The 115,343-nt window shown below is 72.1% G+C and carries 96 protein-coding genes, 2 tRNA genes and 2 pseudogenes (2 of these 100 only partly in view); 57 read left to right on the forward strand and 43 right to left on the reverse strand.

What is annotated here, in order from left to right; all coding sequences use genetic code 11:
- Both RM779_RS14320 and mmsB read left to right on the forward strand, forming a co-directional pair.
- Positions 1–1,581 carry the 3' portion of an ATP-binding cassette domain-containing protein gene (locus RM779_RS14320; RefSeq protein WP_311618062.1) on the forward strand. The gene continues 78 nt to the left of window position 1, outside the view, so 1,581 of the gene's 1,659 nt are visible here — the last part of the coding sequence; the start codon falls outside the window, past its left edge; it ends in the stop codon at positions 1,579–1,581.
- 1 nt (position 1,582) lies between these two features.
- Positions 1,583–2,806, forward strand: a complete 1,224-nt coding sequence (gene mmsB, locus RM779_RS14325; RefSeq protein WP_311618063.1) for a multiple monosaccharide ABC transporter permease — start codon at positions 1,583–1,585, stop codon at positions 2,804–2,806.
- A gap of 8 nt (positions 2,807–2,814) precedes the next feature.
- On the opposite strand, the gene RM779_RS14330 is transcribed toward mmsB, so the two are convergent.
- On the reverse strand, positions 2,815–4,005 hold the full coding sequence (locus RM779_RS14330) for an IS110 family RNA-guided transposase (protein WP_311618064.1): 1,191 nt from the start codon (positions 4,003–4,005) through the stop codon (positions 2,815–2,817).
- A 278-nt stretch (positions 4,006–4,283) separates the two neighbouring features.
- On the opposite strand from RM779_RS14330, the gene RM779_RS14335 reads away from it, so the two are divergent.
- Complete coding sequence (locus RM779_RS14335) at positions 4,284–5,384, forward strand: aldose epimerase family protein (protein WP_311618065.1); 1,101 nt, start codon at positions 4,284–4,286, stop codon at positions 5,382–5,384.
- A 13-nt stretch (positions 5,385–5,397) separates the two neighbouring features.
- Here the strand turns inward: RM779_RS14335 and RM779_RS14340 are convergent, their stop codons facing one another.
- The 10 genes and pseudogenes from RM779_RS14340 to RM779_RS14385 form a co-directional block, all read right to left on the reverse strand.
- Positions 5,398–5,799 (reverse strand): hypothetical protein, encoded by a 402-nt coding sequence (locus tag RM779_RS14340; RefSeq protein WP_311618066.1) that lies wholly within the window; start codon positions 5,797–5,799, stop codon positions 5,398–5,400.
- Positions 5,796–6,029, reverse strand: a complete 234-nt coding sequence (locus RM779_RS14345; protein ID WP_311618067.1) for a hypothetical protein — start codon at positions 6,027–6,029, stop codon at positions 5,796–5,798. Before RM779_RS14345 ends, RM779_RS14340 begins: the two co-directional genes overlap by 4 nt.
- Before the next feature lie 62 nt (positions 6,030–6,091).
- Positions 6,092–6,676 carry a hypothetical protein gene (locus RM779_RS14350; RefSeq protein WP_311618068.1) on the reverse strand — a complete coding sequence of 195 codons (585 nt, stop codon included), beginning with the start codon at positions 6,674–6,676 and terminating at the stop codon, positions 6,092–6,094.
- Complete coding sequence (locus RM779_RS14355; RefSeq protein ID WP_311618069.1) at positions 6,673–8,388, reverse strand: PHP domain-containing protein; 1,716 nt, start codon at positions 8,386–8,388, stop codon at positions 6,673–6,675. Before RM779_RS14355 ends, RM779_RS14350 begins: the two co-directional genes overlap by 4 nt.
- Positions 8,389–8,583: 195 nt before the next feature.
- A complete protein-coding gene (gene arfA, locus RM779_RS14360) occupies positions 8,584–10,110 on the reverse strand; it encodes an arabinosylfuranosidase ArfA (protein ID WP_311618070.1) in 1,527 nt (508 codons plus the stop codon).
- A gap of 109 nt (positions 10,111–10,219) precedes the next feature.
- Positions 10,220–11,071, reverse strand: a complete 852-nt coding sequence (locus RM779_RS14365) for a carbohydrate ABC transporter permease (protein WP_311618071.1) — start codon at positions 11,069–11,071, stop codon at positions 10,220–10,222.
- Positions 11,068–12,015 (reverse strand): carbohydrate ABC transporter permease, encoded by a 948-nt coding sequence (locus tag RM779_RS14370; RefSeq protein WP_311618072.1) that lies wholly within the window; start codon positions 12,013–12,015, stop codon positions 11,068–11,070. Before RM779_RS14370 ends, RM779_RS14365 begins: the two co-directional genes overlap by 4 nt.
- A complete protein-coding gene (locus tag RM779_RS14375; protein WP_311618073.1) occupies positions 12,012–13,364 on the reverse strand; it encodes an extracellular solute-binding protein in 1,353 nt (450 codons plus the stop codon). Before RM779_RS14375 ends, RM779_RS14370 begins: the two co-directional genes overlap by 4 nt.
- A gap of 152 nt (positions 13,365–13,516) precedes the next feature.
- Positions 13,517–13,674 (reverse strand): annotated as a pseudogene (locus tag RM779_RS14380) (carbohydrate ABC transporter permease); the annotation flags it as partial.
- 192 nt (positions 13,675–13,866) lie between these two features.
- On the reverse strand, positions 13,867–14,883 hold the full coding sequence (locus RM779_RS14385) for an NADP-dependent oxidoreductase (protein WP_311618074.1): 1,017 nt from the start codon (positions 14,881–14,883) through the stop codon (positions 13,867–13,869).
- 61 nt (positions 14,884–14,944) lie between these two features.
- Here RM779_RS14385 and RM779_RS14390 point away from each other — a divergent pair, with 61 nt between their 5' ends.
- Positions 14,945–15,364 carry a hypothetical protein gene (locus RM779_RS14390; protein ID WP_311618075.1) on the forward strand — a complete coding sequence of 140 codons (420 nt, stop codon included), beginning with the start codon at positions 14,945–14,947 and terminating at the stop codon, positions 15,362–15,364.
- A 128-nt stretch (positions 15,365–15,492) separates the two neighbouring features.
- Here the strand turns inward: RM779_RS14390 and RM779_RS14395 are convergent, their stop codons facing one another.
- From RM779_RS14395 to RM779_RS14405, 3 genes are all read right to left on the reverse strand, one after another.
- Positions 15,493–16,347, reverse strand: a complete 855-nt coding sequence (locus RM779_RS14395; RefSeq protein WP_311618076.1) for an SMP-30/gluconolactonase/LRE family protein — start codon at positions 16,345–16,347, stop codon at positions 15,493–15,495.
- 36 nt (positions 16,348–16,383) lie between these two features.
- Positions 16,384–17,154 carry an IclR family transcriptional regulator gene (locus tag RM779_RS14400; protein WP_311618077.1) on the reverse strand — a complete coding sequence of 257 codons (771 nt, stop codon included), beginning with the start codon at positions 17,152–17,154 and terminating at the stop codon, positions 16,384–16,386.
- A 119-nt stretch (positions 17,155–17,273) separates the two neighbouring features.
- Positions 17,274–17,549 carry a hypothetical protein gene (locus RM779_RS14405; RefSeq protein WP_311618078.1) on the reverse strand — a complete coding sequence of 92 codons (276 nt, stop codon included), beginning with the start codon at positions 17,547–17,549 and terminating at the stop codon, positions 17,274–17,276.
- 169 nt (positions 17,550–17,718) lie between these two features.
- Between RM779_RS14405 and RM779_RS14410 the strand changes: the two genes are divergently transcribed.
- From RM779_RS14410 to RM779_RS14425, 4 genes are all read left to right on the forward strand, one after another.
- Positions 17,719–17,791: transfer RNA gene (locus RM779_RS14410), tRNA-Asn, on the forward strand.
- 199 nt (positions 17,792–17,990) lie between these two features.
- Positions 17,991–18,064: transfer RNA gene (locus tag RM779_RS14415), tRNA-Ile, on the forward strand.
- A gap of 873 nt (positions 18,065–18,937) precedes the next feature.
- Positions 18,938–19,663: an IclR family transcriptional regulator gene (locus RM779_RS14420; protein ID WP_311618079.1), complete on the forward strand. Its 726-nt coding sequence runs from the start codon at positions 18,938–18,940 to the stop codon at positions 19,661–19,663.
- Complete coding sequence (locus tag RM779_RS14425) at positions 19,660–20,538, forward strand: class I SAM-dependent methyltransferase (RefSeq protein ID WP_311618080.1); 879 nt, start codon at positions 19,660–19,662, stop codon at positions 20,536–20,538. Before RM779_RS14420 ends, RM779_RS14425 begins: the two co-directional genes overlap by 4 nt.
- 83 nt (positions 20,539–20,621) lie before the next feature.
- Here the strand turns inward: RM779_RS14425 and RM779_RS14430 are convergent, their stop codons facing one another.
- The gene (locus RM779_RS14430) at positions 20,622–21,902 is read right to left on the reverse strand and encodes a class-III pyridoxal-phosphate-dependent aminotransferase (protein ID WP_311618081.1); all 1,281 of its coding nucleotides are present in this window, start codon (positions 21,900–21,902) and stop codon (positions 20,622–20,624) included.
- Positions 21,903–22,038: 136 nt separating this feature from the next.
- Here RM779_RS14430 and RM779_RS14435 point away from each other — a divergent pair, with 136 nt between their 5' ends.
- The 5 genes from RM779_RS14435 (at position 22,039) to RM779_RS14455 (ending at position 26,592) form a co-directional block, all read left to right on the forward strand.
- Positions 22,039–23,010, forward strand: coding sequence for an ABC transporter ATP-binding protein (locus RM779_RS14435; RefSeq protein WP_311618082.1), 972 nt, complete (start codon positions 22,039–22,041; stop codon positions 23,008–23,010).
- The gene (locus RM779_RS14440; RefSeq protein WP_311618083.1) at positions 23,003–23,800 is read left to right on the forward strand and encodes an ABC transporter permease; all 798 of its coding nucleotides are present in this window, start codon (positions 23,003–23,005) and stop codon (positions 23,798–23,800) included. The genes RM779_RS14435 and RM779_RS14440 overlap by 8 nt, the downstream gene beginning before the upstream one ends.
- Positions 23,801–23,870: 70 nt before the next feature.
- Positions 23,871–24,995 carry an acyl-CoA dehydrogenase family protein gene (locus RM779_RS14445; RefSeq protein WP_311618084.1) on the forward strand — a complete coding sequence of 375 codons (1,125 nt, stop codon included), beginning with the start codon at positions 23,871–23,873 and terminating at the stop codon, positions 24,993–24,995.
- Positions 24,996–25,092: 97 nt separating this feature from the next.
- Positions 25,093–25,536: a type II toxin-antitoxin system RatA family toxin gene (locus RM779_RS14450; RefSeq protein WP_311618085.1), complete on the forward strand. Its 444-nt coding sequence runs from the start codon at positions 25,093–25,095 to the stop codon at positions 25,534–25,536.
- Positions 25,537–25,596: 60 nt separating this feature from the next.
- A complete protein-coding gene (locus RM779_RS14455; RefSeq protein WP_311618086.1) occupies positions 25,597–26,592 on the forward strand; it encodes a hypothetical protein in 996 nt (331 codons plus the stop codon).
- 621 nt (positions 26,593–27,213) lie between these two features.
- Here the strand turns inward: RM779_RS14455 and RM779_RS14460 are convergent.
- On the reverse strand, positions 27,214–28,536 hold the full coding sequence (locus tag RM779_RS14460) for a helix-turn-helix domain-containing protein (RefSeq protein ID WP_311618087.1): 1,323 nt from the start codon (positions 28,534–28,536) through the stop codon (positions 27,214–27,216).
- 17 nt (positions 28,537–28,553) lie between these two features.
- Positions 28,554–28,838, reverse strand: coding sequence for a GTP cyclohydrolase I (locus RM779_RS33695; RefSeq protein ID WP_394813300.1), 285 nt, complete (start codon positions 28,836–28,838; stop codon positions 28,554–28,556).
- Positions 28,839–29,014: 176 nt separating this feature from the next.
- Here RM779_RS33695 and RM779_RS14465 point away from each other — a divergent pair, with 176 nt between their 5' ends.
- Positions 29,015–30,040, forward strand: a complete 1,026-nt coding sequence (locus RM779_RS14465; protein ID WP_311618088.1) for an SDR family oxidoreductase — start codon at positions 29,015–29,017, stop codon at positions 30,038–30,040.
- Positions 30,041–30,159: 119 nt separating this feature from the next.
- On the forward strand, positions 30,160–31,137 hold the full coding sequence (locus tag RM779_RS14470; protein WP_311618089.1) for a dipeptidase: 978 nt from the start codon (positions 30,160–30,162) through the stop codon (positions 31,135–31,137).
- Positions 31,138–31,167: 30 nt separating this feature from the next.
- On the opposite strand, the gene RM779_RS14475 is transcribed toward RM779_RS14470, so the two are convergent.
- Positions 31,168–31,995, reverse strand: a complete 828-nt coding sequence (locus RM779_RS14475) for a class I SAM-dependent methyltransferase (RefSeq protein ID WP_311618090.1) — start codon at positions 31,993–31,995, stop codon at positions 31,168–31,170.
- On the reverse strand, positions 31,992–32,156 hold the full coding sequence (gene rpmG / locus RM779_RS14480) for a 50S ribosomal protein L33 (protein WP_077061652.1): 165 nt from the start codon (positions 32,154–32,156) through the stop codon (positions 31,992–31,994). The genes RM779_RS14475 and rpmG overlap by 4 nt, the downstream gene beginning before the upstream one ends.
- A 131-nt stretch (positions 32,157–32,287) precedes the next feature.
- Between rpmG and RM779_RS14485 the strand changes: the two genes are divergently transcribed.
- The 5 genes from RM779_RS14485 (at position 32,288) to RM779_RS14505 (ending at position 39,062) form a co-directional block, all read left to right on the forward strand.
- Positions 32,288–34,528, forward strand: a complete 2,241-nt coding sequence (locus RM779_RS14485; protein WP_311618091.1) for a choice-of-anchor M domain-containing protein — start codon at positions 32,288–32,290, stop codon at positions 34,526–34,528.
- Positions 34,529–34,638: 110 nt separating this feature from the next.
- A complete protein-coding gene (locus RM779_RS14490) occupies positions 34,639–36,273 on the forward strand; it encodes an anchored repeat ABC transporter, substrate-binding protein (RefSeq protein ID WP_311618092.1) in 1,635 nt (544 codons plus the stop codon).
- A 94-nt stretch (positions 36,274–36,367) separates the two neighbouring features.
- Positions 36,368–37,441 (forward strand): choice-of-anchor M domain-containing protein, encoded by a 1,074-nt coding sequence (locus RM779_RS14495; RefSeq protein WP_311618093.1) that lies wholly within the window; start codon positions 36,368–36,370, stop codon positions 37,439–37,441.
- Positions 37,438–38,181: an anchored repeat-type ABC transporter ATP-binding subunit gene (locus tag RM779_RS14500; protein ID WP_311618094.1), complete on the forward strand. Its 744-nt coding sequence runs from the start codon at positions 37,438–37,440 to the stop codon at positions 38,179–38,181. The genes RM779_RS14495 and RM779_RS14500 overlap by 4 nt, the downstream gene beginning before the upstream one ends.
- Positions 38,181–39,062, forward strand: a complete 882-nt coding sequence (locus RM779_RS14505) for an anchored repeat-type ABC transporter permease subunit (protein WP_311618095.1) — start codon at positions 38,181–38,183, stop codon at positions 39,060–39,062. The genes RM779_RS14500 and RM779_RS14505 overlap by 1 nt, the downstream gene beginning before the upstream one ends.
- Positions 39,063–39,070: 8 nt before the next feature.
- On the opposite strand, the gene RM779_RS14510 is transcribed toward RM779_RS14505, so the two are convergent.
- Both RM779_RS14510 and RM779_RS14515 read right to left on the reverse strand, forming a co-directional pair.
- Positions 39,071–39,736, reverse strand: a complete 666-nt coding sequence (locus RM779_RS14510; RefSeq protein WP_311618096.1) for an ATP-dependent endonuclease — start codon at positions 39,734–39,736, stop codon at positions 39,071–39,073.
- A gap of 40 nt (positions 39,737–39,776) precedes the next feature.
- Complete coding sequence (locus tag RM779_RS14515) at positions 39,777–40,565, reverse strand: GNAT family N-acetyltransferase (protein WP_311618097.1); 789 nt, start codon at positions 40,563–40,565, stop codon at positions 39,777–39,779.
- A 220-nt stretch (positions 40,566–40,785) separates the two neighbouring features.
- On the opposite strand from RM779_RS14515, the gene RM779_RS14520 reads away from it, so the two are divergent.
- Genes RM779_RS14520 through RM779_RS14535 form a run of 4 tightly spaced genes read left to right on the forward strand, consistent with a single transcriptional unit; the run spans position 40,786 to position 49,106 of the window.
- The gene (locus RM779_RS14520; RefSeq protein ID WP_311618098.1) at positions 40,786–42,369 is read left to right on the forward strand and encodes a TIGR02677 family protein; all 1,584 of its coding nucleotides are present in this window, start codon (positions 40,786–40,788) and stop codon (positions 42,367–42,369) included.
- Positions 42,353–43,558 carry a TIGR02678 family protein gene (locus tag RM779_RS14525; protein WP_311618099.1) on the forward strand — a complete coding sequence of 402 codons (1,206 nt, stop codon included), beginning with the start codon at positions 42,353–42,355 and terminating at the stop codon, positions 43,556–43,558. Before RM779_RS14520 ends, RM779_RS14525 begins: the two co-directional genes overlap by 17 nt.
- The gene (locus RM779_RS14530; RefSeq protein ID WP_311618100.1) at positions 43,555–47,838 is read left to right on the forward strand and encodes a TIGR02680 family protein; all 4,284 of its coding nucleotides are present in this window, start codon (positions 43,555–43,557) and stop codon (positions 47,836–47,838) included. The genes RM779_RS14525 and RM779_RS14530 overlap by 4 nt, the downstream gene beginning before the upstream one ends.
- A complete protein-coding gene (locus RM779_RS14535) occupies positions 47,835–49,106 on the forward strand; it encodes a TIGR02679 family protein (RefSeq protein WP_311618101.1) in 1,272 nt (423 codons plus the stop codon). The genes RM779_RS14530 and RM779_RS14535 overlap by 4 nt, the downstream gene beginning before the upstream one ends.
- Before the next feature lie 135 nt (positions 49,107–49,241).
- On the opposite strand, the gene RM779_RS14540 is transcribed toward RM779_RS14535, so the two are convergent.
- Together RM779_RS14540 and RM779_RS14545 are read right to left on the reverse strand one after the other, a co-directional pair.
- Entirely contained in the window at positions 49,242–50,255 is a 1,014-nt protein-coding gene (locus RM779_RS14540; protein WP_311618102.1) for a ParA family protein, read from the reverse strand.
- Positions 50,252–51,451, reverse strand: a complete 1,200-nt coding sequence (locus RM779_RS14545) for an ATP-binding protein (RefSeq protein ID WP_311618103.1) — start codon at positions 51,449–51,451, stop codon at positions 50,252–50,254. The genes RM779_RS14540 and RM779_RS14545 overlap by 4 nt, the downstream gene beginning before the upstream one ends.
- Before the next feature lie 539 nt (positions 51,452–51,990).
- On the opposite strand from RM779_RS14545, the gene RM779_RS14550 reads away from it, so the two are divergent.
- The 4 genes from RM779_RS14550 to RM779_RS14565 are packed head-to-tail and all read left to right on the forward strand — an operon-like array spanning position 51,991 to position 57,261.
- On the forward strand, positions 51,991–54,261 hold the full coding sequence (locus RM779_RS14550; protein WP_311618104.1) for an MMPL family transporter: 2,271 nt from the start codon (positions 51,991–51,993) through the stop codon (positions 54,259–54,261).
- A 7-nt stretch (positions 54,262–54,268) separates the two neighbouring features.
- Positions 54,269–55,489, forward strand: a complete 1,221-nt coding sequence (locus tag RM779_RS14555; protein WP_311618105.1) for a sensor histidine kinase — start codon at positions 54,269–54,271, stop codon at positions 55,487–55,489.
- A complete protein-coding gene (locus RM779_RS14560) occupies positions 55,486–56,208 on the forward strand; it encodes a response regulator transcription factor (RefSeq protein ID WP_311618106.1) in 723 nt (240 codons plus the stop codon). The genes RM779_RS14555 and RM779_RS14560 overlap by 4 nt, the downstream gene beginning before the upstream one ends.
- Positions 56,209–56,238: 30 nt before the next feature.
- On the forward strand, positions 56,239–57,261 hold the full coding sequence (locus RM779_RS14565) for a beta family protein (protein ID WP_311618107.1): 1,023 nt from the start codon (positions 56,239–56,241) through the stop codon (positions 57,259–57,261).
- Positions 57,262–57,281: 20 nt separating this feature from the next.
- On the opposite strand, the gene RM779_RS14570 is transcribed toward RM779_RS14565, so the two are convergent.
- The 6 genes and pseudogenes from RM779_RS14570 to RM779_RS14595 all read right to left on the reverse strand — a co-directional run bounded on the left by RM779_RS14570 (position 57,282) and on the right by RM779_RS14595 (position 62,999).
- Positions 57,282–57,482 carry a DUF397 domain-containing protein gene (locus tag RM779_RS14570; RefSeq protein ID WP_311618108.1) on the reverse strand — a complete coding sequence of 67 codons (201 nt, stop codon included), beginning with the start codon at positions 57,480–57,482 and terminating at the stop codon, positions 57,282–57,284.
- A pseudogene (locus RM779_RS14575) lies at positions 57,457–58,305 on the reverse strand (helix-turn-helix domain-containing protein). The gene RM779_RS14570 and the pseudogene RM779_RS14575 overlap by 26 nt, the downstream one beginning before the upstream one ends.
- 176 nt (positions 58,306–58,481) lie before the next feature.
- Complete coding sequence (locus tag RM779_RS14580) at positions 58,482–60,686, reverse strand: ATP-binding protein (protein WP_311618109.1); 2,205 nt, start codon at positions 60,684–60,686, stop codon at positions 58,482–58,484.
- Between the two features lie 177 nt (positions 60,687–60,863).
- On the reverse strand, positions 60,864–61,502 hold the full coding sequence (locus RM779_RS14585; protein WP_311618110.1) for a DUF6879 family protein: 639 nt from the start codon (positions 61,500–61,502) through the stop codon (positions 60,864–60,866).
- The gene (locus RM779_RS14590; protein WP_311618111.1) at positions 61,495–61,764 is read right to left on the reverse strand and encodes a hypothetical protein; all 270 of its coding nucleotides are present in this window, start codon (positions 61,762–61,764) and stop codon (positions 61,495–61,497) included. Before RM779_RS14590 ends, RM779_RS14585 begins: the two co-directional genes overlap by 8 nt.
- 149 nt (positions 61,765–61,913) lie before the next feature.
- Positions 61,914–62,999 carry an abortive phage infection protein gene (locus RM779_RS14595; protein ID WP_311618112.1) on the reverse strand — a complete coding sequence of 362 codons (1,086 nt, stop codon included), beginning with the start codon at positions 62,997–62,999 and terminating at the stop codon, positions 61,914–61,916.
- Positions 63,000–63,176: 177 nt separating this feature from the next.
- Between RM779_RS14595 and RM779_RS14600 the strand changes: the two genes are divergently transcribed.
- The 7 genes from RM779_RS14600 to RM779_RS14630 all read left to right on the forward strand — a co-directional run bounded on the left by RM779_RS14600 (position 63,177) and on the right by RM779_RS14630 (position 72,963).
- Positions 63,177–64,295 (forward strand): sensor histidine kinase, encoded by a 1,119-nt coding sequence (locus RM779_RS14600; protein ID WP_311618113.1) that lies wholly within the window; start codon positions 63,177–63,179, stop codon positions 64,293–64,295.
- Complete coding sequence (locus tag RM779_RS14605) at positions 64,292–64,960, forward strand: response regulator (RefSeq protein ID WP_077061636.1); 669 nt, start codon at positions 64,292–64,294, stop codon at positions 64,958–64,960. Before RM779_RS14600 ends, RM779_RS14605 begins: the two co-directional genes overlap by 4 nt.
- Before the next feature lie 208 nt (positions 64,961–65,168).
- A complete protein-coding gene (locus RM779_RS14610; protein WP_311618114.1) occupies positions 65,169–67,061 on the forward strand; it encodes a right-handed parallel beta-helix repeat-containing protein in 1,893 nt (630 codons plus the stop codon).
- Between the two features lies 1 nt (position 67,062).
- Positions 67,063–67,677, forward strand: coding sequence for an LURP-one-related/scramblase family protein (locus tag RM779_RS14615; RefSeq protein WP_311618115.1), 615 nt, complete (start codon positions 67,063–67,065; stop codon positions 67,675–67,677).
- Positions 67,678–67,792: 115 nt separating this feature from the next.
- Positions 67,793–68,572 carry a hypothetical protein gene (locus tag RM779_RS14620; protein WP_311618116.1) on the forward strand — a complete coding sequence of 260 codons (780 nt, stop codon included), beginning with the start codon at positions 67,793–67,795 and terminating at the stop codon, positions 68,570–68,572.
- Complete coding sequence (locus RM779_RS14625; protein WP_311618117.1) at positions 68,569–70,791, forward strand: bifunctional serine/threonine-protein kinase/ABC transporter substrate-binding protein; 2,223 nt, start codon at positions 68,569–68,571, stop codon at positions 70,789–70,791. The genes RM779_RS14620 and RM779_RS14625 overlap by 4 nt, the downstream gene beginning before the upstream one ends.
- 12 nt (positions 70,792–70,803) lie before the next feature.
- On the forward strand, positions 70,804–72,963 hold the full coding sequence (locus RM779_RS14630; protein WP_311618118.1) for a bifunctional serine/threonine-protein kinase/ABC transporter substrate-binding protein: 2,160 nt from the start codon (positions 70,804–70,806) through the stop codon (positions 72,961–72,963).
- Positions 72,964–73,010: 47 nt separating this feature from the next.
- On the opposite strand, the gene aztD is transcribed toward RM779_RS14630, so the two are convergent.
- The 4 genes from aztD to aztB are packed head-to-tail and all read right to left on the reverse strand — an operon-like array spanning position 73,011 to position 77,292.
- The gene (gene aztD, locus RM779_RS14635) at positions 73,011–74,198 is read right to left on the reverse strand and encodes a zinc metallochaperone AztD (protein WP_311618119.1); all 1,188 of its coding nucleotides are present in this window, start codon (positions 74,196–74,198) and stop codon (positions 73,011–73,013) included.
- 45 nt (positions 74,199–74,243) lie between these two features.
- Positions 74,244–75,188, reverse strand: a complete 945-nt coding sequence (aztC, locus tag RM779_RS14640; RefSeq protein ID WP_311618120.1) for a zinc ABC transporter substrate-binding protein AztC — start codon at positions 75,186–75,188, stop codon at positions 74,244–74,246.
- Positions 75,185–76,402 (reverse strand): PQQ-binding-like beta-propeller repeat protein, encoded by a 1,218-nt coding sequence (locus RM779_RS14645; protein WP_394813301.1) that lies wholly within the window; start codon positions 76,400–76,402, stop codon positions 75,185–75,187. Before RM779_RS14645 ends, aztC begins: the two co-directional genes overlap by 4 nt.
- Positions 76,402–77,292, reverse strand: coding sequence for a zinc ABC transporter permease AztB (gene aztB / locus RM779_RS14650; RefSeq protein WP_311618122.1), 891 nt, complete (start codon positions 77,290–77,292; stop codon positions 76,402–76,404). The genes RM779_RS14645 and aztB overlap by 1 nt, the downstream gene beginning before the upstream one ends.
- A gap of 52 nt (positions 77,293–77,344) precedes the next feature.
- Here aztB and aztA point away from each other — a divergent pair, with 52 nt between their 5' ends.
- A complete protein-coding gene (gene aztA / locus RM779_RS14655) occupies positions 77,345–78,088 on the forward strand; it encodes a zinc ABC transporter ATP-binding protein AztA (RefSeq protein WP_311618123.1) in 744 nt (247 codons plus the stop codon).
- Positions 78,089–78,192: 104 nt separating this feature from the next.
- Here the strand turns inward: aztA and RM779_RS14660 are convergent, their stop codons facing one another.
- The 5 genes from RM779_RS14660 to RM779_RS14680 are packed head-to-tail and all read right to left on the reverse strand — an operon-like array spanning position 78,193 to position 82,934.
- Positions 78,193–78,969, reverse strand: coding sequence for an ABC transporter ATP-binding protein (locus RM779_RS14660; protein ID WP_311618124.1), 777 nt, complete (start codon positions 78,967–78,969; stop codon positions 78,193–78,195).
- Positions 78,959–79,708, reverse strand: a complete 750-nt coding sequence (locus RM779_RS14665; RefSeq protein ID WP_311618125.1) for an ABC transporter ATP-binding protein — start codon at positions 79,706–79,708, stop codon at positions 78,959–78,961. The genes RM779_RS14660 and RM779_RS14665 overlap by 11 nt, the downstream gene beginning before the upstream one ends.
- Entirely contained in the window at positions 79,705–80,841 is a 1,137-nt protein-coding gene (locus tag RM779_RS14670; RefSeq protein WP_311618126.1) for a branched-chain amino acid ABC transporter permease, read from the reverse strand. Before RM779_RS14670 ends, RM779_RS14665 begins: the two co-directional genes overlap by 4 nt.
- Positions 80,825–81,709, reverse strand: a complete 885-nt coding sequence (locus RM779_RS14675) for a branched-chain amino acid ABC transporter permease (protein ID WP_311618127.1) — start codon at positions 81,707–81,709, stop codon at positions 80,825–80,827. The genes RM779_RS14670 and RM779_RS14675 overlap by 17 nt, the downstream gene beginning before the upstream one ends.
- Positions 81,710–81,716: 7 nt before the next feature.
- Complete coding sequence (locus RM779_RS14680; RefSeq protein WP_311618128.1) at positions 81,717–82,934, reverse strand: amino acid ABC transporter substrate-binding protein; 1,218 nt, start codon at positions 82,932–82,934, stop codon at positions 81,717–81,719.
- A 148-nt stretch (positions 82,935–83,082) separates the two neighbouring features.
- On the opposite strand from RM779_RS14680, the gene RM779_RS14685 reads away from it, so the two are divergent.
- A complete protein-coding gene (locus RM779_RS14685) occupies positions 83,083–84,138 on the forward strand; it encodes a LacI family DNA-binding transcriptional regulator (RefSeq protein ID WP_311618129.1) in 1,056 nt (351 codons plus the stop codon).
- A 17-nt stretch (positions 84,139–84,155) separates the two neighbouring features.
- On the opposite strand, the gene RM779_RS14690 is transcribed toward RM779_RS14685, so the two are convergent.
- Positions 84,156–85,286 (reverse strand): helix-turn-helix transcriptional regulator, encoded by a 1,131-nt coding sequence (locus RM779_RS14690; RefSeq protein WP_311618130.1) that lies wholly within the window; start codon positions 85,284–85,286, stop codon positions 84,156–84,158.
- Positions 85,287–85,518: 232 nt separating this feature from the next.
- Between RM779_RS14690 and RM779_RS14695 the strand changes: the two genes are divergently transcribed.
- From RM779_RS14695 to griH, 15 genes are all read left to right on the forward strand, one after another.
- Positions 85,519–86,139, forward strand: coding sequence for an NADPH-dependent F420 reductase (locus RM779_RS14695; RefSeq protein WP_311618131.1), 621 nt, complete (start codon positions 85,519–85,521; stop codon positions 86,137–86,139).
- A gap of 96 nt (positions 86,140–86,235) precedes the next feature.
- Entirely contained in the window at positions 86,236–88,743 is a 2,508-nt protein-coding gene (locus RM779_RS14700) for a BTAD domain-containing putative transcriptional regulator (RefSeq protein WP_311618132.1), read from the forward strand.
- A 131-nt stretch (positions 88,744–88,874) separates the two neighbouring features.
- Complete coding sequence (locus RM779_RS14705; RefSeq protein WP_311618133.1) at positions 88,875–90,260, forward strand: MFS transporter; 1,386 nt, start codon at positions 88,875–88,877, stop codon at positions 90,258–90,260.
- 207 nt (positions 90,261–90,467) lie between these two features.
- Entirely contained in the window at positions 90,468–91,526 is a 1,059-nt protein-coding gene (locus tag RM779_RS14710) for a class I adenylate-forming enzyme family protein (protein ID WP_311618134.1), read from the forward strand.
- On the forward strand, positions 91,526–92,908 hold the full coding sequence (locus RM779_RS14715; RefSeq protein WP_311618135.1) for an aldehyde dehydrogenase family protein: 1,383 nt from the start codon (positions 91,526–91,528) through the stop codon (positions 92,906–92,908). Before RM779_RS14710 ends, RM779_RS14715 begins: the two co-directional genes overlap by 1 nt.
- Before the next feature lie 15 nt (positions 92,909–92,923).
- Positions 92,924–93,343 (forward strand): tyrosinase family oxidase copper chaperone, encoded by a 420-nt coding sequence (locus tag RM779_RS14720; RefSeq protein ID WP_311618136.1) that lies wholly within the window; start codon positions 92,924–92,926, stop codon positions 93,341–93,343.
- A 25-nt stretch (positions 93,344–93,368) separates the two neighbouring features.
- Positions 93,369–94,289 (forward strand): grixazone synthase, encoded by a 921-nt coding sequence (gene griF / locus RM779_RS14725; RefSeq protein ID WP_311618137.1) that lies wholly within the window; start codon positions 93,369–93,371, stop codon positions 94,287–94,289.
- A gap of 89 nt (positions 94,290–94,378) precedes the next feature.
- Positions 94,379–95,356: an ABC transporter substrate-binding protein gene (locus RM779_RS14730; protein WP_311618138.1), complete on the forward strand. Its 978-nt coding sequence runs from the start codon at positions 94,379–94,381 to the stop codon at positions 95,354–95,356.
- A 29-nt stretch (positions 95,357–95,385) separates the two neighbouring features.
- Positions 95,386–96,183: an ABC transporter permease gene (locus tag RM779_RS14735; RefSeq protein ID WP_311618139.1), complete on the forward strand. Its 798-nt coding sequence runs from the start codon at positions 95,386–95,388 to the stop codon at positions 96,181–96,183.
- Positions 96,180–96,965 carry an ABC transporter permease gene (locus RM779_RS14740; protein WP_311618140.1) on the forward strand — a complete coding sequence of 262 codons (786 nt, stop codon included), beginning with the start codon at positions 96,180–96,182 and terminating at the stop codon, positions 96,963–96,965. The genes RM779_RS14735 and RM779_RS14740 overlap by 4 nt, the downstream gene beginning before the upstream one ends.
- A gap of 23 nt (positions 96,966–96,988) precedes the next feature.
- Complete coding sequence (locus tag RM779_RS14745) at positions 96,989–97,840, forward strand: ABC transporter ATP-binding protein (RefSeq protein WP_311618141.1); 852 nt, start codon at positions 96,989–96,991, stop codon at positions 97,838–97,840.
- Positions 97,837–98,673, forward strand: a complete 837-nt coding sequence (locus tag RM779_RS14750; protein ID WP_311618142.1) for a creatininase family protein — start codon at positions 97,837–97,839, stop codon at positions 98,671–98,673. The genes RM779_RS14745 and RM779_RS14750 overlap by 4 nt, the downstream gene beginning before the upstream one ends.
- A gap of 243 nt (positions 98,674–98,916) precedes the next feature.
- Positions 98,917–100,200 (forward strand): aspartate kinase, encoded by a 1,284-nt coding sequence (locus tag RM779_RS14755; protein WP_079252184.1) that lies wholly within the window; start codon positions 98,917–98,919, stop codon positions 100,198–100,200.
- A 14-nt stretch (positions 100,201–100,214) separates the two neighbouring features.
- Positions 100,215–101,042: a 2-amino-3,7-dideoxy-D-threo-hept-6-ulosonate synthase gene (locus RM779_RS14760; protein WP_311618143.1), complete on the forward strand. Its 828-nt coding sequence runs from the start codon at positions 100,215–100,217 to the stop codon at positions 101,040–101,042.
- Between the two features lie 93 nt (positions 101,043–101,135).
- Positions 101,136–102,242, forward strand: a complete 1,107-nt coding sequence (gene griH / locus RM779_RS14765) for a 3-amino-4-hydroxybenzoic acid synthase (RefSeq protein WP_311618144.1) — start codon at positions 101,136–101,138, stop codon at positions 102,240–102,242.
- 63 nt (positions 102,243–102,305) lie between these two features.
- Here the strand turns inward: griH and RM779_RS14770 are convergent, their stop codons facing one another.
- A complete protein-coding gene (locus RM779_RS14770; RefSeq protein ID WP_311618145.1) occupies positions 102,306–106,091 on the reverse strand; it encodes a S8 family serine peptidase in 3,786 nt (1,261 codons plus the stop codon).
- 146 nt (positions 106,092–106,237) lie between these two features.
- Between RM779_RS14770 and RM779_RS14775 the strand changes: the two genes are divergently transcribed.
- The gene (locus tag RM779_RS14775) at positions 106,238–107,239 is read left to right on the forward strand and encodes a helix-turn-helix domain-containing protein (RefSeq protein WP_311618146.1); all 1,002 of its coding nucleotides are present in this window, start codon (positions 106,238–106,240) and stop codon (positions 107,237–107,239) included.
- Positions 107,240–107,642: 403 nt separating this feature from the next.
- Here RM779_RS14775 and RM779_RS14780 read toward each other — a convergent pair whose 3' ends face one another.
- The gene (locus tag RM779_RS14780; protein ID WP_311618147.1) at positions 107,643–108,248 is read right to left on the reverse strand and encodes a TetR family transcriptional regulator; all 606 of its coding nucleotides are present in this window, start codon (positions 108,246–108,248) and stop codon (positions 107,643–107,645) included.
- Between the two features lie 72 nt (positions 108,249–108,320).
- On the opposite strand from RM779_RS14780, the gene RM779_RS14785 reads away from it, so the two are divergent.
- The 4 genes from RM779_RS14785 (at position 108,321) to RM779_RS14800 (ending at position 113,863) form a co-directional block, all read left to right on the forward strand.
- Positions 108,321–109,169 carry an SDR family NAD(P)-dependent oxidoreductase gene (locus RM779_RS14785; protein ID WP_311618148.1) on the forward strand — a complete coding sequence of 283 codons (849 nt, stop codon included), beginning with the start codon at positions 108,321–108,323 and terminating at the stop codon, positions 109,167–109,169.
- Between the two features lie 367 nt (positions 109,170–109,536).
- Entirely contained in the window at positions 109,537–110,052 is a 516-nt protein-coding gene (locus RM779_RS14790; protein WP_311618149.1) for a SigE family RNA polymerase sigma factor, read from the forward strand.
- The gene (locus RM779_RS14795; RefSeq protein WP_311618150.1) at positions 110,049–110,504 is read left to right on the forward strand and encodes a hypothetical protein; all 456 of its coding nucleotides are present in this window, start codon (positions 110,049–110,051) and stop codon (positions 110,502–110,504) included. The genes RM779_RS14790 and RM779_RS14795 overlap by 4 nt, the downstream gene beginning before the upstream one ends.
- 62 nt (positions 110,505–110,566) lie before the next feature.
- Positions 110,567–113,863, forward strand: coding sequence for a S8 family serine peptidase (locus RM779_RS14800; protein WP_311618151.1), 3,297 nt, complete (start codon positions 110,567–110,569; stop codon positions 113,861–113,863).
- 69 nt (positions 113,864–113,932) lie between these two features.
- Here RM779_RS14800 and RM779_RS14805 read toward each other — a convergent pair whose 3' ends face one another.
- A complete protein-coding gene (locus RM779_RS14805) occupies positions 113,933–114,541 on the reverse strand; it encodes a hypothetical protein (protein ID WP_311618152.1) in 609 nt (202 codons plus the stop codon).
- A 276-nt stretch (positions 114,542–114,817) separates the two neighbouring features.
- Positions 114,818–115,343: the 3' portion of an IclR family transcriptional regulator gene (locus tag RM779_RS14810; RefSeq protein ID WP_311618153.1), read on the reverse strand. 245 nt of this gene lie beyond the right edge of the window; only the last 526 of its 771 coding nucleotides appear in the window; the start codon falls outside the window, past its right edge; it ends in the stop codon at positions 114,818–114,820.

Consider the following 115,343-nt stretch of genomic DNA (forward strand, 5'->3'; position numbering starts at 1 on the left):
CAAGTGAAACACGGCGAAGTCCACGCCATCTGCGGAGAAAACGGCGCCGGGAAATCCACCCTGATGAAAATCCTCAGCGGCGTCCACCCCCACGGCACCTACGAAGGAGAATTCCTCTTCGAAAACACCCCCTGCGCTTTCAAAGACATCCGCGCCAGCGAACGGCGCGGCATCGTCATCATCCACCAGGAACTCGCCCTCATCCCCCACCTGTCCATCGCGGAGAACATCTTCCTCGGCAACGAACGCGCCTCACGCACCGGCATCATCTCCTGGCCGGACACCCTACGGGAAACCGAAACCCTGATGCGCCGGGTCGGCCTGGACAGCGAACACCCCCAAACCCCCGTCGCCGGCCTCGGCGTCGGCAAACAACAACTCGTCGAAATCGCCAAAGCCCTCGCCAAACGCGTGAAACTCCTCATCCTCGACGAACCCACCGCCGCCCTGAACGACGAAGACAGCACCAAACTCCTCACCCTCATCACCGGCCTCCGCGACCAGGGCATCCCCAGCATCCTCATCTCCCACAAACTCGGCGAAATCCGCCAGATCGCCGACTCCGTCACCATCCTCCGCGACGGCCGCACCGTGGAAACCCTCCCCGTCCGCCCCACCACCGGCGCACCCCCCACCATCTCCCAGGAACGCATCATCCGCGGCATGGTCGGCCGCGAACTCACCCACTACTACCCCCAACGCACCCCCTACACCGGACCCGACGCCGGCCACACCGCCCTCACCATCACCAACTGGACCGTCCGCCACCCCCTCGACACCACCCGCCGCGTCGTCGACTCGGTCTCCCTCAGCGTCGCCCACGGCGAAATCCTCGGCCTCGCCGGCCTCATGGGAGCCGGCCGCACCGAACTCGCCATGAACATCTTCGGCCGCTCCTGGGGCCGCTACGAAACCGGCACCATCCACATCCACAACCAACCCGTCTCCACCCGCACCGTCCCCGACGCCATCAACGCCGGCATCGCCTACGTCACCGAAGACCGCAAAACCTACGGCCTCAACCTCATCGACACCATCACCCGCAACATCACCATCGCCGCCCTCCCCAAAATCACCCGCCACCACCTCATCAACACCCACACCGAAACCGCCACCGCCGAACACTTCCGCACCACCATGAACATCAAAACCCCCACCGTCTTCGAACAAACCGGCCGCCTCTCCGGCGGCAACCAACAAAAAGTCGTCCTCTCCAACTGGATCAACACCCAACCCGACATCCTCATCCTCGACGAACCCACCCGCGGCATCGACGTCGGCGCCAAAGCCGAGATCTACACCGTCATCAACCAACTCGCCGCCCAGGGCAAAGCCATCATCCTCATCTCCTCCGAACTCTCCGAACTCCTCGGCATCTGCGACCGCATCGCCACCATGACCGCCGGCCGCCTCACCGGCACCCTCAACCGCACCGAAGCCACCCAAGAGGCACTCATGCACCTCATGACCCACACCCACACAGGCACCCACACCCACACCCACACAGACACCCACACCCACACCCACACAGGCACCGACACCCACACGGGCACCGACACCGAGCACCGCAAGGAAGGGTGACATGCCACAGGACACCACCCACCAGACCACCCCCACCCCCACCGGTCTGGCCCACCTCGTCCTCACCTCCCTGCGCACCAACATGCGCCAGTACGGCATGATCATCGCCCTGCTCGCCCTGCTGACCACCTTCCAGATATGGACCGGCGGAGACGTCCTCCTCCCCCGCAACGTCAGCAACATCATCAACCAGAACGGCTACATCCTCATCCTCGCCATCGGCATGATGATCGTCATCATCAACGGCCACATCGACCTCTCCGTCGGCTCCATCGCCGGATTCTCCGGAGCCGCCGCCGCCGTCATGATGCTCGAACACAACATGCCCTGGCCCCTCGCCCTCACCCTCGCCCTCACCATCGGCGCCGCCATCGGCGCCTGGCAAGGCTTCTGGATCGCCTACATCGGCCTCCCCTCCTTCATCGTCACCCTCGCCGGCATGCTCCTCTTCCGCGGAGCCACCCGCATCCTCCTCGAAGGCCGCACCTGGTCAGGACTCCCCCAAGGCTTCCAGGACATCAACCAGGGCTTCCTCCCCGAAACCGGCCCCCACACCAACTACCACAACCTCACCCTCCTCCTCGGCACAGCCGTCTGCGCCACCGTCCTCTGGCAGGAATGGCGCAAACGCACCCAACAACAGCAATACGACCTCACCCCCCTCCCCAAAAGCCTCTTCCTCCTCAAATGCGCCACCATCACCACCGCCATCATGGCCTTCACCCTCACCCTCGCCAGCTACCGCGGCACCCCCGTCGTCCTCCTCATCCTCGGCATCCTCCTCGTCCTCCTCAGCTTCATCATGCGCAACACCATCCTCGGCCGCCACATCTACGCCCTCGGCGGCAACCGCGCCGCAGCCCAACTCTCCGGCGTCAAACACAAACGCGTCACCATGGCCGTCTTCATCAACATGGGCACCCTCGCCGCCCTCGCCGGCTGCGTCTTCACCGCCCGCACCGGCACCGCCACCACCGGCGCCGGCAACCTCTTCGAACTCGAAGCCATCGCCGCCGCCTTCATCGGCGGCGCCTCCATGACCGGCGGCGTCGGCACCGTCCTCGGCGCCGTCATCGGCGGCCTCGTCCTCGGCGTCCTCGACAACGGCATGCAACTCCTCAAAATCGGCGAAGACTGGCAACAAGTCATCAAAGGACTCGTCCTCCTCCTCGCCGTCGCCTTCGACATCTGGAACAAACGCCGCGGCCTCACCACCACCTCCTAATGCTGTTGTCAAGCTGCGCTTGTGACAGGGAGTTCGCGTTGAAAGCACCGTCCGTCACGTATCAGGGCCCACAGGACGTTCACCCGACGCCGGGCCAGAGCGAGCACTGCCTGGGTGTGGCGTTTCCCTTCGGCACGCTTGCGTTCGTAGTAGCGACGCGACGCGTCGCAGCTGCGGATGCTGATGAGTGCGGAGGTGTAGAAGACGCGTTGCAGGCCGCGGTGGTAGCGCCGGGGGCGGTGGAGGTTGCCGCTGACGTTGCCGGAGTCTCGGGGAACCGGTGCGACTCCGGCGAAGCTGGCCAAGCGGTCGGAGCTGCCGAAGCGGCTCATGTCGCCGGCGGTGGCAGCGAGGAACTCGGCGCCCAGCAGCGGGCCGATGCCGGGCATGCTGGAGATCACTTCGGCGAGGTCGTGGTCGCGAAACCGGGCCGCAATGAGCTTGTCGATCTCGGCGATCTGCTCGTTGAGGCCCATCACCTCCTTCGCCAGGGTGTGGATCACCTGCGCGGTGATCTTCTCCCCGGGGACGGCGGTGTGCTGGCGCTCGGCAGCCTCCATAGCGGCCTCGGCCAGGGCTTCGGCACTACGGACCTTGCGGTTGTGCAGCCAGGTCTCCAGTCGCTTGCGGCCCGTCCGGCGCAGTGCGCCGGGGGTCTGGTAGCCGGTCAGCAGGACCAGCGGGCCGACGTTGCCCAGATCGATGGCTCGCTCCAACGCGGGGAAAATAGCGGTGAGTTGGCTGCGCAGGCGGTTGATCCGGCGCGTGCGGTCGGCGCTGAGGTCGCTGCGGCGGTCGGTGAGGACCCGCAGCTCGACGGCGAGCTCGTCGTCCGGCTGGATGACGGTCAGGTCCCGACGCATGCGGGCCTGGTCGGCGATGACGGTCGCGTCCTTGGCGTCGGTCTTGCCCATGCCTCGGTAACCGGCCGAGGCCCGGTTGACCGCAAGGCCGGGTATGTAGACGAGCCGCTGGCCGTGGTTGAGCAAAACGTTGATCCACAAGGTGGCCATGCCGTCGGCGACGTCGACCGCCCAGACGGCGTCTTCGTCGATGGCCAGCACGTCGGCGAGCAGGTTCAGCAGTTCCGGCTCGTCGTTCAGGACCCGCCTGGACAGCAGTCGCTTGCCCTCGGCGTCCAGCACCACGCAGTGGTGGTGGGTCTTGCCGATGTCCGTGCCCGCCCAGATCTGGGCCACCTGTTCCTCCGGTCGTTCGATGCTGCTGTTCGTCCGGACGACCTCGCCAGCGTGGTCCTACTCAGCGATCACCCCGAGGGGCCCGCAGCTCCTAATCAGCGGCCGAGTCGTCGTGAGACACCGGGCGGCCAGGTGTCGGGAGCCATCGACGGCAACCACCTGAAAGCCATACCCGGTGTCTCTGGATCTCTGGACCTTACGACGGCCCGTCCGACCCACCAACAACGTAGGACCACCTGACTACCTGACAACTGACCACCATCAGGAGCCCAGCACCCATGCCCACCACAGGACACGACACCGCCGAGCCGACCGCCGCGGCAGCCGACGGCGCACCCCGGCGGGAGCCCTTCGGCCGGCTGGCCGACGGCACCGAGGTGCACCGCTGGACGCTGTCCCGCGGCGGCACCAGGCTTCGGGTGCTCAGCTACGGCGGGATCGTGCAGTCCCTTGAGGTGCCCGACCGCGACGGGCGTGCCGCCAACGTGTCCCTCGGCTTCGACCGCCTCGACCCGTACGTGGCGGACTCGCCCTACTTCGGCGCGCTGATAGGCCGTTACGGCAACCGCATAGCGGAGGGCCGTTTCACGCTCGACGGCGCCGAGTACCGACTGCCGGTCAACGACGGCCCCAACAGCCTGCACGGCGGGGACATCGGTTTCGACAAGCGGGTGTGGGACGTCACACCGTCCGCACCGGCCACGCTGACGCTGCGCTACATCAGCCCGGACGGCGAGATGGGCTATCCGGGCACGCTGGACGTCGAGGTCGAGTACGCGCTCGGCGAGCGCGGCGACTTCCGCATCGACTACCGCGCCACCACGGACGCGCCCACGGTGGTCAACCTGACCAGCCACGTGTACTTCAACCTCGCGGGCGAGGGCAGCGGCGGCATCCACGACCACCGCCTGAGCCTGCCCGCGAGCCGTTACACCCCCGTCGGGGAGACGCTCATCCCCACCGGGGAGCCGGCCACCGTCGAGGGCACCCCGTTCGACTTCCGGCGCGCGAAGACCATCGGGGACGACCTGCGCGCGGGGCACCGGCAGTTGCTCCACGCGCAGGGGTACGACCACAACCTGGTGCTGGACAAGGGCAGCACGCCCGAGCCGGAACGGGCGGCGACGCTCTACGATCCGTCGTCGGGCCGGCTGATGACGGTGTCGACGACCGAGCCCGGCGTGCAGTTCTACAGCGGCAACTTCCTGGACGGCACGCTGGTGGGCACGTCGGGGCGGACCTACCGGCAGGGCGACGGGCTGTGCCTGGAGACCCAGCACTTCCCCGACTCGCCGAACCGGCCCGACTTCCCCAGCACCGTGCTGCGGCCCGGTGACACCTACCGCTCCACCACCGTGCACTCCTTCACCGTGCGGTGACCGGCGGCCGCGGTCAGGGCAGCAGCTCGATCGCGATGGCGGGGTAGAGCGTCCGCAGTGGCCCGGGAGCCGTGGTGATCACGGGCCACTGCCGGGCGGCGGCGAGATAGGCGACGTGCCCGGGGGTGGTCGCGGCGGGGCGGTGCGCGGACCGCAGGATGCCGGACCCGACCGCCTGCGACTCATCCAGCGCGGCGAACGTCACGAGCGGGAAGCGCATGATCGTGGTGAGTGCGTCCCGGCCGTGCGGATGCAGGTCGGCCGCCGCGTCGGCCACGCAGGACGCAGGCGCGAGCAGCGGGATGACGTGCTGGTGCGCCGTTTCGAGGAGCGCCCGCATGAAGAGATCGCCGCGGGCCGCGGCGACCAGCGCCGAGGTGTCCAGAATCCGCCCGCCTATGGCGTCGGCCGTCACGCGGCGTCGAGACCGAGCGTGCGCTCCGCCCACTTCCTGTGCTCGGGTCCTGTCCCCTCGTCGCCGAACAGCCGCCGCAGGGTCTCGGTGACCTCCGCGGTCTCCTCGTCCCGGCGCAGCAGCTCCTGGATGTGGCCGGAGACGCTGGGGATGCGCCCGGCGGCCTCGGCCGCCTTCAGTCGCCTCAGCTGGTCCTCGGGCAGGGAGATCGCCGTCTTCCGCATGGTCATACTTCAGTAGTACCACGTCCGGGGCCGGGTGAACCACCCGGCCCCGGGCCGCCGTGACGCGGTCAGGCGCGCGCGCCGCAGCAGGGGTGCGGATCGGGTATCTCGAACGGGACGTACTGGCCGCCGCGCGCGGGCATCAGGCGCAGCAGCAGCGTTCCGTCGCGCACCTCCGGCCGCACGTGGCCGCGGGTGTCCAGCACGGCGGAGGCCGGCGGGACCGTGCCGCCCAGCGCCTCGGCGCGGGTGATCGCCGTCCGCGCGAACACTTCGCCCAGGCTGAGGCTGCCGGTCAGCAGCCGCCAGCCGGGGAAGAGTACCGCCCGGCCGGTCCCGGCCGCCGCCGCGGCGGCGCCCGCGGCGGCTCCTGCCGCGCGGGCCCCCGCGCGCCGCTCCCCCCACACCGCGGCGACGCCCCCGCCCGCGGCGTCCTCGCCCGCGGCGCCGTCGCGCAGCCGGTCGAAGACCGGGCGCGCGGCGGCGTCGTCGGGCAGCGTCAGGGACAGCACGACGCGCGGCTCGGGGTCGCGCAGCGGGTGGGTGCAGCCGTGGGTGCCGTCCGGCAGCGGCAGCCGTTCCGCGAGCCGGTGCAGCAGGTGGTCGGCCTCCCGCGCGGTCCGCGCGCCGCCGTCGAGACCGATCACGGTCACTCGGGCAGCACCCAGATCGGGTTGGAGTAGAACCACAGGTCCTCCCACGGGTCGGCGTCGCCCAGCACATCGAGCGCGGGTCCTGCCGGGTCCACGTCCGAGCCGTTCAGGCCGGGCTGGCTGCGGTTGCCGTCGGTGCCGCGGACGCGGACGTAGGCGGGGCGCTCGACCCGGCCGAGCCGGTAGGTCAGCCGGACGGTGCCGGTGGACTCGTTCACCTCGAAGGACTTCACGACCTTCGTCTCCGGCGCGGACATGGCGTCCTGGTCGTCGATCCGGCCGGTGACCGCGCCCCTGATGACGTCCACCCGGGCCAGCCGCGGCACGAACTGCGCCCAGTTGGGCCCGTTCGCCAGCGAGATCTCCAGCACCAGCTCGACGTTGGTACCGCGCCTGACGTGCAGCGAACCGCCCAGCGTCGCCGAACGGTTGCCGCCGCGCAGCTGCGCGTCCAGGCCCGAGATCAGCCCCCCGTGGTCGACCCAGATCCGGCCCTCACGGATGCCCTCCATGACGGCGGCGTAGGAGAAGTCGCGGGCGCCGACGTGCGTGCGGCTGTACTGGCCCGGCCAGAAGTCGCCGGCCGTCAGGTTGAGTCCGGAGCCCGCGTACACCGGGTCGTCGTGGTAGCCGTTCGCGTCGTAGTCGGAGCCCTCCGGCCGGGCGGAGGTGTCGCCGTAGTTGCTGTGCGAGTCGGAGTTGGCGGTGATCCACCACGGCTTGCCCTCGGCGAGCAGGCTGTCCCACAGCCCGCCGACGGTCGCGGTCATCCAGTCGAAGCCGCCCCAGGTGCGGTAGCTCTCCGCCGGGTAACCGGGGAACGAGTTGGCGTCGGGGCTTGAGGTGTAGAAGCCGCGCCCGCTGCCCGAGCCGTGCGGCGCGGGAATACCGGCGGCCTGGTGGCCGGGGGCGCCCTCGAAGCCAACGGCGATCCGCGGCTGCGCGTCGCGCCAGCCGCGGATCTCGTGCGGGGAGTCGATGCCCTTGCGCGAGGGGTGGTTGGCGAGCATCAGGGCGTCCTTGACCTTGCGCCGCCGCACCTGCTCGGCGAGGAAGTCGAGGCCGGAGATGGCCAGGGCCTCGTTGCGCGGGGTGCTGTCGGTGGCGTCGTTGACGCCGCCGTCGTAGTCGGTCTCGAACTGCTTGAGCACCGAGACCTCGTGGCGGCCCGGGTGGACGAAGACGGTGGCGTGTTCCGCGGCCGGGATGTTCCACTCCAGGCCCTGGAAGACGAGCGTGTCCTCGTACACCTCCCGCGCGTGCCGGATGTCGGGGTTGACGCGTTCGACGCCGATGCGGGAGTGGTTGACGTTGCCGTGGTCGGTGATGACCATCCAGTCCAGGCCGTATCTCGCACCGTTGCCGACCTGGTCGACCACCCGGTACATGGCGTCCGGGCTGTACTGGGTGTGGATGTGGTGGTCGCCGGCCAGCCAGTGCAGCCGCCCGCGGCCGTTGCCGCCGCGGCCCGCCGGTGCGGCCTGCCGGGAGGCGGCCGCGGCCGGCACGGCGGCGCCCAGAACGCTCGCCCCCGCGGCACCGGCACCCAGCAGGCCGGCGCGGCGCAGCATCGTGCGGCGGGTCAGCTGGTCGGGGCTCAACTCGCTGTCGGGCACCGCCGGGTCCATGGCCGCGGGCAGCGGTCCGGCCTCCGCCGCGTGGTCGTGATCGTGGTGATGGTGGTGGTGTCCGTGTCCGTGGCTGTGGCCCATGGCGTCGCTCCCCAGATGGTTCATGGCTGTACAGCTGCCGCAGGCACTCTGGGAGGATCAGGTGAACGTGGGGTGTTGCGGAGGGGGCGTTCGTCCGCCGAGGCGCGGAACGGCGGGACCGCCGGCGCCCGGTTCGTGTCACGGGCGGCGGCGGTCCCGGTCTGGCGGGGCCGGTCTGGCAGGGCCGGTCTGCCGTCAGGCCAGCCGGATGACGTTCCAGGAGAGCGGCTCCAGGCCGGCGGTCAGCACGCCGTCCGTCAGCGCCGTGCCGGTGGCGGCGTGCGGGATCACGCGGGCCGGCTCGGCGGCGGTGTTGCGGGCGTCGGGGTCGGCGTCGGCGAGCACGCTGTGCTCCGCGACCCGCGTCAGGCCCAGGCCGTGCAGCGTCACCTCAAGGGGGAGCGACCGCGTCTGGTCGCGGTTGACGGCGAAGACGGTGACCGCGCCGGTGTCCTCGTCGCGGACGGCCGTGGCGTGCAGGAGGCCGACCTCGCCGTACTGCTCGGTGGTGTGCGTCGGCCCGGCGACGCGCACGTCGAGGACCGTTCCGCGGCCGTACTTGGACGCCTGGGCGAACGGGAAGAACGTGGTCTGCTTCCAGGCCTTGCCGCCGGGCTCGGTGGCGATCGGCGCGATGACGTTGACCAGCTGGGCCAGGCAGGCCACCTTCACGCGGTCCGCGTGCCGCAGCAGGGCGATGAGCAGGGTGCCGAAGACGACGGCGTCGGTGACGCTGTAGTTGTCCTCAAGCAGCCGCGGCGCCTCCGCCCAGTCGTCGCCGCGCCCCTCGCCGGAGAGCGTGGGGGCGCTGCCGTCCTGGTACCAGACGTTCCACTCGTCGAAGGAGAGGTTGATCTTCTTCTTCGACTTCAGGCGGGCGCCGACGTGGTCGGCGGTGGCCACGACGTTCTCGATGAACGACTCGGTGTCCACCGCCGAGGCGAGGAAGGAGTCGCGGTCGCCGTTGCGCTCGTAGTAGTAGGCGTGCAGCGAGATGTGGTCGACCAGCTCGTAGGAGTGCTCCAGGACGGTGGCCTCCCAGGCGGCGAAGGTGGCCATGCCCTGGCTCGAACTGCCGCAGGCGACCAGCTCCACGTCCGGGTCGATCTGCCGCATGGCGCGGGCGGTTTCCGCGGCGAGTCGCCCGTACTCCTCCGCGGTCTTGTGGCCGGTCTGCCAGGGGCCGTCCATCTCGTTGCCCAGGCACCACAGCCGGATGCCGAACGGCTCCTCGTCGCCGTGCGCGATGCGCCGTTCGGACAGCTCGGTGCCGCCCGCGTGGTTGGCGTACTCCTGGAGCTCGATCGCCTCCGCGACACCGCGCGTGCCGAGGTTGAGCGCCAGCATCGGCTCGCCGCCGACCTTGCGGACGAAGTCGACGAACTCGCTCAGGCCGAAACGGTTGCTCTCGGTGGACCGCCAGGCCAGGTCGAGCCGCCGGGGCCGCTCGTCCCGCGGGCCGACGCCGTCCTCCCACTTGTAGCCCGACACGAAGTTACCGCCCGGGTAGCGCAGGGCCGTGACCCCCAGCTCCCGGATCAGGTCGAGAACGTCCCGGCGCAGCCCCGCCTCATCGGCAGTCGCGTGTCCTGGCTCGTAGATGCCCGTGTAGACGCACCGGCCCAGGTGCTCCACGAAGGAGCCGAACAGGCGCGGGTCCACCGCGGAGACGGTGAAGGCGGGGTCGAGGGTGAAACGGGCGGTGTGCGGTGCGTCGCTCATGCGGGTCCCTGATCGTTCGATATTTCGTTCGCCGATCGCTACTTCGAACAATTCAGAACTTAGATCGCACGCGCCGCACAGTCAACGCCTCCGCTCGTTCCTCCCCCGATCACTGACCGGCGATGCCGGTGTGGGCGACACCGCGCACGATCTGCCGCTGGAAGAACACGAACACGATCAGCAGCGGCAGCGCGGCCAGCAGCGCACCCGCCATCAGCTGCGCCCAGCGGATGCCGAACGAGGACTGCACCGTGGCCAGGCCAACCGGCAGCGTGGCCAGATCGGGGTCGGTGGTGACCAGATAGGGCCACATGAAGTTGTTCCACGACCCGATGAACGTGAAGATGCCGACCGCCGCGAGCACGGGACGGGACAGCGGCAGCACGATCCCCAGAAAGATCCGCCACCGGCCCGCGCCGTCGATGCGCGCGGCCTCCTCCAACTCCCTGGGTACGCCCTGGAAGAACTTGTAGAGGATGAACACCATCGCCGGTGCGGACACCTGCGGCAGGATGACGCCCCAGTAGGTGTCGACCAGGCCCATCGTTCGCACATTCGCGAACAGCGGCGCGGTGATGACGGTGCCCGGCACCATGATCCCGGCCAGCGTGAGCCCGAACAGCGCCTTGCGGAAACGGAAGCGCGTGCGGGCGAAGCCGTAGGCGGCGAGCGCCGAGACCGCCAGGGTCAGCGCGGTGACGCCCGTGGAGACGATCACGGAGTTCACCAGCCACTTGGGGATGTCGCCCGTGTCCAGGACGCTGCGGTAGGCGTCCAGGTTCATGTTCGACTGAATCCACTTCAGGGGCAGCAGCTGCGTGTCGCCCTCCGGCTTCAACGAGGTGGACAGCGCCCACCCGAACGGCACCAGCCACAGCGCGGCCAGCAGCGCGCCGAGGGTGGTCAGCACGATCTGCCCCGCGTTGCGCCGCACCTTCACGGCGAAAGTCCGCTCGCTCATCGCGTTTCCCCCTTCTCGTCCGTGCGCTTGCGCACCAGCCACAGCCGGACCAGCGTGACGGCGACGATCAGGACGAAGACGATGTAGGACAGGGCCGAGGCGTAGCCGATGCGGTAGCCGGTGAAGCCCTGCTGGATGATGTACTGCACCACCGGACGGGTCTCGTTGTTCGGGCCGCCCTCGTTGATCAGGAAGATCTGGTCGAAGACCTGGAGCGAGGCCAGGATCTGGAGGACCACGATGAGTCCGGTGATGTTGCGGACCATGGGGACGGTGATGTGCCACATCCGCTGCCACGGTCCCGCTCCGTCCAGCGCGGCCGCCTCGTAGAGGTGGTCGGGGATGGCCTGGAGCGCGGCCAGGTACAGCAGGAAGCTGAAGCCGACGGTCCACCAGAGGGTGGCGAGCACCATGGAGAACATGGCCCAGTCGCCTTCGAGCAGCCACGGGACGCGCTCGTTCAGGGCGTTGTTGAGCAGGCCGAAGTCCGGCTCGTACAGCCACCGCCACAGGTCGGCCAGCACGGCGGAGGGCAGCAGGAACGGCGCGAAGAAGGCCAGCCGCCAGAACCACTTGCCGTGCTTGATGTTGTGGGCGAGCAGCGCGAGGCCGAAGGCGACGGCGACGATCAGCGGGGTGAGCATCGCGGTGAACGTGAGGGTGTTGCCCAGCGAGTCCCACAGCTGGTCGTCGTTCAGGGCCTCGCGGTAGTTGTCCAGGCCGATGAACTCGGTGTTGATGCCCGCCAGGTTGGTCTCGTTGAGGCTGTACCACAGCCCGGAGACCAGCGGCCACACGAGGAAGACGCCGTAGAAGACGAGGAACGGGGCGACGAACCAGCCGCCGTGCTGCATGATCCGGCCGAGACGTGAGCGGCCCGGGCGCCGCGCGGGGGCGCTCTCGCGGACGCCGGGCGGGGCGGGGGCGGGGGCCAGGGCGGTCACGACGCGGTCCCTTCGCCGAACGGGTTGCGGGTGTCGAGGAGGGAACGCAGCGTGGAACGGATGTCGCGCACGGCCTCGGCGGGGGTGACGGAGCCCATGGCGGCGGCGGAGAGGTGGACGCCGACGTCCGCCTGGACGCGGGAGGAGGTACCGCAGAACCAGGCGGGCGGGTCGAACGCGGCGATGTCCATGGCACCGCGGTACTCGGACTGCGGTTCCATGGCGAGGTAGTCGGGGTGTTCGAGGATGGGCAGGTAGGCGGGCACGTGGCTGGCCTCGGCCCAGGAGAGGCTGTTCCGCACGAGCCAGGCGATCAGCGTGTGCGCGGCCTCGTTGGCGGCGCCGCTGCGGCCCTCCTGGTGGGGCAGGACGAGGATGTGGGACTCCGCCTGGGTGGCGGGCGTGCCGAAGAGCGTGGGGTAGGGCCGGGCGCCGAAGTCGAGTCCCGCGGTCCGGAAGTCGACCAGCAGCCAGTTGCCGAAGAGGACGAAGCCGCCGCCGTTGACGAAGTAGCCGACCAGGTCCTGGCCGGGTATGGCGTACTCGTCCGCGACCAGGCGGGCCATGAACGCCAGCACCTCCTCGGCCCGGTCGTCGTCGAGGGCGAGTTCGGTGCCGTCCTCGCTGAGGATGCTGCCGCCGGTCTGCGCGTACAGGCCGACGAACGTCCACCAGCACTCGCCGGGCATCAGCGCGTTCCAGCCCAGCGGGGACTGGCCGATGACCTCGCGCACGGCGTCGAGCGCGTCGAGGAACCGCTCGGTGCCGTTCAGTTCGGTCAGGCGGCCCTCGGCGTCGAGCAGCCCCGCGGGCTCGCAGGCGGCGCGGTTGTAGAACATCGTCGAGGGGTGGATGTCCAGCGGCAGCCCGTACAGTTCGCCGCCGATCGTGGCCCGGTCCCACAGCGTGGCGTTGAAGTCCTCGCGGCGCACCCCGGCTTCGGCCAGCAGGCCGGTGTCGATGGGGTCGAGCAGCCGGCCGGGCGCGAAGCCGGCGAGCCGGCCGAGGTGCAGGATGCCGACATCGGGGGCCCGCCCGCCGGCGCCCGCCATGGCGAGCTTGGTGTAGTAGCGGTCCCCCCAGGCCAGCGTGGTGTCCTCGACCTCGATGCCGGGGAATTCGGCGCGGAACCGGTCGAGCATCCCCCGCATGTTGGCGCCGTCGCCGCCGCTGAAAAGGTTCCAGAACTGAATCCGGCGGTCACCGCCGGCCAGGGAGGCGGCGGAGCCGCAGGCGGCTGAGCCACCGAGGGCCACGGCCGCCCCGAGTCCTGCCGCGCCGCGCAGCAGTCCGCGGCGGCTCGGCCGTCCGAGGGGCGGCGGCAGGGACCGCAGGGAGGCATGAGTCATCCCGAAAACCCTTCGCTCGTTCGGCATTTCGAATCCTGATCGGATATCCGAACGGAAGGTAGAAGTCGAATCTGTCGAAGGTCAACCGTTACGACAACACTCCCCGGAAGTTTCGGGGAGTGTCGCCGGACTGTCACACTCGGTGCGCCCGGCTACTGGCCGGCGAGCCCCGTATGGGCGACGCCGCGCACGATCTGCCGCTGGAAGAAGACAAAGACGATCAGCGGGGGACGCTCACCAGGCCGACCGGCAGCGTCATGGCGTTCGGGTCGGTCGTGACGAGGAACGGCCACAGGAAGTCGTTCATGGTGACGCCGCCGTCGCCGCAGCCGCAGCCGCAGCCGAAGAGGTGCCAGTGCGCGGCCGCGTCCGGCCAAGGAGCCGAGCGCGCGCCGGCGGCTCGACCGGGAGCGCGGCAGGTATCCGTGATACCGGAACGTGGGAGTGGCGCACGTCACCGTCAACGCCCCTGCGGCGGTCCGAGAAGTTTTCCGCCGCCTCGTCAGCCGTCCAGGGTGACGATCATCTTCCCCGTGTTGAGGCCGCGCAGCATGCCGAGGAACGCGTCCACCGTGTTCTCGATGCCCACGGCCACGGTCTCCCGGTACGTCAGCTCACCGGAGCGAATCCAGGCCGAGACCTCCTCGATGAACCGCGGCTGGAGGGAGTGGTGATCGCGCACCAGCATGCCCTGGAGCCGCAGCCGCTTGCCGATGGTCAGGAACAGGTTGCGCGGCGCCACGGGCGGCTCCGTCGCGTTGTACTGCGCGATCATGCCGCAGATAACGGCCCGGCCGTGCACGTTGAACGCGTCGAGGGCGGCTTCCAGATGATCGCCGCCCACGTTGTCGAAGTAGACGTCGATGCCGTCCGGCGCGGCGGCGGCCAGCTGCTCCCCGACCGGGCCGCTGCGGTAGTTGAACGCCGCGTCGAAGCCGTACTCCTCCGTCACCAGCCGCACCTTCTCGTCCGAACCCGCGCTGCCGATGACCCGTGAGGCGCCCTTCAGCCGCGCGATCTGGCCCGCCTGGCCGCCCACGGCACCGGCCGCGCCCGATACGAAGACCACATCGCCCTCGCGCAGGCGCGCGATCTCCGTCAGCCCCGCGTACGCGGTCAGCCCGGTCATGCCGAGCACCCCGAGATAGGCGGTCAGCGGCGCCAGGTCCGCGGACACCTTCGTCGCCCGCCCGGCCGGCACGACGGCGAACTCGCGCCAGCCCAGCGGATGCAGCACGTGGTCACCCGGCGCGAACCCGGGCGCCTCGGAGACCAGCACCTCCCCGACCGCCGCACCCTCCATGGGCCGGTCCAGGGCGAACGGCGGAGTGTAGGACTTCACGTCGTTCATCCGTCCGCGCATGTACGGGTCGACCGACAAGTGCAGGTTCCGCACCACCAGCTCCCCGTCGCCCGGTCGCGGCACAGGCGCCTGGCGCAGCGCGAAGTCCTCCGGCACCGGCCACCCCCGGGGCCTCGACACCAGATGCCATTCGCGGCCGACAGCGGGCACATCCACGGAAAACCTCCCTGAAGGGAACCGGCATTGCCCCCATCATGCCCCGGCGCAGGCTGCCGCCATGTCTCACCGGTCCGCGACCGTCACCCTGCTCGCCGGTCTGCTGCTGACCACCGGTTGCAGCTCGCTCCCCGAGGCCCCGGAAACGCCCCCCGGCGCCGACAGCACAAGCCAGCCCGAGGAGACGTCAGGAGGAGACCTCGGCCGGCAGGGATGGCACGAGACGGCGCGGCTCCAGGAGTGGGACGACCCGTCGTGCGCTCCCCCCGAGGACCTCGACCTCTCCGACCTCTCCGACCTCTCCGACGGCGTTCACGCGTTCGCCTGCCTGCGCATAGGCGTCGCCACCCCGGCGCCGATCGACCCCGCCCCGGCCCCCTGGGCCAGACCTAGGCCCTGTCCTGCCGATCTTGCCGGGCCCACGACGCCAGCTACGGCACCTCGCTGCGTTACCGAATCGCGCGAATACGGCCAAGTATGAGCTGCGATCCGGTGCCTTGCGATGCACCGCATCTGGGGGCACCTCCCTGGGGGCACCTCCCAGACGAAGTCTGGGGGAGGAGTCTGGGGGAGCCGCGGGCTGATCCGACAAGATCGACAGGACAGGACCTAGCCGGCGAACGCCGGCTGGGGGAGGCCGCGGCCCGCGCCGGGGAGCACGAACACCGAGCCGGCCAGCGGCTCGGTGCCCGGGTCCGTGCCGGTGGCCGCGGTGGTGATGTACAGGTCCGCCAGGCCGGGGCCGCCGAACGCGCAGGCCGTGGGCCGCGACACCGGCACCGGGAGGGTGCGGTCCCGCTTCCCCTCCGGCGTGAAGCGGCACACCGCGCCGCCCTCCCAGAAGGCGACCCACGGACAGCCGTCCGCGTCGACCGTCAGACCGTCCGGGAAGCCGGGCAGATCGGCGGTGTCCACCACCGTCCGCCGGTCCGCCACCCCGCCGTCCCCGGTGACGCGGAAGGCGTCCACGCGCCGCGTCGGGGTGTCGATGTAGTACAGGACCGACCCGTCGGGGCTCCAGCCCAGGCCATTGCTGACAGTGACGTCCGGCAGCACCCGCCGTGCCTCCCCCGCGCCCGTCAGCCGCTCCAGCGTGCCGCCGCCCTGCCGCTCGTCGTAGCGCATCGTCCCAGCCCACAGCGAGCCGTCCGGCGCCACCGCCGCGTCGTTGCCGCGGCGCCCGGGCACCGGCTCGTGCCGCAGCCAGCGGAACGCGCCCGACGCCTCGTACAAGCCGACGCCGTCCCGCAGGTTCACCACGAACCCGCCGCCCGCCCGCGGCTTCGCGGCCCCGACGTGCTGCTCGGTGGGCAGCACGGTCCTGCGGCCGGTCGCCGGGTCGAAGAGGTGCACCCGGGAGGACAGGATGTCCACCCAGATCAGCCGTTCCGCTGCCGGGTCCCAGGTCGGGCCCTCCCCCAGCTCCGCACGGCCACGTATCGCGATCTCAAGCCCGTCTGCCACCGCTCTCCTCGTGCTCTCGTGCTTCTCCTGCCGCGCTCAGCCCGCGTGGTGGCCGAGCCGTTCCGACAGCTGCGCCGCACCCTTGACCGCGAGCGCCGCCAGTTCCTCCTGCCGCTCCGCGCTCCAGCGGATCATCGGCACCGAAATGCTCAGCGCCGCGACAACCCGCCCCGCCCGGTCCCGCACGGGCGCGGCCACGCAGCTGACGTCCGGGTTGGACTCCCGCTGCTCGGAGGCCAGTTGACGATCCCTGACCTCATCGAGGGTCGCGCGCAGGGCCTCGGCCGAGGTGATCGAGTTCGGCGTCATGGCGGGCAGCTCGTCCCCGGCCGGCAGCCGTTCGTCCAGCTCCTGCGGCGACAGCGAGGCCAGCAGCATCTTGCCCACCGCCGTGCAGTGCGCCGGCAGCCGGCGGCCCGCGGCGGAGACCATGCGCACCGCGTGCGTGCTGTCCACCTTCGCGATGTAGATGACGTCCGCGTCCTCCAGAACCGCCACGTGCACCGTCTCGCCGCAGGTCTCGGCGACCGCCCTGGCCACCTGCTGGCCCTCGGCCGCGAGGTCGAGCTGCTCGGCGTACCTGCTGCCGAGCTGGTAGGTCCGCACCCCCAGCCGGTACCTGCCCGGCTGCTCCGGCACCGGCACCAGGTAGGAACGGGCGGCCAGCGTGGTCACCAGCTCGTGCACCGTGGTCCGCGGCAGCTGAAGCCTGCGGGTGATCTCGGGAGCGGACAGCGTCCCGTCCCCGTCGAGAAACAGCTCCAATATGTCCAACGCCCGGCTCACCGCCGGTACGCGACGCCCCATGCCCGATGCCTCCGCCACTCAAGTGTTCGACATCCCGATCGCACGCCGGAATGTCGAACATACGCTAACCAGCAGCGGTCACCGCGGGCAATGGGCCGGACGTCCGGTTTTGCGCGCCCCTACGCCGCGCCCCGTTCGTCGTGACCGCCGACCGCGCGAAGCCGCTCGGTCACCGCGCCCGGCAACCGGTCCCCCGCCCGGTCCGCGACCACACCGGCCGCGCGCGCCGCGGCCTCCCGCCCGGACTGCGTCGCGGAGTCGACGGCATTGCGCACCGCGGGATTGCTCCGCACCCGCTCCGCCGCCTCCCGCAACTGGTCGTACCGCTCCCGCCCGGCCTTCGCGCCGAGCACGTAGCCCACCGCCACACCGGCGATGAAGATGAGCTTGCGCATGGGATGCTTCCTCTCTCTCCCGATGACCGATCTTCTCGTGGCACATCGCGCCGCAGGTAACCGGGATGCCCCGGATACCGATTTCGAAGCACCCCCTCACATGCGCTAATGTATGGGCCGCGGCACGGACACGCCCCCCGGCTCGGGGGCGCGGACCCGGGCAGAGCAGTCCCCTGTAGCTCAATTGGCAGAGCAGCCGGCTGTTAACCGGCAGGTTACTGGTTCGAGTCCAGTCGGGGGAGCAGCAGTCCTCATCACGCGAAGGGCCCCGTCCGGGGCCCTTTGTTGTTCTCCGTGCATCACTGGCACCGTGCCGGGAACCGATCACCCCATGCCCGCAGTCCTTGCCTGCGTACGACAGCCCCCGGCCCGGGCGGCAGATCGTATGAGCAGCTATGCTGCGGCAGACGGCGCGCACAGATGTACGCGGCACGCCGTTACGGGGCGGTAGCTCAGCCGGTTAGAGCAACGGACTCATAATCCGTCGGCCGTGGGTTCGAGTCCCACCCGCCCCACCCTCCATATCCGTCTGACGAACGCTCCGACCTGCACACTCTGCGACGCCGGCGCCCTTGAGGCTGCTCCGCCCACCGAGGCGGACGAGTCCAGCACAGCTCGGGGTCGGTACGGTCGGCCGTGATGGCGGACCACGATGGGCGGGCGAGGGTGGAACGTTGCCCGCACAGCGAACCGTCCGGCCAACTCGCGGCCACGCGTCGCATCGTGCGGCCCCCGCACCATCAGGGCTGCCGCCCGCGGGAAAGTGAGCCCGTTTCGCTGTATCGCCCGAGCGAGGCAGGGCCGGCCGGTCCGCTGGGCCCTGACGGGTCTGTTCGTCGGCTCGGAGCACGGTGAGGATGGCGTGGACGCGCATGCCCCTGGGCCGGCACGGCGGCCGGGACGCGGAAGTGCCGGGCAGGCGGCATGACCGATATCCCAATTATCCTGCCCGATCAGTGACCGTTTCTTTTAGAAGTCGAAGGTCGACTGCGCGAACTCACCACGTGTGCAACTATTGGTTTCGCGTTCCACTAACCGACACCTCACGATTGTCTAGCCGTCGGCGAGCAGGGAATCCGCGTTGAAAACTTTTCAGACCAACCGTGTGCGTGTGGACCGCAGCGCGCCGCGCAGCGCGCCGCTTCCACTGACAGTGTGCCGTCCGGTGTGCGCCAGCCACTCGGCTGCTTGTGCCAGCACGGGGTGGCGGACCTGCCGTGACGGTCGGCCTCGACGTGAGTGGTGCGCCTTGGGTCCTTCTCCATCACGTATGTCGTCACGTATGTCGTCCGCGAACAGGTACCATCTCGCACCTTCGAGGTATGCCGATGCCACACAGCCAAATGAGGATGTCAGTCATTCCTGGAGCGGCCGCGGGGCGCCTTTCCATGCTGTCCCGAGGGCTCAGCATCCTGGAGTGCTTCACGCCCGGAGAAAGCAGTCTCACGCTTTCCGAGATCTCCCGCAGGACCGGCCTTGCGAAGGCCACCGTTCACCGTCTGATCATGGAACTCCTCGTCTGGGGACTGCTCGACCGTGACGGAAAGGATCTCTGTCTCGGCCGGCGCGTGGCGATGCTCTCCGACCGCGTTCCCGAGCCGACGCAGCTCCTCCACAGAATCCTGCCGCACACACCGCTGATCATCGCCAGGCGGAAGTGTCCGGCGTTCTTCACGCTCCTGTCCAACGACCGGTCCTTACACTTCGAGGCCCGCGAGGGACGGCGTGTCCAGGAGGACGATGTGGCCTTCGGGGGCCCCTTGACCGTGTGTGTCTCCGCGGCGGCCAAGGTCATCGCCGCCTTCCGCACCTGGGTACGGCAGGACGGCATCAGGCAGGACGGCATCAGGCGCGAACGTGTGGCATCCCTTCCGTACCGAGGCGAAGCCGGACTGTCGGAAATCGTCCACCGGGGCTATGCGATATCGCGTACGGGGAGAACGGTGGCGGTGGCCGTTCCGATCAGCGCTCCGAGCGGTTCCGTACTGGGCGCGCTGTCGGTGGCCATTCCTCCCGGCGGAGCGCACCGGATCGCCGTGGTCCGCGAACTCATCGGCGCGCGCAAGGCGTTATCCAGCGTCAGTGTCCACTCACCCACCCAGGAATCCGCATGACGAAGGATTCCGGCACGATGTGGGATCACGACGTGACGAAGCTCCAGCACGCGTACCACCAGCGGCTCTTCGGTCACCTCTTCGACTGGCAGGCGGCCGAGCACCGTATCACCGAATTCACCGGTGGCACCGGGGCCGCCGGACTCATGTTCCTGGACCAGATGGGCCACTTCGGCCCGAACGGCTGCGACCTCGTCGTCGAGAGACTGGCCGCGCCGACGCGACTGGCGGAAATGGGCAGCGGATTCGGCGGGGCCTTGCGGTACATTCTCGACCGCCTCACGGAACGCGGCACCCCGGTAGAACTGGCGTACGGCGTGGAGCTGGTTCCCGAGCACTGCGAACTCAGCCGGACGATCAACGAATCCCAGGGGCGCGAAGACATCACCATCCTCTGTTCCTCGGCCGAATCCGTCCCCCTGCCCGACGCCTCGCTCGACGCGGTGGTCATCACCGGCTCGCTGCCCCACTTTCCCCGCCCGGACCAGGTGTTCCAGGAGGCCGCCCGGTTGCTGCGGCCCGAAGGCGTGCTGCTCTGTACCGAGGAGGTCAGCCTCGCTCCCGACGGCACCGGCCCGACGGAAACCTTTCACGAACTCCACCCCGCCGGCGTCTTCCACACCACCTCCGTCACCACCCGCCGTGAGCAACTGCGCGCCGCCGGACTCACCCGCATCGAGCTGACCGATCTGACCCCCTGGGCCACCGACCTGCTCGCCGCCCGGCTGAAGGCCCTGCGGCTCTTCCGTGGCTCGGCGGAGGCCATGCTCGGCACGGACGAAGTCGATCTGGTGGTCCGTACCTTGACCACCGCCAGGGATGAATACGCGGTGGGCCGGCTGCGCCCGGCGCTGGTCACGGCCGTACGGCCGTGACGGACCCGGGGCGGCCCCGGGCGCGTCGCTGACGCATCCCGGGGACGCCCCGTACCGGCCGCGCCCGGTCCTGCGGTCCTGCCTCAGCTCTCCGCGCGAAACGGAGCCTGAACGGTGGCCTGCGCCGCCGCCCCACGTACCGTCGTGTCCAGGATCTCGAGAGCCCGGTCGATCTCCCGGTCGGTGGCGATCATCGGCGGGAACAGCCGCACCACCTCGGGCCGCCCCAGGCACGGCGAGACGAGCAGCCCGGCCGGGCCCAGGTCGGCGAAGACCTTGCCCGCGAGGGCGGTCGAGGCAAACTCCAGCCCCCACAGCAGTCCACGCCCCCGCACCGCCGCGATGTGCTCGGGCCACCGCTCCCGCAGTGTGGCGAGCCCCGCCTCCATCCGCCGGGCCACCCGCTCCCCGTCGGCGGCGTGCTCCGCCACGGCCCGCACCGCCGCGATACCGGCGGCGGCGCTCAGCGGATGCCCGGCGAACGTCGCGGTGTGCAGGAACGGATCGTCGCGCAGCGGCGCGTACAGCTCCTCGCTCGCGACCACCGCCGACAGCGGCATCACCCCGCCGCCGAGCCCCTTCCCCAGCAGCACCGCGTCGGGTTCGAGCCCCAGCTCGCCCGCGAGCGTCGGAGGCCCGCACCGGCGCAGCCCACACTGGATCTCGTCGCTCACCAGGAACGCCCCGGCGTCCCGGGCGCGCCGCCGCAGCTCGTGCAACAGGCCCGCGCCGAGCGGACGTACGCCGCCCTCGCCCTGCACGGGCTCCACGATCACCGCCGCCACATCCCCCCCGGCGAACGCCGCGTCCAGGGCCGCCGCGTCCGCCGTCGCGGGCACATGCGTGACGGGCGGCAGTACGGCGGCCAGCGGCTCCCGGAAGCGCGGGCTCGACGTCGCCGCGAGCGCACCGTGCGACTTGCCGTGGAAGCCGCCCTCGACCGCGATCACCCGGCTCCGCCCGCTGGCCGCCCGCGCCAGCTTCAGAACGGTCTCCACCGCGTCCGTGCCGTTGAGCCCGGCCCAGACCCTGGTCAGCCCCGCCAGTCCGACGAATGACACGACCTCGGAGGCGAACCGGGGCAGCGTCTCGTTGGCCAGCACCCGGGTGGAGGAGGGCATACGCCCCAACTGCTCGGTCACCGCCGCGACCACCCGGGGGTGCCGGTGGCCGAGCAAGGCCACCCCGTAACTGCCGAAGTCGAGCACGGACCGCCCGTCCGACAGGGTCACCTCCGCGCCGCTCGCCCGCACTTCGAGGCTGTCCTGCCCGTTCATACCGAGCAGCAGGGCGAGCCGGGGCGAAAGATGTCTGCGTAACGCCTTGAGAGCCGTAGCCGTTGCCGTCGTAGCCGGCTCGGTCATCGACCACACCTCCACAAGGACCGCAGGTCCGCAAAGAAGGAGCAGCACTCTAACGGCCATGCACCCCTCTCCTCCGCACCGTTCCATCTGACGGAACCCGCCCCGCACCGGCCGGTTCCGCCGCCATCCTGAGCCGGTGAGCGAGCCGGTGAGAGGTGACGGTGACGGGTCCCCGATGCTGCGGGTGAGCCAAGTCAGCAAGGCGTACCGGGACGTCGTCGCGCTGCGCGGCGTCGACCTGGACGTCCCGGCCGGTGAGGTGGTGGCCCTGCTCGGCACGAACGGCGCCGGCAAGTCCACCCTCCTGTCGATCGTGGCCGGGCTGACCCGCCCGGACAGCGGTACGTGCACGGCCGGCGGCCCGGTCGGCTTCGCGCCCCAGGACCTCGGTGTGTACCCCACCCTGACCGTCGCCGAGAACCTGCGTTTCTTCGCCAGGCTCGCCGGGTTGTGGGGCGCGCGGGCGAAGCACCGTATCGACCAGGTCGCCGGACCGCTGGGGCTCGCCCCGCTGCTGGACCGGTCGGCCCGTGCCCTGTCCGGCGGCGAGCAGCGCCGCCTGCATGTGGCGATCGCGCTCGTTCCGGAGCCTCCCGTCGTCCTGCTCGACGAACCGACCGTCGGGATGGACGTGGTCAGCCGGATCGCCCTGGTGGAGCTGGTGCGCGGGCTGGCGGACGCGGGCGTGGCGGTCTGCTATTCGAGCCACTACCTCGCCGAGGTCGAGGAGTTGGGCGGCCCCACCGTGATCCTCGACCGGGGCCGGGTCGTCGCCCGTGGCACCGTACGGGAACTCCTGCGCGACCACGGCGAGAGCCGCGTCGACCTGACCTTCACCGGACCGGCGCCGGACATCGCGCTGCCGTGGCCGGTCAGGCGCGAGGAGCGGACGGTGCGGATCGTGACCGACAGCCCGCAGATCACGGCCGTACGCGCGATCAACGAACTGGGCGAGGCGGCGCAGCGGCTCCAGTCGGTGGAGATCAGGCCGGCCAGCCTGGAATCGGTCTTCCTGAACGTCACCACGCCGGAGACGCCGGAGACGCCGGAGACGTCAGAGACACCGGAGACGTCGAACGAGCCGGACGGGGTGGCGAGCGATGCCTGACCTCTCCTGGCGGCGGGCGGCGGCCGTCACGCTCAAGGACGCCGAGCACGTACGCGCCGATCCGGCCCCGCTGATCGTGCTGACGCTCATGCCGCTGCTGATCATGGGGTTCCTCTCCTCCGCCTTCGAGGCCGATCTGACCGAACGGTACGGGGCCGCGCCCGGCGGTATAGCGGTCACCGGCGCGGAGCAGGCGGTTCCCGGGATCGCCGCGATGTTCTGCTTCTTCCTCGTCAGTTACGTCGGGCAGACCATCTTCCGCGAGCACGGCTGGCGCACCTGGAACCGGCTGCGGGCGAGCCCGCTGCGCGCCGCCGAGCTGATCGGCGGGCGGGTCACGTCGACTCTGCTGCTCGCTCTCACCCAGCAGACGGTGCTGTTCGCCGTGGGCGGCGCGCTGTTCGGCCTCCACGTGCGCGGTTCGGTCGCGGCGCTGGCGGTGGTGGCCGTGGCGCTGGCGGCGTCCATGGTGTGCTTCGGGTTCGCGCTGATCGCGTTCTGCCGGAGCATGATGCAGCTCAACGCCCTCGCGTACCTGACCGGGCTGCTGTTCGCCGGATGCGGGGGCGGCATCGTGCCGTACGCGACCCTGCCTCTCTGGGCCCAGGCGCTCGGCAAGGTCACCCCTACGTACTGGGCGATGCGCGGCTTCAACGAGGCGGTACTCGGCGGCGCGGGCGTCGACGGCGTCCTGCTGCCCGTGGCGGTGCTGCTCGGGCTCGCGGCCGTCTTCGCGCTGGCCGCGTGGTGCGTGTTCCGGCCCGAGCAGGTCAAGGTGCCGTGGTCGTGACGGCGGCCAGGCCGGCGAACCTGGCGGATCGACAAGTCGATGGAAGGCAGGCGGCAGCGTGGAACAGCAGGTGAGACGGCTTCTGGACGCCGGGTGGGCAACTCCGTCGTTCCTCGGAGAACTGTCCCAGGACCCGCCCCCTGGTGAGGCCACGGCCGCTGACCGGATCAGGGCCATCGCGGCAACCGACTACGCGACGCTGCCCGTCCCGGCGGAGTTCGGCGGCGGCGGGGCCGGACTCGTCGCGGTCGCCGGCGCGCAGCGCGCGCTCGGCCGCCTCGACCCGGGACCGGCCATCGCGCTGAACATGCATTCCATGACCGTGGGCCTGATGGTCGACTACTGGCGACGCCACCGCGACACCTCCTGGATGCTGCTGGAGAGCATCGCGGAGACCCACGCGCTGGTGGCCTCCGCCTTCGCCGAGCCGGGCGGCAACGGCAACTTCCTCAGCAGCCGCTCGGTGGCCGTCCCGGAGGGCAAGGGCTTCCGTATCTCCGGTACGAAGTACCCCTGTTCGCTCTCCACCACGGCCACCCTGATGTGTGTCACCGCCCAGGTGCGCGACACCGACGAGACGTTGATCGCGCTCGTCCCGGCCAACTCACCGGGCATCACCCACGAGGGCGACTGGCCCTCGCTGGGCATGCGGCTCTCGGACACGGGCCGGGTCCGCCTCACCGATGTCGAGATCGACCGGCGGCTCGTCTTCTACCGGGGCCCGGCGGGTGCTGTGGACGACATCCTCATCGCCGGGGTCGTCTGGTTCGTGGTCCTTGTCGCGGCCACCTACCACGGGGTGCTCTCGACGCTGCTCGACAGGACGGCGGAGCAGTGCGCGGGCACCACGTCACGCTCACGTACGGCGCTGATCGGCCGGGCCGCGCGGGAGTTGTACGCGCTGGGCGCCGCCACCCGCGCCCTCGCCGCCGACTGGGAGCACGAGGCGCTGACCGGCCACACCGCGCTGGCCGCCGCGATGGGCCTGCGGGCCTCCCTGTCGGACGTACGGGAACGGTTCGCCGGCGCGCTCACCCCGGTCATCGGGGGGCGCGCGTACACCGAGGGGCATCCGGCGGCGGCCGTGCTGCTCGACTCCCTCGCCGTACACCACCACCCGCCGTCGCTCCTCGTCTGCGACGACGCCGTCGGCGCGTACTGCACCGGGCAGCCCATCTCCTTCGACCCCGCCTGATTCGTCCCGTACCCGTCGAAACATCGGAACTTCGGAACCTCGAAACACCCGAACCTCGAAAAAACATCGGAACCTCGGAACACCCAAGGAGCCCACCGTGCCCACGGTCACTGTCGAGATGACGATCAACGCCCCCGCGTCGGACACCTGGAGGGCGGTGACGGATCTGGCGGAGTACCCGAAGTTCATGACCAACGTGCAGAGCGTGGTCGTCCACGAGACCGGCACGGCCGGAGCCCGGCTCAGCGACTGGTCGGTGATCCTCAAGGGCTCGCTCCTGGAGTGGACGGAGGAGGACAGGACCGACGACGAGACCCGGATCATGACGTTCCACCAGGTGGAGGGCGATTTGGAACGCTTCGTCGGTGACTGGCGGGTGCTGGAGATCGACGCCGCGACCTCCACGGTCCGGGTCACCATCGACTTCGAGATCGGCATCCCCCTGCTGGCCGACATGCTGGACCCGGTGGCGGGCCGGGCGCTGGAGGAGAACTGCCGGCAGATGCTGGAGGCCATCGATACCCGGGTGGCGCGGACCTGAGAAAAACAGCGCAGAAGATGCCGCGACGACCGCAGAACTCGAATCGGAACGGACCGATTGATGGACGACGCCAGGCTCGGCAGATATCAAGGCTACATCAAACGGTATGACCTCACGGAACGACAGGTACTGGATGAAATCGACAGATCATTTGGTGAGCCGCTTCTGGTGGTCGCTGCCGGATCAGTCATTGCCGGATTCGGTAACAACACCAGCGACTTGGACCTGTACACCGTCGTGGAAGATGATGTTGCCAGCACGCTTCCGCTGATGTCATACCCGAACGGCGCACGGATCGACGCAATCACCTGCGGCTCCCAGCAACTCCTGGACAGGCGCAGCGAACTGAGTTCGGTCAAGTGGCCTCCGGAAGATATGAAGCCAGGAGATATCGGGGCGAGGCGCAAGGCGATCGACGTCATCACCAGGTACGGTCTGGGCGTTCCGCTTTCCGGCACAGATCAATGGATTGCTTGGCAACAGCGCCTGGAGGCCGAAGTAGGCGAGTGGATGAGCGACTGGCATGCAGTGGAGGCATACCGCATGCAAGCGGCAGCCAGGGCCCTGCTCGCCCACAAGCCTCTGGTCGCAGGAATCCGGGCAGGCGATGCGCTCATGGCAGCGCTCGAACGTCACGCAGCGGCTCACGGGGAATCGTACTTCAAATGGAAATGGCTGGGGGAAAAGCTGGAACGCCTCGGAGACTCGAAGGCGCTGTCGGCGTACGAGCAAGCGGTAAGCCCACCGCTTTCCGCCCTCGACGTACCTCACTACCTAGAGCAGGCAGAAAGCTTGCTCCACACCTACCTCGGTGATGTCGACACCAGCTCCTGGCGACTGAGCCTGCAGCCGGCTGTCGGCACCTCATGGGAGTCATTCGGCAAGGAACACATCGTGTCCCGATGGGGGTTGCGGGCAGCAGTGGTCTCAGCAAAAAGCAACGTCGGTAAGCCAAGCACTTGGACTTACTCTCTGTCGGAAAAATGGGATGCCGATGTCGAGGCGCTCTTCGGTGAGGACATGCTCTGGCTCGGCGTACAGCGCACAGAACGTTGAAGAGGTGTGGTGTGAGCGTTCGAAGCACTAGTGGACTACAGTCCTACGTATCCAGTATCGGTCACGGTTCCGTGATAACGCTGTTGGTCGTTCAGGGAGCACTGGAAGACATTCACGGCGGAGTACGCGCCGGCCAGTGGCGGATGGTGGCCGCACAAACTCGCAATCTGGTTCTCGCGAGTCTGCAGGTGAGCGGTCTGGAGCACGGCGGAGAGCCGTACTGGCAAGAGAACGGCGGGGCCCTCGACCAGATCACATACGCACCGGAGCCGCTCCGCTCTCAAGGTCTCAAACTCATCCATGAGGCGAACGAACTCGCGAGTGACCCCTCAGAGGCCGACCCATGGCTGACACGACTCGAGAACTGGGTGACATCGGCACAAGAGAGTCTTGGCCTCGGCGAGCATCTCCCCGAGCTGCGTTCTCCGCAAGGGATGTTCGGAGGGCTGAGGCTGGTCAGAGGGTGGACCGAAACAGTCGACCGTCTTGGCCTCCCGCCCCTGATTCCAGGGGAATGGACAGAGCCGGTGTAGAGCCCTCTGTTCCCAGCTGGTGCGCTCGCAGACCGAGGACTTGTCGGCGTCATCCGTGATCACCGGCCCGCCCGGCTTCAGTGGAACGTCAGGCGCTGCCGCCGAGGACCCCGTCCTCGTTGCGCACCGGCGCTTGCGGCGCACGGGAGTCCGGCAGGCGGCGCACCTGGGCGTGGAAGTCGTAGGTCGCCGGCGGGAGCGGCCGGGTCTCGTTCAGCTCGGTGGAGAAGGCCGCGGTGAGCCGGTCGAGACGATAAGCGCCGGGCGCGACCTGGTGCAGCAGATGGATCTCCGCCAGCGCGTCCATCAGCACGTGAGCCTCGTTCACCCCGGTGCCGAGCAGGCCGGCCGCGGTCGCCGGCGAGACGGTCTCACCGCCGATGGCCGCCAGGCGTTGCAGCGCATTCGCCGCAGCGGGCGCCAACTTGCGGTAGGACCACGACAGAACAGTCCGCAATGTGGTCGCCTCGTCCGCCCCGCCGCCGAGGCCGTCGAATGGCGACCGATGCCACCCGGCGATGTTCTCGGCGGCGACACGCAGGGCCAGCGGGACATAGCCACAGGAACGCGCGACGTCCGGCGCGGCCGATCGGTCGAACCACGGTCCAGCTGTGGCTTCGAGCAGCCGTAATGCCTCCTCCTTGGTCATCGGTGGCACCGTGACCCGCTTGGCGCCGTCCCGTACGACCAGTCCGGACAGCCGGTCCCGGCTCGTCACCAACACGTGGCACCCACCGGCCGCCGGCAGCAGCGGCCTGACCTGTCCCGCGCCGGCCGCGTTGTCCAGCATGATCAGCGCCCGCTTGCCGGTCATCAGGCTGCGGTACCGGGCCGCGAGGTATTCGGCAGGCACCTCCGCGTCCACCTGTACGCCGAGGGACGCCATGAAGTGCCGCAGGACATCGGTCTCATCGGCCGGCACGCCGGGGCCGAAGCCGCCCAGATCGGCGAACAGGATGCCGTCGGGGAACTGGCCCGCGACACCGTGGGCCCAATTGAGCGCCGTGCTGGTCTTGCCGATTCCCGCCTGCCCGTCGACGACGACGACGGTGCACTCCGCCGGGTCGCGACGCGCACCCGGCAGGTGAAGAGTGCGGTCCAACGCGGATATGGTCGCTGCGCGCCCGACCAGGCCGGGCGCCGCCCTGGGTAACTGGTTGAGCGACGGACCGCGGCGGCCTGACCTGGCGGCGTCGACGAGACCGCTCAGCAGGCCACCGGTGCGCAGTGCCTCGTCACACCGCCGGGCGAGCATGTCGGTCGGCGCCTTGCCCTCGGACTCCACCCTGCTGAGGTGGCCCTTGCTGTAGTTGACCAGCTGGGCCAGCTGTCCGAGTGAGAGTCCCCGGTCGCGCCGTGCGGCCCTCAGGGTGGACCCGAACGACCGCGTGGGCGGCGTGTTGATCTCCATTCGCGACTGCTCCGGTTTCATCTGGTCAGCTGGGCGACCATGCGCGGGTCGTCTCGGAAACACACCGCGCAGTGCCGGCTGTCAGCGGGCGCGCGGACTCCCCTGAACGTCATGCAGAGATGCTCGTCCCTGGCACGCACGGCCGCGTCGACCGGCCCCGTCGCCTCCACGAGCGAGCCGGCGACGTCCGCGGTAGACCGTTCCCGCGTGTGGCGCTTGTGGGTGTGCCGCTGGGCGAACCTGGCGAACTCGGACGGACCGCGGATGGCGCCCCGGTGACATGGGCGATCGACGGGCCGCAGGCGAAGGGCAGCACTCTTGGCATACTGGGCAGGTTACGGAGCCCCGGCATTACGGGACGCGGTGTTCTGCCAGACGGAACAGTCACCGGCCCACGCCCCGCCTCGTCCTACTCTCGCCGGACATCGGACGCCGCATACCGGAGGCGACGAACGGCGGAACGGGCGGGTGGTGGCGAGTGGACGTACTCGTGGCGGGCGCGTCGGGGGCGGTCGGCGGGGAACTCTGCCGCCGCCTGGAACGGTCCGGGGCGGCAACCTGGCGGATCAGCCGATCGGGCGGCCCCGGCGCGCGCGACGTGGCCTGGCGGATCGGCGCGGAGGAGGCGCCGCGTACGGTACGGCGCTCCTGGGACGTCATGGTCAACGCCGCCGCCGACACCCGGTGGGGGCTCCCGGCCGAGGAGGCGTACCAGGCCAACACGGCCTCCACGGCGGCGCTCTTCGCGCTGGCGGGCCCGGATACGCATGTCGTGCAACTCTCCACGATCGCCGTAGAGGGCCGCGGAGCCGCTCGGGAGCACGGACAGCAGAACCCGGAGGACTTCCACAACACGTACGAGTGGGCGAAGGCGCGCGCCGAGGCATGGGTGGCCCGGGAACACCCCGGGGCGGACATCGTCCGGCTGCCGCTGATCTGCGGCCGCCGCGACGACGGGTTCATCGACCGCTTCGGCGGAGTGTTCGCCCTGATGCGCGGGTTGTGCTCCGGGGCGCTCCCGGTGGTCGTCGGAGATCCCGGCGGTTACGTGGACATCGCGTCCACCGACGACGCGGCCGGGATCATCACCAGGATCGTCATGTCAGGCCCAGCCGACCGCACGTCAGGACACGCGAGGGTGGCGGTCGTCGGGGGCGGCACCGCGGCGCTGAGCGTGGACGGCACGCACAAGGTCATCGTCGACGGGCTCAACGAGTGGCGGGCCCGGCGCGGCGTCACCCCGATCGAGCCGCCCCCGTACGTCAAACCACGTGCCTGGGACCGGTTTTATCTACCGCTGGCCCGCAAGCATCTGTCCAGGTCGCAACTCGGAGCGGTCGAGTCGTACGGCAGGTTCCGCCCGTACTTCAACCGTTCGCACCCGATCGACGTCACCGACCCGGTCGCGGACCCTTCCGAGGCACTGTACCGCTCCGTCCTCCACTGGGCGGACCAGCATGCGCACGCCGCCGCCCGGGTCCCGAAGCCGTGGACCAGCAGATGACGACGCCGCCCAGCGCGCACGTCACCGCCACAGCCACCGTCACCGCACCGCACCGCACCGCACCGCACCGCGGCACGTTCGGCAGGACGCGCAGACCGGGCACTGGCATGATACGTACCGTGCCGAACGGACCTTCAGGGCCGCGCCGCCCGCCTCTGCTGTGGGAGCAGCACTGCTGCCTGCCGTTGAGGAAGCACGCGGATATCGGTGAACTGGCCCGCTATCGCAGGCCGGGAGGCAGCTTCGTCTCAGTGAACGTGGGCTACGCTCCCCACCGCGCCGATGACGTCACCGGCCTCATCGCGAGCTGGCGGGAGCGGATCGCCGCGGACGACCGTTTGCGGCCGGCCGTGGGCGTCGACGACATCGACGCCGCCGGGCGTGCGGACGAGGTGGCGGTGGCCTTCGACCTGGAGGATTCCGGGCCGCTCGAAGGACAGTTGGACCGGGTGCGCCAGTTCTACGAGCTCGGTGTCCGCACGATGCTGCCGAGCTACAACAACCGCAACGCGGCCGGCGGCTGCCTGGACGGGCTCGACGAAGGGCTCACCGCCTACGGGCGGGCCCTGATACGGGAGATGAACGCGGTCGGCATGGTGGCGGACGGATCGCACTGCGGCGCCCGCACCGGTCTTGACATGTGCGAGGTCTCCGAACAGCCGGTGATCTACAGCCACTCCTGCATGCGCGCGCTGTGGGATCACCCCCGCAACATCACCGATGAGCAGGCCAAGGCGTGCGCCGCCACCGGCGGGGTCGTCGGCATCACCGGCGTCGGGATCTTCCTCGGCCAGAACGACGCCTCGATCGACGCGCTGGTACGGCACATCGACCACGCCGTCGACCTCGTCGGCCCGGCACACGTCGGAGTGTCGACCGACTACCCGTTCGACCACGAGGACTTCAACGCGCTGATCGAGGGGAGCCCGGAGCTGTTCCCCGACTGCTACACCCGCTGGGGGCCGATCACCTTCATGCCTCCGGAAGGTCTGCTGACCGTCGAGGACGCACTTCTCGGCCGCGGGTATCCCGACGACGCGGTGACCGCGATCCTGGGCGGCAACTTCCGCCGCGTCGCCGCGCAGGTGTGGCGGTAGCCCGCCGCGCGGCGCCGGAACGCCTGCCGGTCAGGGCAGTTGGATCAGATGCATGTGGTACCCCTCCACCTGGGGCAGCTGCCGGCGTGTCAGCTCATCCAGCATCCGGCGGGACGGCGCCGGCAGCGCGTCGCGCACGTCCGGCGGCAGTGTGGTCATGGTGTGGGAGCCGATGACGCGGCTGCCGGGGACCCAGTCCGCGATGACCCCTATGTCGGCGCAGCCCCAGCGGAGTCGGGCCTCGACCTTGCTGAGGGCGTCGTGCTCATCCTGCGCCTCGATCAGCCGGGGAAGGTTGCTGTCCAGGGCCAGCCAACTGCCGGGGAACGCGGCGGCGATGCGCTCGATCACCCGCCGGACGTCGGCTTCGTCGAGGAAGGGCAGGACGGCCTCCGCCGAGAAGAAGCAGGGGCCGCCGGACTGTTCGCCGACGACGCGCAGCCAGCTTTCCTCGGTCACAGAGGCGGCGAGCATCCGTCTGCGCGGGGTGTCGCGGAAGAAGGCGCGGCGCAGCTCGATGACGTCCGGCAGATCGAGGTCGAACCAGATCGCCCGCTCGTTGTCCACCCGTTCATAACGGGTGTTGAGGCCGGTGCCGATCTCCACCACCGTTCCGGCGGGGTGACGGCCGAGGAAGTCGCGCGTCCAGAAGTCGAACAGGAGGGTCCGCAGGACCGATCCGGTCAGGCTGGGCAGCTCGTCGAAACGCGAGAAGTCGTAGTCGATCGCCGCGACCAGCTCCACTGCTCGCGGGTCGCGCAGCGCCGGCTCCGGCTTGCGGTGCTCCGCGGCGCGGCCGTAGAGCGGTATCAGCAGCGTCTCCTGGACGGCGCCGAGGGATGGGCGGGTGTGGGTCATCGTTCCTCGCGAAAGGTCACGTGGCGGCGCACGACGGGGTCGTACTTGCGGAGTTGGAGCCGATCGGGGTCGTTCCTGCGGTTCTTGCGGGTCACGTACGTGTAGCCGGTGCCGGCCGTGGAGCGGAGCTTGATCACCGGGCGGATGTCGTCACGGGCCATGCGGCCACCCTACACAAACGAAAATCGTTTCCAATAGCCTCTTGATGGGAACGATTTTCGTTTTATATTCTCCCTTCGGGGGAACGCATCGCGTACGCCGAAGCCGCCAGGAGAAGGAGCAGTTCACCGAGATGACCACCCGATCACGCCCGAGATGGCGGAAAGCCGTCACGGGCTTCCTGGCCGCGGCCATGGCGGCCGGCGCCCTGGGCACCGCGCACGCGGCCGACCCGCTCGTCCTGGACCACGGCCACATCGACGCGTTCAACGTCACCGTCGTGGACGGCGAACTCGTCCTCGACCTCAAGGAGGACGTCACCGGCTCCCACGTCCCGCACGCCCCCGAGGACGTGCTGTTGCACGTGAAGGAGGATGCCTGGATCGACGGCATCCCCGAGGGGTACCCAGGGGCCCCGGCGGGTTACGTGCTGCCGCTGACGCAGGACCAGAACCTGATCTGGCCCGGCTGGGACACGGGCGGGGTGGCGGGCAGCGGCTACACCGACGTGGAGATCGACATCTCCGCGGTGGACGGCCCGGGCCCGGTCTACCTGTACACGCTCAGCGGCTTCGGCACCGTGACCCCGCTGCTGGAAGAGGGCGACTACGAACTCCCGGGCACCCTGCGGGAGGAGAGCCCCGCGCACACCCACGCGCAGTGGACGTTCACCGAGCCGGGCGAGTACACCCTCACCGCCCGCGCCACAGCCACCAACCCCGCCACCGGCGAGTCGATCACCAGCAACACCGCGGCCTACGCCTTCTCCGTGGGGGACCGGGAGCAGCCGCCGCCCGTTCCGAGCAGCCTGTCGATCGAAGGGCTGGCCGACCACTACCACACCGGCGACGCCATGGAGCTGACCGCGGTGCCCAACGCCGCGACGGACCTGGACCACTACCACTGGTACACCAGGGACTCGGCCGCCGGGGACTGGGAGGCGGCCGAGGGCGGTGACGGAGACCGCTACACCGGCACCGCGGAGATCGACGGCCAACAGATCAAGGCCGAGCTGCTGGACGCCGACCACGAGGTCGTCGCCGAGTCCGCGCCCGTGACCGTGCACATCGACGATCACCAGGGCGAGGACCCCGGCGCCACCACGCTCTCCGTGGAGGGAGCGGCGGAGAGCTACCGGCCCGGCGACACGGCCGAGTTGACCGCGGTCCAGACCCCGGGGACGGAGCTGGACCACTACCACTGGTTCACCCGCGGCTCGGCGGAGGCCGAGTGGGCGCTGGCCGGCGACGCCGGAACCGGGGCCGACTACACGTTCGAGGTGGCCGGGGAGGCGGACGGTCTCCAGGTGCAGGCCCGCCTCTACGACCACGACCACGAGGTCGTCGCCGAGTCCGAGCCGGTCACCATCCGGGTGACCGCCGACGACGAGCCCGGCGACGCGAACGGCGGTGGCCCGGGGGGCAACGGCGGCGCGGCCGCCGGGAGCCCCACCAATGGCGGGGCCACCGAAGGTGGGGCCACCAACGGCGCGTTGGACAACGGCGGGTCGGGCAACGGCGGGGCGGGCAACGGCGGCGGAGAGCCCATGTGCTTCCCCATCGAGGAGGAACGTGAGGTGCCCGCGGCGCCCAGCGAGGCGCTGGTGCTCGACCACGGGCATGTCGACGCGTTCAACGTCACCGCCGAGGGCGACGGCCTCGTCCTGGACCTCAAGGAGGACGTGACCGGCAGCCATGTGCGGCACGCCCCGGAGGACGTGATCCTGCACGTCAAGCCCGACGCGCTCGCCGAGGACATCCCGGCCGAGTACCCGGGCAGCCCCGCCGGCTACCTGCTGCCGCTCACCCAGGACCCGAACCTGATCTGGCCCGGCTGGGACACCAACGGGGTGGCCGGCAGCGGCTACACCGACGTGGAGATCGCCGTCAGCGCGGTGGAAGGCCCCGGCTCGGTCTACCTGTACACGACCAACACCTTCGGCGGCGTGGTCTCGCTGCTGACGGAGGGCGGCCACGAACTGCCGGGCACCGTACGGGAGGAGAGCCCCGCACACACCCACGCGCAGTGGACGTTCACCGAGGCGGGCCAGTACACGCTGACCGTCCAGGCCACCGCCACCGACCCGGACACGGGCGAGTCGGTCACCAGCGACACCGAGACCTACACCTTCGCGGTCGGGGACGCTCCCGTCGACCTTGAGACGCAGGGTGGCACCACGACCGAGACGGTCACGGTGGGCAGGACAGCGGACGGCGAGGACTGCGAGCTGTCCGACGACCAGGTCGCCGGCGGCAACCTCGCCGGCACCGGCAGCAATCTGCCGCCGCTGCTCGTCGGGATCAGCGCGGCCCTGATGGTCACCGGAGCCGCCGCGTTCGCGATCAACCGGCGTCGTTCGGCGGCGCACGCGTAAGGCGCACGGCGACCGGGTGTGGGAGGGGCCGGGCGCCCCTCCCACACCCGGTTACCGGCGGCCCGTGACCACCCGGAAGAGAACCCAGCAGAGAGAGGTCCACCCAGTCGATGACCGGGAAGAGCGGCACGAGACGCCGCCCGACGAGCGCGGTCCGAGCGGTCGTCCTGGCCGCCGCGCTGGCGATGTCGGCCAGCGGGTGCGGTGGCATCACCAACCCCGCGGACGACGGCCGGGTGAGCGTCGTCACCACCACCGGCATCCTTGCCGACCTGGCCCGTCACGTCGGCGGGGACCTGGTGGACGTCGAGTCCCTCGTTCCCGAGGGCGGCGACCCGCACAGCTATGAGCCCTCCCTGCGCGACATCCGCGATGTCGTCTACGCCGACGCGGCGTTCAGCAACTACCTCATGCTGGAGGAGCAGAACCTCATCCGCGCGCTGGACGCCAACCTGCCCGCCGGGGTACCGAACGTCTCGCTGGCCGAACGCGCGGTGCAGTACGCCGCCGAGATCATCCCGCTGGTGGAGAACGTCAACCTCGACACCATCTGGCTCGGGCTCCGCGTCCGTGGCACCGGCGAGGAACTGGGCGCCACCCGTTCGTCCGAGGTGCGGCTGAAGGCCACCGGTCTGGAAGGCCCCGGCGAGCTGGTCGGCTATCTGACCGAGACGTTCGGCGAGCCCGCGGTCTTCTTCGACTCATCGGACGGCTTCGACGCCGGCGACGGCTACGAGGACGACACCGCCCTCCTGCCCCCGGACGCGCACACGCACATGAGCTGGGCGTTCACCGAACCGGGCGTCTACCGGCTCCAGATGACGGCCGAGGCCGTGCCCACTCCGCAGAGCCGCCCCGTTCCGCTGGGGCAGAGCGTCATCACCTTCGCCGTCGGGGTCGACCCCCACTCGGTCCCCGGCATGGCGGGCGCCGCCGTGCTGGACAGCGGTCACGCCGACGTGACGGTGGACCTGGACGGCACCGCGAACGGGGCAGACGGCGCGGACGGGGCTCACGGGGCTCACGGGGGCCTTTACCTCTACGCCGATCCCGAGGGCGGCGGTGCCGCGCGGCAGGAGGTGCACGCCGCTTCCGAAACCGTGATCGAGGTGCCCAACAAGGCCGTCACCGAGGTGCCGGGGGACCCCAGGTTCCGGATGCTGGGCCGCGCGGGCGACGACATTCACCAGCTGCCCCAGGCGGTCCTCGGCCGCCATGTGCACGGGGAGATCGACCCCCACCTGTGGCAGAACGTCCGCAACGCGATGGCCTACGTCAAGATCATCCGCGATGTGCTGATCGACATCGACCCCGAGCACGCCGCCGACTACCGGGCCAACGCCTCTTCCTACCTGTCGGAGCTGGAGGAACTCGACCGCTACGTGACCGAAACCATCGCCGGGATACCCGAGTCACGGCGCCATCTGGTCACCACCCACGACGCGTTCGGCTACCTCGGGGAAGCCTACGACGTGTCCATCGCCGGCTTCGTCACCCCCAATCCGGCCACCGAGCCGAGCCTCGCGGAACGTCGCCGGCTGGGCGAGACCATCGTCAACCTCTCCGTGCCCGCCGTCTTCCTGGAGCCGAACCTCCGCAGCCGCTCCAGCACCCTCGTCCAGGTCGCCGAGGAACAGGGCGTCGAGGTCTGCACCATCTACGGCGACGCGTTCGACGAAGAGGTCACCGACTACGTCGAGATGATGCGCGCCAATGCCGACTCGCTGCGCGCCTGCCTCGGTTGATGGCCCTCTGCCCTCTGCCCCTGTCCTCTGCCCCTGCCCTCACTCCTCTGCCCCGGCCCACCCGCCCCGCTCCCCGCGAAGAACAGGAAGCCCGATGCTCTCCCTCCCCCCGCCCCCGGCCGGCCTCGGCCGACGGGCCCGCAACGCCTCGGTCGCCCTGGGCGCCGCGGCCGTCCTGCTCGGCACGGCATCCCCCGCCGGGCACGCCCAGGACGGCGGCGGCGACGGCGGTGACGGCGGCGGTGGCGACCTGGAGCAGACCGTCGCTCCGGAAGAGGACAACATCGCCGGTGAAGCGGTGCTCAATGTCGGCCACGTGGACATCGGCCCCCGCTTCGTCGACGGCGAATGGCACATCCACGGCCGCGACGACTCCCAGTCGCCGCCGGTCTGGCGGCCGTTGACCGACGTGGTGACCCAGGTGGTCGATGCCTCACAGCAACAGGCGCCGGAGGACCCGGACTTCGGGTTCCTCGACGCCGAGCCGGGCAGCGACCTGTTCGTGATCCCACAGACGCAGGCGCCCGAGGTCATCTGGCTCGGCTGGAACACCCAGGACCCCGAGGTGATGGAACGGGTGAACCGCGGCGTGACCCTCACCATGCACGGCGTCGAGGGCCCCGGACACTTCGCCGTCTTTCTCCAGAACGGCGACCTCGGCGCCCCGGACGTGCTGTGGGACGGCGACGAGGAGGGTCCGCAAGAGCTGTGGGTCGACCTCAACACGCACACCCACGCCAACTGGGTCTTCACCGAACCCGGCGTCTACGTCGTGGACTTCGAGGTCTCCGCCGATCTCATCACCGGTGAGCACGTCTCCGCCCGCGCCCCGCTGCGCTTCGCCGTCGGCGAGGAGACCGACGTGCGGGAGGCCTTCGACGCGGGCGGCGGCGGTCCGGCCGCCGAAGAGGAGGAACCGGCTCAGGAGTCGAGCGCCACCGGCCCGCCGGCCGAGGGCCCGGAGGGCGGGGACACGGAGGGCGGGGACACGGCCTCGGACGAGGAGGACGCGTCACTGAACGTGGTGCTGATCGCCGTGGGCGCCGTGGCCCTCGCCCTGCTGGCCGCGGTCGTGGTGGTCACCGCCCGCAGCCGGCGGGCCCGCAGGATCGCGGCGGCCACCGACGCCGCGGACACCGGCACCGGGCCCGGCCGGAGCGCGTCATGACCGCGTTGTCCGTCCAGGGGCTGAACGTCGTACTCGGCGGGCGGCTGGTGCTTCAGGACGTCGACCTCAAGCTTGAGGCCGGGGACTTCATGGGGCTGATAGGGCCCAACGGCGCCGGCAAGACCACCCTGCTCCGCTCCGCACTCGGCCTGGTCAGACGCTCGTCCGGCACGATCGAGGTGGCGGGCGCGCCGATCTCGAAGATGCGGCAGCGCGTCGGCTACGTCCCCCAACGCCACGAGTTCGCCTGGGACTTCCCCATCAACGTCGCCGACGCCGTGCTCTCCGGGCGGGTGCGGCGTGTCGGCTGGGTACGCCGCGCCGGAGTCGCGGACTACCGGGCCGTCAACGAGGCCATGGCCCGGGTCGGCATGACGGCGCTGCGCGACCGCCCCGTCGGGCAGCTGTCCGGCGGGCAGCGTCAACGGGTCCTCGTGGCACGGGCATTGGCCCTGCGGCCCAGCGTGCTCCTGCTGGACGAGCCGTTCACCGGTCTCGACATGCCCACCCAGGAGCTGCTGACCGACCTCTTCACCGAGCTGAGTCAGGAGGGCCAAGCGGTGCTGATGACCACCCACGATCTGGCCGCGGCCATGCACACCTGCGGCACGCTCTGCCTGGTCAACCGGACGGTCATCGCCACCGGAACGCCCGACGCGCTGCGCGACGCGGAACTGTGGCGCGCCGCCTTCGGCATCCGGCCCGGGAGCCCGCTGCTCGCGGCGCTGGGGGTGAACTGATGCTGTCCCCACAGGAGTTCGTCACCGACCTTTTCAACCCCGCGCTCTCCTTCCTGCCCAAAGCCCTGTTCGTCGCGCTCATGTCCTCGGCCGTCTGCGGGGTCATCGGCTGCTACGTGGTGCTGCGCGGCATGGCGTTCATCGGCGACGCCGTCGCCCACGCCGTCTTCCCCGGCCTGGCCGTCGCCTTCGTCGTTCAGGGCAACCTGGTCCTCGGCGGCGCGGTCGCCGGCGTGCTCACCGCCGTCGCGGTCGCGGTCTTCTCCCAGAACCGCAGGCTGCGCGAGGACAGCGTCATCGGCGTCTTCTTCGTCGCCGCCTTCGCCCTGGGCATCGTCATCATCAGCCGCTCCCCCGGCTACTCGGGGTCGCTCCAGCAGTTTCTCTTCGGCTCCATCACCGGCATCCCCGACGAGGACCTCTACGTCGTCGCCATTTCGAGCGCCGCGCTGCTCGTCCTGACCTTCCTGCTCCACAAGGAGTTCGTCGCGGTCACCCTGGACCGCGAGTCGGCGCGCGCACTCGGACTGCCCGTCTTCGCCCTCGACCTGGCGCTCTACATCATGGTCTCGGTCGCCATCGTGATCTCCGTGCAGACCATCGGCAACATCCTCGTCCTCGCGCTGCTCGTCACTCCGGCCGCCACCGCGCGGCTGCTCACCGACCGCCTCGGCGTGATGATGCTGCTCGCACCGCTGATCGGCGGCTTCTCCGCGCTGACCGGCGTGTACCTGTCCTGGAGCCTGGACCTCCCGACCGGCGGCACCATCGTCCTGGCGGCCACCGCGCTTTTCCTCCTCGCCTGGACCTTCGCGCCCCGCCACGGTCTGCTGAGCCGCCTGTGGCAGCTGCGGCGGGCCGCCGTGCACGTTCAGCGGTGAGGGGCGGCTCACGAGGACAGATGCGCGAGCAGCCGGTCGAGCGGCCGTGGTGCGCGGGTGAGGTCCAGGTCGTCGACGAGCGATCGTGCGTACCGGCTCTTCCGGCCGCTGATGGTGCCCATGAAGCGCCGCAGCTGCTGCTCGACGTTCCGCTCCCGCTGGGCGGGCTGTTTCTGGAAGATGCGGAACGCCCGCAGGTCGCCCCGGGCGTCGACGACCCGCTGCACGGAGGCGGCACCGAGCGAACGGATCAGCTCCTCTTCCAGGTCGGCCACGCACACGTAGAACCCGAGCGGCTCCATGTCGGCGCGCGCGAGGCCGCGGCCGAGACCCGCTCGTTCCAGGGCGCGCGAGAAGTGGCCTTCCTCTCCGGCGTCGCACAGGCCCGCGAGCCCGACGTCAAGACCCTGCGGGCCCAGCAGGCTCAGGAATCTGCCGATGCTGGTCGCGCCGCCGAGCGGGATGACGGCGATGCCCTCCGCGCCGAGGGCGCGGCCGTGCCGCGCGGCCAGCGCTTCGAGCGCGACCTGGTCGCTGACCCCTTCCACGAGTACGGCCGTGCGCAAAGCGGTGCCGGCCGCCACTTCGTGCGCGGCCGCGGCGGCGGCCGGGGCCCCCGCACCGCCGGCCGCCCACTCGATGACCGCCAGGCGGAACTGTCCTATCGCGTCCACAGACCCAGTTTCTCAGCCACGTCCGCGGCGGAGTCCGGCGTCACCGGGCCGGGAGGCGGGCCGCCCGGAAGAGGCGCTTGGTCATGCCGAGGCGTTCGTAGGTGGCGATGGCCGGGGCGTTGCCGGTGAGCACCATGAGCGCGGTGCGGCCGTGCCGGGCGACGAGGGCGTCCACGACGAAACCGCACACGGCTCGCGCGAGCCCGCGCCCCCGGGCGGCGGGGTGCGTGACCACCCCGCCCATGAACCCGCACCCGGCCGCCGACCACGCGTCCGCCGCGACCACCAGCGGTTCCGCCGCCGCACCGCCGTTCACCTCATCGAGGACCCCGGCCCAGCGGCGCACGCCCTCGCGTCCCGGCTGCGCGTAGGAGTCGGGGAAGAAGCGATCGAACAGCGTCGCCGCCTGCCGCTCCCCACGGGCGTCCAGCCACCGAACGCCCGCGGTACCGGCGCCGGTCGGGGACATGGTCTCCATCCACAGGAAGTGGTGGACCGGCACCAGACCGGGCAACCGCCGCATCAGGTCACCGATCAGGGCGGCCTCTCCCAGGAGCCGGTAGGAGGGACCGACCCGTTCCAGAACGCGCCGCAGCAGAACGCCCGCGTCGGCCCCGTCGCCACCGACCACGAGCCGGTCCTGCTGCGGGTTCGGACTCGCCACCGCCAGCGCCGCCCCGTGCCGCCAGGCCCGTACCCCCGGGCCAGGACTGCCGTCGCCCCGCCCCTGGGCGGCCCAGATCAGAGCTCCGTTGCCGCCCGCGGCCCGGTGGATGTCACCGAGCCGCACCAGTTCTTCCACTTCTTCCGCTTCTTCCGCTTCTTCCACGCAGCGGTGCTTAGCAGACGTTCCCGCATCCGCGCTGTGACCCGGCACTCATCGACGGCGAAATACCGGCCGACGCCCGCCCGCGGCGCCCGCGGCGGGGCGGCGGGGCGGCGGGGCGGCGGGGCGGCGGAGATTCCCTCACATGCCCCTCTCACGGGCCGTGGGGGGAGAATTCCCTTGTGGCTGCGAGCGGCAGGAGAGATGCGCCACAATGGGCCCGATGTCCGTGCACGACGTTCCTACGCCGGGGCAGGAGCGGGAGCCGTCCGGCTACCTGCCGTTCGCCCACCTCACCGTGCAGAACACCGCGCTCTACCGGCAGGTGATGGACGTATTCGTGCGCGCGAAGGCGCGGTTCGCGGTGCACCTACGGCCGGAGGACGTGTACGCGGAGCTGCCGCCGGCGTACCGGCCGGTGGATACCGGCGCGGTGGCGGAGGCGCTGGACCGGCTGGTCAAATGGGGCAATCTGCGGGCGGACCCGGACACCGCCCGGGTCACGGCCGTCGAGGACTTCTACCGCAGGCGGTTCATCTACCAGCTGACGCGGGCCGGGGAGGCGGCCGAGGCAGCGCTGTCCGCCTACGACGAGGCCCTGGGGCAACGCGGTGCGCTCCAGGCGGTGGCGCTGGCCGACATCGTCACTCAGTTGCGGGTGCTGCTGGCGCGGGCCGCCGAGCCGGAGCCCGATCCGGCCGCCGTTCACCTGGCCCTGCTGGCTCTCACCGACCGGTTCACCGGACTCGCGGAGAACGCCAGGGCGTTCATGGGGTCGTTGCAGCGCACCATCGACCTGCACGACGCGGAAACCGAGGCGTTCCTGGCCTACAAGGACCGGCTGATCGACTACCTGGAACGGTTCATCCAGGACCTGATCACCACCGGCGCGGAGATCGCCGGGCTGCTGGCAGACCTGGACACCGAGGAGGGCGCCGGGCGCCTGCTGTGGATCGCGGCCCGGCGCGAGGCGATGGACGCGGCCCCGGACCGGAGCACGACCGCCGCCGAGGAGGCGCACGCGGGCTGGCAGGACCGGTGGGCGGGGCTGCGGGCGTGGTTCCTGAGCACACCGGGCCGGGTTTCGCAGGCGCGGCTGCTGCGCGGGGCGGCGTTGAGCGCGATCCCGCAACTCCTGGCCGTCGTCGCCTCGTTGAACGAGCGCCGGGCCGGACGTTCGGACCGTTCCGCGGACTTCCGCAGCCTCGCCCTGTGGTTCGCCGAGGCCCCGGACGACGGGGCGCGGCACCGGTTGTGGCGTACCGCCTTCGGCCTGTACCCGTCGCGTCATCTGACGGTCGACGCGCAGACGCTGGGCGAACGCGAGGCCGCACCCGTGGCACCGGGCACCGCCTGGGCGGACGCGCCGCCACTGCGGATCAGCCCGCAATTGCGGAAGTCCGGCTCGTACGAACGGCGCGGCCGGGCCCACCGGGTCGAGGACCGCGGCGCGGCCCGCAGGCACCTGGCCGAAGTCGCCGGGAAACAGGCGGCGGAGATCGCGGCGGCGCGCGCCCGGCTGGCGACCGGCGGCCCCGTGCGGCTGTCCCAGCTGGGCGAGCTGGACCCGATGGCGTTCGGTCTGTTCCTGCAACTGCTCGGTGACGCGCTGGCGCGGTGGCGGCCGGGCGTGCGGGAGATGGTCGCGGGCAGCAACGACGGCACCATGGAGATCAGGCTCAGTCTGCTGCCGGGGGGCGGCACGGCCGAGATCGTGACGGCCGGCGGCACCTTCCGGGGGCCCGACCACCTGGTGGACATCGTCGACCTGACGGCGGAGGGCGGCGAGGTTGAGCACCGGACTTGACGAGGCCAACGCGGCCCGCCGGCAGGCCGAGCGGCAACGGGCGGCCCGGGCGCTGCTGCGTCGGCCGCTGCTGCGGGCGCACGGCGCGGGCGCGGAGGAGTTCCGCCTCGTGCGGCAGCACGGTGCGGAGCTGCGTGCGTGGTTCGACCGGAACACCGGCTGGCCGCTGCGCATCGACGCGGAGACCGCCCGCCTGCGGAAGCTGCCCGGAAGCCACGGCAACGCGACCCATCCCGCGCGCGAGGCATCTCGCGGCGCGAGTCCGTTCACCCGGCGCCGTTACGTGCTGCTCTGCCTGGCACTGGCCGCGCTGGAACGCGGTGAGAGCCAGATCGTGCTCGGCCGGCTCGCCGAGCAGGTGGTGCTGGAGGCAGCTGATCCGGCGCTGTCGGCCGCGGGTATCTCCTTCACCCTTGAGGACAAGGAGGAGAAGGCCGACCTGGTGGCCGTCGTGCGGCTGCTGATGGATCTCGGGGTGCTGGTCCGGGTCGCGGGCGATGAGAGCGCCTACCTGCAGGCGGCCGGCGACGCGCTGTACGACGTGGAACGCCGGGTGCTGGCCGGGTTGCTGGCCACCCCGCGCGGCCCCTCCACCGTCGCCGTCCGCGGCTTCGAGGAGCGGCTCGCCGCATTGGCTGCCGAAGCGGCCCTGGACAGCGATGAGTTGCGCAACCGGCGGCTGCGTCACACGCTCACCCGAAGGTTGCTGGACGACCCGGTGCTCTACTTCGACGAGCTGACCGAGGCCGAGGCCGCCTACCTCACCGGGCAGCGCGGGGCCATCACCCGCCGGATCACCGAGCTGACCGGGCTGATCCCCGAAATCCGCGCCGAAGGCATGGCCATGGTGGACCCCGATGACGAACTCACGGATGTGCGCATGCCCGAGCAGGGCACGCACGGGCACATCACCCTGCTGCTGGCGGAGTATCTGGCCGCCCGGCGGACCGCGACCACCGACGAGTTGAAGCAACGGGTGCGGGGGCTGGCGGCCGAACACGGCGGTTACTGGTCCAAGTCGGCCAGGGAGCCGGGCGCCGAAGGCGAGCTGGTCGCCCAGGCCGTGGCCAAACTGCGGGCGCTGCGTCTGGTCGAGCAGGTCCCCGACGGCGTCACCGCCCGCCCGGCGCTGGCCCGTTACGCCGTCGGAGATGCCATCCTCCGCGGCCACGGAAGGAAGAACCGGTGACGATCCCCCGCCCAGCCCCCGCCCCGGGCCCGGCCTCGGCCCCGGCCCCGGCCCCGGCCCCCGAACCGTCCGGCCTGGCCGACGCGCTGCCGTCGCCTGGCCGCCCGCGCTGGCAGCCGCTGCGGCTCGGCCTGGTGGACCTCTTCTATTACGACGTCGAGGAGTTCTGGTTCCGGGACGGCAGGCTGCTGCTGCGCGGCAACAACGGCACGGGCAAGTCGAAAGTCCTGGCGCTGACGCTGCCGTTCCTCCTCGACGGCGACCTGGCGGCCTACCGGGTCGAGCCGGACGGCGACCCGAAGAAGCGCATGGAGTGGAATCTGCTGCTGGGCGGCGAGCACCCGCACCCCGAGCGACTGGGCTACGCCTGGGTCGAGTTCGGCCGGCTGACGGAGTCGGGTGGTACGGAGTTCCGCACGCTGGGCTGCGGGCTCAAGGCGGTCAAGGGCCGCGGCATTGCCCGGCACTGGTTCTTCGTCACCGGGCAGCGCGTCGGTGCCCCCGTCGCGGAGGGCGGCCTCGGCCTGCTGGATGCCACCCGCGCGGCGCTGTCGCGGGACCGGCTGGCGGAGGCGATCGAGGGCCACGGCATGGTGTACGACCAGGCCAAGTCCTACCGGCGCGCCGTCGACGAGGCGCTGTTCGGCCTCGGTGAGCAGCGGTACGCGGCCCTGGTGGATCTGCTGATCCAGCTGCGGCAGCCGCAGTTGTCGAAGCGGCCCAGCGAAGCCGCGCTGTCCAGGGCGCTGACGGAAGCGCTGCCGCCGATGGACGCCGCGATCGTCGCGGACGTGGCCGAGGCGTTCCGGTCGCTCGACGAGGAGAAGGACAACCTCGCCGCCATGGCCGAGGCCAGGGACGCCGCCGCGAACTTTCTGCAGCATTACCGGCGCTACGCACGGATCGCGGCCAAGCGCAAGGCCAGGCCGCCGCGCATCGAGCACTCGCGGTACGAGCACCTGCAGCGCGAGCTGAGCCAGGCTCAGGAGCAGCGGGTCCGCGCCGACGCGGCCAGGGCCGCCGCCGAGAGGCTGCTCGCGGAGCTGGAGGAGCGACGCACCCGGCTGCGCGCCGAGGACGCCGCGCTGCGCGCCGGTCCCGAGATGCGCAGCGCCCGCGAGCTGGAGCAGGCGGCGTCGGACGCGTCCCGGACGGCGGCCGACGCGAGGCGCGCCGACGGGGACCGCGGCCGGGCCGCCGAGCAGCACGCGCGGGCCCAGGCCCGCGCGGCGGACGCGGAACGCCGCCGGGACGCCGCCCAGGAACGCCTCGCCGCCGCCCTCACGCGGGCCGCCGCGGCCGCGGCTGCGGCGGGTATCGAGGACGGCCACGCGACCCGGGTGGCCGGGGCGCTGTTCGGCGGTCCCGGTGTGCCTGGTGTGCCTGGTGCTCCTGGTGCGGACGAGACGGGCACGCGGGGCCAGGTCACCGACCTCGCCGCCGTGCGGGAGACGGACGTGCAGGAGGCCGCCGAGATGCTGGCCGACGGGCGTTCCCGGGCCGTCGCGCACGTCGAGCAGCTCGCGGAAGCCGCCGAACGGGCGGCGGCGGACCGCGCGGAGGCCGTTCGCCGGGCGGAGGAGGCCGCCGCCGACCTCGGTGCGGCGGCGGACCGCGAGGCGGCCGCCCGGACGGAGGCGGCGGAGGCGGGCCGCGGACTCGTGGCCGACGTGCGCGCGCACGTGGCCAGATGTGCCGAGCTGCGTCCGCACGATCCGTCCGGGCTGCTGGATCAGCTCCAGGACTGGACCGGCCACCTGAACGGCCCCTCCCCCGCCCGCACCGCCGCCGAGGCGGCACATGCCGCCGCCTCGGCCGGGTTCGCCGAGCAGGCCGCCGCCCTGCGGCTGACCGAGGAGGCTCTGACCGAACGGCGTGCCGCGCGCACCGCCGAACTGACCGCCCTGGAGGCCGGTCGCCAGCCGGGACCACCCTCACCGGCCACCCGCGGCGAGGGGGTACGCACCGACCGGCCCGGCGCCCCGTTGTGGCGGCTGGCCGACTTCGCCGACGGCCTCCCGGCCGCCGACCGGGCCGGTCTTGAGGCCGCTCTGGAGGCCGGCGGTCTTCTGGACGCCTGGGTCCTCCCCGACGGCACGGCCGTCGCCCCGGACACCCACGATGTGCTGCTGGCGCCCGATCCGGCCGCGCCGCTGCCAGGACCCGCCCTCTCCCAGGTCCTGCGCCCCGCTCCCGATCACGGCGACGCCCGCGCCGCGACGGTTTCCGAGGAGGCCGTGGCCCGGCTGCTTGCGGCCATCGGCTACGGGGAAGGGGCCGGCGCCACCTGGGTCGACGCAGGCGGCAGGTTTCGCGTCGGTGTCCTGCGCGGCGCCTGGACGAAGGACAGCGCCGAGTACCTCGGCGAGGGTGCCCGGGAGGAAGCCCGCCGGGTCAGGATCACCACCCTGCGCTCCGAACTCGACAGGCTCGACGGCGAGTTGGCTGCCGTTCTGGCTGCTGTCGCCGAGACGGCCGCCCGCCGCCGCGCAGCGGACGCCGAGCTCGCCGCCCTCCCGGACGACAGTGGGCTGCGCCGGGCCCACGCGGTGACCGCCGCCGCCACCGAGGCCGTCGACCGCGCCCGCACCCGGGCCGACGCGCGGGCCGGGCGCGCCGCCGACGCCACCCGCCGCGCCGACGCGGCAGCCGCAGAGCTGGCGGAGACAGCCGCCGACCTCCGCCTGTCCGGCGACCGGGCCGGCCTGCACGCGGTCCGCGAGGCGCTGGGCGACTACCGTCTCGCGCTGGCGGCCGCATGGCCCGCCCTGCGGGAACGCGCCACCGCCATGGACGCCGTCGCCGCCGAACGTGAAGAGGCCGGGGACACCGCGGCCCGCGTCGCGGAGCTGACCGAGCGCGCGCAGGACGCCGCGCGCGACGCGACCGCCGCCGCCGAACGCCACCGGACCCTCGCGGGCACCGTCGGCGCCGCCGTCGCGGAACTGCAGCGCCGGCTCGGCGAGGTGGCCGCCCGGCTGCGGGAAGCCGACGCCGAGGAGCGCCGCGCCCGCCGGGAGCACACCGAGGCCGTGGCGGCCCAGGGGCAGGCCGCCGGCCGCATCCAGCAGCTGGAGTCGGGCCTCGCCGAGGCCGCCCGCACCCGCGGCGAGGCGATCGCCGCTCTCCGGCGCTTCGCCGGCACCGGCCTGCTCGCCGTCGCCCTGCCCGATCTCGCCACCCCGCCGGGCGACGGGGAGTGGGCCCCGACCGCCGCCGTCCAGCTGGCCCGCGCGATCGACGCCGACCTGGCCGACGCGGACGAGTCCGACCCCGCCTGGGAACGCACCCAGCGCCGCGTCAACGACGAGTTGAAGAACCTCCAGGACGCCCTTTCCCGGCACGGCCACACCGCCACCGGCCGCATGCTGGAGGACGGCCTGGTCGTCGACATCCTCTTCCAGGGCCGGGAGCGCGCCGTTCCCGACCTGGCCGACGCCCTCACGACGGAAGTCGCCGCGCTGCAGCGGATGCTGTCCGCCCGGGAGCGCGAGATCCTCGAAACCCACCTGATCACGGAGGTGGCCGGCACCCTCCAGGACCTGATCGGCACCGCCGAGCGCCAAGTGCGGCGGATGAACGACGAGCTGGCCGACCGCCCCACCAGCACCGGCATGCGACTGCGCCTGGCCTGGCGCCCCGCCCGTTCCGCCCCGCCCGGCCTGCCCGCCGCCCGCGAGCGGCTGCGCCAGTCCGCCGACGCCTGGTCACCGGCCGACCGGGCCGCGATCGGCGACTTCCTCCAGGCCGAGATCGCCCGCGCCCAGGCCACGCAACCGGCCGGCACCTGGCTGGACCACCTGACCGCCGCGCTCGACTACCGCGCCTGGCACGAGTTCGGCATCGAACGCCACCAGCACGGCCAGTGGCGTTCGGCGACCGGCCCGGCTTCCGGTGGCGAACGCGTCCTGTCGGTCTCCGTTCCCCTGTTCGCCGCCGCTTCGTCCCACTACGCCACGGCGGCGAACCCGTCCGCGCCCCGCCTGGTCACCCTGGACGAGGCGTTCGCCGGGGTCGACGACGACTCGCGTGCCAAGTGCCTCGGCCTGCTGCACGCCTTCGACCTCGATGTCGTCATGACGAGCGAACGCGAGTGGGCCTGCTACCCGGAGGTCCCCGGCATCGCCATCGCCCAGCTCTCCCGTATCGACGAGATCGCCGCCGTTCTCGTCAGCCGCTGGGAATGGGACGGCACCCAGCGCCGGCGCGCCCCGGGCCCCCGTTCCCCGGACGATCCCGAACCACAGGTCCACGGCGACCAGGCCGGGCTGTGGACATGACCGACGGGCCGGCGGCCGTCGACCTGGCGCGGCTGCGGCGGCTCCTCGGCACGCCCGAGCTGGCCTGGCTGGTGACGAACGCCCGCCGCCGGATGGAACGGGGCAGGCCGCTCACCGGCACCACCACCAACGCCGTCCCCAGCGAGGCCCAGCGCGCCGCCGCAGAACGCCTGCTGGGCCGGGCGCCGCAGCGTGGCAAGGCGCTGACCGTCTCCCTCGACGCGGTGGACGCGCTGCTGCGCCGTTCGGAGGCCAGTCCCGGCGGACTGCCCGCGGCCGTCGTCGCACTCACCGGCCCGGTCGAGCCGCGGGACGAGGCCGCGCGGCGCGAAGCCCGCCACTGGGCCACCGCGTTCGCCCCGCTCACCGCCCTGTGCGAGGAGCGTCCCGAACTCGCGTCCTGGTACGACCAGTTGCAGTCCAGCGGGCTGGTCCGCCGCCTCGCCACCACGCCGGACGCCGCGGCCCGGCTGCTCGCCGATCTGACCGCGGTCGTCTCCCGCCTGCCGGCCCCGGCCACCGAACTGTCCGTCTTCGCCGCCCGCACGCTCGGCGATGCCCACGCCCTGGACGAGGACCGCCCGCTGGCCACCCTGACGTTCCAGGCCATCCGCGCCCTGCGCCCGCCGCCACCTGGCAGCGGCGCCGCCTGGCGACGCGAGGTGTGGGCCTCGGCCGGACTGCTGCGGGACGCGCTGTCCTCCACCGTTCTGGCCCTCGGCCTGCCCGGCCATCAGAACACCGCCACCGGCCGCGCCCTGGCCGCCCTGCGCGAGGCGGGCCAGCCGGCGGTACTGACCCTGCGCCAGCTGGTCCGCGACCCGTCGGCCGCGCACGCGACCGGGCGCGTGCACGTGTGCGAGAACCCATCGGTCGTTTCGGCCGCGGCCGACCGTCTGGGCCCCGGCTGCCCGCCCCTGGTATGCGTGCAGGGCCAGCCCGGCACCGCCGCCCTCACTCTGCTGCGCGCCCTCGCCACCACCGGCGCCGAGCTGCGCTATCACGGCGACTTCGACTGGGGCGGCATCAGCATCGCCAACACCCTTCTGGAACGCGTCCCCTGGCATCCCTGGCGCTACACGGCGACGGACTACACCACCGCGGCGAACCACCACCCCCGCGCCCGCCCTCTCACCGGCCGCCCTGCCACCGCCACCTGGGACCCGGCCTTGTCCACCGCCATGGCCGCCCACGGACTCGCCATCGAGGAGGAACTCCTCCTCGACACCCTGCTGAACGACCTCGGCCGGGCTCCCGGCCCGAGCTGAGGAGTCGCCCGCGCCCACGCAGGTCCGCACCGATCCGCCCCCGCAGCCGCACAGCCTCAGGTCCCGATACGGCGCCGCACGGTCTTCAGCGCCTCCACCCAGCGCCTCCACCCAGCGCCATCACGCGGCACCGGTTCAGTCGGTTGCCTCCGCGGGTGCGTCCCCGTCCGTGACACGCTGCAAAACGTTCTCCGCCAGCGCTCGGAACTCCCAGAAGCAGGTCTGCACGAACTTCTGCGTACTGCCGAGCGCGCCGTCCGCGGCCCGGAGTTCGAACATTGGCTTGCGGGCGTCATGCGCGAGCGGCATCAGGCTGCGGTAGTTCCGCAGCGTGGCGATGTGGTGGCGATCGTCGTCCCGCGACGGCTCCTGTTCCCCGAGCACGGCAGCGGAATACACCCGCGGAATGCGCTCCAGCCAGCGTTCATATGCCTTGACCGGCCGGTCGAGGCGCATTTCCGGCTGCATGATGATGTAGCCGAGCGGCGTCATTCCGGCGGGCGGCGCCGAGATGCCCGGCGGCACCTGGGGCAGGACGACCTGGCGCCAGTTGTTCTGCCACCGCCGGAGCGTCGGGCCCAGGTTGCTGAGCCCTCTGAGCGAGAACAAATCGGCGGCGAGTGGCATCAGCACACTGTCGGCGGCGATCAGTGCGGCACGATTGATGGCCCCCAGGTTGGGTCCGACATCGATGAGCACGATATCCGCGTCAACGGAAGCGGCGGCGTGCTCAACCATGCGGTGAAAGGCCGTGGTCGTTCGGATCGCGGCGATGTCCCCCGCGAACGACTTGAACCACTCGTTCGAGAGTTTGTCCTCGAACCGGCTTAGATCGAGGCTGCCGGGCAGCAGCCAGAGGCCAGGCTTGAGCGATACCGGCTCCACGAACGCGACATCACCTGTCCCCTCCAAGATGGGCCGCACCGCGTCGGCCACCGTCCTGCCCGCCGCCTCCGAGGGATTGGTCCACAGGTCTTCGATCTCGCTCTCGTCCAGGCACATGGACGTGAGGTTTGCCTGCGGGTCCAGGTCCACCGCGAGGACGTTCAGACCGAGACGGCTGGTCATCATGTGCGCCAGATGGTAGGCGAGGGTCGTCTTACCGACCCCACCCTTGTTGTTGAACAGCGCGATCGAGGTCACGGTCATACGGCTCTCCGGATGGTCACGGCCCAGGACGAGTCGTCGACCTGGAAATCGGGAGGCGGATTGCCGTTGCGCTCCAGTGCGATCCGCATCCGGCCGATTCCCCGGCCGAAACGGTTGACATAGCCGAGCCCCTTCAACGCCGCGGCGAGGGAGGGATTGCGGTAGTCCGTGACCCGGTCGAAGTTGTCGTCCCTCACCTGTCCGTAGGGACCTCCCGGATTGGTCACCTCGACGCGGTTGTCGAACCAGACGATACGAGTGGGGGCGTGGGATGTCTCGTAGTTGCGGTGCATCAGCGCGTTCATGCAAATCTCGCGGAGCGCTTCGATCGGATAGGTGGGACGCGCGGTCTCGCGGAAGCCCTCGCCGACGATCCGTGTCCGCAGATTGCTGCGGAGCAGGGGCTCAAGCCGGGACGCGATCCCGATCAGGTTCTGCCTCAGTTCCTGTTCGTCAGCGATAGGGGCGGCCAGATCGGTCCCCGCGTAACGGATGAACTGGACGTAGGCCCCGGGAATGCCGCTGGACGGGTCCAGCCCGGCTGTCAGCAGGCCGAGCACGGTGGGCACGCCGTCCGGTGTGGCCAGGTGCAGGGACGACAACTGCATGTCGAGCGGACGGCCGTTCTCCTCGATCACTTCGGGGTCGACCATGGCCGGCAGGTAAGAGCCGCGGAACAGGTCCAGGTCCAGATCGTCCCGGGTCGCGCGGACTACCGCCCGGGTGTCGAACGGACCGTCCGCGACACGACGGCGTTCGGACAGAACCCGCTCGTCCTCGCGACTCGCCCGGCGTGTGGAGGGACCCGGCCTGACCCAGATCACACCTTCGAAACGGACAGGCGGAGCCGCGGAAGCCTGCACCCGCAGATGGATGACCGGCTTCCCCTTGAACTGGGCGGCCTGCACGGTGAGCGATGGCCGATCGAGAATGCGGCCGTCGTCGCGGAGGTCCGTCAACGCCAGCAGCGCCCGATCACTCGTGTCCACCCCGTCCACCGGCTCACCGCGGTCATCCACCCCGATGACGATGTCGCCCCCGCCGTTGCCACACAGGTCGTTCGCCATGGCGCACACGGCAGCCGCGATAACGTCCCCGCGCTTGCCTTCCCGCTTCGCCATGCGCTTGAACTCCAGCGTCGTGGTCTCGCGGGTGCCGAGAAGATTTGCCAGGTCCTTGTCACTCACGGTTCGCATTCTTCCAGCTTGCGGCCGTCCGGACTGCCGGTACGCGCGGTGCGCGCGCCGCTGACGGGAGGTGGCCCCTTTCCCCCGGAGCGGTGAATCGGCAGGCGTGGGCGCTGAGTTCACGTACCAGCAGTAGTGCGGGCTCGATCAGCTCTCCGAGGTTGTGGACATCGAGAATGGTCTCGGCGGTCTCACGGGCGATAGTCGGCGTGGAGGCAGCGGCGGGCAGGGGGAAGCTGTACGCCAGGTTCCCCCGGCACGGCTGCCCCTACTGGGCGGTCGGTGGGCACGGTCCGTGACCGGGCACGTGCCCCCGAAGTAGACCGTTGAGCGCCCCATGCCCGGCCCCGCGGGCCTGCTGCGGGCACCACGGCGTTCGGGCTCTTCCCCGCGGGTGCCGGGGGTGCTGAAGGTGCCGGGGCCGTGTACTGCATACGTACCAGGCGCCGGTTGCTGCGTGGGAACGATGACCGGCGGGGTCGTCGGCGGGGATTCTCTGAGGGCGCGCGCAGCCTTTCTTCCCTTGCCGATATCCGACGGGAGTCGTGGTGGCAACTTTTCTTTACCGCATCGGGCGATGGACCTTCCGGCGGCGGCGGCTCGTGGGCTCGCTCTGGCTGGCCGCGCTGGTGCTCGTCGGGGTGGCCGCGGCCACGGCCGAGCCGGGACCTGAGGCCGAGTTCTCCATGCCGGGCACGGAGGCGCAGGAGGCGTTCGACCTGCTGAACGAGCGCTTCCCCGGCGGTGACGCGCAGGGCGCCGAAGCCCGTCTCGTGTTCCAGGCCCCGGACGGGCAGCGGGTCACGGCCGGGCCGCACCGGGCGGCCGTCGAGGAGGCGCTTGGCGCCCTGGCCGGGGGCGACCAGGTCGCCTCGGCCACCGACCCGTTCGCCACCGGCGCCGTCAGCGAGGACGGTGCCGTCGCCTACGCCACCCTCACCTACACCGAACGGGCGTCCGGCCTGACCGAGGCGACGACCGCCGCCCTGGAGGACGCCGCCGGCCTGGCGCGGGACGCCGGTCTTACCGTCGAGATCGGCGGCTCGGCGCTGGAGGCGGAGGAGGAACTCGGGGGCGTCACCGAGCTGATCGGGCTGGCCGTGGCGGCCCTGGTGCTCGTGATCACCTTCGGATCGCTGATCGCGGCAGGGCTGCCGCTGCTCACCGCGCTCATCGGCGTGGCCGTCGGCTTCTGCCTCATCGCGGCGCTCGCCGACCCCCTGGGCCTCTCCTCCACCACATCCATCCTGGCGATCATGCTGGGTACCGCGGTCGGCATCGACTACGCGCTGTTCATCGTCTCCCGCTACCGTTCCGAGCGCGCCGGGGGCCGCGACCCGGAAGAGGCCGCGGGGCGCGCGGTCGGCACGGCCGGGACCGCCGTCGTCTTCGCCGGGCTGACCGTGATCATCGCTCTGTCCGGTCTCGCGGTCGTCGGCATCCCCATCCTCACGAAGATGGGACTCGCCGCGGCGGGCACCGTTGCGCTGGCCGTGCTGGTGGCGCTGACGCTGGTTCCCCCGCTGCTCGGTTTCGCCGGGCGCCGGCTGCTCCCCCGCGCCCAGCGCAAGGCGAACGCGACCGGCACCGGCACCGGCACCGGCACCGACAACGGCACCGGCCGTTCCGGACTCGGCCGTTCCGGGCTCGGCGTCCGCTGGGCGCGGTTCGTGCTGCGCCGGCCGGCCGCCGTGCTGCTGACCGTGGTGGCCGGCCTCGGCATCGTGGCGACGCCCGCGCTGAGCCTCGAACTGAGCCTGCCGGGCGATGAGTCCCTGTCCACCGACACCACCCAGCGGCGTGCCTACGACCTGCTGTCGGCGGGCTTCGGCCCCGGCTTCAACGGCCCGCTGACGGTGGTCGTCGACACCGGGGAAGCCGCCGACCCGCAAGGCGCCGCGGACCTGGTCGCCGACACCGTCACCGGCGTGGACGGCGTCGTGTCGGTCGGTGCCCCCGTGTTCAACGAGGCCGGGGACACCGCCGTGCTCACCGCCGTCCCCGGGACCGCGCCCAACACCACCGAGACCGCGGACCTGGTCCACACCATCCGCGACGCGGTCGGCGGCGCCGCGGCGGACACCGGCGCCGAGGTCCTGGTGACCGGCACCACCGCGCTGAACATCGACGTCTCCCAGGCCCTGGGCGACGCGCTGATCCCCTATCTGGCGATCGTCGTCGGCCTCGCCGTCCTCCTGCTCGCGGTGGTCTTCCGTTCGGTCCTCATCCCGCTCAAGGCCACGCTCGGCTTCCTGCTTTCGGTGGGCGCCGCCCTGGGCACCGTCGTCGCGGTCGTCCAATGGGGCTGGGCGGCGGACGCGTTCGGCGTCGGGCAGACGGGGCCCGTCATGTCGCTCATGCCGATCCTGCTGATCGGCGTGGTCTTCGGCCTGGCCATGGACTACGAGGTCTTCCTGCTGAGCCGCATGCGCGAGGCGCACGTCCACGGCGCGAACCCGCGCGAGGCGATCACGGACGGCTTCCGGCACAGCGGGCGCGTGGTGGCCGCGGCGGCGTTCATCATGATCAGCGTCTTCGCCGGGTTCGTCGGAATGACCGACCCGATCATCAAGACCCTGGGCATCGGCCTGGCCGCCGCGATCGCCTTCGACGCGTTCGTCGTCCGGATGGCCATGGGGCCGGCGGTGATGGCCCTGCTCGGCCGCCGCGCCTGGTGGCTGCCGCGTAGCCTGGACCGCATGCTGCCGAACGTCGACGTCGAGGGCGAAGCCCTGGGCCGGGCGCACCCCGCGCCCGCGAACGGGCCGACCGCCGAGGAACCCCGGCCCGTGTCCCCGTCCAGGGCCGGCGGAAGCTGATCCCGCGATGTGGACGCCCGGCATCAACGGTGACCGGCCGCGCCACGCGTGGTTGCGGGAGGGCGTGATCACGGCGGTGGCGCTGGCGATGTACCTGATCGGCGGGGCGATCGATCCCGACGTCGGGGTCGCGGCGCCGCCGCCCGCCCCCGCGTTCCTGCTCGCCGCGGTGTCCTGCGCGGTGCTGCCGCCGCGGCACCGCCTGCCGCGGACCGCGGTGGCGGTGACGGCGGGGTGCGGGGTGCTGGCCCCGCCGCTCGGGCTCGACTTCAACCCGCTCCTGATGGTGCCGGCCATGGTCGCCGTCTTCTCGTTCGCCGCCCACCGGGAAACGCGCGAGGTGGCCACGGCCGTCGCCGCCTCCGCGGTCCTGCCGGCCGCCTCCTCGCTGCTGTTCGGGGCCGGCTCGTGGCTGGAGTCCGGCACGGCGTCCACCGTGGTCTTCCCGCTGCTGGCCAGTGCGTTCGGCACCGCCGTGCGGAACCGGCGGGCCTACCTGGCGGCCGTGGAGGAACGGGCCAGGCGGGCCGAGGAGAGCCGGGAGAGCGAGGCCAGGCGGCGCGTGGCCGAGGAACGGGTGCGCATCGCCCGCGACCTGCACGACGTCGTCGCCCACCACATCACCCTGGTCCACGCGCAGGCTTCGGTCGCCGCCCTCTTCTTCGACTCCCGCCCCGACGAGGCCCGCGCGTCGCTCGGCCAGCTCACCGAGAACACCAGCAGCGCACTCGACGAACTGCGCGCCACCGTTGGCCTGCTGCGCGAGACGGGGGACCGGGGCGCGCCCCTCGCCCCACCCCCCGGTCTTGCGGAACTGCCCGCGCTCGCCGACTCGTTCCGGCACGCCGGGCTGGCCGTGTCGGTGCACAGGAGCGGCCGGGCCAGGCCGCTGTCGCCCGGCGCGGACCTCACCGCGCACCGCATTGTGCAGGAGGCGCTGACCAACGTGACCAAGCACGCGGGGACCGGCGCCGCCCGGGTGGACCTCGCCTACGGCCACGACCGCCTGACCATCACCGTCACCGACGACGGCCGACGCGCGGACGCGGCGGGCGACCGCCCGCCCGGCCACGGCCTGATCGGCATGCGGGAGAGGGCCACGGCGGCCGGCGGCCGGCTGTCCGCCGGGCCGCGCCCGGAGGGCGGCTTCCGCGTCGCCGCCGAACTGCCCCTCCCCCCGGCCCGGGAGGCCGCGGGGACCAACACGGAGACGGGGACGGCGCCGTGACGACCCGGGTACTGCTCGCCGAGGACCAGGCGCTGCTGCGCCGGGCCTTCCGGCTGATCATCGACTCCGCCGACGACATGGCGGTCGTCGGCGAGGCGGCCGACGGCCGGGAGGCCCTGCGGCTCACCCGGGAACTGCGCCCGGACCTGGTCATCATGGACATCCGGATGCCGGAGATGGACGGTCTCGCCGCCACGGCGGAGATCTGCGCCGACCAGGACCTGACCGGCAGCCGCATCCTGATCCTGACGACGTTCGAGAACGAGGCCTACGTGGCCCAGGCCCTGCGCGCGGGCGCAAGTGGCTTCATCGGCAAGGGCATCGCCGTCGACGATCTGCTGGCCGCCGTCCGCACGGTGGCCGGCGGCGAGGCGCTCCTCTCCCCCACCGCCACCCGCGCCCTGATCACCCGCTTCCTGGCCGCACCGGACGGCGTTCCGGCAGGCACGCCCGAACGGCTGAGCCTGCTCACGGCACGCGAACGCGAGATGGTGGCGCTGGTCGCGACCGGCCTGTCCAACGAGGACATCGCCGCCCGGCTGGTCCTCAGCCCTTTCACGGTACGAACGCACGTACACCGCGCCATGGCCAAACTGGCGGCCCGCGACCGGGCACAACTCGTGGTGATCGCCTACCAGTCAGGCCTGGTCCGAGCCGCCCGAACGGCCCGTGAGACGGCACACCGCGTGGCGGGCGCGTCGGCGCCGGATATGCCGTGAAGCGAAGCAGCGGGCCTGCCCGCGCTGCCGGTGCGGCGCGGGTCGCTGAGCGCATTCCGGACAGTGAAACCGGTCATCGACGAACAGACGCAGCCACTGTGGGTCGTGCCGCCCACGAACGCCCCGGAAGCGCTGCCCGCGTACTTGCGGAAAAGCGCAATGAACCTCAACGGCGCGAACGGCCTGCACCCCGGCTGGCTCGACACTCGCCACGTCGAGGCCACCCCCGACCTGGTGGCCGAGCAGGTGTGGCCGCAGCTCTCCGCGACCCTACTGGGCCCCGCGCTCCGCCCGGTGACCGGCCCGGAACGCGCCCCCGCACAGCAGTTGGCCGCCGCCGGACTCGCCGCCGACGCGGGCGGCGGACTCGGGGTCCGGGTGCGAGCACAGGACCTCGACGAGGCGCAAATGCCGCGGCTGTTGTCCGAACTGCTCGCACGACTGAGCCCCGCGGCCCCGGACGTCGACCTGCTGGTGGACCTGGGCGAGGTGACCGTCGTACGGGAGGCGGTGACGTCGGCGCTCCGCGTCTGGGTGGCGGTGCGCGGGGCGGCAAACTGGCGCCGCGCCGTTCTGCTCGGCGGCTCGTTCCCATGGAGCGCGGACGGCTTGAAACAGCGCGAGGTGACGCCCCTGCTGCGAGTGGAATGGATGGCCTGGCGCGAGCTGAACGAGGCGGCCGGGAACGGTGACGGCCCGCACTTCACCTTCGGCGACTATTCGGCCCTCCATCCGCGCACGTGCGACGAGCCGACCAATCCTGTTCCGCCGCCAAGGGTCTATGAGAAGCCCCGGTACACGACGGCCGAATATTTTCTGGTGGGGAAGGGCAGGCGGTGGGGGACGAAAGACCCCAGCCTGATGCGATCTTTGGCCGAAACCATCGTCGCCGACGCGGAGTTCCGCGAGGACGCCACCGAGGCCGAGCGATGGCTGTCGGCCCTCGCCGTCGGCCAGGGCGGCACCGGTTCGGGCAATGCGGAGACGTGGGTGAAGCAAGGGCACACACAGCACCTGGCGTTCGTGGCCGGGCAGGTGAGGGGCGGACGATGACCACGCCTGACCGGCGCGGTTCAGCCCGCCGCCTGCGTCACGAACGCCTGCCAGGCGGCGGCAGGAACGATCAGCGCCGGACCGGCCGGATTCTTGCTGTCACGGACGGGCACAAAGCCGGCAAGCCCGTCGGCCACCTCGACGCAGTTGCCGCCTTCCTCATTGCTGTAGCTCGACTTGCGCCACGACACGAATTCAGCGGCCCTGAGTTGTTCGGTCATCGCGTTCGTACTCCTTGAGGTATCGCCGGACCAGATTAAGCGAGTCATCGACGGTCAGAGCCTTGGAGCGGGCCAGATCGAACTTGCGCGACAGCTTGATCAACCTGTCCGAGGTGAGAACAGGCTCCCCCACCATGGGACCCTCGACGTAACCGATCAACGTCCCATCGTCCAGGTTCATGAGCGTAACACTGCCGCCTGGCACGGAGTGCGCCCCGGCGGTGAAGGGCAGTACCTGGACTGTGTTGTAGACACTCTGCGTCATGTCCAGAAGGTGCTGGAGCTGTCGACTCATGCACTCGGGCCCACCAATTGGACGCTTCAGGATTGCTTCGTCCAAGAGAACTCAGTATTGCGGGGGCACACCACGCTGGAAAAGCTCCTTGCGGCGCATGCGAAGGGTGACCCACTGCTCCAACTGCTTCTCAGAATCCCACCCATGCCCGACGCGGATCAGTTCGCGCGCATAGTCTTCCGTTTGCAGGAGGCCCGGGATGATCGTGCTGGTCATCTCCTGGATGCGCTTGGCCTTCTTCTCCTTCCGCAGCAGCATCCGGCCGTAGTCGGGGATCGCTGCGTCCTCGGCCGCCTTCAGGAGGTCGACAAACAGCGCGGGCACGCCGAAGAACGTGTCCAGCGCCCTGGCCAGGTTCTCGGACGGCAGTTGCTCACCCCGCTCCACCCGGCCGAGGTACCCGTAGGGGAGACACAGTTGCGCGGCGAGTTCCCGGATCGACAGTTTGGCGTGCTTGCGGTGCCGCGCCAGTTGGCGGGACAGCACGACGCGGTAGGTCATCCGGTCGTCGTCTGGATTCAGTTCCATGCTCGAACCTCCGTCCCCGCCCCACGTCCCCGTCGCTTTCTTGGGCACGTGGGGAAGGGTTTCCTTGTGGGCTTCAGCGTCGATGACAGTGATGAGTGTTCCGTCACAGCGCAGTCACAAGGAGTTGGTGCTCATCATTCACCGCACGGAGCTGACTCGCAACTGCCCTCCGGCTTTCACTCGATGTCTGCCCGCAGTCGGCCGGCCCTGAGGTCGTCATAGCCCGCGATGAGGGCCAGCGCGCGCGTCCGGTGCCGACGGGCCTGGTCGGCGTCGTCCTCGGCGAGCACCGTGGCCAGAGCGTCGAGGGCGACGGCTTCGTGCCAGGTGTCGCCGAGTTCTTGAAAGGTGACGGCAGCCCGGCGGTGGAAGTCGGCGGCTTCCCTGTGGCGTTCCAGTCGGCGGTAGGTCTCGCCCGTTCCGAGCCAGGCGAGGGCTTCGCGGCTGCGGTTGCGGAGCCGCCGGTGCAGGGCGGCGGAGCGCTGGTGCGAGGCCAGGGCCTCGGCATACTGGCCGAGGGCCTGTTGGGCGTTGCCGAGGCTGATGAGCCAGATGGCCTCGGCGAACTGATTGCGGAGGCCGAGAGCGATCTCCACGGCCTGCTGAGCGCTGTGCAACGCCGCCTCGGCATCGCCGCGTTCGCATTGGATGTCGCTCAGCGTCCACAGGCTGTTCCCCTCGCTCAGCCGGTTCCCGGCCGCCCGCTGGTAGGAAAGGACATCAAGGCTGATCTCCTCGGCTGCCACCAGTCGCCCCGCCCGGTAGTGCGTCAGCGCGAGGTTGGCCCGGGCCACCGCCTCGAAGTGCCGGGCCCCGACGTCCTTGAAGAGGGCAATGGCCTGCTCGAAGTGGTCCCCGGCCGCGCTCAGTTGTCTGCGGTTGAGGTGGGTGAGGCCGAGCAGGTTGAGCGAGTTGGCCTCGCCGTACCGGTTCCCCAGTTCGCGCCGGATGGCCAGAGCGCCTCGGTGGCATTCCTCTGCTGCGATCAGGTCGTTGAGCCTGGCATGAGTCATGCCAAGCTCTTCCAGCAGCGTGGCCTCCCCCTCCCGCTCGCCGAGGCGGCGGGCCGCCGCCAAGCCGATCAGGCCCGCGTCGAGCCAGTCAAGGGCGGAGGCGGAGGGCGCCTGCGCAAGGTAGAGGACGGCAGGCAACTTCCAGGCGTAGGTGCCGAGACCGCCGGCCTCGGCCGCCCGCGTGGCGGCAAGGAGATTGGCGTGCTCGTGCTCGGACCAGTTCGCGGCGGCGTCGTAGTCGGAGAAGGAGAGAGGCGATACCGCCCCGTCCAACGGGTCGAGGGAGAGGTGGGCCTCTTCCGGCTCCAGCCAGATCTGTGCGGCGTCGGCGGTGTGCAGGTACCAGTCGAGAACGCGGCGCAGGGCGGCCGTGCGCCGAGCTGGAGGTTCCTCGCTGCGGGCCTGGTCGGCGGCATAGGCTCGCAGGAGATCATGGAACTCGTACCGGTCGGGCGCAGTCTGTTCCAAGAGGTGGGCGCCGACGAGGGTGTCGAGGAGCTGACGGGTGCGGTTGATGTGCGTACCGGCGAGGGCCGAGGCGGCAGCCAGGCCGAACTCGGGGCCGGGGTGCAGGCCGAGAAGGCGGAAGAGGCGTGCGGCGTCCGCGGGCAACGCCCGGTAGGACCACGTGAATACGGACCGGACCGCGTCGGCTTCGTCGTCCTCTCCCGCGCTGAGGGCATCCCACAGGGCGGATTCGTCGCGGAGATCGGCGATCAGGTCGTCGATGCCCAGGTGGGGGTGGGTGGCGGCCCTCTCGGCCGCGATACGCAGGGCCAGCGGCAGATGCGCGCACTGGCGCGCGAGTTGGGCGAGCTGCTCCGCGTCGTCCTCGGGGCGGTATCCGGCGGTGACGGCACGTATCAGGGCCACGGCTTCGTGTTCCGGCAGGGTGCCGAGTGTCAGACGGTGGGCGCCGTCGCGGATGGCCAGCCCGGACAGGCGGCTGCGGCTGGTGACGACGGCCAGGCAGCGGGTGTTGCCCGGCAGCAGCGGGCGGACCTGCGCGGCGGTGGCGGCGTTGTCCAGGACGATGAGCATCGCGCGCTCGGCGAGGAGTGACCGGTAGAGCGCGGCGGCGGCGTCCGGATCAGCAGGAATCGAGTCGGCGGAGGTCCCGAGAGCGGTCAGGAACCGGTGCAGAGCTTTTGACGGGGTGACCGGCCGGCCCGGGTCGTAGCCGCGGAGATTGATGTACAGCTGGCCGTCGGAGAAGCGGCCACGCACCTGATGGGCCCAGCGCAGAGCGAGGGAGGTCTTGCCCGCTCCGGCCGTCCCGGCTATCACGCAGACTGTGACGACGAGAGGGGTGCCTTCGGTGCCGGGGAGGAGCGCGTTCAGACGCTCAAGTTCCTCCGATCTGTTCACGAAGCCTCGTACGTCGCCCGGCAGTTGGCGAGGAGGCGGCGGCAAGGGACCGCCGGGGCCGTGGAAGTGGACCCCGCCGCTGACAGTGCCTGCCTGGACCACGTCGCGGGAGGACCCCGAGAGCTCGGAACGCGTGCCGCCGGGGCGCTGTTCGTCTCGCTGGGGCTCGTCGATCGTCTACTCCGTCGTCAGCCGCGGCGGGGGAAGGGGCGCTACTTCCCGCTCGAAGTAGGAGGAAAGGTCCTCGCCCTCCTCGAACAGTGCCCGGATGGCGTCCTCCCAGCCCGTCACCATCTCGGGCTCCGTGAAACGGACACCACCGTCCAGCACGCCTTCGTCCGTGTAGACGACCTGGTAAAGCGTCTCGCCGCCGATGACGACCAGCTCGGGCAGCAGCCCGCCTGTCTCGAAACGGGCGGCCTTCGTGGCGTCGATGACCCGGATGGCTTCGCCGTACTCGGCATTCAGCCGCAGTGAGTGCAACTCCCACTGGATGTAGGGAGTGAAGGGCTGCTCCACCACGCGCACGCGGTGGAAGACCGTGCGCTGCCTGCGGTCCTGCTCCCCGTCCTTCCGCAGGCTCTCGCGCCGGACGTCGAGAAGCCGGATGGCGCTCTCCCAGTCGCCGCGCCCGAGCGCTTCCCGGCCGGGGCTGTTCTGCTCCACGAAGTGCTGACCCCGCTCCAGCTTCCAGGAGTCGCGCCCGTGGATCTGCGTGTAGCGCTGCCAGAAATCCGCCTCGTACGCGTCGAGGGCGAGCTGCTTCCCCCTGGCGGGGTCGAGGAGGGGAGGGCGGGGAGACTGGAGGTCAGGCATCGGGGATGTCCGCTTTCGCCGCGCTGAGCATGTTGCCGGGGAGGACCACGAGCCGCTCGTCCGGGGCGAGGGTCACGTCCTCTGGGAGCCGGTACGTGTACGCGTCCGTGAGATCGCGTCCGATGACGGCCACATCGCCGTTGTCGAGTTGCCAGATGTCGGGGCAGCCCGTCTTGCCGTCGGTATTGCCCAGTTCCTCGGCCGACTTCCCCAGGCGGTGAGTGAACGAGGCCGAGGGATCGGCTTCCCAAGGACGAGACATCGCTACCTCCACGTGACGCGGGCCCGTAACGGACTGTACTCAGCCGAATCGCGCCCAGACAACGGGCGGTCGGCGATATGGCCCGAAGGAAGCACCCTTGCTGCCCGGGAGGCGAGGGCACGGAGTAGCGGGTCCGGCCGGTGCCGTGGTCAGTGGCTCCTGGCGGTGGCGAAGTGGTGGGCTGCTGTGTGGAAGGCCTGTTTGGGTTCCCAGTGGTGGCCGGTGGCCGGGTCGGTGTCGTTGTGCCAGATGGTCTTCACGAGGCCGTAGGCGGCCTTGTCCTCGTCGCGGGACGGGTCGGTGCGGTGGGGGGCGTCCGGGGTGGTGAACTGGTGGATCAGTGCGGTGTGGAGGTTCAGCGAGGTGAAGACGTCGATCATCTGCCCCACGTACGCGGCCTGGGCGGCTTCGTTCCGCTCCAGTTCGGACAGGTCCGTGAACCGCCACGCCATACCGCCCGCCTCCGGCGCGCCGGTGTAGGCGCAGGTGCCGCATTCCAGGATCGCCAGTGGTTTGCCCCAGCGCCGGTACTCCGCCAGTTCGCGGGCGTGGCCGGCCGCGTCGGGGTGCAGTGCGTAGTAGTCAAGGCCGACGATGTCGAACAGGCTCCAGTCGACCCGGTCGACGACGGGGTCGTGGGCGGCGCCGTAGGTCAGGGGGCCCCGGAAGACGGATCTGCCGACGCGGGCGGCCCGTGCGGTGAACGCGGCCAGCAGCCGCGTCATGCGGTCGACGTCGTAGGTGCCCGCGAGCATGTTCTCGACGCGTTCGAGGGCCTGGTCGCCGGGCACGATGCCCGGCACGAACAGCCAGAACTCGCAGCCCACGGCCAGGTTCACCCGGGCGCCGTCGCGGCGCAGCCGCTCGGCCTCGCGGCCGGTCTCCGCGAGGTGGTCCAGGATGTCCTCCTCGGCGACGTCCGCCAGGCGCGGCTGGAGCCAGACGTGCAGGCCGCGTTCCGCCGCCTCGCGGGCGGTGGCCGCCAGCCGTTCGACGCCGGTGCCGTAGACCATGACCGAGTTGGCGTGCAGGTCCTCGGCGACGGCCCGCAGGTCGGCGCGCATCCGGGCGGCGTTCCAGCCGGTCGCCGGGGTCTCCCCGTCGGTGACCTCGTAGTCCACGCCCCGGTACGTGAGCCCGCCGCCGCTTCGCGCCGCGGCCGTTCCGGCGGCCGGGGCCAGGCTCAGCGCCGCCGCCCCGGCCAGGAACCGGGCCCGGCTCATTCCTTTACTCACTGTTCTCACCTTCCCGCTGTCCGTTCGGCCGCGGCCAGCCTGCCGGGGCCGAACGGGCGGGGGCATCGGCCCGGACGCCGACCGGGGACTACGACCGGAGCATGAACGCGGCCCCTGGCGTTCGACTTTCGTCGCAGGCCGCCGGGCCGGGCCGGACAGGTGCGGCATAATCCGCGTGTGTCCCGTTCGTTCCGCAGCCGCACCTCCCGGGCGGCGAGGCTGGCGGTGCCGGTGCTGATGGCGCTGTACCTGGCGGTGCTCGTGCCCGCCGAGGCCGGTGCGGGGACGCCGGGCGCCGTGGTGCTGCTGGGCTCGCTGGCGGGCGTCGTGCAGGGGGCGGCGCTGTACCGGCGGCGTTCCCATCCGGTGCCGGTGCTGGCCGTCTGCCTCGTCGGCGGCCTGGTGATCCAGCTGATCGCGCCCAACGGCATCTTCCCGTGGGCCGGTCTGGTGGTCCTCGGCTCGCTGGCCTCGACGCGCCCGCCAAGCGTCTCGCTGCCCGCGCTCGCCGCGCTGCTCGCCCTCACCTCGCTCAACTTCCGTACCGCGCCCCAGGAGGAGGCGCAGTTCGCGATGGCCGTGCCCGTGGTGGTGTGGGCGCTCGCGGAGGCGGTGCGCAACCGCAGGGCGGCCGTCGCCGAGGCGTCCCACCGCGCGGTCACCGAGGAACAGGCCCGCATCGCCCGCGAGTTGCACGACGTCATCGCGCACAGCGTGTCCGTCGTCGTGGTGCAGGCCGCGGCGGCGGACGACGTGTTCGACGAACGGCCCGACCAGGCGCGTTCCGCCCTGCGGGCGATCGAGTCGTCGGGGCGGGCCACCCTGGCCGAGTTGCGCCGGCTGCTGGCCGTGGTGCGGCCCGAGCCGGACGAACGGTCGCCGCAGCCGGGCCTCGACCGGCTCGGCGAGCTGGCCGAGCCGCTGCGCGCCGCCGGGCTGCCGGTGTCACTCACGGTGCGCGTTCCCGGGCCGCTGCCGGCCGGGGTCGAGGTGTCCGCCTACCGCATCGTGCAGGAGGCCCTGACGAACGTGCTGCGCCACGCCCGCGCGCGCCGTGTGGAGGTCACCGCGCGCGCGGACGGTGATGTGCTGGAGGTCGAGGTAACCGACGACGGCGCGGGAGCGGGCGTGCACGCGGGCGCGCGCGGCGGGTTCGGCCTCGTCGGCATGCGGGAACGCGCCGCCGTGCTCGGCGGCACCGTGGCGGCGGGGCCGCGCCCCGGCGGCGCGGGCTTCCGCGTGCACGCCCGGCTGCCGCTGCGCGCGCCCACGCCGTCCGAGGGAGGTCGTCCGTGACCGTTCGCGTGCTGGTGGCCGACGACCAGGCGCTCGTCCGCGTCGGCTTCCGCATGATCATCGACGCCAAGCCGGACCTGGACGTCGTGGGCGAGGCCGCCGACGGCGAGGAGGCCGTGGCCCTCGCCGCCGAACTGCGGCCCGACGTCGTGCTGATGGACGTGCGGATGCCGCGTCTTGACGGCATCGGCGCCATCGAACGCATCGTGGCCTCGGGCAACCCGGCGCGCATCGTCGTACTCACCACGTACGACGTCGACGACGCGGTGCACGCCGCGTTGCGCGCCGGGGCGTGCGGCTTCCTGCTCAAGGACGTGCGCCCCACCGACCTGGCCGAGGCGATCCGCGTGGTGGCGCGCGGCGACGCGCTGCTCGCGCCCTCCGTGACCCGCCGGCTGCTGGAGCGCTTCGCGCCCGCGCTGCCCGCCCCCGCCCCGCCCGTCACACCGGCGGCGCTCCGCGCGCTGAGCCGGCGCGAGTACGAGGTGCTGTACCTGGTCGCGCAGGCGCTGTCCAATGCCGAGATCGCCGAACGGCTCGGCCTCACGGAGGCGACGGTCAAGGCCCACGTCTCGGGTGTGCTGCGCAAGCTGGGCCTGCGCGACCGTGTGCAGGTGGTCGTCCTCGCCTACGACCTCCGCCTGGTCAGGCCCCGGCCCGCCTGAACGAACACGGCGCGCGCGGCGAGCGCGGCGCGCGCGCCGCCTGGAGGTGGAGCGCACGCCGGCGGCTTCGCCGAAAGTCGAAGCCGCGCGTGGCCCGTGCGCACGATGTGGCCCCCACCGCCCGGTCCGTAGCGTCGGCGACCGACGTGCCCGCCCCGCGAACGACCGCGCGGCCCGGCGGGCGACCACCACGAGAACGGACCCCACCATGCCGCCGAGCCCGCGCGCCGTGTGCGCCGCCCTGCTCGCCTTCCCGCTGCTGGCCACCCCGGCCGTCGCGGGCCAGGACGACACCGCGTCCGACGGCCAGGACGGCCACCGGCTCCACGTCGCGCCCTGGGGCGACGACTCCTGGCCCGGCACCGAGGAACGTCCCTTCGCCACCCCCGCCGGGGCCCAGCGGGCGGTACGCGAACTGACGGACGGCATGACCGGCGACGTCGTCGTCAGTCTGCGCGGCGGCACCTACCACCTCACCGAGCCGCTGACGTTCACCGCCGCGGCGGGCGACTCCGGCACCGGCGGCCACCGCGTGATCTACCAGGCGCACGGGTACGGCACCGCGGACCAGGAGCGCGTCACGTTCAGCGGCGGCCGGGAGATCACCGGCTGGAGCCGCGCCGAGGACGGCATCTGGCGCGCGGACGTCGGCAGCCTCGACACCCGCCAGCTCTTCGTGAACGGCGAACGCGCCGAACGGGCGGCGCTGGCCGGCGAATTGCCCGCCATGTTCCCGACCGAAAACGGGTTCATCACCGAGAGCACCGCCCCGCAGAGCTGGGAACGGCCCGAGGACATCGAGTTCGTGCACACCTTCGCGGACTCCTACTCGGAGGCGCGCTGCGGGGTGGCGGAGGTGCGCGGGGACGCGAGCGGCACCGAAGTCACCATGGACCAGCCGTGCTTCCGCCGCGCCACCGAGCTGTACACGGAGCTGTACGGCGAGGACGTCGGGCTCATCGCGCCGACCGCCGTCGAGAACAGCGCGACCTTCCTCCGCGAACGGCCGGGGAGCTGGTACCTCGACCGTTCCCGGCCGGGCCACCACACGCTCTACTACCACGGAAGGCCGACGGACGTCGTCGCCCCCGTGCTGGAGCAGGTCGTCACCGGGGAGGGCGAGGCCGGGGCGCCGCTGCGCGACGTGACGCTGCGCGGCCTCACGTTCTCCCACACCACCTGGCCGGGCCCCGACGAGCCCGCGGGCTTCCCGCACATCATCGGCACCTGGTACTACACCGGCGACGACCCGGTGGCCCAGGAGTCCGCCGCCATCCCTTCCGCGGTCTCGTTCCGCGGCTCGACCGGGCTGATCCTGGAGGGGAACCGCTTCACGCGGCTGGGCACCACCGCGCTGGAACTCGCCGACCACAGCCGGGACATCACCGTCCGCGGCAACACGGTGGACGACACCTCGGGCGGCGGCATCCACGTGCAGAGCCTCGACGAGGACGACCCGGCCGCCGCGCCGCGCGACCTGCTCATCGAGGACAACTGGGTGCACCACGTCGGCCGTGACTACCGCGGCTCCTGGGGCATCATGCTCAACCGGCCCTTCGGCTCGACCGTCGCGCACAACCAGGTGGACCACATCCCCTACTCCGGCATCGTCCACCTGAACGTCGCCGGGGACGGCACCACCACCGGCGGCACCCGGATCGTGAACAACCTGGTGCACCACACCAACTCGGCCCTGATCGACGGCGGCGGCATCTACGGGAACGGCACGCAGGGCCCCTCGTTCGAGGAAGGCGCGCTGATCGAGGGCAACGTCGTCCACCACGTCGACGGCCCGGCGGCGACGGGCACGGAGTACCCGCCCTACGCCGTGTACCCGGACGACGGCGGTCAGCACGTCACCATCCGCGGCAACGTGCTCCTCGGCAACCAGAACAACTTCGGCGGCGTGGCGCCCGGCCGGATGCGCTTCACGGGCAACTTCTGGGACGACACCGACACCTACTGGTGGGAGGGCACCGGCGAGCAGGTGGAGATCACCGGCAACACCGAACTGCCCCCGCTCGCGCCCGAGGACGCCTGCCGCGCCGACGCGGCGTGCGCGACCGTGCTCGGCACCGCCGGCCTGCTCACCCCGCGCTGACGTGGACCGACCTCAGGAGACGACGGTGGAGACCGACCGGCTTCGGGCCGTGCGCCGGATGACCGTCACGCAGCGGGTCAGGCTCGCCGTGAACCAGTACGAGGTGCGCGCCGGGGGAGAGGACGGTGAGTTGATCGCCTTTGCCCAGCAGAAGCGCCTGGCGATCAAGGAACGGGTGACGTTCTGGACGGACGACTCGCGGGAGAACGTCTTCGGCGGCTTCGCGGAGCGCGACACCCTGAACGTCGCCGGCGCGTTCGACGTCACGGACGCCGGCGGGGAGACGGTGGGCGGCTTCCGCAAGGACTTCAGGAAGTCCCTGTTCCGCTCCACCTGGCACCTTGAGCAGCCCGGACTCGGCGTGCTGACCGGGACGGAACGCAGCGGCCGCGTGGCGGTGATCCGCCGGATCTGGCAGTTCGTTCCCCTGGTCGACGAACTGCCGGTCGGCTGGGCCTACCACTTCGACTTCCGCCTCGACGGGGAACTCGCCCTGTCCGTCTCCCGCAAACGCACCTTGCGCGACCGCTATCTGGTGGAGATCCACGAACCCCGCCTGGACCGGCGGCTGGTCATCGCCCAGGCGGTCGCCCTCGACGCGATGCAGGCCCGCTGACCCGGGGCCCGGGTCAGCGGCGTTCCCGGACCGTGACACGCACCGTATTCCCTTGTTGCGCACCGGAGTTAAGCTGACCAGCGTTTGTCGGACGAGGGCAGGGGGGTGACCTGCTGTGCGGCAGGGCAAGTTGGTGCGCGGCGTCGTCGCGGTGGCGGCGACGGGACTGCTGTGGGGCGCCGCGGCGTGCAGTGGCGGCGGCGGGGAGGACGACGCGCCCACGGAACCCACGGAGGAAGAACGGGACGGGTCCGGCGCGGACGCGGCACCGACGGGCACCGGGATCACCGGCGGCCCGGGCACGCCCGATGACGCGCGGGCGCTGGCCCGCGCCGTGGCCATCGAGCCCGGGGACTACGGCCCCGGCTTCGTCGCCGCGGACCTGGCCGAGGCCGACCCCGCCACCGTGGCCGTACTCGACGAGGCGTGTGTCTGGCAGCGCGAGCCCTTACCGGACGGAGTACTAGCCAACGTGACGCGGAACGCCGAACTGCCCGCCCAGCAGCAGGACGGCGGCCCGTTGCAGGTGATGTCGTCCGTCACCGTGCACGACAGTATCGAGGCGGCGGACGCGCGGATGGCCGGCATCATCGAGGAGGTGCTGCGCTGCCCGCAGCAGCAGTTGCGCGCCGACGAGCACGTGACAGGGCTCGGGTCGAGCAGCATGCCGGCCGACCAGTTGTCGGTGGACGACCAGATCGCCGAAATGGGGCAGTTCCACAGCGAGGTGCACGGCGGCCCCTACGACTACTACTGGCTGGTCTCCCGGATCGGCCCGGTCACCGTCGCGGTGTCGGCCAAGGGCGCCGCCGGAGTCACCGAAGACCAGCTTTCCGAGGCGAGCTTCACGGCCCTCGGCCTGCTGGAATCCAACGCCGAGGCGGAGCTGAGATGACATCGCCGGTCGGCGCCCTGACGCCGCAGGACCCCGAGCAGATCGCCGGTCACCGCCTCCTCGGCCGCCTCGGCGAGGGCGGCATGGGCGTGGTGTACCTGGCCATGACCGACGGCGGTTCGCCGGTGGCCCTGAAGGTGATCAGGGACGAGTACGCGCAGGAGCCCGGTTTCCGCTCCCGTTTCGCCCGCGAGGTCGCCGCCGCGCGCCGGGTCGCCGGCCGCTTCGCCGTGCCGGTCGTCGCGGACGGCGAGGAGGCGGGCGCCCCGTGGTTCGCCTCGCCCTACGTGCCGGGGCCCTCCCTCGCCGAAGTGCTCTCCGCGCACGGGCCGTTGCCGGTGCGCGGCGTGCGGGCGCTGGGCGGAATGCTCGCCGAGGCGCTGGCCGCGGTGCACGAGGCGGGCCTCGTGCACCGGGACGTCAAACCGGGGAATGTGCTGCTGGCCCTGGACGGGCCGCGGCTCATCGACTTCGGCATCGCCAGAGCGGCCGAGGACACCGCCATCACCCGCACCGGGACCGTCGTCGGCTCGCCGGGCTACCTCTCGCCCGAACAGGCCGCCGCCTCCCGTGACATCGGCCCGCCGAGCGACTTGTTCTCCCTCGGCTGCGTGCTGGCCCACGCGGCGAGCGGCCGGCCGCCGTTCGGCGAGGGCAGCGCGGAGGCGGTGCTCTACCGCACGGTGCACGAGCCGCCCGACCTGGACGGCGTGCCCGGGGAACTGGCCGGGATACTGGCCCGCTGCCTGGACAAAGACCCGGAAGCGCGGCCGGATGTCGCGGAGTTGCGCGCGGAGCTGGCCGAGGACGTCGTCGAGGGCTGGCTGCCCGAGCCGGTGACCCGGCTGATCGGGGAACGCACGGCGGCCCGCGCGGAGCTTCCCGCCCAGGTGCCGACCCGGGCGGCGCCCACCGCCGCCGACGCGCCCGCGGAGGAAGGCACGCACGCGGACACCGGCGCGCCCGCGGACACCGGCGCGGGCCGGCGCCGCCCCTCCCGGCGTCTGCTGCTCGCCGCCGGGGTCGGCGTGCTCGCGGCGGGCGGCGGCCTGGCCGCCGCGCTGCGCGGCTCGGGCTCCTCAGACGGCAACGGCAGCGGCGGCGGCACGGGCGGCAGCGGACCGCGGTATGTCATCGGCCTGCACGCGGATCTCAGCGGCGGCCACGCCGCCCGCGGCCTGGCCCAGGAACGGGGCGCCACGCTCGGCCTCGAACACTTCCTGGCCGAGGCCGACGGCCTGCCCTTCGACATCGAACTCCGCACCATCGACGACGGCGGGGTGCCGGAACGGGCGGCCGAGGTGGCCGAGGAGCTGACGGCGGACAGTTCGGTGCTCGCCGTGATCGGCCCGACCGACGTCTCGGTGACGACGGCCACCGCCGAGATCTACGAGTCGGCGGGCATGCCGCTGCTTTCCGTTTCGGTCGGCAGCTTTCCGCTCACCCTGACCGTCGTCGAGTACACCACGCTGCTGCACGCCCGCCCCGCGACGATGTGGCAGGGGCTCTCCCTCAAGACGCTGCTGGAGGGCGAGTCGGGCGCCCGCCGGGTCGGACTCGTCGACGACCGCACCGCGGGAATGCACAGCTGGGAGGTCACCCGCGCGCTGGTGAACTTCCAGCAGGGGCCGCCCGGTTTCGAACTGGTGCCGCACGTGGTGCCGAAGCTGACCGCCCCGTTCGATCGCATCGCGGCCGATCTGGTGGCGCGCGACGTGGACACGGTCGTCTTCGGGGGCCACCACGAGCGGGCCACCGAGCTGGCCACGGCCCTGCACGCGGCGGGCTACGCGGGGGCGCGGTACGCGAGCGAGTCGGTGCTGCGCCCGGAGTTCCCCGAGCTGGCCGGGGAGGCGGCCGAGGGCTGGCAGCTCATCGCCACCTGCATCGGCCCGGACACCGACGAGAAGACGGCCGGCTTCGGCGAGCAGTACCGCGAACGGTTCGACGGCGAGGAGCCCACGCCGTTCACCATCGAGGCGTACGACGCGACCCGCATGCTGACCGCGGCCCTGCGGGACGTGGCGGCGGACGGCACACCTGACCGGGCCGCGCTGCTGGCACGGGCGCGGCAGGCGGACCACCAGGGGGTGGGCAAGCGGCTCGGCTTCGACGAGGAAGGTCTGTACCCCTACGCGAACGACGGCCTCTACCTCTACGAAGTACAGGACGGCGGCTTCCGCTTCCAGGGCCGGGCGCCTTCGCTGGGCGCGGAGTAGAGCGGTCCTGACGTGCTGCCGTTGCATGAGAAGGACCCGAGGGCCATCGGCGAGTACCGGCTGCTCGGCCGGCTGGGCGCCGGCGGCATGGGCGTGGTGTACCTGGCCAGGTCCGCCGACGGCTCGCTGGTGGCGCTGAAGACCATCAGGCCGCGGCACGTGAACGACCACGAGTTCCGGGTGCGGCTGCGCCGGGAGGTGGCGGCGCTCCGGCGGGTGCGCAGCCGGTGGGCCGTTCCGCTGCTGGACGCGGGTCCCGAGGAGGCGGTGCCCTGGCTGGCGACCGCCTACGTGCCCGCTCCTTCGCTGGCCGAGGTGGTGCGCGCGCTGGGGCCGCTGCCCCCGTGGACGGTGCGGGCGCTGGGCGGAATGCTCGCCGAGGCGCTGGCCGTCGTGCACGAGGCCGGTCTCGTGCACCGGGACGTCAAACCGGGGAACGTGCTGCTGGCCCTGGACGGGCCGCGGCTCATCGACTTCGGCATCGCCAGGGCGGCCGGGGAAACGGCGCTGACCGCGCCGGGCGCGGCCATCGGCTCGCCCGGCTACCTGTCCCCCGAGCAGGCGCGGGGCGGGGAACTCGGCCCGCCGAGCGACGTGTTCTCCCTCGGCTGCGTGCTGGTGTACGCGGCGACCGGGCGTTCGCCGTTCGGCGACGGCCTCCCGGCGGCGCTGCTGTACCGCGCGGTGCACGATGCGCCGGACCTGGACGGCGTGCCCGGGGAGCTGGCCGGACCGCTGGGCGAGTTGCTGCGCAAGGAGCCGGGGAGGCGGCCGGACGCCTCCGGGGTGCGGGACCTGCTGCCCGCCGATCCGCGGGTCGGCGGCGCCTGGCTGCCGGAACCGGCGACCCGGCTGATCGCGACGCGTTCCGCGGTCCTGCTCACCCTGCCCGAGGACCCGCCGACCCGGGCGGCCGGGCCGGACGCGGAGACGGCACCGGCGGACGCGCCCCCCGCCGGGCCCGGCAGGCGCCGGTTGCTGGCCGCCTTCTCGGCGGGCGGGCTGACGCTCGCGGCCGGTGCGGGGGCCGGGCTGTGGGCATGGCTGCGTGACGAGGGCGCGCCGGGGAGCCCGGTGCGCACGACCGTGGCGCTCCAGGCCGACCTGTCGGGGCCTGGCGCGGCTCTCGGGCAGGCGCAGGAACGGGGGGCGCGGCTGGCGGTGGCGGATTTCAACGCCCGCGCGGACCGCCCGTTCGAACTGGAGCTGCGGGTGCGGGACGACGGCGGGGACCCCGGGCGGGCGGCGGAGACCGCCCTCGGTCTCGCGGCGGATTCGGATGTGACGGCCGTGATCGGACCGACCGGCCCGGATGCCCTGGCGGCCGTGGCGGCGCCCTACCGCGACGGGTCGCTGCCCTGGCTGCCGGTGTCGGCCGCGATGTCCGCGTCCGCGGTCGAACTCGGGGACGCCTGCTTCCCCGCCCGGCTCGGGGACGCTTTTCTCGACGCCCCGCTGCTGGCCTGGGTCGGCCACCGGACCGGGACGGCGCGGGCGGCGGTGGTCAACGACCGGCACGGCGGCGACTTGTCGTGGGGGTTCAGCCGGTCGTTCGCCCGCGAGTTGCCGTACTCCGGCATCGAGGTGGTCGAGGCCGAGCTGCCGGAGGGCTCGGACGGCCGGGACGCCGCGGCGGCCGTCGTGGCCGCGGAGGTGGACACCGTGATGTTCACGGGCGCGCTGTCCGGGGCCGGAACGGCCGGCTTCGCGCGGGAGTTGCGGGCGGCCGGGTTCACCGGCGCCACGGTGGCCGTCCGGACGGACCCCGCGGACGCGTTCCTGAGCGAGGCAGGGGAGGCGGCCGAGGGCTGGGTGGTGAGCTGTCCCTTCGTGGACGGCGCGGCGGCGCCGGAGGGGGCGGATTTCGCGGCGGCGCACCGCGCGCGGTTCGGCGGCGGTCCCGCGCCGTACGCCGCGGAGGCGTACGACACGGTGTGGCTGGTCGCGCGGGCCCTCACCGAGCTGACCGCGGAACGCGCCCCCCGCCGCTCGCTGGTCGCCCGGCAGTTGCGCACGACCCGCCACGAGGGGATCGCCAGGAGCTACGCCTTCAACCCGGACACCCGCGGCGTCGCGCCCACCGACGCGCTCTGCCTCTACGAGGTGCGCGAGGGCCGGTTCGTCTACCTCGGCCCGTACCGGGAGGTCACCGGCCTCGACGAGGCGGCCTGACCGGGGGCGGCGCCCCTCGCGCCGAGGCGCGCGGGGCCCGCGCCCGTTCAGCCGCCGGTCACGCCGGTCACCTCGTTGGGGGTCTGCGGCAGCGTCGCCGTGGTCTGTACCTCGCCCGACTCGATGTCGAGGACGTGCAGTTCCTTCGCCTCCGGGTCGGTGACGTACGCCGTGTGCCCGCGCACGAAGAGCGTGGGACGCGGCTGCTGCCACTCCAGCGGCTCCGTCCACTCCTCCAGCACCGGGATGCGGTTGGTGACCTCGGCCGTCTCGGGGTCGATGACGTGGATCTGGCCGTCGGTGCCGAGGATCAGCGCCTCGCCGTGCGGGCCGCGGGCCAGCGAGCGGAAGGTGTAGCTGGTGCCGAGGTCGACGAGTTGGAGGCTGCCCGCCTCGGTGTCGACGAGCGCGACCTGCTCGGGGCGCTCCAACTCGGCCTCGGCGTCCTGCTTGTAGTCGCCGAGGACGATCGCGGACTCCTCCGAGCCCGCCTGGTTGCCGATGCGGCCGTACTCGGTGGGGCTGTCGACCTTGGTGAACTCGCCGTCGCGGTAGTACAGAACCCCGTCCTCGCAGCCGACGACGACCGTCTCGCCCCGCGCGGTCGCCTCGCCGTGCACGCCGGGGCACTCCTCGCTGCGGGCGATCTCCTCGCGGTTCTCGTCGAGGACGATGGCGCCGGTGCGTTCCTCCTCGGTGCCCAGCGTGACGAGGAGTTCGCCGTTCGCCAGCTCGACGGCGACGCCGTGGTGCGCGGCCGCCGCGGTGTAGCTCTCGGTCTCCGGCAGGCCGTCGCCGAGCTGCTGCGGGTCGAAGCTGGTGACCTCGCCCGTGCCGTCGGCGAACAGCACGGTCCGGTCGGCGTGCCGCACCACGTGGCCGGGCTTGGCACCCTCGAACTCGTCCTCGGTCAGCTCGGCGCCGACCGCGTCGAGCACGCGGAAGCCGGTGGACGTCGAGACGAGCACGTGGCGGTCGTCGCCGGCGGCGTTGACCCGGTTGAAGCCGTCGAGCGGGATGTCCTCGACAACGTCGAACGTTTCGCCGTTCAGCACGAGCAGGCCGCCGTCGTAGGTGAGCACGAGCGGGTCGGGAACGGTTTCCTCGGGCGTGGACGACGGTGCGGCGTCCGTCTCCTCCTCCGTGTCGTCCGATCCGCAGGCGCCGACGGTGAGCGCCAGGGCGGCCACCAGGGACAGCGCGGCGCCTCCTCGGCTCCGGTGCAGGGTACGCATGGGTTTTCTTCCTCTTCTTTCTTCGCGGGGAACAGTCAGCGGGAGTCAGCGGGAGTCAGCGGACAGCGCGGTGACGATGGCTTCCGTGTTGGCGCGCATCATGTCCAGGTAGGTGGCGGCACCTTCGCCCTCCTCGGTCAGGGATTCCGAGTGGAGCGGGACCACCTCGACGTGCAGGCCCGCCTCCTCGGCCAGCACCTGGGCGAGCCGGTCGGGCTGGGATGAGTCGGCGAACACGGCGGGGACGTTGTGGGTGCGGATGGCGCCGGCGAGCGAGTCGAGGTCCGAGGCGCTCGGCGAGGCCAGCGTCGTGCCGCTGGGGATCACGGCGCCCACGACGCGGAATCCGTGCCGGTCGGCGAGGTAGCCGAAGACGTGGTGGTTGGTGACGAGGTTCCGCTCGTCGCGGGGGATGGTGTCGATCTGCTCGGTCATCCACGTGTCGAGGGCGTCGACTTCGCCGAGGTAGTCCTCGGTGTTGGCCCGTACCGCGTCGGCGTCGACGCCGTCGACGTGCTCGATCACCGCTTCCGAGACGAGTTCGACGGCGGTGTGCATGCGCCGCGCGTCGGTCCAGAAGTGCGGGTCGAGCTCGCCGGCCGAGTCGCCGGAGGCGTGGGCCAGCGGGTCGGCCCCCTCGGCGACGGCGAGCGTGGGAACGCCCTCGTCCTCGGCCGCCTCGACATTGCGGGCGACGCCTTCCTCCAGGCCGAGCCCGTTGTGCACGACGAGCCCGGCGCTCTCGATCGCGGCGGCCTGCTGGGCCGAGATGCCGAACGAGTGCGGGTTCGCGTTCGGTTTCATCAGCACGGTCACCTCGGCCTCGTCGCCGACGATTTCGCGCGTGACGTCACCGAGGATGTTGGTGGTGACGACGATCCCGGCGTCGCCGCCACCGCCGTCGCCCGAGCAGGCGGGCAGGCAGGCCAGGGCGATCAGGGCGACCGGGCAGGGTGCGAGGAGGCGTCCGCGGGACGCGCGGCGGCTCATCGGCCGGTCTCCACCATGTGGTCGGGCGCGAAGCCCAGTTCGAAGGTGCGGGCCAGCCGCAGGTCGTCGTTGTAGTCGATCTCGTGGACCACGCCGGCCGCCGGGTCGTTGACGTAGGCGCGGCTGGTGTCGATCTCGATGACCGGCACGGTGCCGTCCGCCGCGAGCGGTTCGGCGAGCAGCGGTGTGCTGGCCGTGCGCCGTCCGTCGCCGGAGTCGTAGGCGTGCAGCTCGCCGTCCTCGGTGAGCGTCAGCACCGTCGCTCCGTCGCCGACCGCGTTGACGGCGGCCACGGGGCCGGTCTCGATCAGGGTCCAGGTCCCGCTGGCGAGGTCGAGCGTCCAGACGCCGGTGTCGCCCGCCCTCGCCGCGAGCGTGTCGCTGCCCGCGCGGTGCGTGAACTCCCCGGCGCGTTCCGCCTCGGTCACGCCCTCGGGGTAGGGGATCTTCTCGCCGGTGAACGTGCCCTCCTCCTCGGACACGAGCAGCGCGCCGTCGGCGCAGCCGAAGACGACGCCGCGGCGCGTGACCGCCTGCCCGCTCGGCTCGGGGCAGGGCTCCGCCACCGTCGCGGCGGCGTTGCCCTCGCGGTCCAGGACCTCGACGGCGTCCTGACCTCCGGCGGGCACCAGCAGGTGTTCCGCGTACGGCACGACGGGTCCCGCGGTCTCGACCGTTCCGGTCTCGGCCAGTTCGCCGTCCTCCAGGGCGGCGCGCTCCAGCAGCGTGGCGGAGCCGTCGGCGAAGGACACGGCCGTGACGGCCGCGTCGGTGTGCGCCCCGGTGGGGCTGCCGGGCAGCGTGCCGATGCCGCGCGCCTCCGCCTTGTAGTAGTGGACGTGATCGCCGTGGTCCACCATCCAGCTGCCGCCGTCCACGACGTTGACCTCCTCGCCGCCGGCGGCACCGGAGGCGAGGTAGGCGAAGCGGCCGTCGCCGTGGATGCCGGTCACGGGCCCCGTGGCCTCGACCTCGACCACTTCCTCCGTGGTCAGGTCGAGGACGGCCGTCGCCCCCGAGTCCGCCTCGGCCAGGACGAGGCGCTGCTGCGCCTCGGCGGTCTCCTCGGCGCCCTCGACGTAGCCGTGAGGGGTCGTCTCCTCCGCGGGTGCCTCCCCTTCTTCCTTGTCGTCACTGCCGTCGGCGCAGCCGGTCAGCAGCAGGGCTCCGGCCGCGAGAACGGCCCCCAGTGCTCTGGTGGTGGTGCTGGATATCACGATGCGTGCTCGATTTCCCGTTCCGTCATGGTGGTTTCGCGGGGGGCCGCGGGTGTGGTGGGGCGGGCCCGCAGCAGGTCCCGCAGGTGGGCGGCCAGGGCGGAGACGAAGAACGCCGCCACGGCGACCGCCGATATGGTCGCGCCCGCCGCCGTGCCCCAGTGCCACGAGACGACGAGCCCGGCCACGGTCGAACCGCTGCCGATGAGCGCGGCGCCGAGCATGATCAGCGGGATGCGTCCGGCCCACAGGGCGGCCGCGGCCGGGGGCGCGATCAGCAGGCCGAAGACCAGGAGCGTCCCGACCACGTGGAAGGACGCGACGATGGCCAGCGTCATCAGGCCGAGCAGGGCGCCGTGCGCGAGACCGGGCCGGAGCCCCAGCGTGTGGGCCTTGCGGGGGTCGAAGACGAGCGCCGTGAACGCCCGGTGGCCGAGCAGCGAGACGAGGGCCGCGGCGATCAGCGCGAGGAGGAGGTACCCGAGGTCCTGGTCGCGGACGGCCAGGACGTCGCCGAAGAGGAACCCGGTGAGGTCCACGGCGAAGGACTCCGAGTGCGACACGATGATCACGCCGGCGGACAGCATGCCGACGAACAGCAGCCCGATGCTCGTGTCCTGGGAGAGCCGCGGGAACCGGCCGAGCGCGGTCACGCCCAGCGCCATCGCTCCCGCGCTGAGCGCGGCGCCGAGGAGCAGGTTGCCGCCGAGCACCGAGGCGAGCGCCACGCCGGGCAGCATGCCGTGGGCCATCGCGTCGCCGAGGAAGGCCATGCCCCGCAGGACGACCCAGGTACCGGCGAACGCGCAGATGACCGAGACGAGAATGCCGCCCCACAGCGCCCGCTGGACGAAGGACACCTCGAACGGCTCGAACAACCACTCCATGCCGAGCACTCTATAATGAAAACGATTATCGTGAGCAAGGGGTCTGAGTGTGATGAACAACGCGGAGCCGGACGGCATCGCCGTGCGCGGCGTATCGGCCGGCTACTCCCGCAGGACGGTCCTGCACGACGTGACCGCACACCTGCCGCGCTCGGGTGTGACCTCCCTCGTCGGCCCGAACGGCGCGGGCAAGTCCACGCTGCTCGCCGTGCTCGCCGGCGTGCTCGAGCCCGTGTCCGGCGCGATCGAGGGCCGCGGACCGCGGCGGCCGGCGTTCGTGATGCAGCGCAGCGCGGTCCCCGACGCGCTGCCCCTCACCGTCCGGGAGGCCGTCCGCATGGGGCGGTGGGCCGACCTCGGGCTGTGGCGGCGGCCGAGCGGCGAGGACCGCGCCCTCGTCGAGGAGTGCATGGAGCGGCTGGGCGTACTCGACTTGGCCGGGCGGCAGTTGGGCTCGCTCTCAGGCGGTCAGCGGCAACGCACGCTCGTCGCGCAGGGCCTCGCCCAGCGGCCGGATCTGCTGCTGCTCGACGAGCCGACCGCAGGGCTCGACCAGGAGGCACGCGGACGCATCGCCGATGTGCTGGACGGTGCGGGGCGCGAGGGAATGACCGTGGTGCACGCCACGCACGATCTGGACCTGGCGCTCCGCGCGGAGCACTGCCTCCTGCTCGGGAACGGGCGGCTCACCGCGCAGGGCGCCCCCGGGGAGGTGCTGACGTCCGAGGCGCTGCGGCAGGTGTGGAACGTGCCGGAGCCCGCCCACCCCGGGCCGCCCTCCCCGACGGGCCGGTAGCCGGAGGCCGCACCCGGACGCGACCGGTCTCGTGGCCTGCCGGTTCCGGCCGGGCATCGGGCCGGGCGGCCGACCCGGCCCGGCGCGTCAGCCGGCCCGCTGCGTCAGCCGTCCCGCGGCCGGGAGGGCTCGGCCGGGCGGCCGCCGAGGTACAGCTCGGACAGCTGGGGGTCGGCCAGGAGTTCGGGCGCGGGGCCGCTGATGTGCACCCGGCCGAGGTCCAGCACGCAGCCGAGGTCGGCCGTCTCCAGCGCCCGGCGCGCGTTCTGCTCGACAAGCAGCACGGCGGTGCCCGCGTCGCGCATGCGGACGACCTGCTCGAAGACCGTCGCGGTGGTCTTCGGGTCAAGGCCCATGGACGGCTCGTCGAGGAGCACGACCTTGGGGTCCACCATCAGCGAGCGCGCGAACTCGACCTGCTTCTGCTGCCCGCCCGACAGCAGCCCGGCCAGCTGTTTCCAGCGCTCGCCCACGATCGGGAAAAGCTCGCGGACGAACTCCGCACGTTCCGCGATCCGCGCCTTGTCCCGCAGCGTGTACGCGCCGAGCAGCACGTTCTCCGCGACGGTCATCTCCCGGAACACACTGTGCCCCTGGAGCACATGGGCCAGGCCGGAGGCCAGCATCGCCTGCGGCCCCTGGCCCGTGACGTCCTGCCCGTCGACGAGCACCCGGCCGGAACGGGGCTTCAGCAGGCCGCTGGCGACCTTCAGCACGGTGGACTTGCCCGCGCCGTTCGGCCCGACCAGGCACACCACCGTGCCCGGCGGTACCTCGATGGTCAGCCCGCGCAGCACCATGGCGGCCCGGCCGTAGCCGGCCTCGACGGCGTCCAGGACCAGCAGCGGTGCGGGGGGCCCGGGTTGCGGCTCAGATGCCAAGGTAAGCCTCCAGCACTCGGGGGTCGGCCCGCACGGCCGAGGGCGGTCCCTCGGCGATGGGGCGGCCCCGGTCGAAGACGACCACGTGGTGGGACAGGCTCATCACCATGTCCATGTTGTGCTCGACCACGAGGAACGTCTTGCCCTCGTCGTTGAGTTCGCGGATGAGGGTGCCGATGCGGCCGATGAGGGCGGGGTTCACGCCGCCCGCCGGCTCGTCCAGCATGATGGTGTCCGGATCGCCCATCAGCACCCCGGCCAGCTCCAGCAGCTTCTGCTGGCCGTAGGAGAGGTTGGCCGCCTCGACGTTCTCCAGGTGGTCGATGCCGACGCGCACCAGCAGCCGTCTGGCCTTGTCGGTCTCCGCGGGGCTGCCCGCGCCGCCCACCAGATCGCGCAGCCGGGCGGGGCGCACGGCGACCAGCATGTTCTCCAGCACCGTCATGCGCGGGAAGACCCGGCACAGCTGGAAGCTGCGGCCGATGCCCGCCCTGGCGATCCGGTGCGGCGGGCGGCCGGTGATCTGCTGCCCACGGTAGGTGACCGTTCCGGCATCGGGTCTGATCATCCCGGTGACGCAGTTGAAGAACGTCGTCTTGCCCGAACCGTTCGGCCCGATCAGGGCGTTGATCCGGCCGTGCCGGAAGGTCACCGTGGCGCCGTCGACGGCGCGCACGCCGCCGAACGACTTGGTCAGCCCTTCCGTCTCCAGGCTGCGCGGGGGCGGGTGCGTGGTCATCGGTCCTCCCCTGGGCCCGGTGCGTCCGCCGGGTGGGGCGGCGGGCCGCCCCGGCCGGACGCCCGGTTGTGTGCCAGCAGTTCGGCGGCGGTCATCTCGCGGATGGAGGAGTCCTGCGGGCCGAACCGCCGGACGAGATCGCGGACCGCGGGAATGATGCCGTCCGGCGTGACCAGCACGACGACGCCGAGCAGCACGGCCGCGGCCACCAGGTGCAGCTGCGTGCCGCCGAACTCCAGCTCGAAGTACTCCAGCGCCCCGCCGACGATCAGCGCGCCCAGCAGCGGCCCGTACAGGTGCCGCACGCCGCCGAGCAGCGCCATCAGCACCATGTAGGCGCCGAGCAGGACGGAGAACTGGAAGATCGGGTCGAGGTCGCCGAACCACAGCGCGTACATGCCGCCGGAAAGGCCGGTGAAGAACGCGGAGATCAGGTAGGCGACCAGCTTGTAGTCGCGGGTCGGCACGCCCAGCGCCTGCGCCTTGTCCTCGTCCTCCCGCACGGCCTTCAACCCGGTGCCGAACCGCGAGCGGTCGATCGCCCACCACGCCAGCAGCATGACCGCGAGGAGCGCCACGAACAGGTAGAAGAAGGCACGGTGGTGCTCGGGCCGCGACAGGTCGGGGAACGGGCGCGGCACGACGAGCCCGTCCGAGCCGCCGGTGAGGTCCTGCCACGTCTGCGCGACCAGCAGCAGGATCAGGACGAACGCGATGGAGACGATGACGAACGAGGCGCCGCGCACCCGCAGCGCCGCGATGCCGACCGGGACGGTGATCAGCACGACGATCACCCCGGCGGCGAGCCAGGCGGCGAACGGCGGCCAGTCGAGGTCCCTGATCAGCACACCCGTGCCGTAGGCGCCGAGCCCGAAGAACGCGGCGTGCCCCAGCGAGACGTAGCCGGTGAACCCGCCCATGAAGTTCCACGCCGTGGCGGTGCAGGCGTAGGACGCCACCATCACGCCGGCCGACAGGATGTAGGGGTTGGGGGCCAGGCCGGGCCAGGACAGGATCAGCGCCGCGCACACCGCGAAGGCCAGCACCCGTACGGCCCGGGCGGGGGCCCGGCCGCCGGCGGGCGCCGTGGCCGCGGCGGCGGAAGTGCGTTCGGTGTCAGAAGCGTTGGGCAAGGCGGCCTCCGAAGAATCCCTGCGGGCGCACCATCAGCGTCACGAACAGCGCGATGTAGAAGAGGGTCTGCGCCCACGTCGTTCCGAACTCGACCTGGAGCAGGCTCTGCCCGATGCCCAGCACCATGGCCGCGATGGCCGTCCCCGGGACGGAGCCGAGGCCGCCCACGACGATGATCGCCATGAGCGGGCCGACCCAGTGCCAGTGCAGGGACGGGTAGATGGTGGCGTCGAGCGCGAGCGCCGTGCCGCCGACGGCCGCGGTGGCGAGCCCGAGCCCGAAACCGAGCCCCGCGACCCGGTCGGTCTTGATGCCGACGAGCTGCGCGGCCTCCTTGTGCTGGATGGTGGCGCGCAGCGCGCGGCCGAACCTGCTCTTGGTCAGCAGCAGGTACAGCAGTCCGAGGGCGGCCCCGGCGAGCACGAAGGCCACCAGCTTGACCACCGCGATGCTCGCCCCGAAGAACTCGACGTTCGAGCCGGAGTAGGGGAGTTGGATGCGCCGCTGGGTGCCGCTCCAGATGAAGCCGATCATTCCCTCGATGAAGAGGGCCACGGCGAAGGTCAGCAGGACCGACATCATGGTCACCGTCGCCGGGCGCAGCCGCGCGATGAGCAGCCGCTGCATGCCGACGCCTGCCGCGAAGAACAGCGGCACGGTGACGAACAGCGAGAGCAGCGGGTCCCAGCCCGTCTGATCGTTGAAGTACCACGCCAGGTAGGCGGCGAGGATGAGGAACGCCGAATGCGCGATCATCACCACGCGCATCACGCCGAAGTAGAGGGTCAGACCGGCGGCCAGCAGGGCGTAGAGACCGCCGAGCAGCACGCCGAGCACCAGGCTCTGGAAGAGGAGTGATCCGGACATCGGCCCGTCACCACGCCGGCTTGGGGTGTATGAGGTCGGCCTCCGCGGCATCGCGCGGCAGCACGATGCTCATCTCGTTGCCGACGTACTGCTGGATGAGGTGCGCGCTCTGCGGGCGGCCCCGGTCGTCCCAGGACAGCGGTCCGACGACGGTGTCCACCTCGTTCTCCCGCAGCCAGTCGACCAGTCGCTGCTGGCAGTCGCCCTGCTCGGCGCAGCCCACGGCCTCGACGGCGGCGGCCACGACCTGGCCGGTGGTGTACGCGTTGGCCTCGTCCTCGGCGGGCGGGCCGCCGAACATCTCGGTGTAGTGCTCGACGAACTCGACGTTCGACGGCCAGTCCGCCCGGGTGGTGTAGCCGGTCGGGGCGAGGATGCCCTCGGTCCTGTCGCCGATGGCCTCGGAGAACTCGGGGTTGGTCGGCGCCGTGGAGAACGCGGCCAACTGCGGCTGATAGCCGAGCTGCTGGAGCGCGACGATGAGGTTGACGGCGTCCTGGTACTGGGTGCCGCCGATGACGACGTCCGCGCCGGAGTCGGCGATCTTCGCGGCGATACCGCCGAAGTCGGTGGTGTTGGGCGGGTACACCTCGTCCACCACGATGTCGAGGCCCGCCTCCGCCAGCCGGTCCCGCAGACCGTAGGCCGTGCCCTGCGCGAACGGGTCGTCCATGGCGGCGACCGCGACGGTCCGCGGGCGTTCGGCGGGCGGCAGCGACAGGATGTGTTCTGCCAGGTGGTCATAGTGGTCGTCGGCGATGGCCGGGGCGGCGTAGAAGAGGTTCTCGAAGCCCTGGGCGAAGACTTGGTCCGCGGCGCCGGCGGGCTCGACGAACAGCATCCCGTACTCCTCGGCGACACGCGCGCTGGGCACCACCAGGCGGGTGGAGAAGGGGCCGAAGACCAGGTCGACTTCGTAGTGGGCGATGAGCGCCTCGTAGTCCTGCACGACGCGGTCGGCACTTGACTGGTCGTCGAGGATCTTGAGTTCGACCTCGCGGCCGAGGAGACCGCCGTCGGCGTTCACGGCCTCCACCCAGGACTCGTAGCCGCGCTGCACCCCCTTGCCCGGCTCGGAGAAGTCGCCGGTGAGGGGCAGTGAGACGCCGATGAGGACGGTGTCGTCGGAGCCGCCGCCGGAAGTGCCCGAGCAGCCGGTCAGGACGAGAACGGATGCGGATAGCGTGGCCGTGAGGCCCAGAGTGGGCCTTTTCCAGAGGGACATGAGGCGACTCTCCCTGCTGCGTCGCAATGGGACCTCATGGGGAGGCCGGCTGGTACCACCGTTGAGGAAGCGCTTTCGCAAGCGCTTGCGGTACCGTACTTGCGGCCCCGCGATGTTGCAATGGTCACGACAGGAGACGATTTCTCTCATGTCCCTAGGCACGGGCCCCGACGAGGCGGGCCGCACACGTCCCCCGCGCCTTGCCGACGTGGCGGAACACGCGGGGGTCTCCCTCGCCACCGCCTCGCGCGCACTGCGCGGCAGAGAGGGCGTCTCCCCCGAACTCGCCCGCCACGTACGGTCCGTCGCCGAGGAGATGGGCTACGTCGCGAACCCGCACGCCAGCACGCTCGCCGGCGGGGTCACGCGGGTGGCGGGGCTCATCGTCTACGAAATCGGCGACCTGTACTTCTCCGAGATCGCCAGCGGCGCCCTCCGGGTCGCCGCCGGACACGGCTGGACCGTGCAGATCTGCCACACCGCGCGCGAACCCCACGCGGAGCTGGCCCAGATCAGGCTGCTGCGCGCCCACCGGGTGGGCGCCATCGTGATGGCGGGCTCCGGCTATGTGGACCGCGCGGAGGAGGAGAGCGCGCACCGGGAACTGCTGGACTACCAGGGCTCGGGCGGGCGCGTCGCCGTGATCGGCCGTCACCATCTGCGCTGCGACGCGGTGCTGCCCGACAACAGGGCGGCGGGCGTCACCATCGCCGAGTATCTGCTCGCGCTGGGGCACCGGCGCCTCGCGATCGCCGCGGGCCCGGCCCACCTCACCACGATCCACGACCGGCTCGCCGGTATCCATCAGGCACTGGCCGCCCGCGGCGTGCCCCCCGACGCGGTGCCGGTGGTGCCCGGCGCGTTCACCCGCGAGGGCGGCCGGGAGAGCACGGCGCGCATCCTGCGCGAGCACCCGGGCACGACCGCGATCATCGCCCTGAACGACGCCATGGCCACGGGCGTGCTGTCCGTCCTGCGGGAACGGGACGTGCCCGTGCCGCGGCGGATGTCGGTGGCCGGGTTCGACGATATCCAGGTGGCGCAGGACCTCGCGCCCGCGCTGACCACGGTCGCCCTGCCGATGGCCGACATGGGCGCGGCGGCGCTGGAGATGGTCCTGCGGCCGCGCTCCGCCCGGCCGCGGCGCAAGAGCACGGGCCACCGGCTCATGGTCCGCAACTCCACCGGCCCGCCACCTGGTTGAGCGCCGCCGTTCGGGGCTCAGGGGACGCGGGGGCGCACGGTGCCGCGTTCGGCGAAGGGGGCGTAGTACTCGGTGAACAGCTTGCCCACCAGCTCGCCCCGGCTGGAGACCCTGACCTTCTCGAAGACGACCTTGATGTGGTCGCGCACGGTGTGCGGCGACAGGTGCAGCTCCTGCGCGATCTTCCCGGTCGGCAGCCCCCGCGCTATGCACTGGGTGACCTCGATCTCCCGCTCCGTCAGCTCGAAGGCGTCGACGATCAGCGGCACGATCTCCGAGGTCTTCGCGGGCTCCACCACCACGGCGGAGGGGCCGAGCGCGCCGCCCGCCTCGCGCAGACACGAGGCGTGGCACACCAGCCAGCGGCCCGTGCGGGTCCGCACCCGCACCCGGGCCCGGCCGTGGTCACGTTCCTGCGAGATCGCGCGCGCCTTCAGGGCCGTCGACTGCACCCAGGCGGGAACCCTGATGCCCAGCGCGGACGTCGTCGCCGGCCCGTCCGGCAGCTCGTCCAGGTAGGCGCGGGCCTCCTCGTTGACCGAGAGCAGCGCGCCCGTGGCGTCGAACAGGAGCAGGCCCGGGCCGTGCGGGGCGTCGGGCAGCGGGTGCCGGGGCGGCTCCGCGAAGGAGCGCAGCGTTCTGGCCAGCGGGGTGACGAGCCCGGCGATCATCCGGGTCTCGGCCTCGTCGAAGGCCGGGCGGCCCTTCGCCCGGAAAAGGCTGAGGTGGCCGTGCGGCCGGCCGCCGATCCGCAGGACGGCCCGCAGCTCGTCCTGGAAGCCGCGCGGGCGCATGAATTGCTGGTAAAGCGTGCTGCGGGCCGGCAGGTCTCCCGTGGCCTGCCGCAGCCCCGCGACCGGAAGCGGCGCCTGGGCCAAATCCCGGTAAAGATTCACGTTCTCGGTGAACAACTCGCATTCCCAGTAGACCGCACAGCCGCCCTCGTCCAGGTTCTCCGCGCGGATGGGAGCCGCCATCAATCCGGTCAAAGGATCGATGACACGCCACACCGACGCGTCGTACGGGAGAAGCTTTCGCAGGTGTGCGGACGCCTCGGCGAACATGCCCAGCGCATCGGGTGCCTTTGCCGCACGGGAGAGCAACCGGGCCTCGCCCGCCTCGCTTCGGGATGCTGTCGAACTGGTCACTCGTCGATCGTGACAGCGGACACCGTTTTCGCCAACCCCCCAATTGAGGGGGCGGGAGCCGACGGCGGTCCCCCCTCGGATGCGGGATGGGGAAGCGCACGCGAGTAGGCAAGGGTTGCCGGTGCGAAGTGAGGAGGACAGGGCTTTTCGGTCACGCGGCCTCTTCGAGCCGTAGAGGCGTCCGAGAGGGAACGCTACCTTCCCTAGAACTATGGACGGAGTCAGCCAGGCCATGCGAATCGGAATCATAGGGGCGGGCGGCATGGGCGGAGCGATAGCCAGGCGGGCCGCTCTGGCGGGCGCGAGCGTGCTGCTCGCGGACCGCAGCCAGGACCGGGCCAGGCGGGCCGCCGCGCTGGCGGTCAGGGACACGCCGGGCGCCGTGCGGCCCGCCACGGTGGCGGGCGCGCTCCGGCCGCAGCTGATCGTCCTCGCCCTCGGCTGGCGCGAGAGCCTGGGGCTGATCGAGAGCCGCGGCCGGGCGCTCGCGGGCCGCACCCTGGTCGACGTGACGGTGCCGACCGGCCGCCACGCCACGGCGAACGGAGTGCGTGCGCTGGCCGGCGCGGCGCCGGGCGCGCGCTGGGTGAAAGCCTTCGCCACCGCCGATTCCCGCGCTTTGTTCGCCGGGGAGATCGACCGGCGTCCTGTGGACGTTTTCGTGGCGTCCGACGACGACCGGGCGAAGCTTTCCGTCATCGAGCTGGTCGACCGTTCAGGGCTGCGCGCCCTCGATGTCGGTGGTCTCGACAACGCCCGGGTACTGGAGGAAATGGCCCGCATCGGGCAGGAAATGCGTGAGCGACTACTGATCACCGGGGGATGGTCCTTTCAATTCCTGCCCAGTTGGTGAAACTCGCCAGTGAAAAAGCACAAGGGGACGCGGCGTCGACCTGGCCGACGCCCGGAAAGTCAAGGGGAAACAGATGTCTGACCTGAGGGGGGCTTCATGGTTCACCAATTCTCCTTTCGAATTCTCGGACCGCTCGTCGCGCACGGCACGGGCGGAAAGATCAGACTCAGCGGGGACCGCCAGCGGATACTGCTGACCATGCTGCTGATCGACGCGAACCGGATCATTGACATCGACCGTCTGGTCCGCGCGATATGGGACGGCATGCCGCCCGCGACCGCCCGCAGCCAGCTGCGCATCTGCGTCTCGTCCCTGCGCCGGCAGTTCGCCGCGGGAGGCGTCGACGCCACGATAGAGACGCACAAGTCCGGCTACGAGATACGGGTCAAGGAAAGCGGCGTCGACCTCCACCTCTTCGTCTCGCTGGTCTCCGCCGCCCGCGCCGCGAACGACACGGCACCGAGCGAGGAAACGGTGCGGACTTTCCAGCGGGCGCTCTGCCTCTGGCGCGGTCCTATCGGCGCGGGCCTCGAAAGCCCGCTGCTCGAATCCGTGGCGCTCAAGTTCCACGAGGACCGGTACGCGGCCCTGGAGGACCGCTTCGAACTGGAACTTCAACTGGGCAGGCACCGGCGGATATTGGGCGAGCTGACCCACCACGTCGGCGAGAACCCGTTCCGCGAGACCCTGTCCGCGCAGCTCATGATCGCGCTGTTCCGCTCCGGCCGCACCGCCGAGGCGCTGTCCCTCTTCCGCAGAACCAGACGCCGTTTCTCCGAGGAGCTGGGCATCGAGCCGGGCGAGCGGCTGCGGACGATCGAGCGGCACATACTCCGCGGCGAGCAGGACGGCACGCTGCCGCTGGGGCCGCAGGCGGAGGGCGGGCCGCGGCACGGCCCGGCGCGGCCCGCCCGCAGAGCCGCGGGACCGCCCGCGGGCACGCCCGCCGCCACGCCCGCGCACGACCGGATCGCCCTGCTCGAAGCGGAGATCGCCGTGCTGCGCGCGGCCTACTCCCAGCTGGCGGAACGTGCGCCCGGGCGGCTGGACTTCCGGCCGCTCGGGCTGCCGGACGGAACGGCGCCCTCCCCCTCAACCGAGGGGGAGGGCCGCAGGGTCGTCCCTCGATTACGGGGGATGGAGGGTGCCGCCCGCCCGGCGGAAACTGCCGGTCAGAGCCCGAAACGCGAGAACAACGGCTCGTCGGGGCACGGCAGGAAGGAACGATCGATGGCGGAGCACGCGCACCCACCCGGGGTCTCCCCCGCGGCGCTGGACCGGCTCGTCGCGCAACTGCGGGGCGAGGTGTTCGTCCCGGGCGACGCGGAGTTCGACGCGGAACTGTCCGGGTTCAACCTGATCGCGCGGCACCGCCCGGCCCTCGTGGTCCAGGCCGTGTCCGCGGCGGACGTCCAGGCCGCCGTGCGGTTCGCCGCGGAAAGGGAGCTGCCCGTCGGCGTCCAGGCGACGGGGCACGGCATCGCCGCGCCGGCCGACGGCGGCGTGCTGGTCAGCACCAAACGCATGAACGCCGTCGCCGTCGACCCGCGCACGGCCACCGCCCGCGTCGAGGCGGGCGCGCGCTGGCACCAGGTCATCGCCGCCGCCGCCAAGCACGCCCTCGCGCCGCTCAACGGCTCCTCGCACCTGGTCGGCGTGGTCGGCTACACGCTGGGCGGCGGACTCGGGCCGCTCGGCCGCCAGTACGGCTACGCGGCCGACCACGTGATCCGGATGCAGCTCGTCACGGCCGACGGCGTGCTGCGGGACGTGACGGCCGAGCGGCACGGCGACCTGTTCTGGGCCCTGCGCGGCGGCAAGGGCAACTTCGGCATCGTCACCGCGATGGAGTTCGGACTCGTGCCCGTCGAACGGCTCTACGGCGGCGGCATCTACTTCCCCGGCGAACTGGCAGGGCCGCTGCTGCATGCCTGGCAGCGATGGACGGAGACGGTGCCCGAGACGATGAGTTCCTCGGTCGCGCTGCTGCGCCTGCCGGACGCGCCCGCCGTGCCCGAGTTCCTGCGCGACCGCCTGGTCGCGCACCTGCGCGTCGCGTTCAACGGCCGGGGCGCGGAAGGCGAACGCCTGGTCCGCCCGCTGCGGGCCATCGGCCCCGCCCTCCTCGACGACGTCGGGGACATGCCGTACTCGGCCGTCGCCGACATCCACCGCGACCCGACCGAGCCGATGCCCTTCCACGAACGCAACATCGTTTTACGCGAGTTGGACGCGAATGCGGTGACGCGCCTGCTGGCGCTCGCCGGGGAAGGCGCCGACTCCACGGACCTGATGGTCGAACTGCGCCACCTCGGCGGCGCCCTCTCCCGCCCCGCGGCCGTGCCCAACGCGGTGGCGGGCCGCGACGGTGCGTTCACCCTCTCCACGCTCTCCCGCCCCGGCGCGCCCGACCGCGTGCTGCACGGGATGGCGCCCTGGAGCACCGGCCGCAGGTACCTCAACTTCCTCGCCGGGCCCGACACGGCCGACGCCGTGCCGGACTGTTTCCCGCCCGCCGCCTACGCGCGGCTCGCGGCCCTCAAGGCGACCTACGACCCGCGCCACCTCTTCCGGCTCGGCCACACCATCCGCCGCGCCGGATGACCGCCGCTCCCGGCCCCGGCCGCAACGCGCCTTCCGCCCGTCCGGCTCGTCCCGCTCGTCCCGCTCGTCCCGCTCATCCAGCTCATCCCGCCCAGCCGCCGGCCGACCAACCGGTGGCGGAAGGACTGCCCGTGTCCACACGTTCCGCCGTGTCCCCCACGGCCGCCCCGCCCCGTTCCGGCTCCCTCAGCGCCAGATCCGCGGGACTGCGCTACGGCGCGCTGTTCGGCCCCGCCGTCTTCGGCGTCACCGCCGCGGGCGTCGCCCTGCCGGACGTCTCCGCCTCGCTCGACGCCACCCCGTCCGCCGTCGCCTGGGTGCTGACCGCCCACGCTCTCGCCCTCGGCGTCGGCACCGCCCTCTTCGGCCGGCTCTCCGACTCCCGCGGCCTGCGCACGTCCCTGCTGCTCGGCTCGCTGGTGCTGGCCGTCGGCGCGGCCGTCTGCCTGCTCGCCCCGAACCTCGGGGTGCTCGTGGCCGGCCGCTTCGTGCTGGCCCTCGGCTCCGGGGCCATGACCTCGGGGGCGGTCACGCTCTCCGCGTCCGCCGAGGCCGCCGACCGGCCCAAGGTGCTCGCCGGGTTCGGGGCCACCATGGCGGTGTTCTCGGCCAGCGCCACGCTCGCCGGCGGGGTGTTCACCGAGTGGGTGACCTGGCGGGTCGCGCTCGTCCTGCCGGCCCTGTCGCTGATCGCCGTCCCGCTGTGCCTGCGCCCCGCCGCCGCCCGGCAGGGCAGCGGCCGACCGCTCGACCTGCCGGGCGCCACCCTGCTCACGGTGGCGGCCACCTCGTTCCTGCTGCTGATCCAGGCGTCCGCGCTGGAGATCGCGGCCGGGCTCGTCGTCGTGCTCGCGGTCGCCCTGGTGCTGTCCGTGGTGCTGCTCGCCCGCCGGGTGCGCACCGTACCGGCCTCGTTCGTGCCCCGGCGTCTGGTGGGCGACAACCTGTACCTGCGCACGGCCGTCACCGGCGTCGGCGTGTACGCCGGCCTGTTCGCCGCCATGTACGCGGTGCCGCAGATCCTGGTGCAGGAGCACGGCTGGAGCGTGCTCGCGGTCGGCACCTGGCTGCTGCCGGGCGCCGTCGTCGGCGCCGTGCTGTCCCGGCTCGCCGGGCGGCTGCCGGCCGCCGGTGGCGGCAGCGTGCTGCTCGCGCTGATCGCCTGCGCGATGGCGGCGACGCTCGCCTCCGCGCTGGGCACGGAGAACGCGGCGCTGCCGGTCATCGGCGCCTCGCTCGGCTTCGCCGCCTTCGCCGTCACCCAGGTCGTGTCCACGGCGCTGATGTCCGCCCGCGTCGAACCGGCCCTGCGCGGCGGCGCGATGGGACTGCTGAACCTCACCTTCTTCGTCGGCGGCGGGGTCGGCAGCGCGACCGCGGGCGCCCTGGCCAAATCCGTCTCGCTGTACACCACGCTCGGCCTCGTGGCGGGCTTCCCGCTGCTGGCCGCGGCGTTCGCCGTGACCCTGACCGGCCACGGCGGCCCCCGCGGCTCGAAGGCGCCTCAGGCGCGCTAGGCGCCGCGGCTGCCGAGCCACCCGACGCGCCCCCCGGACGGCCCGTGCCGCCCGGGGGGCGCCCACGTGCGCGCACGGCGGCGCCCGCGTCCGCCCGGCCGGACCGCGCGGGACCGCCGAAACAGCCGCGATACGACCGCGATAACGCGCGGCCGGACGATAGGGCGCACCGGCATCTTTCACGCGACGGGGAGGCCACAGAACGCCATGTCAGACGCTAAGGACACCGCTTTCGACGCCCACATACGGACGTTGATGGCGTGGCACTTCGAGGAGGAGACGGGCTCCCCGTTCTGGCTCGACAAACGGGCCGGCCTCGGCTTCGACCCGGTCACCGAGGTCGTGAGCGCCGCCGACCTGACCCGCTTCCCCGACGTCAGCGCGGAACTGCGCACCGTACCGGCGCGGGCGCTGATCCCCCGCGCGCTCGCGGACCTGCCGTTCCGCGTCTACGACTCGGGCGGCACCACCGGCTCGCCCAAACGCATCGTGGACAGCGCCGCCCGCTCCCGCATGCTCGCGTGGGCCAGGGAACGGCTGCTCGCCGTCGGCGTGCCGGCCGAGGGCGACTGGCTGCACCTGGCGCCGAGCGGCCCGCACGTGATCGGCTTCGACGTCGCCCGGTACGCGGCGCTCGGCGGCGGCATCTTCTACACCGTCGACCTCGACCCGCGCTGGGTCAAGCGGCTACTGGCCGAGGGCCGTTCCGACGAAGCCGACGCCTACGTCCAGCACCTGCTCGACCAGGCGGAGACGATCCTCGAAACCCAGGACGTCGCGGTGCTCAACAGCACACCGCCGCTCCTGGAGGCGATCTGCGCCAGGCCCCGGCTGCACAAGCTGGTGCGGACACAGGTGCGGGCCATCATCTGGGCCGGCACCTCCATCAGCGCCGAGAGCCTGCGCCAGCTGAACGAGGTCTTCTTCCCCGACACGGCGATCATCGGGATCTACGGCAACAGCCTGATGGGCGTCGCCCCGCAGCGCCCGGCGGCGGCAGGCGACGCGTACCCCTGCGTGTTCGAGGCGCATCCGCGGACCACGCGCCTCCAACTCGTCGACGAGGCCGGCGACCTCGTGCCCTACGGGGCACGCGGGCGGGTGCGCCTGCACCTGATCGCCGAGGAGATGTTCCTGCCCAACGTCCTGGAACGGGACAGCGCCGTGCGGATCGAACCGTCCGCGGGCGGGCACGTCGACGGGCTCGCGGACGTGCAGACCTTCCGGGCACTTGACGACGTGCGCATCATCGAGGGGGTCTACTGATGGGCACCGCACTGTCCCTCGCCATCGACCCCCTCGTCCGCGGCCGTTCCGTGTCGAGCGCCGACCGCGCGCCGCTGCCGAGCGTGCTCGGCGGCGACCTCGCCGACGTCGGCACCGCGCCACGGCTGCTCGCCCTCGCCGCGCTCAACGAGATCAGGGACCTGGCGGACGGCCGCCCCGTCGACGCGGGCCTCCTCACCGAGGCCGCGCGGCTGTTCGCCGAGGACACGGTCGGGGGCGAGACGCCCGGCGCGTACGTGACGCGCGTCGCGCACGCCACCGGGCTGACGGCGACGGCCGTGCGGCAGGCCGTGCACGACCTCGTCACCGAGATCGCGGAACTCCCCGCCACCACCGCGGCCGAACTGCCGCCCACCGGGCTCGGCGACGGCTTCGCCACCCGCTGGGTGCCGCGCGGACGCGTCTTCACCGCAGTCATGGCCAGCAACCACCCCGCGCCGAACGCCGCCTGGGTGCAGGCCCTGTTCCACGGCTACAGCGTGCTGATCAAGCCCGGCAGCCGGGACCCGTTCACCGCGCTGCGGCTGCTGCGGGCGCTGCTCGCCGCCGGTCTGCCGCCCGCGAAGGCCGCGTTCCTGCCCTGCTCGCGGGCGACCGGCGAGTTTCTGCTCGGTGCGGCCGACCGCGGCATCGTCTACGGCGGCGACCAGGCCGTGCGGAAGTGGCAGGGCCGCGCCTCCGTCGCCGTCCGCGGCCCCGGGCGCACCAAGGCCGTGCTGGACGCGGACCTCGACGACGCGGTGCTCGGCCATCTGGCGCGCTCCGCCTCGGTCGACGGCGGCACCCGCTGCACCAACCTGTCGGCGGTGCTCACCACCCGCCCGGTCGCGCGGGTCGCCGACCGGCTCGCCGAGCGGCTCAGCGCCCTGCCCTCGCTGCCCGCGACCGACGGGAACGCCACGCTGCTGGTCGCCGACCGGGCCAGGGGCGAGCAGATCCGCGCCCGCCTGGCCGAGCTGCGCACCGAACTCACCGACCACAGCGCCCGGTTCGAGCCGGGCGGCACCGTGGTCCCGTTGCCGGACGGTTCGGTACTACTGCGCCCCGTCGTGCTGTCCGCGGACCGCGCGGACCACCCGGCGGTCGGCACCGAGCTGCCGTTCCCGTTCGTCGTGGTCGCGCCGTGGTCACCGGCGGACGGCATCGCGCCGCTGCGCGACTCCCTGGTGCTCAACCTGCTGACGGACCGGGAGGAGCTGGTCGACGCGGCGCTGCGCGAGCCGAGCGTCCGCAAGGTGACGCGCGGCACGGTCCTGCCGTGGACCGCGGTCCCCGGCATCCCGCACGACGACAACTACACCCAGTTCCTGCTGGAGCCGAAGGGCGTGGTGGCGGCGCGCGAGCCGGCCACCCGCCCCTGAAGAAGGGTTGACCCCATGCACCTCAACAGGCATCTGAACAGGCGCGAGATGGTCGCGGGTGTCGCCGGAACGGCCCTGGTGGCCGCCGCGGCGGCCACCCCGCTGGTGGTGGGCGACGGCGGTGCGGACGTACACGCCGCCCACGGCGGTGGTGAGGACGCCGGAGACCACCCGGGCGCGGGCGCCGGCGCGTACGTCGAGGAGTACCAGGGCCGCACCATCAGAGTCGTTCCCGAGGCCGAGGGCGGCGGCGTCTTCATCGACGACCGGCCGTTGCACCTGATGAAGTTCGCCGACGACGCGTACCTCAGCTCCATGTGCCACTACGAGATGGCGCCCACCCCGCTGCACGCCGCCCGCCGGGCGGTCGAGGAGCTGCGCGGCGCGGCGCTGCTGCCGTCCGGGCACCACGGCACCCACATCACGGTCGTCTGACGCCCCGGTCGAAAGGGAGGCCCCCATGGTGCACATCCGCAAGAACCACCTGAACATGAGCCGCGAGGAGAAGCGGCGCTTCGTGCACGCGGTGCGGGAGATCAAGCGGCGCGGCATCTACGACCGTTACGTGGACCTGCACATACGGATCAACTCGCGGGACTACCTCGACAAGGAGACCGGGAAGCGGCTCGGCCACATCAACCCCGGCTTCCTGCCCTGGCACCGCGAGTACCTGATGCGCTTCGAACGGGAGTTGCAGCGCGTCGACCCGCGCGTCACCCTGCCCTACTGGGACTGGACGACCGACCACGGCGAGGACTCGCCGCTGTGGGACGAGGAGTTCATGGGCGGCAACGGGCGGCCGGGCGACCGGCGGGTGATGACCGGCCCGTTCGCCCGCGACAACGGCTGGGTGCTCAACATCAGCGTGATCCCGGTCGGGGACGAGAACCCGGCGCTGAACGGCAACTACACGCACGACGACCGCGACTACCTGGTGCGCGACATGGGGACCCTCACCGACGTGCTGCCCACGCCGCGGGAACTGGACGAGACGCTCGCGCTCCCGGTCTACGACTGCGCCCCGTGGAACCACACCGCGGGCGGCGAGGCCCCGTACAACAGCTTCCGCAACCACCTGGAGGGCTACACCAAGTTCCCCTGGGAGCCGAAGGTGGGCAAGCTGCACGCCGCCGGGCACGTCTGGGTGGGCGGCCACATGATGTACATCGGCTCGCCCAACGACCCGGTGTTCTTCCTCAACCACTGCATGATCGACCGCTGCTGGGCGCTGTGGCAGGAACGGAACCCCGACGTGCCGCACTACCTGCCGCTGACCGACACGCGGGACGTGCCGGACCTGCACACGCCGCTGGGGCCCTGGCACACGAAGACGCCGGCCGACCTCATCGACCACACCCGGTGGTACCGCTACGACGCGTAGCGCGCCGCGGCGGGGCGGGCGGGCTGTGCCGACCACGGCCCGCCCGGCTCCGCCGCTCCCCAACTTCTCCCGAAGCCGATGGAGTTGCCATGCTGCCTCTTCGCCGCGGACACGTCCGCGCGGCCCTCGCGGCCGCCACGGCCCTGCTGCTGACCGCCTCCGCCGCCTGCGGTCCCGGGGGCGGCGGAGCCAGCGGAGGCGACCCGGACGACCTCGACCTCGGGGTCATCCCCATCATCGACGTCGCCCCGATCCGGCTCGGCATCGAGCAGGGCTTCTTCGCGGAGGAGGGCCTGACCGTCAGCATGACGGAGTCCCAGGGCGGCGCGGCCATCGTGCCCGCGGTCACCAGCGGGAGCCTCGACATCGGGTACTCCAACATCGTCAGCCTGCTGCTCGCCAGGAGCCAGGACGTGCCGGTGCGCATGGTGTCGGTGGGCGCCCGCGCCTCGGCGGACGCGCTCGACGACGGGTCGGGGCAGCTGATGACCGCGGACCCCGGCCTGACCGACGTCGCGGACCTGCGCGGCGGAACGGTCGCGGTCAACACCCTCCTCGGCATCAACGAGGTCGCCGTCCGGACGGGCCTGACGCGGCACGGTCTCTCGGGCGATGACGTGTCGCTGGTCGAGGTGCCCATCCCCAATATGCCGGCCGCCCTGGCGGCCGGCGACGTGGACGCCGCCATGCTCAGCGAGCCGTTCATCACGATCGCCGAAGGGCAGGGGGCGCACGCCGTCCCCGTGAGCTACGCGGCGATGGGGCAGGGGCTGCCGATCGCCGGCTGGTTCACCTCGGAGAGCTTCGCCGCGGAACACCCCGACGTCGTCGACCGGTTCGCGACGGCGTTGGAACGGTCCCTGCGGTACGCCGAGGAGCACCCCGACGAGGCGCGGGCCGTCCTGGACGACTACCTGGACCTGGCGGAGGGCGTGAGCGCCCAGGTCACCCTGCCCGGTTGGGACCCGCGCACCGACGCGGCGGAGCTTGAGGACCTGGCGCGGCTGACCACCGAGGCGGGCCTGATCGAGAACACGGACCCGCTGGACGGACTGCTGGCTCCCTGAGCCCCGTCCCCGACGTGGGAGTTGACGCGATGACGTGGTATCCGCACCGCAGCATCCGCGCGGTGCCAGACGGACTGCTAGGCCCGCTGGGCCTGCTGCTGTGCGCGGGCCTGCTGGAGGCGGCCCCGCGGCTCGGTCTCGTTCCGGCCGCGTACCTGCCGCCCCTGAGCGAGACGGCCGCCGCGCTGGCCGACGAGGCGGCCGGCGGCGCGTTCTGGAGCGCGCTGGCCGACACGCTCCGCGGCTGGGGGTACGGGCTGGCCGTCGCCGCGGCGGCGGGCGTGGTGCTCGGCCTGGTCATCGGCGGCGCGGCGCCGCTGCGCAGGGCCACGGCCTCCACGATCGAGTTCCTGCGGCCGATCCCCTCGGTCGCGCTGGTGCCGCTCGCGGTCCTGCTGTACGGCACCGGGCAGACGTCCACGCTGCTGCTCGTGGTGTACGCCTCGGTGTGGCCGGTGCTGCTCCAGGTGCTGGCCGGGGTGCGGGACGTCGACCCGGTGGCGCGGGACACGGCGGCCGGCTTCCGGCTGTCCTGGTGGCTGCGGCTGCGCCACCTGGTGTGGCCGACGGCCCTGCCGTTCCTGATGACGGGGCTGCGGCTCGCCGCCTCGGTGGCGCTGATCCTGGCCGTCACCGCCCAGTTGGTCATCGGCGCCCCCGGGCTCGGGCGGGAGATCGCGCGGGCCCAGGCCGCGAACGCCGTGGACCGCATGTACGCCCTGGTCGTGGTGACCGGGCTGCTCGGCGTGGCCGTCAACGCGGGCGCGCGGGCACTGGAGCGGCGCGTGCTGTTCTGGCACGCCTCGGTGCGGAAGGAGGCGGCATGAGGATGCTGGCCGCGGGCGCCGTGCGGCTCGCCTACCTGCTGGGGCTGCCCGCGGCGCTGCTCGCGCTGTGGGGCGTGGTGACCGCGGGCGACCGGTACCTCTACTATCCGCCGCTGAACGAGATCGCCGCCGCGTTCGGCGAGACATGGTTCTCCACGCGGCTGGCCGATGACGTCCTGCCCAGTCTCGGGCGGCTGGCGGCCGGTTACTCGGGCGCGGTGCTCGCGGGCGTCGCGCTCGGCGTGCTGCTCGGCTCCCGCCCGCGGCTGCGGGCGCTGTCGGAGCCGGCGCTCGAGTTCTGCCGCGCCCTGCCGCCGCCGGTGCTGATCCCGGTGCTCATGCTGGTGGCGGGCATCGGCGACACCATGAAGATCACGGTGATCGTCACCGGCGCGGTGTGGCCGGTGCTGCTGAACACGGTGCAGGGCGTCAGGTCGGTGGACGAGATCCTGGCCGACACGGCGCGCTGCTACGGGCTGACGGGGGCCGCGCGGCTGCGCCGCCTGGTGCTGCCCGCGGCGAGCCCGGCGATCGTCACCGGCATGCGGCAGGCGCTGTCCATCGCCCTGATCCTCATGGTGATAGGCGAGATGTTCGCCAGTTCCAGCGGACTCGGCTTCGCCATCGTCCAGTTCCAGCGCGGCTTCGCCATCCCGGAGATGTGGAGCGGGATCTTCCTGCTCGGGCTCGTCGGGTTCGGCCTCTCGCTGCTGTTCGGCCTGTTCGAGTCCAGGGTCCTCGGCTGGTACCGGGGGCTGCGGAATGCCACACGAGGAGAGTGACGAGGAGAGTGACCAACGAAGTCATGACCACACAAGCGCGCGTATCGCCGCCCGCCGCCCCCGCGCGGCGGGGGCGCCTTGAGGTCGAGGGCCTGGCCAAGACATACCGGGGGAAGCGGCGGACCTTCGAGGCCGTGCGCGACCTGACGTTCACCGTCGAGGCGGGCGAACTGGCCTGCGTCGTCGGCCCGTCGGGCGCCGGGAAGACCACGCTGCTGCGCTGCATCGCCGGGCTGCTGCCGCCGAGCGCGGGCGCGGTGCGGCTGGGCGGCGAGCCGGTGCTCGCGCCGCCGCCCGGCATGGCGGTGGTCTTCCAGGAGTACGCGCGCAGCCTGTTCCCCTGGCTGACGGTCGCGCAGAACGTCGAACTGCCGCTGCGGCAGAAGAAGTTACCGAAGGCCGCCCGCCACGGCCTGGTCGAACGTTCCCTCGCGGCCGTCGGCCTGGCCGACGTGCCTGACGCCCATCCGTGGCAGCTGTCCGGGGGCATGCAGCAGCGGGTGGCCATCGCCCGCGCCCTCGCCTACGAGCCGGACGTGCTGCTGATGGACGAGCCGTTCGCCGCCGTGGACGCCCAGACCCGCGCCGAGCTGGAGGACCTGACCCGGTCGTTGTGGCACGAGCTGCGCATGACCGTGCTGTTCGTCACGCATGACATCGACGAGGCCGTCTACCTCGGCGAACAGGTGCTGGTGCTGTCCGCCTCGCCGACCGTCGTGCTGGACAGCGTCGCCGTCGACCTGCCCGCGCGGCGCGAGCAGCTGGCCACCCGCGCTCTGCCCCGGTTCGCCGAACTGCGCGCCGAGGTCTTCACGTTGATCCAGCGGGCCAAGACCTACCACACCGCGCCGCCGGCCGGGGAGGCGCGGGCGTGACGCCCGCGCCGGACGGGGACGTGCTGGCGGGGACGGTGGCCGAGCTGACCTGGGGCGAGGTGGCGCGGGCCGCCCGGGAGGGCGCGGTGCTGCTGTGGGCGTTCGGCGTGATCGAGCAGCACGGCCCGCACCTCCCGGCCGGGACCGACGTCTACCTGCCGAGCGCCTGGCTGCGCGCGGTCCGCGTCCTGCTGGCGGAACGGGGCGTGCGGGCGCTGATCGTGCCGCCGTACTACTGGGGCGTCAACGTCGTGTCCGCGGGCTTCCCCGCCTCCTGGAGCGTCAGACCCGCGGTGATGACGGAGGTCATGGCCGACGTGTTCGCGGGCCTTGCGGGCGACGGGTTCCGGCACGTCTTCTGCTTCTCGGGGCACGGTGACGCGCTGCACAACAGGACCGTCCACGCGGGGGTGCTGGCCGGGCGCGAACGCTGCGGTGTGGACGCCACGTTCGTGATGGAGCCCGGCCTCGCCGACCGTCTCGGCCCCGCGCCCGGCGACCCGGCCGTCACGGTGCTGCCGCCGACCGCCGCGCCCGCCCGCGGCGGGCCGCCCGATCTGCACGCCGGGCGGGAGGAGACATCGCTGATGCTGGCCGGGCGGCGGGACCTGGTGCGCACCGCGCTCCTGGCCGGGCTGCCGCCCACCGATCTGGGACCGCGGGAGGTGGCCGCCTGGCGGCGCGGCCACGAACACGCCCGCAGCGTCACCCCGGACGGCTACCTCGGCGACCCGGCGGCGGCCTGCGCCGCGCACGGGCGCACCGTGGCCGCGGACGCCGCGGAACGGGCCGCGCACGCCATCACGGAACGCCTGCGCCGCGCGGCGGCCTAGGGTCCGTCTGCGGGTCCGTCTGCGGGTCGTCTGCGAAGGGACGTCCGTTCAGCGGACATGTGCAAGGGCTCCGGACTGCTCGTTGTCCGGGGCCCTTCCGTATGTCCGCCGCCGGTGCGGGGCGTTCATGCGGTGATGCGGGCACGATGCGGGCATGGTGCGGTAGGGAAACGGGCACGATACCGGGCTCCCGCAAGCTCGTCGCAACGAATCGGAAGCAACGGTGCGACGAGCGGAGGCGGCATGGTGGCGCTGAGGGCCGGGAGCGCGGGCGAGGTGGTGGTGCAGAAGTACGGCGGCAGTTCGCTGGCCACCGGCCACCAGCTGGAGAACGTGGCCCGGCGCGTGGCCGCCGCGGCCGGCGCGGGCCGCCGGGTGGTCACGGTGGTGTCCGCCCGCGGCGACACCACCGACGACCTGCTCGACCTGGCCGGGAGCATCAACCCCCGGCCGCGCGGCCGGGAACTCGACCAGCTGCTCGCCACCGGGGAGACCGCCTCCGCCTCGCTGGTCGCGATGGCACTCCAGCGCATCGGCCGGCCGGCCACCGCGCTGACCGGCGCGCAGAGCGGCATCCTGGTCAGCGGCCCGCACGGCCTTGGCACCATCGTGGCGATCGACACCGAACGCGCCGGCCGCCTGCTCGACGCGGGCGAGGTCGTCGTGGTCGCCGGGTTCCAGGGGCTCACCGCCGAGGGCGACACCATCACGCTGGGCCGCGGCGGCTCGGACACCACCGCCGTGGCGCTCGCCGCGGAACTCGGCAGCCGCCACTGCGAGATCTACACCGACGTGCAGGGCGTGCTCACCGCGGACCCGCGGGTGGTGCCCGCCGCCCGGGTGCTGCCCACCGTCGACATCGACGTCATGGCCGAGATGGCGTTCGCCGGGGCGCGGGTCATGCACGCGCGCGCCGTTGAACTCGCCGCCCTCTACGGCATCGACATCCACGTCGGCGGCTCCGCGGCCCGCGATATCGGCACCCGCATTCTTCACAGGGACGGAGAGGACATGCTAGAAGCAAGGGCCGCCGTCGTGGCGGTCGTCCACGAGGCCGACGTGGCCCGGGTCACGTTCACCAGCGCCGCCGACCGGGGCGATCCGGCCCCCGCGGTCTTCGACATCCTCGCCAGGCAGGCCATCCCGGCCGATATGGCGACCGTCACCAGGACGCCGGGCGGGGACATGTCCGTCGGGGTGACCGTCGGCCGCGCCCATACGCCGGCCGTCCGGCACTGGTTCACCGCACTGGCCGGGCCGGCGGGCGGCGTGGACGTCGACGAGCACCTCGCCAAGGTCTCCATCGTCGGCAAGGGGCTGCTGAGCCGCCCGCAGTACGCCTCCAGAATGCTCAACTCCCTCACCGGTACGGGCATCGGCGCGCGCCTGCTGTCCGCCTCCCAGCTGCGGGTGTCGGTCACGGTGCCGAACGGCGATTCGGTGCGCGCCGTCCGGCTGCTGCACACCGAGTTCGGCCTCGACGCCGGAACGGACACGGAGCACCGTCACCTCTCCCACCAGCCATGACCCGGGGAAGCCAGATGATCAACAACACTTCGTTCGCCAGACGGCTCCGCCTGCAACGGCTGCACCACCACGACCCGGAACGGCTGTTCGTCGTGCCGCTGGACCACTCCCTCACCGACGGGCCGCTGACCCCGTCGGGGCGGCTGAACGCGCTGGTCGGCCAGCTCGCCGCGCACCACGTGGACGCGGTGGTCCTGCACAAGGGCGCCCTGCGGCACGTCGACCCCGAGTGGTTCACCCGCACGTCGCTGATCGTGCACCTGAGCGCGAGCACCGCGCACGCGCCCGACCCGGATGCCAAGTACCTCGTGGCGAGCGTGGAGGAGAGCCTGCGCGCGGGCGCCGACGCGGTCAGCGTGCACGTGAACCTCGGTTCCGCGGGCGAGCGGCAGCAGATCGCGGACATGGCCGCCGTCGCGGACGCGTGCGACCGGTGGAACGTGCCGCTGCTCGCCATGGTCTACCCGCGCGGGCCGAGGATCGACGACCCGCGGTCGCCCGCCCTCGTCGCCCACGCGGTGCAACTGGCCGCCGACCTCGGCGCCGACCTGGTCAAGACCCCGTACGTCGGCTCGGTCGCCGGCATGGCGGCGATCACCGGCACGGCCCCCATCCCCGTGGTCGTGGTCGGCGGGCCCCGCAACCAGGACGAGGCGCAGACGCTCGCCTACGTCGAGGACGCGCTGCGCGGCGGCGCCGTCGGCGTGGCCATGGGCCGCAACGTCTTCCAGGCCCCTGACCCGGGCGCCATGGCGGACAAGCTCTCCGACCTCATCCACCAGAAGGGCGCGGCGCTGCCCGCCGGTGCCGCCGGTACCGCCGGGCGGGCCGTGGCGGCCTGAGCCGCGCCCTCGCAGCCCCGCAACCCCGCGCCCCCGCACCCCCGCACCCCCGCAAAGCCCAGTGATCCCGCACACCATCCGAGGAGTTCTTCCGTGAAGCTCAGCTGGCTCGACATCCGTTCCCTCGGCGACGCCCGTGACGCCATCCTCCAGGAGGCGCTGCACCACCGGGTCGAGGCCGTCGTCTCCGACGACCCGGCGGACCTGAAGGACCTGCCGCCCACCGTGACGAAGGTGCTGTTCCCGCAGGGCAAGCCGCTGCCCGAGGACTTCGGGGACGTCTCGGTCGTCATCGTGGACCCGGCGCGGCACGGCACCACCCCGGCCGAGCTGGCCGCACGCCACCCGGACCTGGAGTTCGGGCGGTTCGTGGAGATCATCGACGCGCCGACGCTGGAGGACGCCTGCGTGTCGGCGCGCACCGAGAAGTGGAGCCTGCTGCTGTTCCGCGACCCCACGAAGATCCCGCTGGAAATCGTGATCGCCGCGGCGGCCCGCGCCGAGGGCTCCCTCATCACCGTCGCCAAGGACGTGGAGGAGGCCGAGATCATCTTCGGCGTGCTGGAGCACGGCGCGGACGGCGTGATGATGGCCCCGGGCGCGGTCGGTGACACCGCGGCGCTGAAGCGCGCCGCGCAGGCCGAGGTGCCGGACCTCGACCTGGTCGAGCTGCGGGTGGTGGACACCGCCCACGTCGGCATGGGCGAGCGGGCCTGCGTCGACACCTGCACGTACTTCCGCGAGGACGAGGGCATCCTGGTCGGCTCGCACTCCAAGGGCATGATCCTGTGCGTCAGCGAGACGCACCCGCTGCCGTACATGCCGACCCGCCCGTTCCGCGTCAACGCCGGTGCGGTGCACTCGTACACGCTGGGGACCGACGAGCGCACCAACTACCTCAGCGAGCTGAAGACCGGCAGCAAGGTGACGGCCGTCGACATCAAGGGCCGCACCCGTCTGGTGACGGTCGGCCGGGTCAAGATCGAGTCCCGGCCGCTCATTTCGATCGACGCCGAGGCGCCCGACGGCCGGCGGGTCAACCTGATCCTTCAGGACGACTGGCACGTGCGGGTGCTCGGCCCCGGCGGCGTGGTCCTCAACAGCACCGAACTGAAGCCGGGCGACACGGTGCTGGGCTACCTGCCAAAGGAGGACCGGCACGTCGGCTACCCGATCGCCGAGTTCTGCCTGGAGAAGTAGCGCCCCGCTCCGCCGGGCGGCCGGTGGGCCGCCCGGCGGCGCGGCACGCGCCCGGCCTCCGCGTCACCCGCGGTGGGTCCAGGCGTCGCGGACGGTCTGCTCGACCCGGTTGCCCGCCGCGTCCGCCGCGGTGACGCGCAGGGTCACGGCCGCGTCCCCGTCGACGCCGTGGGGGCGCCGCAGCGTTGCGTCGAACGCGTTGCCGCCGCGCGGGCGCACCCGGACGGCGTCGGCGAACGTCTCGCCGCCGTCCCACGACGCGGCGACCTCCACGCTCACGCCGCGCGGCGCGGCCAGCCCGTCCTGGTGGCGGACCGTGATGCCGACGATGTGGGTGCGGGCGGGGCGCACCGCGTTGTGCGCGTCGGCGCCGGTGGCGTAGTCGAGTTGCAGCAGCGGCAGGAGCGTCTCCTCCTGCGCCGTGTCCGAGGAGAAGCGCCAGGACGTTTCGGTTCTGGTGCCGAACTCCCAGGTGGCCGCGGTGCGTTCGGTGGTGAGGTCGAGCCGGTAGTCGGCCTCGCCCGGTGCCACGTCGAACGCGGCCCGCCCGGAGTCGGCGGTGCCCGCCTCCTCGCCGTCGCGGTACAGCGCCGCGGTGACACGGTCGCCCGACCTGGCGCGGCCGGCGTGGCCGTCCGAGTCGGTGAACTCCGGGATGTCCAGGCGCAGCGCGTCGCCGGTGCGCACCGAGGGCTCGCCCGTGCCGCGCGGGATGGCGGGCCTGACCACGGAGGCGGTCCAGCGTTCCGTGCCGGAGTCCCGCGCGTCGTAGGTGCGTTGCGCGCCGCGCGGGGCGAACCCGGTGACCGGCTGGTCGTAGAACCCGGACAGCGCGTGGTGCACGTAGTGCTGCCAGACGGTGTCGCCGGTGCTGATGTACTCGGTCCGGGTGGTGCCGGTGGGCACCTCGCGCGGCGAGTCCGGCATGGCGATGCCCTGGTGCGGGCGCCAGCTGATGCGCTGGGCCGAGCCCCAGGCGGCGCTGCCCGCCTCGGTGTAAGTGACGGACACCCGCGCGGTGTTGCGGTCGGTGACGGTGTGCACGACGCGTTCGGGGATGCGGTCGGCCGAGGTCTGCATCACGTCGTAGAGGTAGGGGCTCTCCGCGGTGCCGGAGAACGTGACCCTGGTGCGGCGATCGGCCGCCCGGTCCAGCAGAGCCGTGCCGTGCGCGTGGCCGACCCGCACGACGGGCAGGGCGAACACGTTGCCGTTGGGGCGCCAGCGAGTCCAGTGGCCCTGGCCGGGGGCCGCGACGATCATCAGCCCCTTCGCCCCGGCCTCCGCGGCCCGCTCGGCCAGCGACGCGTAGCCGCCGCCCGGTTCGCCGCGGACGACGGCGAGCCGGCCGCGCACGTCGGAAAAGTCGGGTTCCGGCCCCTCGCCCGCGTCGGCGACGACGAGCCGGTCGCTGCCGCGGCCGAACAGCGGGGCGGCCGACAGGTAGTAGGGGTCAAGGTCGAGCCGGGAGCCGGGCACATCGGCCTCAAGCACGGGCGCGACCAGCTGCCAGCGGGAGGCGAACTCGAACGCGCCCGCGCCGACGGTCCTGGTCGGGGTCACCATCAGCCGGGCGGAGCCGATGGGCTGGGTGAAGGAGTGCGTGAAGTCGTGCCCGTCGTAGTGCCGGTAGTACTGGTAGTTCATCCAGCTGCGCTGCTCGGCGGGGCGGGGCGTGCGGATCTCCACGGGGGTGCTGCGGCTGAGGTCGAGGGTCACCTCGGTGTCCGCGGCGACCTCCACCTCGGGCAGCACGCCGAGGTACACCTCGCTGATGTTGTCCGCGCCGCGGGCGTTGGCCGTGTCGCTGATCAGGTAGGTGCCCTCCTCCACCTCGGCGCTGGGCGTGCGCCCGGTGGTGTCGGGGGCGATGAAGCCGTCCGGGCCCCAGATCAACGGCCAGGCGCCGGGCACCCGTTCGCCGTCGGGGCCGATGACGGTGGGGGTGAGCGTGTGCACGGGCCCGTTGACGTTCATGCCCAGTGTGGTGTGCACGGCGGTGCCGTCGTCGGCGGTGGCGGTCAGGTAGCCGTAGTAGTCGCCGCGTTCCGCCTGCCGCGGCTCCGCGGTCAGCGTCACCTCGGCGGTACCGCCCGCGGGCACGTCCACGGTGTCGCGGTCCGGCGTCAGGGCCGCGGCGTCCAGGGGACGCCCGCCGGTGGTCTCCAGGGACAGGGCGAGGTCCAGGGTGACGGGCGCGTCGGAGGTGTTGGTGTAGCGGACGGCCGTCTCGCGCGGCGCGTCCCCGCCGTTCTCCTCGGTGCCCTGGGTGAACGGGCCGAGGGCGGCGGTGCCGGTGGCGGCCAGGCCGCCGGTGACGGCCGCGGCGACGTCGGCGCGCCCGCCGCCCTGCTCGTTCACGGCGGTGCCGGGCACGAGCGCGGAGGTGCTGATCAGCGCGTCCTTGAGCCGGTCCGCGGTCCAGTCCGGGTGCCGCTGCGCGAGCAGGGCGGCGGCGCCCGCGATGTGCGGGGCGGCCATCGACGTTCCCGAAGCGGAGGTGTAACGGGCGTCCACCGGCTGCCCCATGGCGGTGCCCTCGGCGCGGGCCGCGACGATGCCGACGCCGGGCGCGGTCAGGTCCGGTTTGACGGCGCCGTCGCCGACGCGCGGCCCGCGGCTGGAGAACGGGGCGAGCGCGTCGTCGCGGTCCACGGCCCCGACGGTGAGGGCCGCGTCGGCCGAGCCCGGCGAGGAGACGGTGGAGCGGCCGTTCTCGCCGTCGTTGCCCGCCGAGACCACGAACAACGTGCCGGTGGCGGCGGTCAGTTCGTCGACGGCGCGGCTGAGCGGGTCGGTGCCGTCGCTCGGCCCCGCGGAGCCCAGGCTCATGTTGACGATGTCGGCGCCCTCGGCCGCGGCCCACTCCATGCCCGCGATCACGGCCGACTCGCTGCCCAGGCCGTCGTCGCCCAGCACCTTGCCGATGAGCAGGTCGGCGGCGGGCGCCACGCCGCGCCTGCTGCCGTCGCCCGCCGCGCCCGAGCCGCCGAGGGTCGCGGCGACGTGCGTGCCGTGGCCGAACGCGTCCCCGGTGCCGGAACCGCTGCCGGAGAAGTCGCGGCTGTCGGTGATCCGCCCGGCCAGGTCGGGGTGTCCGGCGTCGGCGCCGGTGTCGAGGACGGCGACGGTGACGCCGCTGCCGTCGTAGCCGGCCGACCAGGCGCCGGGCGCGTTGATCTGCCCTGTGCTGCGGTCGAGAACCGGGCTCACCCGGCCGTCGAGCCGCAGGCGCGGGGCCGCGCCCGCATCGCGCGCCCCGCCGTCCGGCGGGCCGAACTCGGCCCAGAACGCGCCGAGGTCCCCGGTACCGATGCGCAGCGAGGTGGCGTCGATGCTGTGCAGCCGGTGGGAGGGCTCCCCGGGATCGTGCAGCGCGGCGAGGGCGTCGGCCTCGGCCGCCGAAACGCCCTCGCCGCGGGTCACCAGCAGCGGCAGGCTGTCGGTGCGGGCGGTGTCGTAGCCCTGCTCGATCAGGCCGGTGACGTCGAAGAGTCCGGCGTCGACCGTGCCGTCGAGTACCAGGGGGCGGGCGTCGGAAGGGAGGACGGTCAACCGGCCGTCGCGTTCGATCTGCTCGAAGTGGAGGTGCTCGCGGCCAGGGCCCGGCGTGACGGAGGCGACCTGCCGACCGTCACCCGCGTCGACGAGGGTCACCATGTCGCCCGTGATCAGCGGAACTTCGGCCGTCGCCCCGGCCGTCTCGCCGACCGGGGCGGCGGGTTCGCCGCCGGGCGGCGGGGGGCCTTCGGCCGGCCGGGCCGAGGCCGGCAGGGCGCCACCGGCCGCGAGCAGCAGCCCCGTTGACATCGCCGCCAGCAGGCGGGCAGTCCATCTCTTATGCCTCACGCGCTCTCACCTTTCGTTCACAGGCCAGAATCCGGGCGCCCGGACGGGGTGTCACGCTTTCCGGATGGCGCAGTAGCGACATGTCGCCATTGCGACAGGCGGGACGTCCGGTGACCGATTCGGTGATAATGCGGGCGGGAGGCACGATGCTGGAGGCGGCAGGGCTGACAACGGACGAGGAGGCCGTCTACCGGGAGCTGGTGGCGGTCGACGCGGCGACGCCGGACGACATCGCGGGCAGGACCGGGCTCACCCCCGCCTGTGCCGAACGTCTGCTCGCGGGTCTTGAACGCCGCGGCATGGTCATCAGGGCGGGCCGCACGCCGGCCCGCTACACGGCCAGCCCGCCGGACGTGGCGCTGCTGCCGCACCTGCGGCAGCGCGCGGAGGCGCTGGAACAGGCCAGGGCCGCGGTGACCGACCTGCTGGAGACCTACCGCGGCACGCGGCGGCGGGACGACGCCGCGCAGCTGATCGAGGTGGTCACCGGAGCGGCGGCGCTGCGGCAGCGGCTGCGCCAGCTCCAGAGCAGCGCGCGCCACGAGACGCTGTGGTTCTGCAAGGCGCAGTACGTGGCGATGCCGTCGGGCAGCAACACCGCGGAGTACGACGCGCTGGCGCGCGGGGTGCGCTACCGGGTGCTGTACGAGCGGGCGTTCTTCGAGGACGCCGGCGCGGTGGACAACGTGGTGGCCGGGGTGCGGGCGGGCGAGGACGCCAGGTCCGTTCCCCAACTCCCGCTGCGCATGGCGATCGTGGACCGGCGGCTGGCGTTGTGCCCGCTGGTGCCCGGCGGCCCGCACGGCAGCCCGCAGGAGCCGACGGCCGCGCTGCTGCGGGACAGCAGTCTGCTGCACGCCCTGCTCGCCCTGTTCGAACGCTACTGGGCCGACGGCGTACCGCTCGCGGTGAGCGCGTCCGGCACGGTCACGGTGCCGGAGGGGGTGGCGGAGGGGACGCCGCTGTCGGAGGACGACCAGCACCTGTTGTCCCTGCTGGTGGCGGGGGTGGCCGACAAGGCGATAGCGAGCCAGCTCCGCCTGAGCAGGCGCACGGTACAGCGCCGCGTCCAGCACCTGATGCGCCTGACCGGCGCGGCCAGCCGCATGCAACTGGCCTGGCTGGCAGGCCGCAAGGGCCTGATCTGAGACCCGCCCCCAGCCTGCCCTGTTGCCGCAACGCCGCAACGCCGTACCGCCGACCGCCTGTTCCGGATCGGACCCGGCTCGGCACCGCCCGCGGCTCAGCCGCTGCGCCGTGACTCAGGGAACGCGGGGGCGCGCGGTGCCGCGCTCGGTGAAGGGGGCGCGTAGCACTTCGGTGAACAGCTTGCCAGCCGACCTTGATGAGGTCGCGCACGGTGTGCGACGGCACCCGGCGACGCGCACCCCTGCGTGTTCCAGCCGCACCCGCCTGGTGACGGTCGCCGGGTCAAAGATCGACCAGCCTCGCTGAACTCGTGCGCCGTCACGGCCTGCGTTGGGTGTCATCGACGACCGGCGCGATTCGCCGCGACCGGGTCAGTCTGATGGCCGGAGTACGCCGTTGCCGTCACTTGTGGCGGAGAGGCACGTCCATGGCGCGATCCAGGATCGGCGCGAGCGCTTGGGGCCGGTCGGTTGAGGTCCATGCGGTCAACGCCGCCTCCACGCAACCCAGGGCCGCGGCGATCAACGCATGAGCACGCGGGTCGGAACGATCGGCCGGGTCGGCGTCGAGGCGACGCGCGACCTCAGGCTGGAGCAGCCCGTGCCACCGTGCGTTTTTCTCCCGATGCCGGGCAGCCAGCACCGGAGTATTCATGATGAGGCGAGTCAGGGACCGAACTCGCTCATCGTGGGCTTCATAGTGCTCGATCAGCGGATCGAGCGCACGTCGCATCGCGACCCAGGGTGCTTCGCTGAGCGGACGAGCGGCCAGCGTGTCGCGTAGTCGCTCACCTGAGTCAAGTGCTGCACCGAGAACCGCATCTTCCTTACTGGGGAAGTACCGGAAGAACGTGCTGCGGGATACCTCGGCAGCCGCACAGATGTCATCAATGGTTGTCGCCTCGTAGCCGCGCTCAAGGATCAGGTCCTGGACGACCGCGGCCACCTCGGCGCGCATGACCTCGCGCGCTCTCGCCCGGACACCACCAGCAGCGTGCTTCGCTCCCATACCCAAAGGGTACTACACTCCAGAAGTGGTACCGTGTCTCACATGCGTGACCGAGTCCCACCTGGAGAGCGGATGAACGACGACATCAAGGGCAGTAGCAAGGTGATCGTGATCACCGGAGCGAGCGACGGCATCGGCGCCACCGCCGCTCGCCTGCTGAATCAGCGTGTGCACGAGGTGATCGTCGTCGGGCGCTCGCCGCGGAAGACGGCAGCCGTGGCGGCAGAACTCGGCGTGAACCACTTCGTCGCCGACTTCGCTCGGCTGGACGATGTACGCAAGCTCGCGGCCGACCTCGACGCCGCCTACTCGCGCATCGATATCCTCGCCAACAATGCCGGTGGCGTGTTCGGCGATCCCGTCAGGACCGTCGACGGCTTCGAGAAGACGTTCCAGATCAACCACCTCGCGGCGTTCCTTCTCACCTCCCTGCTCATGGACAAACTGGTCGCGTCGCGTGCAACAGTGATCCAGACCACGACATTGCACGGCGGCAACGTCCGCAAGCTCGACTTGGACGATCTCAACTCCGACGGCAATCTCAACCCGATCCGCGCCTACAACGCCGCGAAGCTTGAGAATGTGCTGTTCACCAAGGAACTCCACCGCCGCTACCACTCGCAGGGGCTGTCTTCCGCGGTGTTCTATCCAGGCATCGTCAGGACGAACTTCGGCTCCGAGACCACGAGCCGGCTGATGAAGTTCCTCTCGTCAAGCCGCGCCGTCAGCGCCACGGTCGGCACGCCACCCGAAAAGGGAGCAGATCAACTCGTCTGGCTCGCCGAGAGCGAACCCGGCCGCGACTGGGCGTCCGGCGAGTTCTACGTCAAGCGCAAGACCGGAGCACGGCTGAACCGCCTTGCGCACGACGCCGATCTCGCGCGCGGCCTGTGGCAGCGATCCGAACAACTGATCAACTGACCGACTGAGGCAGGTACTCACACTCGCCACGGCCTACTTCGTCCACCGCCTCCGTGCCCAGGTGCGCGTCGCCGAGTTGGTTCATGCATGCAGCACCTGCCGCAGCGTCAGGTCCGTCCAACTCCACGCGCCGCGCGGAGAACCGGCGAGCCACCCGCCAGATGATCTACACCGCGGACCGCTCGCACCGCGTCTCCAAGCCTTCTCCTCTGACCGGCGCGGCGTCGCCCGCCCCGGGGCCTCGGCCCCTGCCTCCGAGCGGTTGGTCCGACCCGCACAGAACTTTTTCGCCACACATGCAACGCCGCGCCGCCCCGTTCCGTATCCACAGGAGGAGAAGGGCGTCGGAGCGGCGAAAGGTCGGCGGGTGAGGGAAGCAGCCCGAGAGCGTGAGTTCCGGGAGTTCGCCGAGGCGCGGCAGCGGCCGCTCAGACGCAGTGCCTACCTGCTGTGCGGCGACTGGCACGAGGCGCAGGACCTGACCCAGACGACGCTGATGAAGCTGTACGCCGCCTGGGGCCGGGTCCGGCGCGACGGCAACGTGGAGGCGTACGCGCGCACCATCCTCATCCGCACGTTCATCGACCAGCACCGGCGCCGCGGAATGCGGGAGGACCCCGTGGAGGAGCTGCCGGAACTCCCCGACGCCCGGGCTCCGGCGCCGGCGCCGGAGCTGCGCCTCGTGATGCAGGCGGCGCTCATGAACCTGCCGCCGCGTTACCGGGCGGTGTTGGTGCTGCGGTTCTGGGAGGACTGGAGCGTGGAGCAGACGGCGCACGCTCTGCATGTCTCCCCCGGCACGGTCAGGAGTCAGAGCGCGAGAGGGCTGAGCCGGCTTCGGCGGCTCATCGAGCGGGGAGCCGTTGAGGTGAACAGGGCATGACACTGATCACGAACCGGCCGGACGACGACGACCTCCGTGGCGTCTTCGAGGCCATCCTCGCGGGCGAACCGGAGCCGCCGCTCGGCGATGTGACCTCGTCGGCGATCGCCGACGGGCGCCGGCTGCGCCTGCGCCGCAGGGCCGCCGCGGCGGCGACGCTCACCACGGCGCTGGTCCTCGCGGTCGTGGGCGTCTCGACGTTCACCCACTCCGCACCTGAGCCGGGCCGCCCCACCGTTCCCGCGGAGCACCCGCCCACCGGGCCCGAGCCCTCGCTGCACCCGGACACTGACACCGACACCGACACCGACGATGACGCCGACACCGACGATGACGCGGATGTCGACGAGCGGAATCCCGGGGGCCGGAGCCCCGCGGACCAGCGGGGCGATGAACGGCCGCCCCCGCCGTCAGAACGGAACCCCCCAACCGTCACTCCGAGGCGGTCATAGCTCCGCACGCGGCCCGAAGCCGGGTGCGGTCCCACCGATGATTCCCCCACGATTTGGGAGGCTTGTTGAACACGCGAGGCAGGAGAACGGGCGCGGCGGCCGCCGCCACCGGGCTGGTGCTGGCCATGACGGCCGGGCTCGGTGGTGCGGCAGCCGCCCCCGCCGGGCACGAGGGCGGAACGGGCAGCGCGGCGGCCACCGCCGGCGGCTCCGCGGTGACGCTCATCACCGGCGACGAGGTGCTGCTCGACGCCGACGGGGCGGTGTCCGCGGTGGTCAGGGCCCAGGGGCGGGAACACATACCGATCCGGGTCTTCGAGCGGGACGGCGCCACGCTGGTGGTGCCGTGGGACGCGCAGTCGCTGATCGACGAAGGGACGGTGGACGAAAGCCTGTTCAACGTCACCGAGTTGTCGCGGGAGGCGTACCGCGCGTTCGCCGGCCTCCCGGTCATCGTCGCTTACGACGAGGGCTCCCGCGCCATGGCCCGCACCCTCCGCGCGGACACCGGCGTGGAGGTCCGCGACTCGTTCGACGCGCTGGAGGCGGACGCGCTCACGCTGTCCGAGGAGGACGCCGCCCCGCTGTGGGAGACCCTGACCCAGGGCCCCGGCGAGGACGGGATGTCGCTGTCCGCCGCCCCTGGGGTGCGGACGGTCTCGTTGGACCGGGTGCGGCAGGCCACCCTGGACAACAGCGCCGGGCAGGTGGGCGCGGACCAGGCGTGGGAGGCCGGATACGACGGCAGCGGGGTGACGATCGCGGTCCTGGACACCGGGATCGCCGCCGACCACGGCGACTTCGAGGACAAAATCCGCGCCGAGGCCGACTTCACCGACGACAACACCGAGGGGGACAGCGACGGGCACGGAACGCACGTGGCGTCCACGGCCGCCGGGAGCGGCGACCGTTCCGACGGCGCCTTCCGCGGCATCGCCCCGGGCGCGGACCTGCTGGCCGGCAAGGTACTCGGGGAGTACGGCGGCCTTGACTCCTGGATCATCGCGGGTATGGAGTGGGCCGTCGAAGAAGGCGCCGACATCGTCAACATGAGCCTCGGCGGCCCGGCGCGCCAGGGCAGCGACCCGCTGGTGGAGGCGGTCGACGCGCTGTCCGAGGAGCACGGCACCCTCTTCGTCATCGCCGCGGGCAACAGCGGACCGGCCGCGGGGACCGTGGGGTCGCCCGGGGTGGCGCCGTCGGCGTTGACCATCGGCGCGGTCGACGACGAGGACGCGGTCGCGGACTTCTCCTCGGCGGGGCCGAGTCCGGTCGACGGGTCACTCAAGCCGGACATGTCCGCGCCGGGCGTCGAGATCGCCGCCGCCGCTGCCGCCGGCAGCGGGGTCGAGCTGACCGGCACGCCGGTCGCGGACGGATACGCGGCGATCAGCGGAACGTCGATGGCCGCCCCGCACGTCGCGGGCGCCGCCGCGCTGCTGCTGCAACGCCACCCCGACTGGACCGGCGAACAGCTCAAGGCGGCGCTGGTCGGCTCCGCGGCCGATGTCGGAGGCGCGCCGGTGCGGCTGGGCACCGGACGGCTCGACATCCCCCGCGCCCTGGACCAGACGCTCACCGCCGACGCGAACACGCTCGACTTCGGCGCGGTCGCCCCGCCCGCGGGCGCTGCCGACCCGATCACCCGGGAGATCACCTACCACAACCAGGGCGAGGCCGACCTCGACCTGGCCCTGGACCTTTCGACCACCGCGCCCGGCGATGGCGGCGCGCCGGAGGGGCTGTTCGCCCTCTCCGCGGAGACGGTGACCGTGCCGGCCGGGGGCACCGCCACGTTGGAGGTCGTCGCCGACCCCGCCGCCCTCGCGGCGTCCGACGACGGCCACTACGGCCTCGTCGTCACCGGCACCTCGGGCGACCAGCAGGTCCGTACCGCCGGTACCCTCGCGCTTGAACCCGAACAGCACGATGTCACCATCGAGATCACCGGCCGGGACGGTAACCCCGCCGAGGGCGCGCGGGCGTTCGTCGTCAGTCCGGACGCCGGGTTCAACGCCCTGTCCGCCGGTGGCACCGTCACCGGACAGGTGCCCGACGGGGACTACCTCATCGAGGTCGTCGCCCCCGACCCGTACGCCGGCGCGGCCGAGGGCGGCAGTGTCGAGTGGGCGGTGGCGCCGCGGGTGACGATCGACGGGGCGACGACCCTGGAGGTCGATCTGCGCGAGGCGGAGCGGCTGGACTTCACCGCCCCCGACCCCGACGCGGAGCTGCGGGAGCTGGCGACCACCTACGATTCCCCCGGCGTCAGCGGGTGGATGTGGTACTTCGGGGCGCCGCCGGACGGGGTCAACAGCCTCTCGATCGCCGAGCCCCCGGCCGATGACCCCTTCCAGGTCTCGCTGCTCTCCCACCACGCGGGCCAGGACGGGCAGCAGTACCTCGGCCACCGCGTACTCGAAGGCACCTTCCCCACCGGTCTCGTCAACCACCCCGCGGCCTCGGACATGGCCCACGTCGCCGCGACCGTCGGCACCCGGGCCGACGGAGCCGAGGGCTGGGCGGGCGCCGCACCCGAGACGTTCGGCCTCGGCGTCGGCACCGCGGTCGGGCTGCCGGGCACGGTCGACTTCTGGCTCCAGCCCGGCATGCCGTGGCGCCTTTCCAGTACCCAGTACGGCGCGGACGGCGCGGGCGTCCAGCAGGTGATGTATCCCCCGGAGGAGTTCCCCGCGGGAGAGACGTCCGAACGCGTCCTGAACGCCGGGGTCTTCGGGCCCGCCTACCCGAACGGCGCGGCGTTCTTCCGGGAGGGCAACCTGCTCTTCGGGGACCTCTCCCTGTCCACGCCCGGCACCGGCGAGAGCGGCTGGGCCGAGTTGGGCCCCGGCAGCACGCGCGTCTACCGTGACGGCGAACTCGTGCGCGACCTCACCGTGTCCGCGGCGGGCCTTGCCTTCGGACTCCCCGAAGGCGAGGCGGAGTTCCGGATCGTCTCCACCGCCTCCCGCGCGGACCTCGGCTACACCGACACGTCCACGGAGGTCATGGTCGACCACACCTTCACCTCCGCGACCACCGACACGTACGAGCCGGTCGTCGGCCCGCTGGCCGTGCGGTACTCCCCCGCGCTCGCCGCGGACAGCACCGCGCCGGCCGGGGAGGGCTTCGCCGTCCCGGTGAGCGTGGCGGGCGGCACGGCCGCGTCCCTGACGGTCGAGACCTCCACCGACGGCGGCGAGAGCTGGGCCACCGTCCACGACGGCGCCGGCGACGTCTCCGAGGTCGCGGTCGACAACCCGGCCGCCGGCGGCTCGGTGTCCCTGCGCGCCACCGCCGTGGACGCCGACGGCAACCGCACCGTTCAGACCGTCATCGACGCCTACCACACCCGCTGAGTCACCCGGGTCCCCCGCGGCCCGCCGGACGGTTGCCGTCCGGCGGGCCGCGGCCGTCGTCCGGTCCGGCTACGCCGTCGTTTCCGCGTCCGCGTCCGCGTCCGGCGGGAAGGTCGGCGGAACGTGAACCGGCGGGTCATACACGTAGTTGCAGCGCACGACCTCGTCCTCGGAGCCCTGGACCGAGCAGTAGTCGGGGAAGGTGTCGGCGTCCCAGGAGGTGCCGTCCCTCAGCTCCAGGCGGATCTCCAGCTCGGGCGTCCAGTCCCCGGCGCACGCCGTTCCCGCCGTGCAGGTGTGCGTCGCGGCGGTGGAGGATTCGGCGCACTCGCTCCCGTCGTCCGAGACGCAGTTGTCCTCGTCGAGGGAGATGCGCGTCTCGTCGTGGTGCACATACAGCTCGGACTCGATGCTGTAGATGTCCGAGCTGCACTCGACGTCCCCCGTCGGCTCGACGCCGACGCTGGTGAGGGTGTACGAGTCGTCCCACCACCACTCCACGTAGGGGTCGAGCACCCAGGAACACTCGATGTACTCGTCGGCGGCGCTCAGGGACAGGGTTTCGCCCTGTGCGGCGGGCTGGTCATGGCGCGGCTCGGGATCGGCGGCCTGGGCCGTGGGGCCTCCCAGGAACAGCAGTGCCGCCATGGCGGTACTGCCCAAGGCGAGTGCTTTCACGATGCGTTGCTCCTTGGTTCTCGGTGGGATGGGCGAGGTGGAGCAAGGGCCACGGTGACACGGCAGGTGTGCCGGGAATCACGGCTGTGAGGCCCGGAGGTGCGGAGGTGCGGAGGTGCGGAGGAAACGAACGCGGCCCGGGCAGTCGCCGAGGCGCACCCCGTTCCACACGGCGCGCAGGCTATGCCCGAACCCCCGGGACCCCTCCCCGGCGGCGCGCGCCGTCGCTCGGTACCGCTCGGTGCCGCTCGGTGCCGCTCGGTGCTCAGCCGGTGCTCAGCCGGTGATGCGGTTGCGGGCGTGGCGCAGGGCGTCCAGGATGACCTCTTCGCGGGCCGGGTCGAGGCGGACGAGGGGAACGGAGCAGCTCAGCGCCTCGTTGATGGCGCCGCCGAAGTGCAGGGGGACGGCGAAGCAGCGCAGGCCGAGGGTGGATTCCTGCTCGTCCACGGCGTGGCCGCGGCGCGCGACCGTCTCCAACTCCTCCCGCAGCCGCGGCCTGCTGGTGATCGAGTGGGGGGTGCGGGCCGTGAGGGTGCCGGGAAGCAGCGCGTCGACCTCGGGCCAGGGGCGGTGCGCCAGGACCGCCTTGCCGAGGCCCGTGGACCAGCAGGGCAGGCGGCGGCCCGGCTTGGAGACCACGGCGAGCGAGTGCCGGGACGGGCAGGTCGCGAGGTAGACGATCTCGTGTCCGTCGAGCCTGGCGAGGTGGATCGTCTCCCCGAGCTTGCCGGACAGGTCGTTCATGACGGGCTGGGCGCGCCGCACCACGTCGTCGTGCTCGACGTAGGCCGCTCCGGCG

Origin of the sequence: Streptomyces johnsoniae, from assembly GCF_031845565.1 — a bacterium.
Lineage (GTDB): Bacteria > Actinomycetota > Actinomycetes > Streptomycetales > Streptomycetaceae > Streptomyces > Streptomyces johnsoniae.

Bases quoted from the DNA above. Each gene is read 5' to 3' on its own strand.
- mmsB (WP_311618063.1), top strand. From the start codon at position 1,583: ATGCCACAGGACACCACCCACCAGACCACCCCCACCCCCACCGGTCTG.
- RM779_RS14335 (WP_311618065.1), top strand. From the start codon at position 4,284: ATGCCCACCACAGGACACGACACCGCCGAGCCGACCGCCGCGGCAGCC.
- RM779_RS14345 (WP_311618067.1), bottom strand. From the start codon at position 6,029: ATGACCATGCGGAAGACGGCGATCTCCCTGCCCGAGGACCAGCTGAGG.
- RM779_RS14355 (WP_311618069.1), bottom strand. From the start codon at position 8,388: ATGGGCCACAGCCACGGACACGGACACCACCACCATCACCACGATCAC.
- arfA (WP_311618070.1), bottom strand. From the start codon at position 10,110: ATGAGCGACGCACCGCACACCGCCCGTTTCACCCTCGACCCCGCCTTC.
- RM779_RS14365 (WP_311618071.1), bottom strand. From the start codon at position 11,071: ATGAGCGAGCGGACTTTCGCCGTGAAGGTGCGGCGCAACGCGGGGCAG.
- RM779_RS14375 (WP_311618073.1), bottom strand. From the start codon at position 13,364: ATGACTCATGCCTCCCTGCGGTCCCTGCCGCCGCCCCTCGGACGGCCG.
- RM779_RS14390 (WP_311618075.1), top strand. From the start codon at position 14,945: ATGTCTCACCGGTCCGCGACCGTCACCCTGCTCGCCGGTCTGCTGCTG.
- RM779_RS14400 (WP_311618077.1), bottom strand. From the start codon at position 17,154: ATGGGGCGTCGCGTACCGGCGGTGAGCCGGGCGTTGGACATATTGGAG.
- RM779_RS14405 (WP_311618078.1), bottom strand. From the start codon at position 17,549: ATGCGCAAGCTCATCTTCATCGCCGGTGTGGCGGTGGGCTACGTGCTC.
- RM779_RS14420 (WP_311618079.1), top strand. From the start codon at position 18,938: ATGCTGTCCCGAGGGCTCAGCATCCTGGAGTGCTTCACGCCCGGAGAA.
- RM779_RS14425 (WP_311618080.1), top strand. From the start codon at position 19,660: ATGACGAAGGATTCCGGCACGATGTGGGATCACGACGTGACGAAGCTC.
- RM779_RS14430 (WP_311618081.1), bottom strand. From the start codon at position 21,902: ATGACCGAGCCGGCTACGACGGCAACGGCTACGGCTCTCAAGGCGTTA.
- RM779_RS14440 (WP_311618083.1), top strand. From the start codon at position 23,003: ATGCCTGACCTCTCCTGGCGGCGGGCGGCGGCCGTCACGCTCAAGGAC.
- RM779_RS14455 (WP_311618086.1), top strand. From the start codon at position 25,597: ATGGACGACGCCAGGCTCGGCAGATATCAAGGCTACATCAAACGGTAT.
- RM779_RS14460 (WP_311618087.1), bottom strand. From the start codon at position 28,536: ATGGAGATCAACACGCCGCCCACGCGGTCGTTCGGGTCCACCCTGAGG.
- RM779_RS14475 (WP_311618090.1), bottom strand. From the start codon at position 31,995: ATGACCCACACCCGCCCATCCCTCGGCGCCGTCCAGGAGACGCTGCTG.
- rpmG (WP_077061652.1), bottom strand. From the start codon at position 32,156: ATGGCCCGTGACGACATCCGCCCGGTGATCAAGCTCCGCTCCACGGCC.
- RM779_RS14485 (WP_311618091.1), top strand. From the start codon at position 32,288: ATGACCACCCGATCACGCCCGAGATGGCGGAAAGCCGTCACGGGCTTC.
- RM779_RS14490 (WP_311618092.1), top strand. From the start codon at position 34,639: ATGACCGGGAAGAGCGGCACGAGACGCCGCCCGACGAGCGCGGTCCGA.
- RM779_RS14495 (WP_311618093.1), top strand. From the start codon at position 36,368: ATGCTCTCCCTCCCCCCGCCCCCGGCCGGCCTCGGCCGACGGGCCCGC.
- RM779_RS14500 (WP_311618094.1), top strand. From the start codon at position 37,438: ATGACCGCGTTGTCCGTCCAGGGGCTGAACGTCGTACTCGGCGGGCGG.
- RM779_RS14505 (WP_311618095.1), top strand. From the start codon at position 38,181: ATGCTGTCCCCACAGGAGTTCGTCACCGACCTTTTCAACCCCGCGCTC.
- RM779_RS14520 (WP_311618098.1), top strand. From the start codon at position 40,786: ATGTCCGTGCACGACGTTCCTACGCCGGGGCAGGAGCGGGAGCCGTCC.
- RM779_RS14535 (WP_311618101.1), top strand. From the start codon at position 47,835: ATGACCGACGGGCCGGCGGCCGTCGACCTGGCGCGGCTGCGGCGGCTC.
- RM779_RS14540 (WP_311618102.1), bottom strand. From the start codon at position 50,255: ATGACCGTGACCTCGATCGCGCTGTTCAACAACAAGGGTGGGGTCGGT.
- RM779_RS14545 (WP_311618103.1), bottom strand. From the start codon at position 51,451: ATGCGAACCGTGAGTGACAAGGACCTGGCAAATCTTCTCGGCACCCGC.
- RM779_RS14555 (WP_311618105.1), top strand. From the start codon at position 54,269: ATGTGGACGCCCGGCATCAACGGTGACCGGCCGCGCCACGCGTGGTTG.
- RM779_RS14570 (WP_311618108.1), bottom strand. From the start codon at position 57,482: ATGACCGAACAACTCAGGGCCGCTGAATTCGTGTCGTGGCGCAAGTCG.
- RM779_RS14585 (WP_311618110.1), bottom strand. From the start codon at position 61,502: ATGCCTGACCTCCAGTCTCCCCGCCCTCCCCTCCTCGACCCCGCCAGG.
- RM779_RS14590 (WP_311618111.1), bottom strand. From the start codon at position 61,764: ATGTCTCGTCCTTGGGAAGCCGATCCCTCGGCCTCGTTCACTCACCGC.
- RM779_RS14610 (WP_311618114.1), top strand. From the start codon at position 65,169: ATGCCGCCGAGCCCGCGCGCCGTGTGCGCCGCCCTGCTCGCCTTCCCG.
- RM779_RS14625 (WP_311618117.1), top strand. From the start codon at position 68,569: ATGACATCGCCGGTCGGCGCCCTGACGCCGCAGGACCCCGAGCAGATC.
- aztD (WP_311618119.1), bottom strand. From the start codon at position 74,198: ATGCGTACCCTGCACCGGAGCCGAGGAGGCGCCGCGCTGTCCCTGGTG.
- aztC (WP_311618120.1), bottom strand. From the start codon at position 75,188: ATGAGCCGCCGCGCGTCCCGCGGACGCCTCCTCGCACCCTGCCCGGTC.
- aztB (WP_311618122.1), bottom strand. From the start codon at position 77,292: ATGGAGTGGTTGTTCGAGCCGTTCGAGGTGTCCTTCGTCCAGCGGGCG.
- aztA (WP_311618123.1), top strand. From the start codon at position 77,345: ATGAACAACGCGGAGCCGGACGGCATCGCCGTGCGCGGCGTATCGGCC.
- RM779_RS14665 (WP_311618125.1), bottom strand. From the start codon at position 79,708: ATGACCACGCACCCGCCCCCGCGCAGCCTGGAGACGGAAGGGCTGACC.
- RM779_RS14675 (WP_311618127.1), bottom strand. From the start codon at position 81,709: ATGTCCGGATCACTCCTCTTCCAGAGCCTGGTGCTCGGCGTGCTGCTC.
- RM779_RS14680 (WP_311618128.1), bottom strand. From the start codon at position 82,934: ATGTCCCTCTGGAAAAGGCCCACTCTGGGCCTCACGGCCACGCTATCC.
- RM779_RS14685 (WP_311618129.1), top strand. From the start codon at position 83,083: ATGTCCCTAGGCACGGGCCCCGACGAGGCGGGCCGCACACGTCCCCCG.
- RM779_RS14695 (WP_311618131.1), top strand. From the start codon at position 85,519: ATGCGAATCGGAATCATAGGGGCGGGCGGCATGGGCGGAGCGATAGCC.
- RM779_RS14700 (WP_311618132.1), top strand. From the start codon at position 86,236: ATGGTTCACCAATTCTCCTTTCGAATTCTCGGACCGCTCGTCGCGCAC.
- RM779_RS14710 (WP_311618134.1), top strand. From the start codon at position 90,468: ATGTCAGACGCTAAGGACACCGCTTTCGACGCCCACATACGGACGTTG.
- RM779_RS14715 (WP_311618135.1), top strand. From the start codon at position 91,526: ATGGGCACCGCACTGTCCCTCGCCATCGACCCCCTCGTCCGCGGCCGT.
- RM779_RS14720 (WP_311618136.1), top strand. From the start codon at position 92,924: ATGCACCTCAACAGGCATCTGAACAGGCGCGAGATGGTCGCGGGTGTC.
- griF (WP_311618137.1), top strand. From the start codon at position 93,369: ATGGTGCACATCCGCAAGAACCACCTGAACATGAGCCGCGAGGAGAAG.
- RM779_RS14730 (WP_311618138.1), top strand. From the start codon at position 94,379: ATGCTGCCTCTTCGCCGCGGACACGTCCGCGCGGCCCTCGCGGCCGCC.
- RM779_RS14735 (WP_311618139.1), top strand. From the start codon at position 95,386: ATGACGTGGTATCCGCACCGCAGCATCCGCGCGGTGCCAGACGGACTG.
- RM779_RS14740 (WP_311618140.1), top strand. From the start codon at position 96,180: ATGAGGATGCTGGCCGCGGGCGCCGTGCGGCTCGCCTACCTGCTGGGG.
- RM779_RS14745 (WP_311618141.1), top strand. From the start codon at position 96,989: ATGACCACACAAGCGCGCGTATCGCCGCCCGCCGCCCCCGCGCGGCGG.
- RM779_RS14755 (WP_079252184.1), top strand. From the start codon at position 98,917: ATGGTGGCGCTGAGGGCCGGGAGCGCGGGCGAGGTGGTGGTGCAGAAG.
- RM779_RS14760 (WP_311618143.1), top strand. From the start codon at position 100,215: ATGATCAACAACACTTCGTTCGCCAGACGGCTCCGCCTGCAACGGCTG.
- RM779_RS14775 (WP_311618146.1), top strand. From the start codon at position 106,238: ATGCTGGAGGCGGCAGGGCTGACAACGGACGAGGAGGCCGTCTACCGG.
- RM779_RS14780 (WP_311618147.1), bottom strand. From the start codon at position 108,248: ATGGGAGCGAAGCACGCTGCTGGTGGTGTCCGGGCGAGAGCGCGCGAG.
- RM779_RS14785 (WP_311618148.1), top strand. From the start codon at position 108,321: ATGAACGACGACATCAAGGGCAGTAGCAAGGTGATCGTGATCACCGGA.
- RM779_RS14795 (WP_311618150.1), top strand. From the start codon at position 110,049: ATGACACTGATCACGAACCGGCCGGACGACGACGACCTCCGTGGCGTC.